General features: G+C 58.2%; 97 protein-coding genes, 1 tRNA gene and 2 pseudogenes. 52 read left to right on the top strand and 48 right to left on the bottom strand.

Annotated elements, in window-relative coordinates; all coding sequences use genetic code 11:
* Nucleotides 1-38: 38 nt before the first annotated feature.
* The 7 genes from CFA77_RS08645 to CFA77_RS08615 form a co-directional block, all read right to left on the bottom strand.
* Nucleotides 39-1,751 carry an ABC transporter ATP-binding protein gene (locus CFA77_RS08645; protein WP_206993110.1) on the bottom strand — a complete coding sequence of 571 codons (1,713 nt, stop codon included), beginning with the start codon at nt 1,749-1,751 and terminating at the stop codon, nt 39-41.
* 12 nt (nt 1,752-1,763) lie between these two features.
* Nucleotides 1,764-2,843, bottom strand: a complete 1,080-nt coding sequence (locus CFA77_RS08640; protein WP_371822987.1) for an ABC transporter permease — start codon at nt 2,841-2,843, stop codon at nt 1,764-1,766.
* A gap of 141 nt (nt 2,844-2,984) precedes the next feature.
* Complete coding sequence (locus CFA77_RS08635) at nt 2,985-4,283, bottom strand: CmpA/NrtA family ABC transporter substrate-binding protein (protein ID WP_366524056.1); 1,299 nt, start codon at nt 4,281-4,283, stop codon at nt 2,985-2,987.
* 666 nt (nt 4,284-4,949) lie between these two features.
* The gene (locus tag CFA77_RS08630; RefSeq protein WP_206993107.1) at nt 4,950-5,927 is read right to left on the bottom strand and encodes a nitronate monooxygenase family protein; all 978 of its coding nucleotides are present in this window, start codon (nt 5,925-5,927) and stop codon (nt 4,950-4,952) included.
* Between the two features lie 20 nt (nt 5,928-5,947).
* Nucleotides 5,948-7,546, bottom strand: coding sequence for a fatty acid--CoA ligase (locus CFA77_RS08625; RefSeq protein ID WP_206993106.1), 1,599 nt, complete (start codon nt 7,544-7,546; stop codon nt 5,948-5,950).
* 151 nt (nt 7,547-7,697) lie between these two features.
* Nucleotides 7,698-10,232, bottom strand: coding sequence for a TonB-dependent receptor (locus CFA77_RS08620; protein ID WP_242517542.1), 2,535 nt, complete (start codon nt 10,230-10,232; stop codon nt 7,698-7,700).
* Between the two features lie 136 nt (nt 10,233-10,368).
* Entirely contained in the window at nt 10,369-11,550 is a 1,182-nt protein-coding gene (locus CFA77_RS08615) for an acyl-CoA dehydrogenase family protein (protein ID WP_206993104.1), read from the bottom strand.
* Between the two features lie 74 nt (nt 11,551-11,624).
* On the opposite strand from CFA77_RS08615, the gene CFA77_RS08610 reads away from it, so the two are divergent.
* The 3 genes from CFA77_RS08610 to CFA77_RS08600 all read left to right on the top strand — a co-directional run bounded on the left by CFA77_RS08610 (nt 11,625) and on the right by CFA77_RS08600 (nt 15,467).
* Nucleotides 11,625-12,389, top strand: a complete 765-nt coding sequence (locus CFA77_RS08610) for a helix-turn-helix transcriptional regulator (RefSeq protein ID WP_206993103.1) — start codon at nt 11,625-11,627, stop codon at nt 12,387-12,389.
* Between the two features lie 181 nt (nt 12,390-12,570).
* Nucleotides 12,571-13,914 carry an MFS transporter gene (locus tag CFA77_RS08605; RefSeq protein ID WP_206993102.1) on the top strand — a complete coding sequence of 448 codons (1,344 nt, stop codon included), beginning with the start codon at nt 12,571-12,573 and terminating at the stop codon, nt 13,912-13,914.
* The gene (locus CFA77_RS08600; protein ID WP_206993101.1) at nt 13,914-15,467 is read left to right on the top strand and encodes a VCBS repeat-containing protein; all 1,554 of its coding nucleotides are present in this window, start codon (nt 13,914-13,916) and stop codon (nt 15,465-15,467) included. Before CFA77_RS08605 ends, CFA77_RS08600 begins: the two co-directional genes overlap by 1 nt.
* 12 nt (nt 15,468-15,479) lie before the next feature.
* Here CFA77_RS08600 and CFA77_RS08595 read toward each other — a convergent pair whose 3' ends face one another.
* The 4 genes from CFA77_RS08595 to CFA77_RS08580 are packed head-to-tail and all read right to left on the bottom strand — an operon-like array spanning nt 15,480 to nt 22,755.
* Entirely contained in the window at nt 15,480-17,147 is a 1,668-nt protein-coding gene (locus CFA77_RS08595; protein ID WP_206993100.1) for a carboxylesterase/lipase family protein, read from the bottom strand.
* Nucleotides 17,148-17,165: 18 nt separating this feature from the next.
* Nucleotides 17,166-18,752, bottom strand: a complete 1,587-nt coding sequence (locus CFA77_RS08590) for an AMP-binding protein (RefSeq protein WP_367173565.1) — start codon at nt 18,750-18,752, stop codon at nt 17,166-17,168.
* Complete coding sequence (locus tag CFA77_RS08585) at nt 18,749-20,467, bottom strand: carboxylesterase/lipase family protein (RefSeq protein ID WP_206993098.1); 1,719 nt, start codon at nt 20,465-20,467, stop codon at nt 18,749-18,751. Before CFA77_RS08585 ends, CFA77_RS08590 begins: the two co-directional genes overlap by 4 nt.
* Nucleotides 20,468-20,481: 14 nt before the next feature.
* Entirely contained in the window at nt 20,482-22,755 is a 2,274-nt protein-coding gene (locus tag CFA77_RS08580; RefSeq protein WP_206993097.1) for a TonB-dependent receptor, read from the bottom strand.
* Between the two features lie 334 nt (nt 22,756-23,089).
* Here CFA77_RS08580 and CFA77_RS08575 point away from each other — a divergent pair, with 334 nt between their 5' ends.
* The 4 genes from CFA77_RS08575 to CFA77_RS08560 all read left to right on the top strand — a co-directional run bounded on the left by CFA77_RS08575 (nt 23,090) and on the right by CFA77_RS08560 (nt 27,248).
* Entirely contained in the window at nt 23,090-23,758 is a 669-nt protein-coding gene (locus CFA77_RS08575) for a TetR/AcrR family transcriptional regulator (protein WP_206993096.1), read from the top strand.
* A gap of 369 nt (nt 23,759-24,127) precedes the next feature.
* Nucleotides 24,128-24,547 carry a hypothetical protein gene (locus CFA77_RS08570; RefSeq protein WP_206993095.1) on the top strand — a complete coding sequence of 140 codons (420 nt, stop codon included), beginning with the start codon at nt 24,128-24,130 and terminating at the stop codon, nt 24,545-24,547.
* A 59-nt stretch (nt 24,548-24,606) separates the two neighbouring features.
* Nucleotides 24,607-26,442 carry a copper resistance system multicopper oxidase gene (locus tag CFA77_RS08565; protein ID WP_242517529.1) on the top strand — a complete coding sequence of 612 codons (1,836 nt, stop codon included), beginning with the start codon at nt 24,607-24,609 and terminating at the stop codon, nt 26,440-26,442.
* Nucleotides 26,439-27,248: a copper resistance protein B gene (locus CFA77_RS08560; protein WP_206993093.1), complete on the top strand. Its 810-nt coding sequence runs from the start codon at nt 26,439-26,441 to the stop codon at nt 27,246-27,248. Before CFA77_RS08565 ends, CFA77_RS08560 begins: the two co-directional genes overlap by 4 nt.
* 293 nt (nt 27,249-27,541) lie before the next feature.
* Here CFA77_RS08560 and CFA77_RS08555 read toward each other — a convergent pair whose 3' ends face one another.
* From CFA77_RS08555 to CFA77_RS08520, 8 genes are all read right to left on the bottom strand, one after another.
* Nucleotides 27,542-28,519, bottom strand: coding sequence for a hypothetical protein (locus CFA77_RS08555; protein WP_206993092.1), 978 nt, complete (start codon nt 28,517-28,519; stop codon nt 27,542-27,544).
* A 27-nt stretch (nt 28,520-28,546) separates the two neighbouring features.
* A complete protein-coding gene (locus CFA77_RS08550) occupies nt 28,547-29,263 on the bottom strand; it encodes a cupin domain-containing protein (RefSeq protein WP_206993091.1) in 717 nt (238 codons plus the stop codon).
* Nucleotides 29,264-29,290: 27 nt separating this feature from the next.
* A complete protein-coding gene (locus tag CFA77_RS08545; protein ID WP_206993090.1) occupies nt 29,291-30,760 on the bottom strand; it encodes a HupE/UreJ family protein in 1,470 nt (489 codons plus the stop codon).
* Between the two features lie 94 nt (nt 30,761-30,854).
* Nucleotides 30,855-33,539, bottom strand: coding sequence for a TonB-dependent receptor (locus tag CFA77_RS08540; RefSeq protein WP_206993089.1), 2,685 nt, complete (start codon nt 33,537-33,539; stop codon nt 30,855-30,857).
* 628 nt (nt 33,540-34,167) lie between these two features.
* Entirely contained in the window at nt 34,168-35,181 is a 1,014-nt protein-coding gene (locus CFA77_RS08535) for a M56 family metallopeptidase (RefSeq protein WP_206993088.1), read from the bottom strand.
* Nucleotides 35,171-35,593, bottom strand: a complete 423-nt coding sequence (locus CFA77_RS08530) for a BlaI/MecI/CopY family transcriptional regulator (protein ID WP_206993087.1) — start codon at nt 35,591-35,593, stop codon at nt 35,171-35,173. The genes CFA77_RS08535 and CFA77_RS08530 overlap by 11 nt, the downstream gene beginning before the upstream one ends.
* A 207-nt stretch (nt 35,594-35,800) precedes the next feature.
* On the bottom strand, nt 35,801-36,493 hold the full coding sequence (locus tag CFA77_RS08525; protein WP_206993086.1) for a GntR family transcriptional regulator: 693 nt from the start codon (nt 36,491-36,493) through the stop codon (nt 35,801-35,803).
* Nucleotides 36,490-37,860: a formimidoylglutamate deiminase gene (locus CFA77_RS08520; protein WP_206993085.1), complete on the bottom strand. Its 1,371-nt coding sequence runs from the start codon at nt 37,858-37,860 to the stop codon at nt 36,490-36,492. The genes CFA77_RS08525 and CFA77_RS08520 overlap by 4 nt, the downstream gene beginning before the upstream one ends.
* Nucleotides 37,861-37,926: 66 nt before the next feature.
* Here CFA77_RS08520 and hutI point away from each other — a divergent pair, with 66 nt between their 5' ends.
* The 6 genes from hutI to nqrF are packed head-to-tail and all read left to right on the top strand — an operon-like array spanning nt 37,927 to nt 45,761.
* On the top strand, nt 37,927-39,141 hold the full coding sequence (gene hutI, locus CFA77_RS08515; RefSeq protein WP_206993084.1) for an imidazolonepropionase: 1,215 nt from the start codon (nt 37,927-37,929) through the stop codon (nt 39,139-39,141).
* Complete coding sequence (gene hutH / locus CFA77_RS08510; protein ID WP_206993083.1) at nt 39,141-40,676, top strand: histidine ammonia-lyase; 1,536 nt, start codon at nt 39,141-39,143, stop codon at nt 40,674-40,676. The genes hutI and hutH overlap by 1 nt, the downstream gene beginning before the upstream one ends.
* Nucleotides 40,673-41,464 (top strand): N-formylglutamate deformylase, encoded by a 792-nt coding sequence (hutG, locus tag CFA77_RS08505; RefSeq protein ID WP_206993082.1) that lies wholly within the window; start codon nt 40,673-40,675, stop codon nt 41,462-41,464. Before hutH ends, hutG begins: the two co-directional genes overlap by 4 nt.
* Before the next feature lie 17 nt (nt 41,465-41,481).
* Nucleotides 41,482-43,149 (top strand): urocanate hydratase, encoded by a 1,668-nt coding sequence (hutU, locus tag CFA77_RS08500; RefSeq protein WP_206993204.1) that lies wholly within the window; start codon nt 41,482-41,484, stop codon nt 43,147-43,149.
* A gap of 54 nt (nt 43,150-43,203) precedes the next feature.
* Nucleotides 43,204-43,920: a PepSY domain-containing protein gene (locus tag CFA77_RS08495; RefSeq protein WP_206993081.1), complete on the top strand. Its 717-nt coding sequence runs from the start codon at nt 43,204-43,206 to the stop codon at nt 43,918-43,920.
* Nucleotides 43,917-45,761, top strand: a complete 1,845-nt coding sequence (nqrF, locus tag CFA77_RS08490) for an NADH:ubiquinone reductase (Na(+)-transporting) subunit F (RefSeq protein ID WP_206993080.1) — start codon at nt 43,917-43,919, stop codon at nt 45,759-45,761. The genes CFA77_RS08495 and nqrF overlap by 4 nt, the downstream gene beginning before the upstream one ends.
* Before the next feature lie 93 nt (nt 45,762-45,854).
* Here nqrF and CFA77_RS08485 read toward each other — a convergent pair.
* The 5 genes and pseudogenes from CFA77_RS08485 to CFA77_RS08465 form a co-directional block, all read right to left on the bottom strand.
* Nucleotides 45,855-47,189 (bottom strand): annotated as a pseudogene (locus CFA77_RS08485) (MFS transporter).
* A gap of 24 nt (nt 47,190-47,213) precedes the next feature.
* Nucleotides 47,214-50,390 carry an efflux RND transporter permease subunit gene (locus CFA77_RS08480; RefSeq protein ID WP_206993079.1) on the bottom strand — a complete coding sequence of 1,059 codons (3,177 nt, stop codon included), beginning with the start codon at nt 50,388-50,390 and terminating at the stop codon, nt 47,214-47,216.
* 9 nt (nt 50,391-50,399) lie between these two features.
* On the bottom strand, nt 50,400-51,656 hold the full coding sequence (locus CFA77_RS08475; protein ID WP_206993078.1) for an efflux RND transporter periplasmic adaptor subunit: 1,257 nt from the start codon (nt 51,654-51,656) through the stop codon (nt 50,400-50,402).
* A complete protein-coding gene (locus tag CFA77_RS08470) occupies nt 51,653-52,930 on the bottom strand; it encodes a TolC family protein (RefSeq protein WP_206993077.1) in 1,278 nt (425 codons plus the stop codon). The genes CFA77_RS08475 and CFA77_RS08470 overlap by 4 nt, the downstream gene beginning before the upstream one ends.
* Before the next feature lie 69 nt (nt 52,931-52,999).
* Entirely contained in the window at nt 53,000-53,353 is a 354-nt protein-coding gene (locus CFA77_RS08465; protein WP_206993076.1) for a hypothetical protein, read from the bottom strand.
* Between the two features lie 527 nt (nt 53,354-53,880).
* Between CFA77_RS08465 and CFA77_RS08460 the strand changes: the two genes are divergently transcribed.
* Nucleotides 53,881-54,078 (top strand): DUF736 family protein, encoded by a 198-nt coding sequence (locus CFA77_RS08460; RefSeq protein WP_206993075.1) that lies wholly within the window; start codon nt 53,881-53,883, stop codon nt 54,076-54,078.
* Nucleotides 54,079-54,751: 673 nt separating this feature from the next.
* Here CFA77_RS08460 and CFA77_RS17290 read toward each other — a convergent pair.
* A pseudogene (locus tag CFA77_RS17290) lies at nt 54,752-54,913 on the bottom strand (DUF6538 domain-containing protein); the annotation flags it as partial.
* 123 nt (nt 54,914-55,036) lie between these two features.
* A tRNA-Ser gene (locus CFA77_RS08450) sits at nt 55,037-55,126 on the bottom strand.
* A 195-nt stretch (nt 55,127-55,321) separates the two neighbouring features.
* Here CFA77_RS08450 and CFA77_RS08445 point away from each other — a divergent pair.
* The 4 genes from CFA77_RS08445 to CFA77_RS08430 all read left to right on the top strand — a co-directional run bounded on the left by CFA77_RS08445 (nt 55,322) and on the right by CFA77_RS08430 (nt 61,155).
* Nucleotides 55,322-56,263, top strand: coding sequence for an isopenicillin N synthase family oxygenase (locus CFA77_RS08445; protein WP_206993203.1), 942 nt, complete (start codon nt 55,322-55,324; stop codon nt 56,261-56,263).
* Nucleotides 56,264-56,411: 148 nt separating this feature from the next.
* Nucleotides 56,412-58,778 (top strand): glycoside hydrolase family 3 N-terminal domain-containing protein, encoded by a 2,367-nt coding sequence (locus CFA77_RS08440; RefSeq protein ID WP_206993073.1) that lies wholly within the window; start codon nt 56,412-56,414, stop codon nt 58,776-58,778.
* Nucleotides 58,775-59,794, top strand: a complete 1,020-nt coding sequence (locus CFA77_RS08435; RefSeq protein WP_206993072.1) for an SMP-30/gluconolactonase/LRE family protein — start codon at nt 58,775-58,777, stop codon at nt 59,792-59,794. The genes CFA77_RS08440 and CFA77_RS08435 overlap by 4 nt, the downstream gene beginning before the upstream one ends.
* The gene (locus tag CFA77_RS08430; protein ID WP_206993071.1) at nt 59,785-61,155 is read left to right on the top strand and encodes a GntP family permease; all 1,371 of its coding nucleotides are present in this window, start codon (nt 59,785-59,787) and stop codon (nt 61,153-61,155) included. The genes CFA77_RS08435 and CFA77_RS08430 overlap by 10 nt, the downstream gene beginning before the upstream one ends.
* Here the strand turns inward: CFA77_RS08430 and CFA77_RS08425 are convergent, their stop codons facing one another.
* A complete protein-coding gene (locus CFA77_RS08425; RefSeq protein ID WP_256434983.1) occupies nt 61,156-61,926 on the bottom strand; it encodes a thiazole synthase in 771 nt (256 codons plus the stop codon).
* 60 nt (nt 61,927-61,986) lie between these two features.
* Entirely contained in the window at nt 61,987-62,199 is a 213-nt protein-coding gene (gene thiS / locus CFA77_RS08420) for a sulfur carrier protein ThiS (protein WP_206993070.1), read from the bottom strand.
* 64 nt (nt 62,200-62,263) lie between these two features.
* Here thiS and CFA77_RS08415 point away from each other — a divergent pair, with 64 nt between their 5' ends.
* From CFA77_RS08415 to aat, 4 genes are all read left to right on the top strand, one after another.
* A complete protein-coding gene (locus CFA77_RS08415) occupies nt 62,264-62,698 on the top strand; it encodes a type II 3-dehydroquinate dehydratase (protein WP_206993069.1) in 435 nt (144 codons plus the stop codon).
* A 15-nt stretch (nt 62,699-62,713) separates the two neighbouring features.
* A complete protein-coding gene (accB, locus tag CFA77_RS08410; RefSeq protein WP_206993068.1) occupies nt 62,714-63,184 on the top strand; it encodes an acetyl-CoA carboxylase biotin carboxyl carrier protein in 471 nt (156 codons plus the stop codon).
* Between the two features lies 1 nt (nt 63,185).
* Nucleotides 63,186-64,556 (top strand): acetyl-CoA carboxylase biotin carboxylase subunit, encoded by a 1,371-nt coding sequence (gene accC / locus CFA77_RS08405; protein WP_034813286.1) that lies wholly within the window; start codon nt 63,186-63,188, stop codon nt 64,554-64,556.
* 76 nt (nt 64,557-64,632) lie between these two features.
* Nucleotides 64,633-65,310 carry a leucyl/phenylalanyl-tRNA--protein transferase gene (gene aat / locus CFA77_RS08400; RefSeq protein WP_206993067.1) on the top strand — a complete coding sequence of 226 codons (678 nt, stop codon included), beginning with the start codon at nt 64,633-64,635 and terminating at the stop codon, nt 65,308-65,310.
* Here the strand turns inward: aat and CFA77_RS08395 are convergent.
* From CFA77_RS08395 to CFA77_RS08385, 3 genes are read right to left on the bottom strand one after another with little or no spacing between them, the layout of a single operon-like run.
* Nucleotides 65,223-65,699 carry a DUF2155 domain-containing protein gene (locus CFA77_RS08395; RefSeq protein ID WP_051607657.1) on the bottom strand — a complete coding sequence of 159 codons (477 nt, stop codon included), beginning with the start codon at nt 65,697-65,699 and terminating at the stop codon, nt 65,223-65,225. The two genes, aat and CFA77_RS08395, sit on opposite strands and share 88 nt — an antisense overlap.
* Nucleotides 65,699-66,226, bottom strand: a complete 528-nt coding sequence (locus CFA77_RS08390) for an outer membrane lipid asymmetry maintenance protein MlaD (protein ID WP_034813290.1) — start codon at nt 66,224-66,226, stop codon at nt 65,699-65,701. The genes CFA77_RS08395 and CFA77_RS08390 overlap by 1 nt, the downstream gene beginning before the upstream one ends.
* Nucleotides 66,219-66,611 carry an NADH:ubiquinone oxidoreductase subunit NDUFA12 gene (locus CFA77_RS08385; protein ID WP_034813292.1) on the bottom strand — a complete coding sequence of 131 codons (393 nt, stop codon included), beginning with the start codon at nt 66,609-66,611 and terminating at the stop codon, nt 66,219-66,221. Before CFA77_RS08385 ends, CFA77_RS08390 begins: the two co-directional genes overlap by 8 nt.
* Nucleotides 66,612-66,807: 196 nt before the next feature.
* Between CFA77_RS08385 and CFA77_RS08380 the strand changes: the two genes are divergently transcribed.
* The gene (locus tag CFA77_RS08380) at nt 66,808-69,063 is read left to right on the top strand and encodes a hypothetical protein (RefSeq protein ID WP_206993066.1); all 2,256 of its coding nucleotides are present in this window, start codon (nt 66,808-66,810) and stop codon (nt 69,061-69,063) included.
* Between the two features lie 160 nt (nt 69,064-69,223).
* Nucleotides 69,224-69,964: a pentapeptide repeat-containing protein gene (locus tag CFA77_RS08375; RefSeq protein WP_206993065.1), complete on the top strand. Its 741-nt coding sequence runs from the start codon at nt 69,224-69,226 to the stop codon at nt 69,962-69,964.
* A 77-nt stretch (nt 69,965-70,041) separates the two neighbouring features.
* On the opposite strand, the gene aspS is transcribed toward CFA77_RS08375, so the two are convergent.
* Entirely contained in the window at nt 70,042-71,874 is a 1,833-nt protein-coding gene (aspS, locus tag CFA77_RS08370) for an aspartate--tRNA ligase (RefSeq protein WP_206993064.1), read from the bottom strand.
* A 98-nt stretch (nt 71,875-71,972) separates the two neighbouring features.
* Between aspS and rnd the strand changes: the two genes are divergently transcribed.
* Entirely contained in the window at nt 71,973-73,139 is a 1,167-nt protein-coding gene (rnd, locus tag CFA77_RS08365; protein WP_034813294.1) for a ribonuclease D, read from the top strand.
* 11 nt (nt 73,140-73,150) lie between these two features.
* On the opposite strand, the gene CFA77_RS08360 is transcribed toward rnd, so the two are convergent.
* The 4 genes from CFA77_RS08360 to CFA77_RS08345 are packed head-to-tail and all read right to left on the bottom strand — an operon-like array spanning nt 73,151 to nt 78,574.
* Nucleotides 73,151-74,629, bottom strand: a complete 1,479-nt coding sequence (locus tag CFA77_RS08360; RefSeq protein WP_206993063.1) for a Ppx/GppA family phosphatase — start codon at nt 74,627-74,629, stop codon at nt 73,151-73,153.
* Between the two features lie 5 nt (nt 74,630-74,634).
* Nucleotides 74,635-76,803, bottom strand: coding sequence for an RNA degradosome polyphosphate kinase (locus CFA77_RS08355; protein WP_206993062.1), 2,169 nt, complete (start codon nt 76,801-76,803; stop codon nt 74,635-74,637).
* A 29-nt stretch (nt 76,804-76,832) separates the two neighbouring features.
* Nucleotides 76,833-77,558, bottom strand: a complete 726-nt coding sequence (locus CFA77_RS08350) for a DnaA ATPase domain-containing protein (protein WP_206993061.1) — start codon at nt 77,556-77,558, stop codon at nt 76,833-76,835.
* Nucleotides 77,555-78,574: a hypothetical protein gene (locus tag CFA77_RS08345; RefSeq protein WP_206993060.1), complete on the bottom strand. Its 1,020-nt coding sequence runs from the start codon at nt 78,572-78,574 to the stop codon at nt 77,555-77,557. Before CFA77_RS08345 ends, CFA77_RS08350 begins: the two co-directional genes overlap by 4 nt.
* 105 nt (nt 78,575-78,679) lie before the next feature.
* On the opposite strand from CFA77_RS08345, the gene purM reads away from it, so the two are divergent.
* Nucleotides 78,680-79,705: a phosphoribosylformylglycinamidine cyclo-ligase gene (gene purM, locus CFA77_RS08340; protein WP_206993059.1), complete on the top strand. Its 1,026-nt coding sequence runs from the start codon at nt 78,680-78,682 to the stop codon at nt 79,703-79,705.
* Entirely contained in the window at nt 79,702-80,292 is a 591-nt protein-coding gene (gene purN, locus CFA77_RS08335; RefSeq protein ID WP_206993058.1) for a phosphoribosylglycinamide formyltransferase, read from the top strand. Before purM ends, purN begins: the two co-directional genes overlap by 4 nt.
* A 123-nt stretch (nt 80,293-80,415) precedes the next feature.
* Here the strand turns inward: purN and CFA77_RS08330 are convergent, their stop codons facing one another.
* Complete coding sequence (locus CFA77_RS08330; protein ID WP_206993057.1) at nt 80,416-80,577, bottom strand: hypothetical protein; 162 nt, start codon at nt 80,575-80,577, stop codon at nt 80,416-80,418.
* A gap of 10 nt (nt 80,578-80,587) precedes the next feature.
* Between CFA77_RS08330 and CFA77_RS08325 the strand changes: the two genes are divergently transcribed.
* Nucleotides 80,588-81,217 carry a hypothetical protein gene (locus CFA77_RS08325; protein ID WP_206993056.1) on the top strand — a complete coding sequence of 210 codons (630 nt, stop codon included), beginning with the start codon at nt 80,588-80,590 and terminating at the stop codon, nt 81,215-81,217.
* A 600-nt stretch (nt 81,218-81,817) separates the two neighbouring features.
* Here CFA77_RS08325 and ndk read toward each other — a convergent pair.
* Complete coding sequence (gene ndk / locus CFA77_RS08320; RefSeq protein ID WP_034814231.1) at nt 81,818-82,240, bottom strand: nucleoside-diphosphate kinase; 423 nt, start codon at nt 82,238-82,240, stop codon at nt 81,818-81,820.
* Between the two features lie 148 nt (nt 82,241-82,388).
* Between ndk and CFA77_RS08315 the strand changes: the two genes are divergently transcribed.
* Nucleotides 82,389-82,724 carry a zinc ribbon domain-containing protein YjdM gene (locus tag CFA77_RS08315; RefSeq protein WP_206993055.1) on the top strand — a complete coding sequence of 112 codons (336 nt, stop codon included), beginning with the start codon at nt 82,389-82,391 and terminating at the stop codon, nt 82,722-82,724.
* A 3-nt stretch (nt 82,725-82,727) separates the two neighbouring features.
* On the opposite strand, the gene CFA77_RS08310 is transcribed toward CFA77_RS08315, so the two are convergent.
* Nucleotides 82,728-83,201: a DNA polymerase III subunit chi gene (locus CFA77_RS08310; RefSeq protein WP_206993054.1), complete on the bottom strand. Its 474-nt coding sequence runs from the start codon at nt 83,199-83,201 to the stop codon at nt 82,728-82,730.
* A gap of 3 nt (nt 83,202-83,204) precedes the next feature.
* Complete coding sequence (locus tag CFA77_RS08305; protein ID WP_206993053.1) at nt 83,205-84,671, bottom strand: leucyl aminopeptidase; 1,467 nt, start codon at nt 84,669-84,671, stop codon at nt 83,205-83,207.
* Between the two features lie 116 nt (nt 84,672-84,787).
* Between CFA77_RS08305 and CFA77_RS08300 the strand changes: the two genes are divergently transcribed.
* The 7 genes from CFA77_RS08300 to rpmG all read left to right on the top strand — a co-directional run bounded on the left by CFA77_RS08300 (nt 84,788) and on the right by rpmG (nt 93,897).
* The gene (locus CFA77_RS08300) at nt 84,788-85,930 is read left to right on the top strand and encodes an LptF/LptG family permease (protein ID WP_051607661.1); all 1,143 of its coding nucleotides are present in this window, start codon (nt 84,788-84,790) and stop codon (nt 85,928-85,930) included.
* On the top strand, nt 85,930-87,051 hold the full coding sequence (lptG, locus tag CFA77_RS08295; RefSeq protein ID WP_034813312.1) for an LPS export ABC transporter permease LptG: 1,122 nt from the start codon (nt 85,930-85,932) through the stop codon (nt 87,049-87,051). The genes CFA77_RS08300 and lptG overlap by 1 nt, the downstream gene beginning before the upstream one ends.
* A gap of 67 nt (nt 87,052-87,118) precedes the next feature.
* Entirely contained in the window at nt 87,119-89,695 is a 2,577-nt protein-coding gene (gene topA / locus CFA77_RS08290) for a type I DNA topoisomerase (protein ID WP_206993052.1), read from the top strand.
* Nucleotides 89,696-89,811: 116 nt separating this feature from the next.
* Nucleotides 89,812-90,534 (top strand): M23 family metallopeptidase, encoded by a 723-nt coding sequence (locus CFA77_RS08285; protein ID WP_206993051.1) that lies wholly within the window; start codon nt 89,812-89,814, stop codon nt 90,532-90,534.
* A 65-nt stretch (nt 90,535-90,599) separates the two neighbouring features.
* Nucleotides 90,600-92,894 carry a ribonuclease R gene (gene rnr, locus CFA77_RS08280; RefSeq protein ID WP_206993050.1) on the top strand — a complete coding sequence of 765 codons (2,295 nt, stop codon included), beginning with the start codon at nt 90,600-90,602 and terminating at the stop codon, nt 92,892-92,894.
* Nucleotides 92,895-92,901: 7 nt separating this feature from the next.
* A complete protein-coding gene (locus CFA77_RS08275; RefSeq protein ID WP_242517523.1) occupies nt 92,902-93,645 on the top strand; it encodes an NUDIX domain-containing protein in 744 nt (247 codons plus the stop codon).
* Nucleotides 93,646-93,729: 84 nt separating this feature from the next.
* A complete protein-coding gene (gene rpmG, locus CFA77_RS08270) occupies nt 93,730-93,897 on the top strand; it encodes a 50S ribosomal protein L33 (RefSeq protein WP_034789743.1) in 168 nt (55 codons plus the stop codon).
* Nucleotides 93,898-93,958: 61 nt separating this feature from the next.
* On the opposite strand, the gene CFA77_RS08265 is transcribed toward rpmG, so the two are convergent.
* From CFA77_RS08265 to CFA77_RS08255, 3 genes are read right to left on the bottom strand one after another with little or no spacing between them, the layout of a single operon-like run.
* A complete protein-coding gene (locus CFA77_RS08265) occupies nt 93,959-95,185 on the bottom strand; it encodes an MFS transporter (protein ID WP_206993049.1) in 1,227 nt (408 codons plus the stop codon).
* Nucleotides 95,186-95,221: 36 nt separating this feature from the next.
* Nucleotides 95,222-96,589, bottom strand: coding sequence for a PleD family two-component system response regulator (locus tag CFA77_RS08260; protein ID WP_206993048.1), 1,368 nt, complete (start codon nt 96,587-96,589; stop codon nt 95,222-95,224).
* Entirely contained in the window at nt 96,586-96,975 is a 390-nt protein-coding gene (locus CFA77_RS08255) for a response regulator (protein WP_034813323.1), read from the bottom strand. Before CFA77_RS08255 ends, CFA77_RS08260 begins: the two co-directional genes overlap by 4 nt.
* A 137-nt stretch (nt 96,976-97,112) precedes the next feature.
* Between CFA77_RS08255 and CFA77_RS08250 the strand changes: the two genes are divergently transcribed.
* The 6 genes from CFA77_RS08250 (at nt 97,113) to CFA77_RS08225 (ending at nt 101,658) form a co-directional block, all read left to right on the top strand.
* A complete protein-coding gene (locus CFA77_RS08250) occupies nt 97,113-98,384 on the top strand; it encodes a DNA polymerase IV (protein ID WP_206993047.1) in 1,272 nt (423 codons plus the stop codon).
* 66 nt (nt 98,385-98,450) lie between these two features.
* On the top strand, nt 98,451-98,912 hold the full coding sequence (locus CFA77_RS08245) for a RidA family protein (protein WP_206993046.1): 462 nt from the start codon (nt 98,451-98,453) through the stop codon (nt 98,910-98,912).
* Nucleotides 98,913-99,641 carry a glycerophosphodiester phosphodiesterase family protein gene (locus tag CFA77_RS08240; RefSeq protein ID WP_206993045.1) on the top strand — a complete coding sequence of 243 codons (729 nt, stop codon included), beginning with the start codon at nt 98,913-98,915 and terminating at the stop codon, nt 99,639-99,641.
* 9 nt (nt 99,642-99,650) lie between these two features.
* Entirely contained in the window at nt 99,651-100,814 is a 1,164-nt protein-coding gene (locus CFA77_RS08235) for a GNAT family N-acetyltransferase (RefSeq protein ID WP_206993044.1), read from the top strand.
* A complete protein-coding gene (locus tag CFA77_RS08230) occupies nt 100,811-101,227 on the top strand; it encodes a hypothetical protein (RefSeq protein ID WP_206993043.1) in 417 nt (138 codons plus the stop codon). The genes CFA77_RS08235 and CFA77_RS08230 overlap by 4 nt, the downstream gene beginning before the upstream one ends.
* The gene (locus CFA77_RS08225; protein ID WP_206993042.1) at nt 101,224-101,658 is read left to right on the top strand and encodes an HIT family protein; all 435 of its coding nucleotides are present in this window, start codon (nt 101,224-101,226) and stop codon (nt 101,656-101,658) included. The genes CFA77_RS08230 and CFA77_RS08225 overlap by 4 nt, the downstream gene beginning before the upstream one ends.
* A gap of 3 nt (nt 101,659-101,661) precedes the next feature.
* Here CFA77_RS08225 and gatB read toward each other — a convergent pair whose 3' ends face one another.
* Complete coding sequence (gene gatB, locus CFA77_RS08220; protein ID WP_206993041.1) at nt 101,662-103,173, bottom strand: Asp-tRNA(Asn)/Glu-tRNA(Gln) amidotransferase subunit GatB; 1,512 nt, start codon at nt 103,171-103,173, stop codon at nt 101,662-101,664.
* 153 nt (nt 103,174-103,326) lie between these two features.
* On the opposite strand from gatB, the gene CFA77_RS08215 reads away from it, so the two are divergent.
* A complete protein-coding gene (locus CFA77_RS08215; RefSeq protein WP_206993040.1) occupies nt 103,327-103,710 on the top strand; it encodes a hypothetical protein in 384 nt (127 codons plus the stop codon).
* A gap of 3 nt (nt 103,711-103,713) precedes the next feature.
* Here CFA77_RS08215 and CFA77_RS08210 read toward each other — a convergent pair whose 3' ends face one another.
* A complete protein-coding gene (locus CFA77_RS08210) occupies nt 103,714-104,184 on the bottom strand; it encodes a hypothetical protein (protein ID WP_206993039.1) in 471 nt (156 codons plus the stop codon).
* 10 nt (nt 104,185-104,194) lie between these two features.
* Nucleotides 104,195-105,667 (bottom strand): Asp-tRNA(Asn)/Glu-tRNA(Gln) amidotransferase subunit GatA, encoded by a 1,473-nt coding sequence (gene gatA, locus CFA77_RS08205; RefSeq protein ID WP_206993038.1) that lies wholly within the window; start codon nt 105,665-105,667, stop codon nt 104,195-104,197.
* Nucleotides 105,668-105,803: 136 nt separating this feature from the next.
* Here gatA and CFA77_RS08200 point away from each other — a divergent pair, with 136 nt between their 5' ends.
* Complete coding sequence (locus CFA77_RS08200) at nt 105,804-106,262, top strand: DUF6491 family protein (RefSeq protein WP_206993037.1); 459 nt, start codon at nt 105,804-105,806, stop codon at nt 106,260-106,262.
* Between the two features lie 27 nt (nt 106,263-106,289).
* On the top strand, nt 106,290-106,679 hold the full coding sequence (locus tag CFA77_RS08195; RefSeq protein ID WP_206993036.1) for an SET domain-containing protein: 390 nt from the start codon (nt 106,290-106,292) through the stop codon (nt 106,677-106,679).
* A gap of 3 nt (nt 106,680-106,682) precedes the next feature.
* Here CFA77_RS08195 and CFA77_RS17285 read toward each other — a convergent pair whose 3' ends face one another.
* Nucleotides 106,683-107,051 (bottom strand): thiol-disulfide oxidoreductase DCC family protein, encoded by a 369-nt coding sequence (locus CFA77_RS17285; protein ID WP_206993035.1) that lies wholly within the window; start codon nt 107,049-107,051, stop codon nt 106,683-106,685.
* A 48-nt stretch (nt 107,052-107,099) separates the two neighbouring features.
* Nucleotides 107,100-107,387 carry an Asp-tRNA(Asn)/Glu-tRNA(Gln) amidotransferase subunit GatC gene (gene gatC, locus CFA77_RS08185; protein WP_206993034.1) on the bottom strand — a complete coding sequence of 96 codons (288 nt, stop codon included), beginning with the start codon at nt 107,385-107,387 and terminating at the stop codon, nt 107,100-107,102.
* An 80-nt stretch (nt 107,388-107,467) separates the two neighbouring features.
* On the opposite strand from gatC, the gene ruvX reads away from it, so the two are divergent.
* The 7 genes from ruvX (at nt 107,468) to CFA77_RS08150 (ending at nt 115,267) form a co-directional block, all read left to right on the top strand.
* Nucleotides 107,468-107,923 (top strand): Holliday junction resolvase RuvX, encoded by a 456-nt coding sequence (gene ruvX, locus CFA77_RS08180; RefSeq protein ID WP_206993033.1) that lies wholly within the window; start codon nt 107,468-107,470, stop codon nt 107,921-107,923.
* Nucleotides 107,923-108,837 carry an AEC family transporter gene (locus CFA77_RS08175; protein ID WP_206993032.1) on the top strand — a complete coding sequence of 305 codons (915 nt, stop codon included), beginning with the start codon at nt 107,923-107,925 and terminating at the stop codon, nt 108,835-108,837. The genes ruvX and CFA77_RS08175 overlap by 1 nt, the downstream gene beginning before the upstream one ends.
* Before the next feature lie 56 nt (nt 108,838-108,893).
* The gene (locus CFA77_RS08170) at nt 108,894-109,841 is read left to right on the top strand and encodes an aspartate carbamoyltransferase catalytic subunit (protein ID WP_206993031.1); all 948 of its coding nucleotides are present in this window, start codon (nt 108,894-108,896) and stop codon (nt 109,839-109,841) included.
* Complete coding sequence (gene pyrC, locus CFA77_RS08165; protein WP_206993030.1) at nt 109,838-111,118, top strand: dihydroorotase; 1,281 nt, start codon at nt 109,838-109,840, stop codon at nt 111,116-111,118. The genes CFA77_RS08170 and pyrC overlap by 4 nt, the downstream gene beginning before the upstream one ends.
* 68 nt (nt 111,119-111,186) lie before the next feature.
* Complete coding sequence (plsY, locus tag CFA77_RS08160; protein WP_206993029.1) at nt 111,187-111,807, top strand: glycerol-3-phosphate 1-O-acyltransferase PlsY; 621 nt, start codon at nt 111,187-111,189, stop codon at nt 111,805-111,807.
* Nucleotides 111,804-112,910, top strand: a complete 1,107-nt coding sequence (gene dprA / locus CFA77_RS08155; RefSeq protein ID WP_206993028.1) for a DNA-processing protein DprA — start codon at nt 111,804-111,806, stop codon at nt 112,908-112,910. Before plsY ends, dprA begins: the two co-directional genes overlap by 4 nt.
* Nucleotides 112,911-113,080: 170 nt before the next feature.
* Nucleotides 113,081-115,267, top strand: coding sequence for an LPS-assembly protein LptD (locus CFA77_RS08150; RefSeq protein ID WP_206993027.1), 2,187 nt, complete (start codon nt 113,081-113,083; stop codon nt 115,265-115,267).
* The last annotated feature ends 76 nt before the right edge of the window (nt 115,268-115,343 follow it).

Genomic DNA, 115,343 nt, shown 5'->3' with positions numbered 1-115,343 from the left:
CTCAGTCACTATTTGTTTGAAGACGGACGATCTGAACATTACGCCGCCTCCGTCTCTGACTCAGGCTTTGATTCCGAATCTGATTTGGAGCTGTGAGCGCCCTTCTCATACTCTTCGAGGAAACTCAGAACCTGTTCGCGGTAGTGGTAATAGTCCGGATGTTCGAGCAAAGCCTTGCGCGTGCGGGGGCGCGGTATATCAACTTCCATGACCTTCCCGATCCGCGCATTCGGTCCATTGGTCATCATGATGACCCGGTCCGCAAGCAGGATGGCTTCATCCACATCATGCGTCACACACGCGGCTGTAACCTGTGTGCGCTGCCACACTTCCATGAGCACTTCCTGAAGCTCCCAGCGCGTCAGGCTATCAAGCATCCCGAAAGGTTCATCCAGTAACAACAATTTGGGCGAAAGAGCGAAAGCGCGAGCAATGCCAACACGCTGTCTCATCCCGTTCGAGAGATCCGCCCCCAGCTTGTCCATGGCTTCGCCCAGGTCAACCTTGTGCAGGTAGTATTCCACCACCTGCTCGCGCTCTTCGCGAGTTGCATCTGGGTAAACACGGTCCACGCCTACGGCGACGTTCTGCTTTGCTGTCAGCCAGGGAAACAGAGAGGGAGCCTGAAAAACCACGGCCCGATCCGGGCCGGCCGCCGCAACTTCCCGATTGTCCAGAATGATCCCGCCACGGCTGACCTCGTTCAGACCGGCCGTCATCGTCAGGACAGTGGACTTGCCACACCCCGAATGACCAATAATCGAAACAAACTCACCCTTCCTCACCTTGATATCGAACCCGTCGACCACGGTGAGTGGCCCCTTGGGTGTAGGATAAACTTTGCTCACCTGGGAATATTCAAGAAAGCGATCATTGTTGAAGCCTGAGGTTTCAGATGCCTCACGGTATGCTTTTGGCTTGCCCAATGTGATTGGGGTCACCTCCGGCAAGGGTGGCTCGACTTGGGCCCGCTTCTTTGCAATTCCGACATCCATCAAATAGGCGGTAACGTCGCGGCGAAGCGTCTTGAACGTCTCGTCATGATTCATGGCGGTGCGATCTCGCGGGCGCGGCAAATCTACTTTGAATGATGGTCCGAAGGTCGCGTTCGGTCCCGGGTTCAGAGGTATGATACGATCCGCCAGAAGCAGGGCTTCATCCACATCATTTGTGATGAGGACGACCGTCTTCCGGTCCTGTTCCCAGATGGAGGTGATCTCATCCTGAAGGTTAGCCCGTGTAAGTGCATCAAGGGCCGACAGAGGCTCGTCCAGCAGCAGGACTTCCGGATCCATGGCGAGCGACCGGGCGACCGCCACTCTCTGGCGCATACCGCCTGAAAGCTCTGCCGGGCGCCGGTCGACGGCATGGCTGAGGCTGACCATGTCGATGTACTTTTGCGCCCGTGCATTGCGCTCTGCTTTGCTTTCCTTTCCGAACACCGCATCAACAGCCAGGAGAATGTTCTCCTTCACAGTCATCCACGGCATCAGCGAATAGCTCTGGAAGCAGACGGCCCGGTCCGGTGCAGGTCCTTCAACAGTTTCTCCCCGAAAAGTTACTTCACCCCTGTTCGGAAATTCGAGACCAGCCATGAGACTGATAAGGGTTGATTTTCCAGACCCGGAGAACCCGACAATCGCGACGAACTCCCCTTCTTCCACAGCCAGATCAATGTCATGGAGGACATCTACGCGATCAGAATCGTCACCAAACCATTTCGACACATTCTTCAGATCAAGGATCGACATATTCTCTTTCCTCTATCGCGTGCTGGTATGCGTGAACATGGTCTGCAAGGCGTACATGACCCGGTCGAGCAGGAAGCCGATAATCCCGATCGTCAGAACTGCGACAATGATCTTGGCCAGTGATTGCGACGACCCATTCTGGAATTCATCCCACACAAATTTTCCTAATCCCGGATTCTGCGCAAGCATCTCCGCTGCAATCAAAACCATCCAGCCAACACCCAGGGACAGGCGCATACCTGTAAAGATAAGCGGCAACGCAGATGGCAGGATGAGCTTTGTGATTTGGGTGTGTGGCTTCAGTTTCAAAACTTTGCCCACATTGACGAGATCCTTGTCTACAGATGCCACGCCAAGCGCCGTGTTGATCAATGTGGGCCACAGGGAACACAGGGTCACCGTGATTGCCGACGTCAGAAAAGACTTCGAAATCCCAGAATCTGTCGCAACGGTCGCAGAGACAATCATGGTGACAATGGGGAGCCAGGCCAGCGGCGACACCGGTTTGAATATCTGGATCAGAGGATTGAACGCCGCATTCATGGTCGACGACATGCCCATCACGATGCCAAGGGGAGCCGCGATCACCACGGCCAGAAAAAAGCCGAAAAAGACCGTCTGAAGGCTTGTCCATATCTGCTGGTAAAAAGTCTGTTTGCCCGTATAGGAAACGCGGGACACATCGCCTTCACGCCCGGCCGCGATCAGGGCGTCATTGCGTGCAGCCTGACGCTCATAGAATTGTCCGGCTTTCTGCTTTTCCTGCAGATGATCCTTGTGAAGCACCACCGCCTGCTCCCAAACCTGGGCTGGCCCGGGGATCGCACCAAGCGATGTCTTGACCTGGGGCGCCAGAACAGCCCACGCCGCCAGAAAGGTCAGAATAGCAACGATCGGCACGACAAGCCGCTGGCCCAATAATGGCAGGTTTCGCTTGGGACTGTCACCTGCGGCCATCATGAGCAGCGGCGTCACCCAGGACAATGCAAACACATCAAGAAACTTCGAAGCCTTGTTAATGCCCGAGAATACTTTTTCCTGACGTTCGCTCTTTGAGTCTGCGCTCTCCTTTTCGGAGACTTCGCGGGTGATCTCGGAAGGGCTCGCAACGACCTGCTCATCGACAGATGCGTCAACCTTGTTGAAAACAATACTTCCCATCTTATTGACTCCGATGGTTGGAAAATTTGAGAACATGGGCCGGCAATCTGGTGGCCCGCTCTAGCCCGCTGGTCATTCGATGACTTCGCCCGCAGCAACGGTCTGGCTGGTCTTCAGCCCTATCGTCAGACTTTCAAGGTACGCATTCGGCTGGCGTCCGTCATAAGAGACGCCATCAATGAAGTCTGATGTGACTGGCTTGTAACCATCTGTTTCCCAGGGGAAATCAGCAGCGTCCGCCAAGCCATCATCAACCAGGGACTGGGCGGCCTCGAGATATATGTCCGGCCTGTAAACTTCGCGCGCCGTCGCGTCGTACCACGCATCATCTTTGCTGTCGGAGATCTGACCCCACCGCCGCATCTGGCTAAGATACCAGACCGCATCCGAATAGTATGGGTACGTTGCATTATAGCGGAAGAAGACATTGAAGTCTGGTACCTCACGCTTGTCGCCACGCTCATATTCGAACGTGCCCGTCATCGAATTGGCGATCACATCCGCGTCCGCGCCGACATATTCGGAACGCGCCAGAATTTCCACCGCTTCAGCCCGGTTCGCGTTGTCATTTTCGTCCAGCCACATAGCTGCCCGGATAAGGGCGCGTGTAACTGCCTTCGTCGTCACTGGATTTTCTTCCGCGAATTCAGCGGTAATGCCGAAGACTTTTTCCGGATTGTCTTTCCAGATTTCGTAATCCGTGATGACCGGCACGCCGATCCCCTTGAAGACTGCTTGCTGGTTCCATGGTTCACCCACGCAGTATCCGTAAATCGTGCCGGCTTCGAGCGTTGCGGGCATTTGAGGTGGGGGTGTGACAGACAAGAGGGCGTCGGCCTGAATCTGGCCCGACACATCATCGGGCGAATAAAAGCCCGGGTGGATGCCCCCCGAAGCCAGCCAGTAGCGCAGCTCGTAATTGTGCGTAGAGACTGGGAACACCATGCCCATGTTGAACGGCTTGCCATCAGCGGCATATTCCTCGACCACAGGTTTCAGAGCGCTGGCGCTGATGGGATGCATCGGGCGCCCGTCTTCCATGCTCGGAATATTGGGACGCATCTTTTCCCAGACTTCGTTTGAGACAGTAATACCGTTGCCGTTCAGATCCATGGAGAACGGCGTGACGATATGGGCTTTTGTGCCGTAGCCGATGGTCGCCGCCAGTGGCTGGCCCGCCAGCATGTGCGCGCCCGACAACTCGCCGTCGATGACCCTATCCAGCAGGACCTTCCAGTTTGCTTGCGGCTCAAGTGTTACATACAGCCCCTCATCTTCAAAAAAGCCCTTCTCATAGGCAATCGCCAACGGGGCCATGTCGGTAAGCTTGATGAAGCCGAAGGTAAGCTCCGTTTTCTCAAGCCCTTCCATCGGGATAACCAAGGCTGTCGACTCGGATGAACTGGGGGAACTTGACGGAGCATCTGTACTCGGACCACCACAGGCAGCGAGCAAACAGGCAAGGAGCGCGGCGGATCCGGCGAACACGCCGCGCTGGGGAGAGGAAAGAATAGTGTCTGAATATGAGATCATGATGAAGGTCCGCGATGGTTTGCCCAGCCCAAACGGCTCGGGCTTGATAACTTTGAGGAACAGAACCGGCGCAGCTTGGCCGGTCGCTCTACACTCGAAAGTCCATCGGCGGACGTCGAAATGACCTATGACGGCATCGTCATGCCTATTACCGATCAGAGACGAAGATGGAAGACAAGCGGATAGTGCAAAACAATAGAGAACTAATGCTTGGCGCCCTTCGCTTGCACAACAATCAGTCACACCGATCCAATTTACAGGCGAGAATGTGCCCGCGTTGCACCCAGTCCCCGACTGTCCATTTGTATTCGCCTCATTGCGTTTGCTTCTCTTTTTTATCGATTGCGTCGAGAAGACATTCAATAAGCCACCTCCCTATCAAACCAGGGAGGCTTTCAACCGGTGACGAGTAAACTGGATCTTTCGCTCCACACCTCGCTTATGACGAGCGTGATCCAACAATATAGCCTCAGAGCCCAAGGGGCCCCCACACAGTCGTGCTAATCAGACTGTCATCCTGTCCAGGCGTCCATGAATGATCGCCTCTGCGTCAGAAATGATACCGTCGATAAGTTCCTTCACGGTTGGAATATCGTTGATCAGCCCCTGCACCATGCCGGCCGACCAGATTCCCCCATCCGTGTCTCCATCCGCCATGGCCTTTCGCCCGCGAACTCCCGCAACCAGGTGCTGGACGTCTTCGAACTTTGCGCCGCCCTTGCGCTCGATTTCCACGACCTCATCGCTCACGGCATTTTTCATGACCCGGGCCGTATTGTGTAGCGTCCGGAAGATCAGATTGGTCATGCGCTCATCATTCTCAACCATTTGTCGCTTGAACGCCTCGTCAATCGGAGCCTCCTGCGTGACACAAAACCGGGTGCCCATATTGACGCCATCGGCGCCGAGCGCCAAGGCTGCGACGAGCCCCGCGCCATCTGCAAATCCACCAGACGCCAGCATTGGGACACTGACCTTGCGTGCCGCCGCCGGGATCAGAATCAAGCCGGGAATGTCATCCTCCCCTGGATGACCCGCACACTCAAACCCATCAATCGAGATCGCATCGGCGCCCATCCGCTCGGCTGACAGCGCATGACGCACGGCCGTGCATTTGTGGATCACCTTGATGCCATGCTGTTTGAAATGGTCGATATGTTCCTGCGGCTTGTAGCCCGCTGTCTCGACGATCTTGATCCCTCCCTCGATGATCGCCTGCCTGTATTCGGCATAAGGGGGTGGCTTGATTGCGGGCAGGATGGTGAGGTTCACACCGAAAGGCTTGTCCGTCATCTCCTTCGTGCGCGCGATCTCTTTGGCAAGGTCTTCCGGGGTGGGTTGGGTCAGCGCCGTCAGGAACCCAAGTCCTCCAGCATTTGCGACGGGTGCCACCATTTCTGCGTATCCGACCCATTGCATGCCACCTTGGACGATAGGGTGCTCGATGCCGAATTCTTTCGTAAAGCGGGTTTGAATGGCCATGGTTTTCTCCCAAAGTGTTTTTAGTTCACGGCCCTGTCTTTACCGCCCCAAAAGGGTTCGCGCAGTTGCCGTTTCAATATCTTCCCTGACGCATTGCGGGGAAGACCCTCGACAAAGTCAACGCTTTTAGGAGCCTTGAACGCCGCGATTCTCGTACGCGCGAATGCGAGGATTGATTCCGGATCTGACGCCGCGCCGGGCTTCAGCGCCACAACCGCCTTCACCGCCTCTCCCCATTTTTCATCTGGCACGCCGATAACTGCCACTTCGGCAACGTCCGGATGGCCGTAAACAGCATTCTCGACTTCAGCTGGATAGATATTCTCCCCGCCTGAAATGATCATGTCCTTCACGCGATCGTGGATGTAGAGATAGCCGTCCTCATCAAGGTAGCCTGCGTCTCCTGTATGAAGCCATCCGTCCGATGTGATCGTTTTTTGCGTCGCCTCATCCAGATTCCAGTAGCCTTTCATATTCGCACGAGACCGAGTCACAACCTCGCCTACCTGATGAGGCGCAAGCACATTCCCCTCATTGTCTTCAATACGGATTTCCACCCCCGGCATCGGGATACCTGCCGCCCGCATCCGCTGGTTTCCGTTCGGGTCATGATCCTCAGGCGGCAAGTAGATGATCGTTCCGCACGTCTCTGTCATGCCGTACTGCTGGCAAAAGCCGCAGCCGAAGACTTCCATGCACTCGCGCAGCAGGTCGAGAGGGATGGGCGAGGCACCATACAAAATGTATTTCAGGCGGGAGTAGTCTACGCTCCTGGCATTTGGCTGCCTCACAACGATCTGCAACGCGGCAGGTACCATGAACATTTTTGAGATGCCGTCCTGCTCAATATAATCGAGCACACGGAACGGGTCGAACTCTCGGGCGATGATGCCCTTCGCTCCATTGAACAAGCCCACAATCCCCCAGCCGGTTCCGCCAATATGGCCTACGGGCATAGCTACGAGGCTGACATCGTCTGGCCCCCACTCATTCCAGGGCAGGTGTGCCTCCACAGATTCCCGGCGACCGCCGAGGAGATTGTCATGGCTGAGCATGGCGCCCTTTGGCCTGCCTGTGGTCCCCGATGTATACAATTGGAGTGCAACGTCGTCCGATGCTATCGGGACACTTGGATCTGTGTCACTTTCGCTGTCCCTCCAAATGACAAAGCCCTCGGGCCCGGCGTCTTCCATGAATATGATTTTTGGGGGATGCCTCAATTCGGCGAGCGCTTCTCTGGCCTGATCAGCAACTTCAGGACCAACAAAGACGAGTGATCCTTCACCGTCTCCGATAATATAGGCCATCTCCGTCGGCGCGAGCCGCCACCCAATCGGCAACGTCACACCGCCCATCTTGGCGGCCCCGAACAGAAGTTCGAAATAGTGGTCGCTGTTCTTGCCAATGTAAGCAATGCGCTCACCCCGCTTCACGCCGGATGCTATCAAGGCATTTGCAACTTTGTTCGTAAGACGATCAAAAGCACGAAAGGTGGTATCCCGCCCCTCAAAGCTCAGCGCAATGGCATCCGGCCTTTCACGCGCATGGAAGCGCGCGATGTCACCCAGAGTTGGCATCTGGTCAAAATCCGCGCTCGTAAGGGCGCCCTCGTTACTCATTTGAATTCTCCCGATAGTCGCGATTGTTTAATTTGGTTTTCCCGACCCCAAGGGTTTCTCAGGGTGCCTCTCAGCGGCACTCCTGAATTCACTTAAAAAAGGAAGGTTGCGCCTCCACAGATATGGAGGCGCAGCCAGTTTTCAGAGGAAATCAGAAGCGATAGCTGAGCGATGCACCAAACGTGCGCGGACGCCCGGCAAACCGGAGAACAACGTTGGCGTTGGATGCGATCTGCTGCCAGTAATACTCGTCGGTCAGGTTCTTGCCCCAGACGGAAACTTCCCAATTGTCGTTAAGTGAGTAGATCCCGACGCTGCCATTGAGCACACCGTAGGAATCTATGTCATACTGAGGGTCATCTGGATCACCCGCGGTAGACTCGCTTTGCCAACGTCCGCTCAACGCACTTCTGAAACCCAGTGTGTCCGAAACGGGTCGGTCATACATCAATGTCAGGCTGGCGGTCGTTTCCGGGCTGTACATGAACGGATCACCTTGACGATTGGTCGGCAGGCCGAATGCATCAGACGTCTCAAATGATCCGAATTCCGTTTGCAGCAGCGTCAGGCCGCCAATGGCAGTCAGGTGTTCTGCCACCAACCATGTCAGCTCCGCATCCAGACCGTAAGCCTCTCCTTCCGGGGCGTTCTGAAGGCGTGACAGGGCACGATAAATTGGGTCCGGGAAGAAGGACGAGACCTGTTTGTCAGTATAGTCGTAGTAGAACAGCGACGCATTCGCTTGCATGCGCTGGTCGAACAGCCCAGCTTTGACACCAACTTCATATGCCAGCAGGCTTTCCTGCGTTGCCGGGGCATTCTGTTCCGACTTGGAGGCTGCGTTAACCGGAGTTGAGGCGGACTTGTAGCCCTTGGAAACCGATGCGAAGAAAAGCGTGTTCTCCAATGAAGCTGGCGTCCAATTGCCAACCACTCGCCACGAAACATTGTCTTCCTTAACGTCCGATGTCACCGCAGTGAACGAGTTGGTCTCAAGGTCGTAGGTATTGCATCCGTTTTCGAGCAATGGCGCTGGTGGCGTAGCCAGGCCGTAAATCGCTGTGAAGAAAACGCGGTTGAATACATTGACGTTTGGCTGCATCGAACCATTCACGTCTCCCGAACAACCAACATATTCCTGCTTGTCATCCGTATAACGAAGACCGGTCGTCAAGGAAAATTCCGGGGTCAATTCCCAATCAGCATTTGCGAAGATACTGGTAGTCGTCGATTCAAATTCGCCGGTATCGTAATAGGTCTGGAAGGAAGAGAGCAATTCGGCAGCCGAATAGGGCTGACCTGTTTCAGGGTCGACGTTTACCAAGGAGACGAGACCAGCCATTTGCGGCGGGAAACCAAGAGCGGTCGGGTCAACCGTCAGCAGGTAGGCCGCCGTACTTACAAAGTTGGAATTGGCGTTGTCCCGCAGCATTGTGCGGTTGCCGTCTGTGGTCTCGTCCTTGCCATAATAGGCCCCCACCAACCAGTCGACCTTGTCGGTTGAACCTTCAAGGCGAAGCTCCTGGCTGAAAGATTTGATCTCGCCTTCGATGTCCTGAAGCAGGATCTGAAACGGCACGCCAGACCAATCGAGCACGGCTTCTCGATCCAGCTTATTATAGCCCGTCAGCGACACCAACCGCATCTCATTGTCGAACTCATAGCTTACGCCAAGCTTGATGGCATCGAAGCTCGAATTCTCTTCATGCGGACCTTCAATGCCCTCGCCTGCACCGATATCGGCTGACCGCAGGTATGAAGGTGCCCAGTCGGCCTGTTCAGCATTGGTGGGAAAGTTGCTGTTGATAAAGTCAACAAGGCCCGGTTGGTTGAAGCCTGATGCCGTCGACGGGCCGTTGGTTCCCGGCACGATGAATGTCGGGTCGGTATTGGGCGTCAGGCCAATTGCCTGCCCAGCGATCGTGTCGGATTTGTTGATCCAGCCATTGTAGGACAGATCAATTTCGAGCTTGTCTGTTGGCTGAATCGCGAGCGCCGCACGGAAGCCGAGCTTATCGACCGTTCCCCGGTCTTCTCCGCGGGAAATTGACTCCTGCCAACCTTCGTCGCTGTTCTCACTGCGGATCGCGAAACGCGCCTGAACGTTTTCCGCAAGCGGCACATTCACCATGCCTTCGAGATTCCAGGTGTCGTAGTTGCCGATGTCGGCGGAGACACTTGCCTGAAACTCATCGACCGGCTTGTTCGTCACGACGTTGATCAGACCCGCCGTCGTATTGCGGCCAAACAAAGTTCCCTGCGGCCCCTTCAAAACCTCGATACGCTCGATATCGAACATCGGCCCCGAATTCATGAAGGGATAGGGATAGGCAACTTCATCTACATAGGTGCCGACGGTCGAAGTTGCAGAGACGTTGATGGTATTGAAGCCGATACCGCGGAGGGTGTAGGTCGGCACGCCCTGATAGCTTTGCGAGACTGAGAAGCTTGGCACGAGCGCTTGCAGGTCATCGACCTCATTGACCCTGAGCGTATCGAGTTGGTCCCCGCCAAATGCCTGGATCGACATCGGGACATCATTGGCGGATTCTTCCCGCCTCTGGGCCGTGACCGTGATGGACTCCAGCTTCATGGAGCTTTGCGAATCTTCGCTGCTCTCGGCGGAGGGGGTGTCTGCCTCTTGTGCGATGGCGGGCGAGCTTGCCCAGAGTGCTATGAGTGACACTCCCAAGCATAGCGATTTCAAGTACTTAGACCGGTTTTCCAAATTTTCCTCCCTATGCTCCTATGTTTGGAGCTGTAGGGAGAGGTTCCTCGGAAACGGTCACTCCCGGCAAGCTATCAAGGTTGATAGGGCCGTCTCACAATCCAAGCACCGCCTTGGCCATGATGTTGCGCTGGACCTCATTCGATCCGCCATAAATCGAACCGGCTCGATTGTTGAGGTATTTCGCCATGGCGACGCTGAGCGCATCTGGTCCGACCGGGTCCAGATTTGATTCCGGATGCCAGGTCGCCGGTTCATGAACAGCCGCATATGGGCCTGCAGCCTCGATCGCGATCTCGTCGATCTTCTGCATCATCTCCGTTCTTTGTACCTTGAGCATCGAAGCGGCAGGGCCCGGCGGCCGGCCCGCGCTGAGCGACGCCACGATGCGCTGTTCGGTCACTCGGATGGCGTCGAGTAGAATGGCGGTTGTCTCGAGCCGGGTACGTAATCCCGGCTCTTCGAGACCGCTTTCCAAAACATGGGCGCGAAGTCGATTCAGCGCCGCCTCGAGACCGGCCGACGACCCGCCGCTGCGCTCGAATTCCAGCAGGTACTTCGCGACGGTCCAGCCGTCATTTTCCTCGCCAAGCCTGCCCGACACCGGAACGCGGACATCATCGAAGAACACCTGGTTCAATTCATGTTCGCCCGCCAATGTGATGATCGGATCGACGGTGATACCGGGTGCCGACATCTCGAGAAGGAGGAAGGTGATGCCTTGCTGGGGCTTGCCTGTGTGGTCGGTTCGCACGAGACAGAACATGCGGTTTGCATGGTGGGCATGCGTCGTCCAGATCTTCGATCCACTGAGGATGTAATGGTCGTCATCTCGTTCCGCCTTGAGAGAAAGAGACGCCAGATCGGACCCTGATTGCGGTTCAGAATACCCTTGGCACCAATAGTCGTCCCCCGACAACAGACGCGGCAGGAAGAATGCCTTTTGTTCAGGCGTCCCGTATCCGATGATGCAGGGTCCCACCATGTTAAGACCCATGGGTGCCAACGGAGGTGCCCCGGCGATGGCGCATTCCGATGCAAATATGTAGCGCTGCATTTCCGTCCAGCCGGGCCCACCATACGCTTCAGGCCAACTCGGCGCCGCCCAACCTTTCGCGTGCAATTTCTTTTGCCAGGCGAGTGTGTATTCAGGCTCCACGAAAACACTAGTGGCCTTTTTGCCAGCAGCGGCCAGTTCTGGCGTGAGATTGTCGCGAAGGAAGGCTCGCACTTCCTCGCGGAACGCGATATCTTTATCAGATAGGCCCAGATTCATCGAATATCTCCCATGGTCGCCATGAACACTAGCGACTTCGACCGTCACGGCTCAAGCTACCAGAACCAATAGGTATGAAACCCTCTATCCCATCGGTAACCGGTCCGAAAACCTCAGAGCATGACGTGCACGCTTTGGCGATGGAAGTTGTCAAGCTTGGCAACCGCGCATGTCTTCCCTACATCGCCGCATCAGCGGATGTCAGCGACCCAAACCCCATGCTTGACAAGGATGGCTCGCCTTATGCGGAGAGCCTGTTCAAATGGTTCGATCCGGATTTCCACTATTGGGATGATCGCACTTTCGCCCTCCGCTCAGGATTTGTCCAAGCGGCGCGAATCTGTGCCGAACCCTTCTATTTTGACGGCAAGGCATTGAAGAGCTGGCGAACGAACCGAGCGCTGGACGTCTTCAACGAGAATGCTGAATATGATGCGTACGGGGTTGCCAGTGCAATTATTTGCCCATGTTACATGCCTTATGGCGTGCTGGGCGCGATCGTCTGGGCTGGCGACAAAGCGGTTGCGGACATTGCGAAAACATTCATAGCGCACGCTTCAAGCATGCATCAACTAACGCTCAAATTTCTCTCCGCCTACCGGGAAAATGACTCACATATTGCCCTCCCAGAACTGGTCGATCTGACACGCAGAGAGATCCAGTGCCTGAAATGGGCTGCCATTGGCAAAACGGACAGCGAGATCGCAACGATTATGGGAATTTCTGTGCCTACGATTCGCTTTCATCTAACAAATGCAGGGCAAAAGCTGTCGGTTTCCGGTCGCGCTCAAGCCGTCCGTGTAGCAACCAGCTTGGGCTATATCGGACGGAGCGCCTAGTTCCGAAGCGCAAGCCCGCGCGATCAAAGCCGCTACTAAACCCAAGGATTGCTGGCTCAAATGGATAGGGATATTGACTTCACTCTCGTTTGAGTGAGTATCTTTCCCAGATACAAGTTTGTTCCGGAGATCCCTCTAGAACGAAGCAAATGACGGGACGTTGAAGCCCGCGGGAGGACATATGACTATCCATGCGCCACGTGCGGAAACTGCCCACGAAAAATCACCAGACGACGACGCTGACACGACCAATACCCCTTATACTCAGCCATTCTATCGCTATTATGTGCTGGCGGTCCTGACTGTCGTTTATGTCTTCAACTTTGTTGATCGCCAGCTACTCGTCATCCTGCAGGAGCCGATCAAGGCGGAACTGAACCTTTCGGACACACAGCTCGGCCTGCTGACAGGCTTTGCCTTCGCGCTATTCTACGTCATCTGCGGTATTCCAATCGCCCGCTGGGCTGACAAGGGAAACCGGCGAACCATCATCGCCCTCGCGCTGACGATCTGGAGCGTGATGACCGCCATGTGCGGGCTTGCGGCAAACTACACCCATCTTCTGCTCGCGCGTGTCGGTGTCGGTGTCGGCGAGGCGGGTGGCAGCCCGCCGGCGCACTCTATGATTTCGGATATCTTCAAGCCAAAGAATCGGGCGCTTGCCCTGTCGGTCTATTCCATCGGTATCTATATCGGCATCCTGATTGGCTTTGCAGCAGGCGGTTTCCTGGCCGACGCGTTCAGTTGGCGCCTTGCCTTCTTCGTGGTCGGTATTCCGGGGGTCGCACTCGCCCTGCTCGTTCTCCTGACCGTTCGTGAACCGATCCGCGGCTGGTCCGAAGGCGACACGAAAGCGGTCGAGCCTGCCCCACCGATTGGGGATGTGGCCCGACTACTCTGGTCGCGCATTTCTTTCCGACACATTGCGCTGGCCGCCAGTATGCAAGCCTTCATCATCTACGGCATCGGCAACTGGCTGCCCTCCTACTTCCTGCGAACCTACGAGCTCGACATCGGCACGATCGGCGCCTGGATGGCACTCACCACCGGATTTGGCGGCGGGCTTGGCTCCTTCTGCGGCGGCTGGATGGCTGACAAGTTCGGGGCAAAGGATGTGCGCTGGTATCTCTGGGTGCCCGCCATCCTGACTTCACTTCTTGTTCCGGTGCAACTCGCAATATTGCTCTCCGGCGAGGTCTATTTCGCCTTGATCATGACAGCGCCCTTCCACTTCCTTTCCGCCGCCTATCTCGGCGCGGTGCTGGCCGTCTCGCACAATCTCGTCAACGGACGGATGCGAGCAATGACATCGGCGGTGCTATTCTTCGTGCTGAACCTGATCGGGCTCGGTCTTGGCCCTGTCATCGTCGGCTTCCTCAGCGATGTTTTCACCCGGAATGGCATGGTGGCGCCGCTTGGCACGGCCATGCTGATCTGTGGTACGGTCGCGGCGATATGGTCGGTCACCCACTACATTCTGGCGGCGAACAAGGTCCGCGAAGATATCGCCAGGCGGCAAGTCTGATGCGGATCGCGAGCGCCTCCACGCTAGTGTTGGCGCTCGCCGCCTGCGCGCAGATGCCAGCTTCAGTGATGAGCGTCGCCGACACGCCGACACGGGCGAAAACGCCGAACGGGCAGTTCATCTCCTGGATCGAGCATCGGGTCGATGATGAAGGCATGAATGGCGGCATCCCGATCCGCGGCGGCGACGGGTTCCAAATGGCTGACATGGACGGCGACGGTCGGACCGACATCGTTTCGGTCCATGAGGATTCCAACCATCTGCGTATCGCCTTCGCGACAGATGGTCCGGATGTCTGGGTCAATGTAACGATTGGCGAGGGCGCGGAGGTCGCGGCAATCGAAGACGTGGCCGTGGGCGATCTAAATGGGGATGGCTGGCCGGATCTCGTCGCAGCCTGCGAAGAGGCCCATCTCATCTATTTCCAAAACCCGGGCGAGGCCGCGCGGTCTGAGTCCTGGCAGAACCTCATTCCGCCGGTCACACAGGATCGTGGCTCCTGGCTGCGTGCCTTCATCGCCGATGTCGATGGCGATGGGAAGATGGATGTGCTCGGTGCAAACAAGGGCGCGTCAGACATTATTGATCCATCGCTTCCCTCTGCATCACGACCGACTTCGCTTTTCCTGATTGAGGGCGACCCGCTTGAGCCTTCAAGCTGGCGAGAGCAGGTTCTCTCGCGCGAAGTCGTGCCTAACACGGCCATGCCAGTCGATGTGGACGGCGATGGCGACATGGATGTGCTTGCTGCCGCCCGCCTGCGCCAGACAATGACAATGCTGGAGAATACGGGTCCGCGCGAGGGAGGCGGCATAGAAGTATTGCCGCACACGATCGAAATTATACCCGGCCTCACAGCGCCCGAAGGTTGGCAACGCACGTCCAGCGCCTTTCAGAGCGACTTTGAGGACATTGATGGCGACGGCAGGCTCGACCTCGCTGTTGCGGTTTATGAGACACCGTTCCCCGTGAATGGCTCGCCGCTCATGGCCTCGCTTGGCTGGCTAAAACAACCCGAAAGCCTCGACGAGCCATGGGTTCACTATCGCATCGGCGACATCTTGCCGGACGTCATCATCGGGATCGAACTTGCAGACATTGATGGCGATGGTGACCTCGACGCAATCACAGGCGGCTATTCAGGGCTCAATATCCTGGAAGGCGGCTATTCCGGCGCGTCGCGCGACTATGACGAGCCCAAAGTGACAGCGTCTTCTTCGGTAGGCCGGATCGTGTGGTTCGAAAATACCGGAGATCCGACGACGGAGTGGACACGCCATGACATTTCGCGGCGCGTACGTGGAATGTATGACGCGTTCACTGCGACCGACATGGACGATGATGGCGATCTCGATCTCGTCACAACCCGCGGAAACAGCGGCAAATATGACGGAGTCATCTGGCTCGAACAGGTGCGCTCGGCAGACCCCCGCCCGGCCTTCACGCCGGCGCGCGAGCGCGAGAGCCGCGCCCTGCCCCTGCCGCCGCAAAACTGGTCCGACAATTACGAGACAGAGATGACCCTGATTGCGCCGAACAAGGCCGGCCATTGAGGCTGTCCGCGCCTACTCGATCAGCTCTGCATTCAGCCCGACGCGCATGAACCAGCCTTCGCCGGCCGCACGCCGCTTCTGGTAAAGCGCCTCATGGAATTCGAACATGCCGGAATAGGCGTCATGGCGCAGCTCCGGCTTATCCCCGATATGGAGATAGGCCTCGTCGTCACTATAGGGCGCCCAGTCAGGCCCATTGGCGCTTTCAGGCCGGCCTGTCGAAGCAAAAGAAGCCCAGTAGTCGACCAGAACTGAGGCCAGCGCTTCAGCCTCGTCCACCTCCGGCTGCGGCCATCGCGGCGGATAGGATTCCGGGTTGCCGACCGTGCCGAACACGAAGGGCACTTCGCTCGCATGGAAGGCGCAGAGGTCGCGCGCTTCCATAGCCGGATAGCAATGATCGAAGACGTAGAGATAGGCGGGTTTGCCCGCTTGCGCCGCGCTGCGTACGATACGTTCGGTTGACCAGCCGAAAACATTGTCGCGGTTCACAGCCAGTATGGATTCTTCCATGTCATCGGCCGGGTAGAGCGCGAGAAAGGCCTCCGCCTCGTTGCCATAGCGCGCACGTATCTCGTCTTCGTAGGCCTCGGGCGTCTTCGGCTTCCTGGGCAGGAGCATTCGATAGGTGCGCGCTTCGCCGCTATTGAATCCTGCGAGCACGGGCACTTTCGCGAATTCGCCATCGTCAAATGCCTCATTTAGCTGGCGCGGTACGTACGTGCCATCAATCGTCCCGGCGGGGGCATAGCCTGCCATTGTGCTCCGATTGGTGAGTTCCTGCGGGTCGGCGGCGCGCGCGGCGTCCAGCGTTTTCAGTTCGAGTGTCTTGAACAGGTTTACGCCCTCCATCTCTGCAGCCGGCAGGTCGTAGCTTGCTTCACCGAGCTCTGCGAAATTGCGGGTATTGGTCGACTGGATGATCGCCTTGTCGAACAGGCCCTCGGCAATCGGGCTTGTGAGCAGATAGGTCACGCTGAGCGCGCCCGCGGATTCGCCCATCACGGTGACGTTGGACGGGTCACCGCCAAACTGGTCGATATTGTCCTGAACCCATTCGAGCGCGGCAATCTGGTCCATCAGGCCATAATTACCCGACAGTCCCCCCGGGCTCTCCTCAATTAGCTCGGGATGTGCGAGCCAGCCGAGCACGCCGAGACGGTAGTTGATTGAAACGAAGACCACATTCCGCTCGGCATAAGCCGTGCCATCATAGACAGGCTGCGCGGCACCGCCGATACGAAGCGATCCGCCGTGGATCCAGACGATGACCGGCGCATCTTCTGCGTGTTCAGGTGCCCAGACATTAAGGGAAAGGCAGTCCTCCGACGCGCTTTCTGGCGGATCATAATAGACGCTGACAGGCGGCACCGGCGGCTGGATACAGCTCGGCCCGAAGTCGCTGGCGTCGCGAACCCCCTCCCACGCAGCAGGCGCAATCGGCGGCGCCCAGCGCAATTCACCAACCGGGGCGGCGGCATACTGAATTCCGCGGAAAACATTGATGCCGTCCTGGTTCACACCTTCGATTTCGCCCTGCGCGACGCTGACAACAGGGCCCGGCAGGACGATTTTCTCTGCGAGTGCCGTCTGGGAGGACTTAGCCTCTTTGGCCGAGCATCCGGAGAGCGTGAGCGCGGCGAGGCCAACGGCGATGAGGGTCGGTTTCAAGCGTGTCAATTGTAAGCTCCTCCCGTGTCAGGCTGATCCATAAAGGCTGCGAAGGCGAATCTTGTCGATCTTTCCAGTGCCAGCGAGTGGCATGCTTGGCACACGGATCACCTCATCAGGCAGCCACCAGGAGGGCACACGATCCCTTAGCGCCTCCAGCAAGTTGTTATCTTCAAGGCTCTCGCCATCGCGGAACTGGACAAGCAGTACAGGGCGCTCGCCCCATTTTTCATGCTCGCGCCCGACGACAGCGGCGAAGGCGACTTCCGGCAGGCCGGAGACGAGCGCTTCGATCTCGGTGGGATTGATCCATTCTCCGCCGGACTTGATCAGATCCTTGGCCCGGCCCGTAATGAAAAGCTGGCCGTCTTCACTGATTTCAGCAAGGTCGCCTGTCAGGAACCAGCCATCGCGCGTCGCGGCTTCAGCTTGGCCGAAATAGCGCTCGACTACGGAAGGGCCGCGCACCCAGAGATGGCCTTCGTGCCCGCGCTGCTCATCGAGGGGCGTGCCTTCATGATCGGTGAGCATCAGATCGACGCCAAGCGCCGGACGGCCTGCCGTGTCTGATGAGCGGACATCTCCGGGCGGAGCGGCCGTACCAAGTGGAGAAAGTTCGGTCATGCCCCATGTTGTCTGGACGGCGATGCCCCGTGCCTCAATCCGGCGCATCAGAGCACTACTCATCGGAGCGCCGCCGACCATGATCCGCCTGAGACTCGGCACATCCAACCCGTTTGCATCGAGATGATCGAAGACGTCCAGCCAGAGCGTCGGCACCCCGACAGCAATGGTGACCCCTTCTCGGACGAGAAGATCGGCGAGGGTCGCGCCATCTGCCGGGCGGCCGCAGAAGACCAGCCGCGCGCCTGTCGCTGGTGCTGAATATGGCAGGCCCCAGGCGTTGGCATGAAACATCGGTACGACGGGCATGATGACATCATGCGAGTTGAGCCCGCTGACATCGGCCTGAAGCTGGCGGAGCGTGTGCAGATAGCTGCCGCGATGGGTGTAGGTGACGCCTTTCGGGCGTCCCGTGGTGCCCGAGGTGAAGCAGAGGCCACACGGTGTGGTCTCTGGAAAGTCGCCCCAGATGATACCTTTAGAACTGGCCTTGGATAGCATCGCCTCGAGGTCACGGGCCCCCGGCAGCCCCACATTCGCGCTGCAGTCAGGCCCGACAGGATCGATGATGAGTACATGATCCAGCGTTCCGGCTTCTGCTGCGATCTCGGCGGCGAGCGGCAGCAGATCCCCACTAACGATCAGAATGCGCGCGCCGGACTGCTGAAGCATCCAGGCGATTTGCTCTGCGGTGAGGCGCGGATTGAGCGTATGGCACACTGCGCCCATTCCCATGATGCCGTACCAGCACTCCATGTGGGCCTGGCTGTTCCAAGCGAGCGTCGCCACGCGATGCCCGCGCTGCATGCCGAGTCCTTTCAGCACCCCAGACACCGTACGGGCACGCTCGCGCAGGGCGGCATAGCCGATGCGGGTGAAGCTGCCGTCAAAACGGCGCGTGACCACATCCTTGGTGGGGTGCCACTTCGCTGCATGGTCGATCATTCGATCAAGTGTCAGCGAGAAGTCTTGCATGGCGCCGTCTGTCAATTGCACGCGGGTACCTCCGGCGGCAGCGGCGGGGAAATGATGCCGACATTCCAGTTCCATTGAAGGCTGCCATGGGCGCGCCTGCGGCAGACAATCGCTTCGTGAAGTTCGAAGCGGGCGCGGGCAAGGCCCGGCCAGGCTTTCGGCACCTCGGAGAACACCATGCCGGTCGCGTCCTTGCCATAGGCCGGCCAGTCCGGCGCGCCTTCAGCGGACGGGGCTCCTTCTCGGGCAAAGCTCGCCCAATAGTGCATCATAGCATTCATTAGTTCGCGTTCGGACTGCTTGCGCGGGGCCTGTGGCCACGGCTCGGGAATGTCGAAAAGCGTGCCGAAGACATAAGGAATTTCCATCGCATGAAAGGCGCGAAGGCCAAGCTTGTCGGCGGCCGGATACGTATGATCGAAAAAGTAGAAATAGGAGGGCTGGCTAGCCGCCGTCTGCGAGGCAACGAGCCGCTCCGCAGTCCAGCCATACATGGCGTCACGCGTGGTCGCGAGCATGCTGGCTTCGGGATTGTCAGCCGGATAAGTCTCAAGGAAACGGTCTGCCAACTCGCCATGAGTGGACCGGATCGCCGTCTCATAGGCGTCGCTTCCTGGCACCGACGGCAAAAGGAAACGAAGTGAGCGTATCTCGCCCTCATTGAAGCCGGCGAGCACGGGGACCTGCGCCTGCTCGCCCTTGTCGAACGTCGCAGGCATCTGATCTTTCAGCCAGACATCGTCGATAACGCCGAACGGGACGAAGGCGTTGCGGCCCGCAATCGAGACCAACTCGTCGGCGTCCATCTCACGCAGCTCAGCCAAGGAGGCAGCTTTCGTCTTTTCCTGAAAGGCAACGCCTGCTTCTTCAGCCGACGGATGGCCGCTCACCGTACCTCTCAGAGGAGCCATGGAAACCATATAGGCACTCTCGGCGATTGCCTTGTCGAACAGACCGCGCGCTTCTGGCGAGACCATCAGCAGGACGACACTGAGAGCGCCAGCGGATTCACCTGCAATTGTGACATTGTCCGAGTTCCCGCCAAAGGCAGCGATATTGCGCTTGATCCATTTCAGGGCTGCAGCCTGATCTTTCAGGCCATAATTGCCCGAGATATTCTGCGGCGACTCGGCGCTGAGTTCCGGATGGGCAAGATAGCCGAGCACGCCGAGCCGGTAATTGATTGTGACGACGACGAGCCCCGTTTCACGGGCAAGGTTTGCGCCGTCGTACATTGCCTGACTGCTGGTGCCGGTAACCAGCGAGCCGCCATGGATCCAGACGAAGACAGGAGCATCATCCGCGCCGTCCGGCACCCAGACATTGAGGCTAAGGCAATCCTCGCTCACCTCACCTAGCTTCTCATAGTAGATGCTTCCCGGGCGCGCGCCAGGCTGTGGACAGGCCGGACCGAACTCGATTGCCTGGCGGACGCCTTCCCAGTCCGGGAAGGCCTCCGGCAAGGCCCAGCGCCGCTCGCCGACGGGCGCAAGCGCGAACGGAATACCCCGATAGACAGTCACCCCATCCCCTGCTTCACCCTGCAGCGAACCGACGGGCGCTTCTGTGACGGCGTTGGGTTTCGGGTCGGCGGCGCTCGCCTGCAATCCATCACTCGCTGCACAGCCAGCCTGCCAGAGCAGGGTCCACGCAAGGATAGACGAGGCGAGTACCCTGCCGAACACGGGGGGCGTTCTGCCGCCCTCCAGCATTCCACCAATATTCAGCACAGCCCTGCCCCCAATCAGTATTCAACGCTGACGCGGACACCCACCGTCTGTGGGCGCTGGCGCGCATAGCGAGCGTCGACAAAGGATTCCGGGTGCACGTAGGTGATCGAGTTGTCGTCGAAGAGATTCTCGACATAGCCAGTCAGCTGCCAATTATCCTTCGAAAGACCCGCCTGAAGATTCACGACGGTGTAGGCGTCGGTATAATCGAAGGTCGGGGCCGGCACATTTGGTTGGCCCGGCACATTTGGCAGCAAGGCCGGGAAATCACCGACATATGCGGCTGTACCCGAGAAGAAAGCGTCCATCTCTCCGACATTGTAGTCATAGCGTGCTGTGGCGGCACCCTGGAAGTTCGGCATGGCGAGTTGAAGGCCAAGCTCGGCGCCGGAAATCGCGGCTTCCTCAGGCGTCAGCTCAGTGATTTCGGTGTCGTTTAGAGATCCGTTCACGAACAGGCTGAACCCGTTGCCCGGATAATAGCCGGCTTCGAATTCTAGCCCCTGGCTGACGGCTTCACCAATATTGGTGGCAAACTGCACCTGATCTGAAAGCCGATTGGCCTGTACCTGGATGTCTGACCAGATGATGTAATAGGCCGCGAGATTTGAGGTCAGCTTCCCATTCAGGAAAGTACCCTTCATGCCGACTTCATAGTTGATCAGTTCGTCGGAATTCGCGCCGTCCGGGATGACAAGGTCGTTAGGGTTCACAACACTGACGGCGCCAGCGCGCGCATTTGCAACCGGCGAACGGAAGCCTGTAGCGACCGATGCGTAAGTCGTAAGATTCTCCATCGGCTTCCAGGATGCGCTGGCCTTGTAGGAAACGTTGTCAGCTTTGACCTTGAGGCCTTCAGCAGCCACGACCGGGAAGACGGTCAGCTCGAGATCCGTAAATCCGCCCAAAGCGACGCCCAGATAGTTTGAATTGTATCCCCCCGGCAGGGTGAAGGACTGTACGGAAGTTTCGGTGTAGCGAAGCCCCCCCGTCATCCAGAATTGGTCAGAGAACCGGTATGTCAGCTCACCGAAAGCAGCCGATTCGATCGCATCGAAATAGCCTGCGAAGCTCTGATAATACTCGTTCGGAAGCCCGGTGAGATTACGTGCTTGAAGGAACTCTGTCGAGGAGCGGTAGTCGTAGTCGATATCGCGCCGCTTGTTGAAGTGGAAGCCACCGATGATCCAGTCCCAGTCGCCGCCATCAGCTGAGGCTAGGCGGGCTTCCTGGACGAAATTCTCATCATAGCCGACGGCGTCGAGCGCAAAGGGGATAGCCTGGTTGAACGTACCGGCCAGGTCGACGATGAATTTGCCGTCAATCTTGGAATAGGTCGACGAACTGGTCAGGGTTGCCCAGTCCATCTCGTAATTGCCGGTCAAATTGTAGCTGGTGAAGTTAGACTGAAAGAGGTCAGGCCGCTCGGTGAAGCGGATATAGTCGCCCCGGTCGGGATTGGTGAGGCCGGAATCAGCAGGCTTGTTGTCCTCGTGTATGACGAGCAAGCCGATATCGAAATTATTCGTCGGCTCCCAAAGCAGATGGGCACGACCGCCAATCGATTCGAGCGAATTTGCGCCTTCAATGCCTGTGCCGGTATTGTCCACCCAGCCATCTTCATCGCGGTAGAAACCAACAAGACGCAACGCCAGTTCGTCATCGACCAGCGGCAGATTGACCATGCCATTATAACGTTGGCGAAGCGCATCGCCATCGACAAGGCCGAAATCGACAAGGGCCGACGCTTCAAACTCGTTCGGATTCGGGGCTTTTGTAAGAATCCGGACGGCACCGGACAGAGAGTTCGCGCCAAATAGTGTACCCTGCGGCCCGCGCAACACTTCAACGCGCTCGACGTCATACAGCGTTGGATCAAGGATCGTGGAGTTGCCATTGCTGGAAATCGGCAACTCATTGATGTAAATGGCGGTCGCGGCCTGAAGATTGGCGCCGTAGCCATTGGTTGCGATGCCGCGCGTGGTAATGGTGTTGAAGTTGGCCGTGGGCTGATTGAGCACGATGCCTGGCGTTTCGCGGGCGAGCCCGTCATAGCTGACAATACCCTTTTCGCTGAGCGCTTCTTGCTGCCAGGCGGTCACGGCGAGCGGCACATCCTGCAGACTCTGCTCGCGGCGAGTCGCCGTAACGATCACGCGGTCCTGGCGTGCTTCGCTTTCTGTCGTGGTGTCGCCGGCATCAAGTGCCGGAGCGTCCTGAGCAAAGGCCGGCGCGCTCAGTACAAGAAGCGAAATTGCCGATACGGATGCCATGAAGCGATTAGTCATATTGTCCTCCCGAGGTTCCGCGGGTTTTCCCGCTGTTGGCAGGATAGGAGACCAGAAGAAATCTAAAGTCAACAATATTCACTCTCGTGATAATGAATGTTGAAAGATCCATGTTTCTCGGTGATGACTTGGCGAGGAGCTTTGACTGTTCCGGACAAATGGCTGTACCAAGCACAGCTGCATACAAGGCGGGCACGGCCCCTGAAACGCCTCCAGGCAAGCACCTGTGGCGATGCAAACCGTTGACACCGTGCCCAATTGGCCATTGACCAAAGAGAACCGAAACAGATGGCTCACTGACCGAATGACAAAGACAGCACCCAACCGCCGCCGAATGACGAAGGCTGAGCAGCGCGCCGAAACCATGGAGCAGATTTTGGACGAGGCGGAATACCTTTTCGCCCAGTCGGGCTTTAATGGCGTCACTCTGAAGGACATTGCCAAACGTGTGGGGGTGCACCACACGTTGCTGAACTACTATTTTGACGACAAGAAGAGCGTCTTTGATGCAGTGATCGCGCGCCGGGCGAGTGTGACAAGTTCGCTACGCATGAAAGCGCTTGATGAGTATGACAAGGCGAGCGGTGGAAAACCAACTGTCGAGGGGGCCCTGCGCGCCTTTCTCGACACGGACCTCGACCTTTACAGTCAGGGCGGCGAAGGCTGGAAAAATTACGGTGTCCTCGGTGCGCAGTCTTCAAACACGACCTATGGCGCAGAGCTCTTCGATTTCCACTTTGATCAGGTTGTCCTGCGCCTGATTGGCCTGCTGGAAAAGGCCCTGCCCGACTGTTCGCGCGAAGACCTGTTTTGGGGCTATCACTTCGTCACCGGCGCCTTGATGCTTACGCTCGGCCGCACGGGTCGGATCGATCGTTTGTCTGACGAGCTCTGCAAATCTGACGACTTCGAAGCAGCCAAGGAACGCATGGCTTCCTTCATGGCCGGCGGCTTCCACGAGCTTTGCGGAAAACGGAAGAACGGCAGCGACGCTGCAAGCTAGCGGTACAATCAGGGGTATCTCTTTAGAGCGCTTTGGCCGCGCCCCTCTACGGCGCCCTGCACAACTCCCGAAAGTATCTGGTTATCCAAGGTGAGATCCGAGGTTGCCCAGCGGTGCCACGCATTCTCCTTCTCGACCTCCTTGATCCGATTGGCCTTGGTCAACCTGAAGCTCGCCATACTCATTGAGCCACCGACTGCTAGTCTGCTCCGTTACGCTGATCGAAGACGCCGATGGTGAATGTTAGTCGAAGCATTGCAAAGGCATGGAGGACCTCGTCGCATAAGCCCGAAACCACATTTTCGAGGCGGACAATGATGGCGCGGTACAGGATGTTCAGGCGATCGAGACAGGCCTTGCATACTGGTCATGACGCTCCTTGAATTGTCCCCCAATGGGGGTGTAGGTTCAAACTTGATGAACATGATAGTCTCCATCCTTGTCGCCGTCTTTTTCGGCCTGTCGCAAAGTCTCTGCCTCAGTCCTGTTGCCGGGTCCGGGCAAAACACGACTGCGCAGTTGGCGGACGGTCATGGCAAGCATGAGACGCCGCCCTGCGAACAGGAGAGCGACCATTGCGACATGCAATCAGTCGCAGCAGCCAAAGGCGAAAGGATGGGTACTCTGGCTGGTCTCGTCGAAAGCGGGGTCAAGGCGCCAGTCATGCTTGCCAATCCGGCCTGGGCCGTGATCCATCTTCGCGCACCACTTTGCAGGATCGTCCCGGATCGGCGAAGTTGGCCGCAATCCCTCTCGCCCCTGCATTTGAAAGTCCGTTTCCTGAATTGAGACCGCACCCGCCGGGCACGCAGCCCGTCTGGTTCAATTTCAATATAATGGAGATATCTGTGATCAATAGAAGACATTTGCTGCACTCTGCGCTGGGCACGGGAGCAGTCCTGGGCTCGGCAAAGCTCCTTCCCGCCTGGGCAAGATCCGCAAGCGCCGGAAATCTCGGCATAGCCTCGCTCTCTGGCACGCGGTTTGACCTCGACATTGACCGGTTTCCGGTGCGCATCAATGGTCGAGACGGAATGGCAACAGGAATCAACGGGACCCTGCCAGGTCCACTCCTGCGCTTTCGGGAAGGCGATGATGTCACGCTCAACGTGACGAACCGCCTCCAGGAGGATACGTCGATCCACTGGCATGGGCTGCTTGTGCCATTCCACATGGACGGCGTGCCCGGACTCAGCTTTCCGGGCATAAGACCGGGCGAAACCTTCAAGTATCAATTCAAGGTGCCGCAGAACGGGACCTATTGGTACCACTCCCATTCGGGTCTTCAGGAACAGCTCGGCCATTACGGCCCGATCATAATTGATCCTGCCGATCCGGATCCGGTTCTCTATGACCGGGAATATGTCCTTGTACTCAGCGACTGGAGCTTCACCCATCCGCACCGGATCTTCGCTCAGTTGAAGAAGAATCCGGAAAGCCTGAACTATAACCGGCCGACCCTCTCCAATCCGGTCGGTCTTGGCGGCATGTGGGGCCAGATGAGGATGAGCCCGAGGGATATCGCCGATGTGTCAGGGGATACATATACCTATCTCATCAATGGACATGCGACGGTCGACAATTTCAACATGGCCTTCCAGCCGGGCGAACGGGTTCGCCTGCGCATCATCAACGCCTCCGCCATGACCCTCTTCAATGTCCGCCTCCCGGGCTTGCCAATGACAGTGGTCCAGGCCGACGGCCTGAATATCCAGCCGGTCGAGACCGATGAATTTCAGATGGGAGTTGCGGAAACCTATGACGTGATCGTCGCGCCAACCGAGGCCCGGGCCTATGCATTCGTCGCCGAATCGATTGACCGGACGGGCCAGGCCGTTGCCACACTCGGCCCGCGTGCCGGGATGAAGGCCACGGCCCCCGCCCTCCGGCCCGTGCCAATACTGACCATGCGGGACATGGGCATGGCCCATGGCGACATGCCAGGCATGAGCCATGATGCCGGATCTGAATCCGGCACGGCGCAGCCCGGTCATGACATGAGCGGGCACGACATGGGCGCCATGCCCATGAAACCCGATCCCGACGGTCCCGCCATCCAGCCCGTCAGAATCGAAGCAGATATCAAACGCGGTCCGGGCGTGGTGAACATCGCCGCGATGGCGATGAGCCGGCTCGAGGAGCCGGGTATCGGCCTCGAGGACGTGCCGCACCGAACACTGACCTATAGCCAACTGCGGGCCCTCGACATGAACGAGGATCACCGCCCCCCCGGTCGCGAGATCGTCATCCATCTGACCTCGAACATGGAACGCTATATGTGGTCGTTCGACGGGGTGAAGTTCTCGGAAGTTACACAATCCATCAAGTTCTATGAGGGCGAAAGGTTGCGGCTCACCCTGATCAATGACACGATGATGCCGCATCCCATTCATTTGCACGGAATGTTCTTCGATCTCGTCAATGGCGGCGGCCATCACAAGCCGCGCAAGCACACCGTAACAGTCAAACCCGCAGACAAGGTCAGTGTAGATATTACCGCCGAACATGTCGGGGACTGGGCATTTCACTGCCACCTGCTCTATCATATGCATGCTGGTATGATGCAGGTCGTGAGCGTGCTTCCCGCCGCGCATCCCGAACACCCCGGAGTGCCTGAGCCAGAGCCGGGCGCAGATATGCATATGGACCATCAGGCCATGAATCACGGGGGGCACGCACAATGAGCCTCGTGAAACGAATACTGCGTGCCCTCATTTTCTCGAGTGCCGGGATAGGCGCTCCCCTGAATGCAATCACCCAGGAAGCCCATCAAAGCCCCCCGTGGAATCAGGCCGACGCGCTTCATGGCGCGGACGTCATGGCCGAAGCCCGCCAACGGGTTCTCGCAGAGGGAGGAGATCAGAAGCATTTCTACGTCATGTTCAACCAGCTTGAGGCACAATTTGCCGAAGCGGAAGACCGCTTCGCCTGGAATGGCCAGGCCTGGTATGGCGGCGATCTCAACAAGCTCTGGGTCAAGAGCGAGGGACATGCCTCGCTCACGGACGGTGGCGTTGAGGAAGCCGAAATCCAGGCACTCTACTCCCGGGCCGTGGCGCCCTTTTGGGATATTCAGGCCGGCCTGCGATACGATATCGAGCCGGACGGCCTCGCCCATGGTGTGGTCGCCCTGAACGGGCTCGCGCCTTACTGGTTCGAAGTCGAGACTGCCGCCTTTCTAAGTGAGCAAGGTGATCTCACCGCCCGGATAGAGGCGGAATATGAGTTGTTGTTGACCCAGAGGCTGATCCTTCAGCCAAGCATCGAGGCGGAGCTTTCCGCTCAGCCGGTACCGGATCGTGAGACAGGATCTGGTTTAACCTCGATCAGTGCGGGACTGCGCCTTCGATATGAGGTCAGGCGGGAATTTGCGCCCTATCTCGGACTCGAATGGCACCGCGCCTTGGGGGACACCCGCGACATGATCGAAGCGACGGGTGAAGATGGAGAGGAAATCGTTTTTCTCGTCGGACTCAGGGCCTGGTATTAGGCGACGGAGATGGACCGGATCACCGGTCCGCCTCTTCCGCACACCATGAGACGTGATTGGCCTGTCTCCGACGTGTCAGCCCCACGCGCCTGACACGTCGGAGGGTGCCGGGCTTTCGCAATTTGCAGGATGTGCCAGCCGGATCAGGCATATTGCTGGTCACCCGCAGGGACACCGGCCTTCCTGAGCGCAGGGGGCAGGCACAGAAAATGGATGCGCATGGCCATCCCAGGAGGGCCATGCGCGTTCGCGATAGATGGGTGGGCCAGCGTGGAGGCCGACGCCTCATGGTTCTAGTCGAACTGGACCGCATAATCTCCGTAGATGGGATCATAATAGACGCCGCCTGCCTGGAAATCGGCATTCCAGACCCGTTCGCCAGCCGCATCGGCCCGATAGATATAGGGCGAAAGAAGCAGACGTTCCTGATGCCAGCGTCCCTCCTGCCCGGAGGGAATCTGCGTGCCGGACCCATAAAGCATCAATCCGTCATCGGACCGTATTTCGTGCTGCGGGCTTACGTCCCGATACTCATGGCTGACATTCATCAACTTGTGACCCAGCTCATGGGCGATTGTCAGCTTGTTGGTTGCGTCATGCTTTGTCAGTGTGATCACGCCGCGTATACGGTCAGGAATCGTGTCCGCATATGTGTAGGATGGAAAGGACAGACCGGACGTGTTCACCACTTTCGGAGCCCAGTTCCGTCCCCCGTCGAGATCCTCATAATACGGCATGTAGACATTCTGCATCGCAACCAGATAGATGGTCCGACTGTTTTCCGGCGCCGGCTCGATGATGGTCTCGAACGCCGCCACCGCTCCATCCGACATTTCTGTCGGATGGATGGCGCTCTGGACATACATGTTGCCATAGCCCCCGGACGGCAGATCGGTCTCCCAATTGGATGCCGTGATCGCCAGGTGCTGAGGGTCGACCTGCCCCGTCTTGATCCAGAGAAGCTTGAACTGGACCCCGGTGGGCTCAAAGACCTTTTTCGCATTGAGGAATTCTTCCACCAATCCGCTGAGTGGCAGTTTCTCGACCGCATCCGGGTGAAGATTCGAAGGATAATACAGACCAATATCCACGGTCGGTTTCCCGATTTCGAGATCGGCATTGATCGCTTCGACATCCACGGAGTCGACGAGGCTCCACTGCACATCGCTTTGCTCCACTGGCTCCGAGGTAAAGGCTGCGGTGGAACTGGTCCCAGCACATCCGCCCAGGCTCAGAGCCAGAAATGATACGGCAAGAAAGGTCTTCTTCATGGATAGTCTCCTTCTTGATGACAGGGATTACTTGTTTAGCCCGGAGGCTTCGAGCACGGCACTGAAGTCCGGATTCTTCGACCGGGCGAACTGGATGGCCGGATGGTCGGCAGGCAACTGGCTATAGTAGAAGGGTTCGCCATCCTTCAGCTGCTCGTCCAGGCCGGCCGCCATATCCTTGATCCCCGCGACAAAGGAATCATAGTCATCGCCTTCACGCTTCTTCTTGAAGATCAGGATCTCGGCCCCTTCCGCAAAGGGCGCTTCCCAGCCGGTGGGCATGTTCGAGCCGAAATGGAAGATCGACCCGGCTTCCATCACCTTCCGCTTGCCTTCGCTGCACAAGACATAGCGGCCACTTAGAGTATAGACGATGCTCTCGGTCGGGTGCGGGTGCTCGGACAGGAACATGCCCGGCTCCAGGCGGAGCGTATAGGCACGCAGCTCTTCGCCGAACAGGAGCGGACCGAAATAGCCTTCATGCGTGAACGTGGCGCTGCCACTGTTCATGGCCTCCTGGACACTTTCGATGATCTCCACATTGTTCGCCAACTGAATGTATTCAGGCGAAGTCGGTGTCGCTCCAACCGTCATGGCCGGCTTCACCTCTCCGGGCATGAAATGCGACCCGTCAGCCGCATGTGAATGACCATGCGCCTCGTCACTCGTCTGGGCATTGGTCTGCTGGGAACAGGCTGCGAGCGAAAGAGCAAGCAGGGCGGGAATGATGATCTTGGCTTTCATGGATAGTCTCCTTCTTGATGACAGGGATTACTTGTTTAGCCCGGAGGCTTCGAGCACGGCACTGAAGTCCGGATTCTTCGACCGGGCGAACTGGATGGCCGGATGGTCGGCAGGCAACTGGCTATAGTAGAAGGGTTCGCCATCCTTCAGCTGCTCGTCCAGGCCGGCCGCCATATCCTTGATCCCCGCGACAAAGGAATCATAGTCATCGCCTTCACGCTTCTTCTTGAAGATCAGGATCTCGGCCCCTTCCGCAAAGGGCGCTTCCCAGCCGGTGGGCATGTTCGAGCCGAAATGGAAGATCGACCCGGCTTCCATCACCTTCCGCTTGCCTTCGCTGCACAAGACATAGCGGCCACTTAGAGTATAGACGATGCTCTCGGTCGGGTGCGGGTGCTCGGACAGGAACATGCCCGGCTCCAGGCGGAGCGTATAGGCACGCAGCTCTTCGCCGAACAGGAGCGGACCGAAATAGCCTTCATGCGTGAACGTGGCGCTGCCACTGTTCATGGCCTCCTGGACACTTTCGATGATCTCCACATTGTTCGCCAGCTGAATGTATTCAGGCGAAGTCGGTGTCGCTCCAACCGTCATGGCCGGCTTCACCTCTCCGGGCATGAAATGCGACCCGTCAGCCGCATGTGAATGACCATGCGCCTCGTCACTCGCCTGCTCGGACACCGCAGGTTTTGCGGAATCCGTGGTGGGCGAAGGGGACGATGCCGGAGCTGTGGTCTGTCCCATAGATCCCATTTCGAGATGGGCATGGATGTGATCGTCCCGGCTGATCGGATAGTCTTCCCGCATGGTCGTATGGAACAAGCCGTGGGTCTGCATCAGGAACAGGGCAAAACCAGCAAATATGAGGCCTGCATTGATGAAAACACTCGCAGATCCGAAATGCCTTGTGCGCCGAAGCAGGTTCAGAGCGATCCACATCACTATTAGCGCGGCGATCTGACCGAATTCCACGCCCACATTGAATGACAGAATGTGCATCAGCAGGCCGGAATCTTCCCGAATGGGCAGCTGCTGAAGCCGTGTCGACAGGCCGAACCCATGAATCAGGCCGAACAGCACAACCATGAACAAGAGATTGGGTGACTTTGTCCCGAAGACTTTCGGGAAACCATCAAGGTTTTCAAACCCCTTGTAGATAACTGTCAGAGCAATGATTGCATCGATAAAGAAGTAATTGGCCGTAATGCCCAGATATGTGGCGGAAATCAGTGTGATTGTATGGCCGATCGTGAAGGCTGTCACGAAGCGGAGTATTGAGGAAAAACTTGTCAGGAAGAACATGACCCCAAACAGGAAGAGCAGATGATCATACCCGGTGATCATGTGTTCGGCGCCCAGGATGAGATATTGCAGATCTCCCCCTTCAAGCATTCTGCGACGTGCTTCCTCCGAAATACCATGTGCATGGGCGACGGGCGAAAGCAGGACCAATGATGCGATGAGCGCGGTAACTGCCTTCATTCGCGTGAGCAACATCTCAAACTCCAATATGATATATGTGACTGGGGAGGGTGGCGAGTTGCCGGCTCGAGGGAGGGGGCGCCCCTCAAACCGGCAACTGCCTGAGCACTTAGTCCAGGACCCAGGTTGCACGCGCGTAGAAATATCGCCCGAGCAAGGAATAGGTCATGGTATCGGTATTTCCGTCCGACCAAGATCTGACGTAGGGGGCCTTCTTGTCGAACAGATTGTCAACACCAGCGCTCAATTTCAGGTTTTCTGTAAGCTGGTATCCACCTTGGACATTGTGGTAGAGAACAGCATCAATATCAGTACCGATGGCTCCGGGCGCACCATAATAGTCCGTTGCTGAACCAATCAGCTGCGCATTATAGGTTCCATGCCATGGGCCGGAACTGGCCGACCAGGACCCGGTCGCACGCCAGGATGGATAGCCACCATCACAACAGCCTACACCGCCATCATAAACAAAGGGCGTGTCCCCATCAAATGCGGTAACTTCGTACTTCATCAGATGTGTGGCTTGAACTTCCACGGAGTGCTTGATGTTGCCAGTCGCGAAATCATAGCTGGCGCTGATATCGATGCCCTGCATGACTTCGTCACCGGTATTGGCGCTCTGCGCAGACAGGAAGTCGATGTCTCCGGTCAGGGCATTACGCGTATGGTGCGTGGGTCCGCAGAATGGATGGGACAGGCCGACTGATGTGTAGCAGGAGGCGAGTTTCGTGGATCCGGATGTCTGCCGAATGGCATCCTGAATGTCGATGTCGAAATAATCGAGCGTGATGGACAGTCCAGGGACGAAACTTGGCTGGTATACAGCACCAACTGTGAATGTGGCAGCGTCCTCCGGTTCAAGGTTCGGGTTGCCCCCCTGATCGGTCAGAATGGCTGACCCGAGTTGGGTGTAGCCTACCGGCACGCCGGCAGCTTGACAGTTCTGATAAACCGCACTGGACGGATCCATTGTCGCCCAGTTGGAACAGGGGTCGGCTGTCGGGATCTGACCTTCGCTCACGCCGGAAAACAGTTCCGTGACGCTTGGAACCCGAAAGGCAGTTGAATAGGTGCCGCGGAGTTTGAAGTCCTGCACCAATTGCCAGTTTAGTCCGACCTTGTAGTTTTCATCCGAACCGAACAGATCGTAATCGGAATATCGCACAGCCAGATCAAGATCTACCGCTTGGGCGAGTGGAAGGTCGCGCACCAGCGGCACATTGACCTCTGCATAGAGCTCCTGGGCTTCGATCGAGCCGCTGACCGGATCCTGCGCATTGCCGAGCGCATCCCCCGCGACCAGCAGGGAATCTGGCTCAAGCCAGCCCTTGTCTTCACGATACTCGAACCCCGCAGCGAAACCCACAGGTCCGGCAGGCAGGTCAAACAGCGCGCCCGAGATATTGCCGGTGAAGCTGATCTGCTCATTCCCGCCAGTGTCGCGCTGATTGATCAGGATATAATCTCCCACTTCTGAAGTCAGGTCGCCCTCACCCAGAATATCCGCACAAGGAATTCCATTCATTCCACACAGCGTGGGATCCAGCGTCTCGGCCAGGCGGCGCGTATTGATATTGTTCTTCAACGCATCAACAGCAGTGTTTCGGCCCCAGTTGAGAGACAGATCGTAATTCCAGCCATCCCATAAATCGCCTTCGACACCGGCGACGAGTCTCCAGGTCGAAACATCCTGCTCGAACTGTCTGGAACCGAATTCGGCGGTCCGGCGCCGCAGGAGAATGATGTCTTCACCGGTCGGATTTGTCGGATGCGATGCATCAAACGAAATATTGCTCAAGGTTGCAGGAGATCCTGGCTGGTTCGACGTTCGCCAGTTGAACAAAGCTTCACTGAAGAAGCGCGTCGAATCATTGAGGTCATACTTTCCGATGGCCGCAAAGCTGACGCGTTCGACAGGATTCGACGCATTGAAGAAGGGATTGGAATTAAACCCATGCGCGGCAAGGCTGAAAGGCTCATAGGCGTCGCCACCAATGAAATTGATCTGATCGCCATTCGGCAATACGGCGCGGCCACCCGCCGTGCTCGAACTTCCTGAGGTGCATTCGAGATCCCCGTCCCCATCCAGGTCGGCCAACGCACAGGGCGCTCGCACATCCAGGGGCGCGGCAAGATTGTTCTGATAACTCGCATTGAACATCAGGCTGCCGCGATCATTGGTGACGCCCCAGGTCATGTCGACCAGATATTCTTCAGCGTCCCCCTCATCCGAAATGCCGAACTTGGTATCGAGTCTGAACCCGTCAAATTCATCTTTCGTGATCAGGTTGACAACGCCGGACACAGCATCCGCGCCATAGACTGCCGATGCGCCGTCCTTGAGGACTTCCACCCGTTCGAGGAGCGACACGGGGATCATGTTCAGGTCTACAGAGCTGTTTGCCCCTGAACCACCCGCGACAACCCGTCGGCCATTCAGCAATACGAGCGTCCGGTTAGGACCGAGACCGCGCAGATTGACCTGCGCCGTTCCCCAGCCTCCCGACACCCAGTAGGCAGCATTGGCATTGCCGGCAAAACCCGCCGAAAACGACTGAGTCTGCAGAAGCTCTTCCACATTTGTGATACCAGTTGCGTATATTTCCTGCTCATCAAGAACAGCCAGCGGCCCCACACTCGTCAGATCACTGCGTTGAATACGGCTTCCCGTTACCACAACTTTTTCCTGGGTCGCGACCTCCTCCTGGCTGGCAGGGACCGTGTCGACCTCCTGCCCGGACGCGGCCGCCGCAACGATGAACGAGACGCCCAAAGTCATTGCTGTTGTCACCATGAGTTTATTTGCAAACCCCCTGGCACTCCCCGAACCATTCACTTTCATTTCACCACTCCTATGGTTGCATACATTGCTACCCGAGCAGTCTCGGGACCAATGACAGTTAGACTAAATCCGAGGCATGCCATTGATCTTCGGCGCCACCGCCAAGGATTTGATCAACCTCGAACAAAAAACCGACGCATGATCGGTTTTTTGCGTAAATTGCAGGCGCAGATAAACCTCGACACCCGAACGCATCTGGACTGACTCTACAGTCCCCTGATGAATTTAATCGACTCAACTGGCACTCCCCCTCGGATAGCGTGCAGAAATCCGCTGTATTCAGTCTGTAAGCCACCAACAAGCTTGATGGATGGCCTCACTCCCGCACCAACACCACTTCCAAAACTTCACAAGAAGCCTTTCGAAGAACTGTATTGTTATTGTCAAAAATAGCAGCGTCAACATTTTTTTGACCGAGCAATTACCATTATGCGTGCACATAACAAGTTTTGGGCGCTGTCTGCCAACTTATGAAGACTTACGCTGAAAGCATGCGGCCGGGCCTTGCCGCCTTATTTCAAGGGGTCGATAATGGAATCCTGAAATTCTGCCTCAAAAACTCGGCTGCGCCTTGAATTTATCAGTTAAACGCGAGCATCAAGACCTGTTCGAGACCATGATGAACAGGTTCTGCAACAATGAAGGACACGATGACAGCATAGCAAACAAGCCGCTCAACAAGCACAGCCCCACTATCACGCATCGGTAAAGGGGACTGAACCAACCAACTGATCCGACGCTCCAGGGATTGCCCAAGCACGGAAAAAACACTCAAGGATGCCGTTTCTGGCTCGCATGAGCGCTTTTGCTGCCGCAACCGGCCCAGCGTTATGAGGGCCTCTGCCACCGCCAATCGATCACCGCATTGGCTGGCGGCATATCGATCACATTCATATTCAACCGCAATCAGAAATTCGTCGGCCAGACCGCGCCTTGCACTGGGAAAGAATGGTAAGGTCAGGACCTGAAGCGCGAACAGCGATAGGGCATCCGCGCGCCGCGCATGAGCGCGTTCATGATCAAGGACAATCCGGGCCTGCTCGGGAACAATGCTTGCGAGCAAGCCTTCGCTTACGAAAATCCGCCGCCGTACTATGCCAACGCAAAATGCGGAAATGGTCCGGGATTTGACAACCCAGGCTCCCAGTTCCGGATCATACCGGCTCCAGGTTTCCAGATCTCGAATGACTCGGCCATGCAGGCGCATGCGGTGCACAAAAATAAGGACAATGGGCATCGTAAGAAGCGCCAGCACGGCCAGAAAACCGAGAACAGCGAGCCGCGTCAGCAACATAGGTTCATGTGGGCGGCAAGAGGTCACCATCATTTCGAAATGACAATGCGTGGGCATACTGTTGAACCCGGCAGATGTCGGCACTGCCGCGCAAGAGACAAACAAGGCCAGGCTGACCACGAAGGGAACCGACGCATAGCCGAAGATCGCGCGCCCATATTGTCGGGGACTGAGTTGAGAAAGATGCCGGTGAAACCGGGGCCATACGGCGCTTTGGACGGCACCGATGATGAGCGCGGCAAGCAAGGCCGCAAAAAATGCGATTCCGAGATTGGTCAGGAAGGCGGCATTACCCATCATCTTCTCCTCGCCTTGCGTCGTTCTGCTCCTGTCGTTTCTCCTTGATCAGACGTTCGAGCGTATCAAGCGCAGCACTGTCGGACTCTGCCGCATGGTCGAGAAATGCCAGCAGATAGTCATCGCGGGAATTCTCGGACAACGTCTTCAGAACATCATCCATCACACGGGTGACGACTTGAGACTGGCTTACGGACGCCTCGTAGAGGAAAGCATGGCTGACCTTGTGACGCGACAACAATCCCTTTTTGAAGAGACGGTCCATCGCCGACTGGAATGTGTTGCAGGACTGCCCGCCCTTGCGCCCCAGATCATGGTGAACCGTCTTGACCTCGGCCGGTCCGCGCTTCCAGAGATATTGCAGAATGGAGATCTCAAGAGGGCCTAGGGCAATTTTGCGGGTACGCACCGACATTGAGGGGTCCTTCTGGCCTGGAATGTTCATTCGATTTGGCGTCAGCCTAGAGAGGTCTCGACAAACCCGCAATGGTCACATGCCGACTCGCCGCCCTCGCTATGCCCAGGCAGGATCGTCGCGCGTGCAGATGCCGGGATTCTGATCATTTCCTGCAACAAAACCGGTCAGAGCATGCCCCGTTCCCCGATGCCGGGCCTACCAGCGTTAAAGACGCGAATACAATTGATACCCTTCGCGATAGAAAAGCTTCATCGTCGTGACAAATTCCCCCGCGAGCGACGTGGTACGGTCGATGACAAACAGCGCATCCCCCTCCTTGCACTCCAGCGCGCTTGCGACATCCTTGCCAGCCGCGACGGCACTGAACGACACATCGCCACTGGAAAACGGAACGGTCTGAACCAGCCACTCATTTGCGCTGACCTCGTCGAAAGGCGCGCTCCTCATCTGGGGCACAACTTTCAGATTGACCCAGCGCGCTTCATACGCAAACGGTCGGCCATCGGCCAGATGCACCGTGTCCAACTGTAACGCCTTGGTTCCCTTTTCCAAGCCAAGCCGCGTACGAACTGACAAGGGCGGTACTTTTTCGACCTTGCGCAGGACCTGATGGCGATAATGCCCTCCAAATGCTTCCACCTGCTCACGCACGATTGGAATGTCGAACCTAGCTTGTCGGACAGGCATGTTGCAGACCCGCGTTCCTCCTTTCCGCTTGCGAACGACAAGACCTTCATCTGCGAGCCCCTGCAGCGCGCGATTGATCGTTGTGCGGGCACACCCGTATTCTTCGGCGAGGGACGCCTCGCCCGGGATCAGATCCCCGAGCCCCCACTCCCCCTTCTGAATCCGCTCGAGAATGGATTGGCGAATGATTTGGTGCGTCATCTTGGTCATAGTCTCCCCCTCAATCGGACATTCAGCTCGGAATATGCCGCCTGTATCTCGTGGCGGTTCACATGAGCCCCGTCCCTGACCATATGCCGCCCCGCCGACCAGACATGAGTAACAATGTCATCCGTGCCCGCAAAAATCCATGCGTCAAGGATTGCGTCCTCCCGCAAGGCACCCAGGACAGGTGAATTGAGGTCGAGCGCGATAAAATCTGCCAGGGCGCCGACTTCAATCCGCCCCGCATTCCGCCCGAGGGCGCGCGCCGATCCTCGCGCGGCGCGTTCGTACAGATACCGTCCATTCGACAATGTCTGGTCATCTGTGAGAATCGATCGCTTACCATCCCGAAGCCTCTGCGAGACCTCGAGCATCCGAAGCTCCTCGGTGAGACCAATCCTGACATTCGAATCCGAACCAATCCCAATCATTCCACCCGCGCCCAGAAAGCGATGCCCATCAAAGATTCCGTCCCCGAGATTGGCCTCGGTAATCGGGCAAATCCCAGCCACCGCCCCGGACCTGGCCAGAGCCAGCGTCTCCTCCGGCTCCATCTGTGTGGCATGGATCAGGCACCAGCGCGCATCGACGGGCATATGATCGAGAAGCCAGCGCACGGGTCGGGAGCCCAGAATTTCGACCACTTCCCTCACCTCGCCGATCTGTTCTGCGGCATGTATATGGATTGGCCCGTTCGGGGAGAGGCTGAGCGCCAACTCCATGCCTTCTGATGACACGGCACGTAGCGAATGCGGCGCCACACCGAGTTTGAAGTCGTCCGGCATGCCCCCGAGCCGCGCCGCGAGAGATTCATAAAGGTCCGAAAATTGCTGGAGATCGCAGCCAAACCGTGTTTGCCCCCCCTCCAGCGGGCGCCCATCAAGCCCGCCCTGCATATAAAGAACCGGAAGATGAGTATAGCCGATGCCGGTGAGTTCGGCGGCCTTGAAATGCCTCAGGGACGTCTCGTCGAGTTGGTCGTAAATCTTGCCGCCGGGCGCATGATGAAGATAATGGAATTCTGCCTGCGCCGCATAACCCGCCTCCATCATTTCCATCTGGACTTGAGCCGCGATGACTTCGATGTCATCAGGAGAAAGAAGCTCCAGAAACCGGTACATGACCTGACGCCAGGTCCAGAAATCATCGATTGCTGTCGGTCCGCAACGCTCAGCCAGCCCGGCCATGGCCCTCTGGAAACTGTGACTGTGAACGTTGCCCATGGCTGGCAAAAGAACGCCCACGGAATGGTCGCACGGACCATCATTTGGCCCAATGTCGACCACATATCCTTCGGCGTCGATACTGATCTTGGCATCATGCAGCCACCCTCTGGCGGACAGCATCTGACTGGCGGAAATTTCGATGGTCATCTTGTCTTGCACGCCCTTTTATTATGTGTGTACATATAAATATGTTGCTGCCATAAGACAAGAGCGATGACACGACCCACCCTGTTCACCGATTGCACTGTTGCCACTATGGAATCCGGTCGGCCGAGTTACGGACTGATCGAGGATGCCGCGATTCTCCAACGCGACGGCCTGATCGAATGGGTCGGCCGCTCTGGCGCGGTCCCAGGCAAACGAAACGAAATGGCAGAGCAATCCTTGCAGGGCCGACTCGTGACGCCTGCGCTTATTGATTGTCACACGCATCTGGTCTTCGGCGGCAATCGCGCGAAGGAATTCGAACAGCGTCTTCAGGGGGTGAGCTATGAAGAGATTGCCAGAAGCGGCGGCGGCATAAACTCCACGGTCGAATCGACCCGCACTGCCAGCTTTGAGGCACTGGTGTCCGCATCCCTGCGACGCCTTGATGACCTGATCAGCGACGGGGTTGCCGTCGTGGAAGTGAAGTCGGGATACGGGCTCACCATAGAAGACGAGATTCGCATGCTCCGGGTGGCCAGAAAGCTCGAAGCGTTGCGGCCCGTGAAAATCGTCACGACCTGGCTGGCCGCGCATGCCCTCCCTTCAGCTTTCAAGGACCGGCCTGATAATTATATCGACGAGGTTGCCATTCCGGGACTGGTCCGCGCCGCAGAGGAAGGCCTGGTCGATGCGGTAGACGGGTTTTGTGAAGCAATCGGCTTTTCCCCGGCTCAGATCGAGCGCGTCTTTCAGGCTGCAGCTTCACTCGGACTGCCTGTGAAGCTGCATGCCGAACAGATTTCAGATCTGAAAGGCGCCTTGCTGGCGGCGCGGTATTCGGCCCTTTCGGCGGATCATCTCGAATTCCTGTCAGAGACGGATGTTCCGGAATTTGCCCGCGCCGGAACCGTGGCTGTCCTCCTGCCCGGCGCCTTCTATACGCTCCGGGAAACGAAGCTACCGCCCATCGCCGCCCTTCGCAAGCATGGGGTCGACATAGCCATCGCGACCGACTGCAATCCAGGCAGCTCTCCCCTGTCCTCGCTTCTTGCTGCGATGAACATGGCCTGCATCCAATTCTCCCTGACTCCTGAAGAGGCACTGGCCGGCACGACCCGGAACGCCGCAAAGGCGCTCGGACTGGCAGGGATGTATGGTGAAATCACGCAAGGGGCCAAGACCGAATTGGCCGTCTGGGACGTCGCGCACCCCGCCGACCTTTCCTACTGGATCGGCCGCAGCCCGCTCCATATGCGTCTCTCGAACAGGAATTATATGTGATGGTTCAATTTGAGCCCGGCAAGGTGTCACTCGATGATCTGGAGTCCCTCTACAGGCACTCCACCCATTTCCAGATTCATCCCGGCGCCTATCCCCGGATTGCCGACTCTGTGGGGACGCTCTCCCGGCGGATCGGGGAGGGCGAGACAATTTACGGCGTGAATACAGGCTTTGGCAAGCTGGCTTCCGTCAGGATCAATGGGGACAGCCTGGCCCTGTTGCAGAAGAATCTCGTCCGCTCGCACGCAGCCGGCATTGGCGAGCCTTTGCCGGCGAATATCGTCCGTCTGATGATGGCGCTGAAATGTATTTCGCTTGCCCGAGGCGCCTCCGGCGTTCGCGTCGAACTGGTCGACCGGATCCAGCAAGTCTACAGCGCGGGCATCATACCGGTTATCCCCGCACAAGGGTCTGTCGGGGCATCGGGTGATCTGGCGCCGCTCGCCCATATGGCCGCTGCCCTGATCGGGGAAGGCGACGTCTTTTATCAGGGTGAAAGGATACCAGCCGGTCGGGCATTGCAAATGGCCGGCATCGCGTCCTTCGAGCTTCAGGCCAAGGAAGGTCTTGCGCTTCTCAACGGCACCCAGGCGTCTACCGCGCTCGCGCTCGCTGGCCTGTTCGGCGCCTGGCGACTGGCCCTCTGTTCTCTGACAACTGCCGCGCTTTCAATCGATGCCGCCATGGGTTCAAGCGCCCCCTTCCATGATGAGATCCATCAATTGCGCGGCCATCGCGGCCAGATCGACAGTGCGCGGCGGCTGCGCGAACTTCTTGCCGGCTCAGAAATTCGCGAAAGTCATCTGACCGGCGATGAGCGCGTTCAGGATCCTTATTGCCTGAGATGTGCCCCCCAAGTCATCGGCGCCTGCCTGGACCAGCTCCGCCAGGTCGCGGCTACCCTGAAAATCGAGGCGAATGCCGCGACGGACAATCCGCTCGTCCTGTCTGATGGCGACATCGTTTCCGGCGGCAATTTCCACGCAGAGCCCGTGGCACTTGCTGCGGACCAGACGGCCATCGCCATAGCGGAAATCGGCAGCATCGCCCAGCGCCGAATTGCCATGCTTGTGGATCCCAGCCTCAGCTTTGGGCTTCCTGCATTTCTTGCGCTCGATCCCGGCCTCAAATCGGGCTTGATGATCGCGGAGGTCACATCAGCCGCCCTGATGAGCGAAAACAAGGCGCTGTCGAATCCCCGTTCCGTCGACTCCACACCGACCTCCGCCAATCAGGAAGACCATGTGTCCATGGCCTGCCATGCGGCGCGCCGATTGCTTGAAATGAACGAAAATCTGGCGGGGATACTCGGTATTGAAGCGCTATGCGGCGCACAAGGCGTTGAGTTTCGCACGCCGCTTGCGACAAGCCCCAGCCTCCAGCATGCGATCCGAACAATCCGCGATCACGCAGCCCCCTTCGATGATGAGCGGATGATCAGCCCCGATATCGAGGCGATGAAGACGCTTGTCCTGTCTGGCGATGCGCTCTGCGACGTCCAGCAAGGCGTTACAGCGATAGAGATGACGCCATGACTCCGGTAACAATTGTTCAGGGTCAGGGGCCCGTCATTCTGGGCCAGCCGCATTCAGGGACCTATGTTCCCGAACCAATTTTCCAGGCCCTGAATGACACAGGTCGTCGGCTGCTCGACACCGACTGGCACATTCCGCGATTGTATGACGGCCTTCTGGCCGACGCCACAATCGTGCGTGCGAATTTCAGTCGCTATGTGATAGACGCCAATCGTCCGCCTGACGGTGCCTCTCTGTATCCCGGTCAGAACAGCACAGGTCTTGTGCCGACTTTCACGTTCGACGGCCAATCCATCTGGCAGACTGCGCCCACGGATGACGAGGTCGCAGACCGGATCAATGACTACCACCGTCCATACCACACTGCGCTCGATGCGCAGATCGAAAGGATCAAGGCACTGCATGGCTTCGCTGTATTGTATGACTGCCATTCAATTCGGTCGAAAATCCCGTTCCTGTTCGACGATCGCCTTCCGGATCTGAATGTCGGGGACAATAATGGCACCACTTGCGCGCCCGTCCTGACCCGGGCTGTCGCGGACATTTGCGCCAGCACGTCTCACTACACGCATGTTGTCAATGGCCGCTTCAAAGGGGGCTGGACCACGCGCCAGTATGGCAGGCCGGCAGAGGGGGTACACGCCATTCAGATGGAGCTCGCGCAGCGCTGCTACCTTGCCTCCGAAACCCCTCCTTTCGACTATTCCATCCCCCGGGCCGACAAGTTTCGGTCCCTGCTTCAGTCAATCCTGAGCGCCGTCTCCAACACGGCCCAGGCATCGCTTTAATGGAGAATACCTTGGACATGACGCTGAAAAATCGACGCGATATTGCCAGCCCGACCGGGTCGGACCTGACTTGCCGGTCCTGGACCACTGAAGCGCCCTTCCGAATGCTACAGAACAATCTCGATCGTAATGTCGCAGAAAACCCGGACGAGCTTGTTGTATACGGAGGCATTGGCCGCGCAGCGCGGACCTGGAAGGACTTCGATCAGATTCTGGAAACGCTCAAGACGCTACAGGAGGATGAGACCCTGCTCGTCCAGTCCGGAAAGCCGGTTGGAGTCTTCCGCACACATGGCGACGCGCCCAGGGTTCTCATCGCCAACTCGAATCTCGTTCCAAAGTGGGCAAACTGGGAACACTTCAATGAGCTCGATAAGAAAGGGCTCATGATGTACGGTCAGATGACAGCGGGGTCATGGATATATATCGGCACGCAGGGCATCGTTCAGGGCACCTACGAGACATTCGTGGAAGCTGGCCGGCAACATTATGATGGAAACCTCAAAGGCCGCTGGATCCTGACGGGCGGCCTCGGCGGCATGGGCGGTGCCCAGCCACTAGCGGCCGTCATGGCGGGGGCTTGCTGTCTCGCAGTTGAATGTGATCCCGACCACATAGATTTCCGGTTGCGCACCAAGTATCTTGACGAAAAGACGGATAGTCTGGATGAGGCCCTCGCGCTGATCGAGACATGGACCAAATCTGGTGAGGCCAAGTCCGTGGGCTTGTGCGGCAATGCAGCTGATATCTTTCCTGAACTCGTAAAGCGGGGCATCCGCCCGGACCTTGTCACAGACCAGACGTCCGCCCATGATCCGGTCAATGGCTACCTGCCTTCCGGATGGTCGCTGTCCGAGTGGAAACAAAAGCAGGTCGCCGATCCAGAGGCAGTGAAGCAGGCTGCATGCATATCGATGAAGGTACAGGTTCAGGCGATGCTGGACTTCTGGCATCAGGGCGTGCCCACACTCGACTATGGCAACAACATCCGTCAGGTCGCCTTCGATGAAGGCCTCGAGAACGCGTTCGATTTTCCCGGATTTGTCCCGGCCTATATCCGGCCGCTCTTTTGCAGGGGGGTCGGTCCGTTCCGCTGGGTTGCCCTGTCAGGCGACCCGGAGGACATCTACAATACAGACCAGAAGGTCAAGGAACTGCTTCCTGACGACCACAACCTGCATCGATGGTTGGATATGGCTCGCGAACGCATCGCGTTTCAGGGTCTGCCTGCCCGCATCTGCTGGGTCGGCCTCGGCGACCGTGACCGCCTTGGTCTGGCCTTCAATGAAATGGTCGCCAATGGCGAACTGAAGGCCCCGGTGGTCATCGGCCGCGATCATCTCGACAGCGGGTCAGTGGCCAGCCCCAATCGCGAGACCGAGGCGATGCGCGACGGCTCAAGCGCCGTCTCTGACTGGCCGCTGCTCAATGCCCTTCTCAATACGGCATCCGGTGCGACCTGGGTCAGCCTGCATCATGGCGGCGGCGTCGGCATGGGCTATTCTCAACATGCTGGCATGGTCATCGTCGCGGACGGAACCGAAGATGCGGCCCGCCGGATTGGGCGAGTACTCTGGAACGACCCGGCAACGGGGGTCATGCGCCATGCAGATGCAGGGTATGACGACGCGATTGATTGCGCCCGTGAGAAACAGCTCAACCTGCCCGGCATTCTTGCGCGTTGATCGAAGCGAAGCACGCCTTCTCCCTCTACTACACCTAGCTCAGGACGGTCATTCGTGGGTAAAAATATCGCATTCAGAGTGCGCCAGTGGCACAAATGGCTGTCGCTCATCATCGGCGCGCAAGTCATGCTTTGGCTCGCGACAGGCGTTTACATGGTGGTGATAAATCTTGATTTCATTCATGGTGACCACCTCGTTCAGAACATGGCTGCGACGCTTGGCGCAGATTATGAGCCAAGCGTCACATTCCAAGACGTGGTCGATGACTATCCGGACGCCAGCGAAATTGTCCTCGCGAGCTGGATTGGGCAACCCGTTTTCCGGGTGAGATCTCCGGCCGGATCACATCTTGTGGATGCGGAAACCGGTCGCCAAATTTCTCCGCTCACGCAAGACGATGCAATCGCTGTCGCGCGATACCACTATACCCGGACGGCCGACATAGCCTCGGCCAGGCTATTGGTGGATGCGGAAGAGGCGCCGACAGAAATCCAGTCCCGGCCACTTCCTTTATGGCGCGTGGATTTCGACGATGCCGGATCAACCGCCTTCTATGTCTCACCGGATGACGGGTCGCTGATTACCAGACGCCACACATACTGGCGTATCTTCGATTTCGCCTGGATGCTGCACATCATGGACTATGAAGAACGCGCAGACGTGAACAATACCCTTCTACGGATTTCGGCCGGCCTTGGCCTTGTGCTCTCGGTCCTTGGAATGTGGCTGCTCTTTTTCAGCTTCAGGCGCCGCCGGGGGTCCCTGTCATGATGGCGATCATTCGACAGGGCCATAAATGGATCGCATTGATCCTGGGCATTCAGCTTGCTCTCTGGATGCTGAGTGGCCTCGGAATGGCCATTCTTCCTCACAGCAAGGTTGTTGGCCACCAACGCATGGCCGCACCCGCAGCCCCCACCCCGCTCAGCGAGCTTGCCGGTGCCGAGATCGGCCAGCCTGATGCCTTGGGCCGCGGCGATATCCGCGAGATCCGTCTCAAAAACCTCAATGGGCGCGCGGTCTTCGAAACGGTCACGCCGGACGGCTCAACACTTGGCGAAGCGGTGACCGGTAACACAATCATTGTGAGCGAAGCGCTCGCCGGCGACATCGCTCTCAAGGATTATTCCGGCCCGGGCGAGATCAGTCGGACCCGTCTTCTCACCGAGTCCACGCTGGAAATTCGCGACCACGCCCCACCCGCCTGGCGGATCGACTTCTCCGACCCCGAGCAGACGAGCCTTTATGTTTCGGCTTCGAATGGCGAGATTCTCGAGAGGCGGAACAATTATTGGAGAACGTTCGACGTCTTCTGGATGGTCCACATCATGGACTATGTCAGCCGATCCAGCTTCAATCACCCGCTCATCATCCTGACCGCGCTCGTTGTGCTTTGGCTCGGCTTCAGCGGGATTGCTCTCTGGTGGGACAGTTTCAGACGGAACGACTTCAATGTCATCGGCAGATGGCGCTTACGGAAGCACACCTTCGCCCTGGCCCTCTCTGACAGTGAAGGCGGCACGATCCGGACCGTCGACGCCCGACCCATGCAGTCACTCTTCACAGCGATGGGCACTGAAGGTTACCCGCTTCCTTCCACTTGCGGCGGCGGTGGTACATGCGGCCTCTGCCGGGTAAGGATTGGCCCGGCTCTCCCGATCTTCCCGGCTGACCGCCGACAAATACCGGACGCCGAGCTGGAGGAAGGATACCGGCTGGCATGCCAGCACCAGATCACCTCCCCTCTTTCGGTGACGCTACCGCATGGCCTGCTGGACGCAACTGACATCAAAGCAGTCGTCGTCTCTTCCACCTTCATCACGCCGGACATGTACGAGTTGTGCCTGTCGCTTCCCACGCCGCTCGACTTCCGGGCCGGTAGCTATGTTCAAGTCGAAATTCCGCCTTTTACATCCTGTCTCGATGAGCTGGACCTGCCTGATCAGGTGAAGGCGCAGTGGGAAAGGTCGGGCGCCGCAAAGACGTTCGGCACCAATGTCCCGGTCTTCCGGACTTATTCCCTCGCAAACGCCCCGGGCGAGTTTGGGAACAAGGTCATGTTGAGCATTCGCCTCGCGCTCCCCAAAATCGGTATGATGGACGTTCCGGTGGGAGTCGGATCTGCATTCCTGCTGACGCGGAAGAGCGGTGATACGTTGCATCTGCGTGGGCCGTTTGGGGATTTTCATATCAATGAGGATGCCGATGAAATCATCTTCATTGGAGGCGGCGCGGGGATCGCGCCGATCCGATCCATGATCCTCGATCAGCTCAAGGTAAAACGCACATCTTCGCGGATATCGTTCTGGTATGGGGCCAGAACACAGGAACACATAGCCTATCAGGAAGATTTGGAAGAGCTTGTGGCAGCATATCCAAATTTCTCCTGGCATGTGGCCCTGTCAGACGCACCGGAAACGGATACCTGGTCTGGTCCGCGCGGCTTGATCCATGAATTGGTTCGCGATCAGTGTATCACCTCACATCCCGATCTCGACGCGTGCAGTTTTTATATATGCGGTCCTCCACCCATGCTGGCGGCGGTTCTGTCTTTGTTAAAATCCCTGAACGTGCCGGACAGCCGCATTGCGTTCGATGATTTCGGAAATTGACCCGGTGCAGACGATCTGGAGATGGGCGAAGCACAACCTATTCCGTGAACTGATCCCTGTAAAAAGCTGTCTACTTAAAGCTATACTTTCCTTTCAGGTCGGCTTTGGCCACTGAGTATGGATATCGTCGATCACGAAAGTATGGACGGGTTCGCCGGGCTGATGACCGTCGCGTATGTGCGGATGGTCGGCAGGAAGGTCTGGATGCGCGTGAACGATTTGCGTAACATCGCGCCTTGGCCAGACGCGCGCCGCAATTACCAGTCCCGCGAGGGAAAGGGCGCAGAGACCGGCAAAGGCTGCTGACTGGCCAAGCGACGCACCTAGCCAGCCTGCCAGGGGATAGGCAATTAGCCAGCACGCATGGCTGAGCGCGAATTGCGCCGCGAAAATTGTGGTGCGGTTGTCGGCATGAGATGAGCGCCTGAGCAGTCGACCGGCAGGAGTCACACACAAGGAATAGGCCGCCCCCAGACAGAACCAGCCGCCAAGAATGATCGGCCATTGAATTCCCATCAAGAGGGTCAGCGCGGCAAGTGCGGCCAGAAGGCCTGTCAGAAAGGCCGAGGCGGCCAGCAACGCCGTCCGGTCGCTTAGCTTTCGAAGAATACTGGAGACTGACAGCGCAATGAGCATCGAGCCCAGGCCATACGCGCCCAGCGTAATCGCATAGGCGGCCTGGGAAAGCGCCAGTTCCTCGCGAATGATGACGACGGTGTTGACGGTGACCATAGATCCAGCCGCCGCGGCCGAGAGGGTGACCGCCAGCAATCCGACAAGGCGAGGCGTCTTCAGATACATGACCATGCCGTGACTGGTGCGAGCCCAGACCCCGCCGCTATGGAATTTTGCAGCGCGGCCGATGGCCAGTCCCGACCTTAGTACAAGGATCGCCGAGCCGACGAAACCAATTGCTGTTCCTGCAAACAGACCGTTGAACGAGATCACCGTGAGGAACGCGGCGGCGATCAGGGGACTGGTGAGGCTCTCCATGTCGTACGCAAGACGGGAGAGCGAGAGCGCTTTCGTATAATCTTACTGATCAGGCAGGATATCGGGGATCGAGGCCTGGAAAGTCGGCGTGAAGGCCGCTGAGGCCGATTGCAGGACGAAGATCAATCCATAAATCTGCCAGACCTCCGTGACGAATGGGAGGAACAGCGCAACGCCAGCCCGTACGATATCCAGTGCCACGAGAAACGTCTTGCGGGGGAGCCGGGACGAGAAGGCCCCCACGACTGGAGCGATCGCGATATAGGCCACCATCTTGATCGCAAGCGCGATGCCGAGCACCTGCCCAGCCTCGTTTCCTGCAAGCTCGAAAGCGAGCAAGCCGAGCGCGACCGTGAGTAGCCCGGTGCTAATCAGGGCAACCAGCTGCGCAAGGAAAAGATGGCGATAGGTACGATCAGTGAGAATACCCAGCATGAAAGTGTGCCTGAAGGGCCCTTCCTATTCCGCTGGCACCGGCTCGTCCGCCAGCAACGGTTCACGTCGTGAGCTTTTCTCTCCCCCATGAACAATTCGGTAGAGCGCTGGCAGAACGAGCAAGGTGAGAAGCGTCGAGGAGAAAATTCCGCCGATCACCACTGTCGCAAGAGGTCGTTGAACCTCGCTGCCGAGCCCGACATTGAACGCCATCGGAATAAAGCCCAGACTGGCAACGAGCGCGGTCATGAGCACCGGCCTCAACCGTTGCAAAGCCCCTTCATAGATCGCCTCGTCCAAAGCCTCTCCCCGTTCGCGGCGCTGGCGAATGAAACTGAGCATTACCACACCATTGAGCACGGCGACGCCGGAGAGGGCGATAAATCCAACGCCCGCGGATATCGAGAATGGCATGTCGCGCAAGGCGAGCGCTGCCACGCCTCCCGTCAGTGCGAGAGGGACTCCCGAGAAGACGATCGCGGCATCCCGCAGGGTGCCGAACAGCATCAGCAACAGACCGAAAATCATCAGCAGCGCGATGGGCACCACAACCGACAGGCGCTGACTGGCAGAGACAAGCTGTTCATACGTTCCGCCATATTCGATCCAATAGCCGGCTGGGAGGTCAGCGCCGTCCGATACGCGATCCTGCAGTTCGGTGATAAATGAGCCAAGATCCCGACCTCTCACATTTGAGGTGACAACAAGCTTGCGCTTGCCGTTCTCGCGACTGACCTGATTGGGGCCCGGGGCGATGTCGACGCTCGCTACTTCAGACAGAGGCACGAACATAACGCCATCGCCGGACCGTCTGCCTTCCGGCAGAGGGACAGGCAGACGCTGAATCGCCACAACATCCGTACGCAAATATTCAGGGAATCTGACAACGATATCGAAGCGGCGGTCGCCTTCGAAAAAACGTCCGGCGACTTGCCCCCCCAGCGCCGTTGCCGCAACTGCCTGGATGTCACCCACGTTCAATCCGTATCTTGCAAGCGCATCCCTGTCAGGGCGAATTGACAAGATAGGCAGGCCCGTAACTTGTTCGCGCTGCACATCGGCGGAGCCAGCCGTGCCGGTTACGATCTCCTGAATCCGATCGGCTGTCGCTTCCAGTGTTTCCAGATCATCGCCATAGATTTTCACGGCGACATCTGCGCGGACCCCTGAAATCAGCTCATTGAACCGCATTTCAATCGGCTGGGTCAGCTCATACTTGCTGCCAGGTATCTGTTCGACCACTGCCTGTAGCTCGGAGACAAGTTGCGATTTTGGCTTTCTGGGGTCCGGCCATTCCTTACGTGGTTTCATGATCACGAATGTGTCTGCCACACTCGGAGGCACCGGATCGGTCGCAATTTCAGGCGTGCCGATCTTGGCAAAAACGCGTTCGACCTCCGGGACCTGCACGATCCTCGCTTCGAGCATTTCCTGCATTTCAATCGCCTGAGTCAGGCTTGTGCCTGGAATGCGCAAAGCGTGGAGGGCTATATCGCCTTCATCAAGGTTTGGAATAAACTCCGAACCTAGCTTGGTTGCCCCCCAGCCACCGATGCCGACGAGCGCAACGGCTCCGATCACAATAGCGTATCGAACACGTAGCGCGAAGCTAAGAGCCGGCCGGTAAAGCCACTTTGCCCCCCTCATCAGGCGGCTTTCCTTCTCCGTGACTTTGCCGCGGACAATAAGCGCGACGGCAGCTGGCACGAAAGTCAGCGAGAGGATCAGGGCCGAGGTGAGCGCCAGAACCACAGTGAAGGCCATCGGGTGGAACATCTTCCCTTCGATCCCCGTCAGGGCAAAGATTGGAAAATACACCACCGTGATGATGATCACGCCGAATATCGATGGTTTGATCACTTCACCGGACGCTTCGGCTGCCAGGGAAAATCGCTCTTCGCGGGTCAGCAAGCGACCTAGGCTCCCCTGCTTCTCCGCAAATCTCCGGAGGCAATTTTCGACAATGATAACAGCGCCATCAACGATCAGGCCGAAATCGAGCGCGCCGAGACTCATCAGATTGCCCGACACATTGTTCTCGACCATCCCCGTGATAGTCATCAGCATCGCCACGGGAATGACCGCCGCCGTTATGAGTGCTGCCCGTATATTTCCGAGCAGGAGAAACAGGACGAGAATAACCAGTAACGCACCCTCAGCCAGATTCTTCTCGACGGTTGCGATCGTCGCATCGACCAGGGTCGTACGATTATAGACCGGCGTGATCTGGACGCCATCAGGCAGACCAGGCCGGATTTCGTCCACCCGCTCGTCAACTGCGACTGATACTGTGCGGCTGTTTTCGCCGACCAGCATGAAGGCGGTACCAAGAATAACTTCCTCACCGTTCTGGGTTGCAGCGCCAGTCCGGAGTTCTTCACCGATGGCTATTTCTGCGACATCTGACAACCGGATCCCGAAGGCGCCGGTGTCTTTCACGGTAATGTTGCGAAGATCGTCAAGCGAATTCGCCTGACCGGGAACCCGGATCAGGTTCTGCTCACCATGACGTTCAATATAGCCTGCGCCGGTATTCGCATTATTCGCTTCCACAGCGCCGATGATATCGTCTAGCGTCAGATCGAATCCGGCGAGGGCTGCCGGATCTGGCAGGATATGGATTTCCTTCTTGAACCCGCCGATCGTGTTGACTTCCGTCACGCCTTCGACCGTGCGCAGCTGAGGCAAGACCACCCAGTCATTGAGCGTGCGCAAATCCATCGCCGTGTACCGTGCGCCATCTTCAGTGAGTGCGCCCGGCTCAGCCGAAAGGATGTACATGTAAATTTCGCCCAGCCCCGTTGCGATAGGACCGAGTTCAGGCGACACGCCTTCCGGAAGTGTGGCTCGAACCGACTGGATTCTTTCTGAAACCAGTTGTCTGGCGCGGTAGATGTCGGTGCCATCATCGAAGATCACCGTCACTTGACTCAATCCGTAGCGGGAAACCGACCGTGTATAGTCAAGATCAGGAAGACCCGAAATGGCGGTCTCTACCGGGAACGTGATGCGTTGCTCGGTTTCCAGAGGCGAATAGCCGGGGGCTTCCGTGTTGATCTGCACCTGGACATTTGTGATGTCAGGAACGGCATCGATCGGAAGCCGGTTGAAATTGTAGATACCGAGTGCGGCAAGTCCGAATACAACAGCAAGGACCAACCAGCGCTGGCTGATCGAGAATCGAATGATGCTCTCAAGCATGGCTGTCTCCTAATGGTCGTGGCTGGCGCCGGACTTTTCAATGTCGGCTTTGATGAGGAAGGAATTGGCGCTGACATATTCAGTGCCGGGATCTAACCCGCCAAGGACTTCGACAAATTCACCATCGCTCTCTCCCAGGTCGAGCATCCGGACCTCGTAGGTCTCGCCCACTTTTGCGTAGACCACGGTGAAGTCACGAAAGCTCTGCAGCCCGGATTCTCTCACGGCGAGCGGCACTTCAGACTCTCCGGTCACAACGCTCGCCATGACCCGCATGCCAGGGGTCATTTCCGCTTCGATCGGCACGGGGGCTACGGCGATACGAGTCTGCGTATTTTCGCCCGATATCGGCAGAAAGCGGGTGATCTCTGACGCAAACTCGAGGTCAGACCCAGCAACACCCATGCGGACGCTCTGACCTGTTTTCACTTTCCCTGCATCCTTAGGGAAGACGTGCAGACGCGCCTCCAACTGATTGAGGTCAGCGATCGTGAAGAGAGATTGATCGCCCGCGACATCGCCCGCATTGGTGTTGCGTTCAAGGATTGTCCCCGATACCGGCGCGGTGACCGAATAACTCTGAAGACTGGAGGAGCTTTCGACGCGCGCCAGCGTCTGTCCCTTGCGAACCATATCATTCACGCCGACGCTGACCGACTGGACTGGACCGGGGTAGCGGGCCCGAACCTCCGCGGTCGCAGATGGCGAGAGGGCCGTCACGCCCGAGAGAGGAATTATGTCCCTGATCACCGCAGCACCGGCAATTTCAGTCTCGACACCCATGGACACAGCTGTGTCGTCGGCAATCGTGGTGCGGCCCTCGAAGGATTCATAACTCCAAGAGTAAGACGTGCCCTGATGTTGGGCGTCGACGAAGACCTCGAAAGAATGCGGTTCGGTAACGACACCGTCGCCTTTCAGATAATCCTGAACCGGAGAGAATTCGAAAATATCCTCCTCGTCTCCAAGTCGGTCGAGGCGAACTGTCAGCGCGACACGGGACGGATCAACAGGTTCACCTGCAAGGAAAGGATAAATTCGATACTCAGGCGGCACACCTGACTCAAAAATCGTCATTTCCAGCGCAAAATCCCCCTCTTCCAACAGACGTCCTCCATGAGGCCCTTCCGCAGTTTCAGATTCTCCGGCCCCAGTATGAATATTGTCGCCATCGCCTAGCGCTGAATTCTGGCTGCCGCAGCCGGTGAGGGTCATCAGCGCTGCAATTACTGCAGCGGCAACAGGATAAAGAATGCGAGGATTCATTGTGCAGTCTCCACGATGGACTGCCAGTCTTCCCGGCCAGTGACGCGGGAAAGAGCAGCTTCGTTCAGGATGAAGGTCTCGATATGGCCGAGACGCTGTTCACGCAGTTCAGCAAGTGTTCGCTGCGCATCGATGATTTCGAGGTACGAAAATGCGCCGCGGTCATACCCCTCTTGGGCCAGATCAAGCGCGCGGATCGCTTCAGGAAGTAAAACGTCGTCTATATCTCGTATGCTGGCCTGCGCATTTTGCGCCGCGCGCTGATAGTTAACTGCCTGACGCAGCAATTGCTGGCGCAGCACACGTTCGCGGACAGCGACGAGTTCTTGTTGAACCCGGTGTTTGGCAGCTTTGGCAGCTGACTGACTCTGCGTACCCAGAGGGATGGTGACACCGGCGATGACGCCAATGTCTTCTCGATATCCGAATTTCCGAACACCCGCACTCCAAGTCACATCTGGCACTGCTTCCGCCCTGCGAAGTTCTGTCTCAGCCGCAAGGCGGCGATCTTCCGCCTGCAGTTTTTCGAATTCAGGTGAGTACACACCTGGAATATCCAGCTGGCCTGATTTCAAGCGGCGCTCAATGAATCCAGGCTCGATCGCAAAATCCTCCGCCCTGCCCCACATACTGGCAATGGTCATACGCCGCTCGGCGGCGAGGCGGTGGTATTGAAGCGCTTCTGCCTCAGCCCTAGCGAGGTCCGTCACTGACCGCGCCTGCGCAAGAAGTGGGTCTCGGGCAGCTTCCACGCGGCGATCAACAATTTCCTTCAAAGACCGTGAACTCGCGACCCGCTTGCAGGCGAGATCGGCTCGGCGCTCCAGGAGGACAGCTTCAACATACAGCGTCTCAATCGCGTGAGCGATATCGTGCTCGATGATTTCCCGCTCAGTTTCTGCAACGGCTATCCCTGCGCGCGCCACCGCTTCGCGCGCCTCTCTTTTGCCACCGCGCTCCCAAGTCCTTGAGAATCGCCCTGTCACTTCCAGATTGTCGATCTCGCCCGCCAGACCGATGCCTGGAAAATTTTCCGTTTCGAGACTGATCGTATCCATTGGGCGAAGTGCAGCAATCGTCCGTTCCGTGCGGGCCAGGGCCACACCCTTGTCCGCCAGGATGGGTCGCAAGTCGGCGTCAAGTGCAGCCCGCATGGCTTGAGAGGACGTCACAATTTCGAGATCTTCGCCTGCTTCACAAGCGGATGTCTGCGCGCTGACCGGCAGAAGTGGCAACGCCATGATCAAGGCGCAGCCTATAACTTTAAGTGCCATGAAACTTACTCCAGGCTGAACAAGCAAACATTGGACGCCCGCATGGCGTAACAATGTACGATATTATGTTCAGGCTGAAATTCGTTCGGGATCCGGATCTTTCAGACGGATGGGTCCGCGATAGGATGGTGGGCCGGATACAAGCCTTACAAAAGGCACAACTGACTTGACGAGACCAGTCGGTGAAGAAATGCCAAGCGCAACAAAATGAAGTTCCGCAGGGTGATCCTCATGATCAAGCTCGTGCGAGTGCTCATCGTCCAGATCGGACAGAGTGTCATGACCGAGGCCCTGCTCATCAAGATGATGATCGATTGGCATCACATGATGCAGCTCTTCAGCATGCGCACGCGTATGCGCCGCCCCTGACAGGAATGGTGATATGGCGAAAATCGCACAGAGAAGAGCTACCAGACGGTGCATGGTCACGATCCAAAGCTCAATTTAGTCTATATGTAAAGACAGCAATTTCCCTCAGGCTTGGACATAGTGAAGCGGTAATCTATTGAATGGCTGAGACTCTTGAAGGTTATTTGCTCGACGAGGCCTTCAACGGACCGCGCGGTTAAGATGATACACTGATTGCGCATCAGCCCCTTTCGAATGCCCGGCCATTCTACTCTAGATGATTGCTAGCAGGCTCAAGATGGTCACTCGTACCGCTCAAAGGTCGAGGCAGCCCTAACTGCGCTGACGAGACCCCTTCCTACAAAATAGTGACTGGCCCGGCTCGTCTCATATTCGGCCGTCGCAGCAGGATCCGCAGACAGCGCATTGCAAAGACCAGCAATCCGGCTTGCGAGCGGGAGTTGTTCAACAGCGGACCTGTGGCCGACTTGTCTGCGGTCTCGGACAAATGTATCAGACATTTGCTGTATACGGATGTTTCCTGGGGTTCATAGCCGAGGACCTCGCAGAATTTCGCGGCGGGGCCATTGCCGTCCCGGACCATGATGATCAATGTGAAGGCCCAGATGGTGCCGGTGATCGACAAGGCAGCGGCCGGTCCGGACTACCGCATCTTCGCAGGCGATGCAGAACTCGGCGCGGCCTGGCGCGAGGAAAGCAAGGATGGCGAGACGCGTGATCCAGCCGGATCGTGTCGGAGGTCAAAGCTGCGCCTTCCGAGGGCCTGTATCCGGTATTGATCACGCCGAGCAGCAAGGCTCTGGCTTCCTCATTCAGGCCGTCCAGCGCATGCTGGGCCAGCAATTTCTCACGAATCCATTTTGTACTGAATGGTGGACGAGTCCGCTTCTCACCTTCCCGGAAGGACAATTCCCCGAGCGGCAACGTAATCCCGAGCCGCTTCATCCTGTTCACCGTTTTCAGGATATCACCGAGATGGATCAAATCCTTGTTTGCGGTATTGGGCGTAACCGCGCCTGCCTCGATCCGTTCGAGCCAGTGCTGCCTGAAATCCAGCATGTCATCGCGTGTGATGGCTGCAATCGGCTTGTTGCCGATGACGGACACGAAATTGCGCACTGCCTTGATACGGGGATTTCGCCAGCGCCTGATCTGGTCCTCACTCTTACCGATTACCTTTTCCCGGGCCAGGGACCAATAAAGGCCGAGCGCTGCTTCAAGCGTCGGCTCCGGCTTCTCGACACCTCCCAGCAAAGAGGCAGCCTCGACCGCATCAGGCACGTCGCCCCCACCTTGTATGGCTTCGATACGCTCAACCAGTTCTTCTAGCGGCAATTGCGAAACCCTGTCCGCCTGCAGATAGCGATATCCCCGCAGGCTGGCGAGTTCCTGAACAGCGGCATAGCGTTCGTCAGCATCGCTTGACCTGCCTGCCAGACGCGCCTCCCACGCCTCGATGAGCTGTTCCCAGGCATGGATTGCCTTGCTCTGCGCAAGGCTTTCGGAATCTGTATGCAGGCTGATCCAGACGGTGCGTCTTGTCTCAACGCCATGATACCGGCGGGGAACACGCCGACGCAGCTGGTAGGTCTTCCCACGCTTGAAAATGGGCATGTTCGAATCCCTTTTGTGCAGCAAAATGTGCAGCAAATCAAGATTCCAGGAGCGCGGATATTCCGAAATACCGAATAGTTTCAGTATATTCAGGGATGTATCAGGATGTTGAGGGAGGCGGGGTGGCGGAGAGGAAGGGATTCGAACCCTCGATACGCGTTAACGTATACGCCCTTAGCAGGGGCGCGCCTTCAGCCACTCGGCCACCTCTCCAGCGCGGAATATGGGGTCTAGAGAAACCCCATCCTGATCGCAAGCCCCTGAATTCGGTGGAGCCGTCAAAATCTCCACGAAAGCACGGCCAAACTCAAATGCACGCGCAACTGCTACATATGTGGCGTTACGTATGGTCGGCCCATCCCTCTGTGCTAATCTCCCCTCTAATTCTTGCCAGAGACCCCGATAATGATGACCGACTATTTCAAACCCGTCCCGTTCGACCTATTCAAATCCAATAAAAAAGCGTTCGGAGATGCGCTCTGCCGCTCCTTTCGAGAGACAGGGTTCGCAGTGGTGTCCGGCCATACAGTCGATCAGGGCGTGATTGACCGCAATCTGGATGCGACCAAGGCTTACTTTGCTCTGCCGGACGCGGAAAAGCTGAAATATGACGGACGCCAAGGGGGTGGCCAGCGCGGCTATACGGCCTTTGGCACGGAGAATGCCAAGGGCAACGCTCATGCCGACCTCAAAGAATTCTGGCATACCGGTCGCGCCCTGCCGGAGGACAGCCCCTATCGCGCGACGATGGCCGACACACCCAGCGTTCCGGAAGTACCCGCCTTTGACGAAGCCACAACCGCACTTTTTGATGCACTGGATGAAATGGGCCGAGAAATTCTGGAAGGTGTCGCCTTGCATCTTGGGCTCGCCGAGGATTGGTTCGACGACAAGGTCAATTTCGGCAACTCTATCCTGCGTCTGCTCCACTACCCCCCGCAGCAAACTCCTCCACCCGCAGGCACGGTCCGCGCCGGCGCGCATGAGGACATTAATGTCATCACGCTTTTATTGGGTGCTGAGGAGGCCGGCCTCCAGGTCTTGCACAGTTCAGGCGAATGGCTGGACGTTAATCCGCCCGCTGGCGCGCTGGTCATCAATTGCGGAGACATGCTACAGCGCCTGACGGGCGGCGTACTGCCGTCGACAACGCACCGCGTGCTTAACCCATCTGCCGAGCGCGCAAAATTCCCGCGCTACTCGACGCCCTTCTTTCTGCACTTCAATCAGGATTACCTGATCGAAGCGCTACCTGGCTGCGTCGCTGAAGGCGGCAAAGCCGAAGCCCCGATCACGGCTCAGGATTATCTCATGGAACGGCTCCGCGAGATCGGCCTCGTAAAGGCCTGACGTATACCTAATGCCCCGCTGCACTAAACGGTCACAGACATCGAACACTCTTTTGGACGGGAAAATGTTAGCGTTGACATAAATAGCCACTCCCCCAATGATTGCGCTAACGAAACGTGGTCGACGCGACACTTATGGGGAGGGAATTATGACCGATGCTTACACGGGCACGAAGCGCCGGCTTGCGATTGGCGCCTTGGCGACCACCTTGTTGGCGACCGCTTGCGCCACGCCTGTGCAAGCGCCTACCGCACCCGCTGACACCGTCGTTTCTGACATTTCCGAGGCCAGAGCCTGCACGCCGAATGTGAGTCTGACGAGTGCATCACAGCGCGTACGTTCGTTGGTGGCCCAGATGACCATTGATGAAAAACTCGGTCAATTAAACCAGGCCGCAGGTGGCCGCAGCAAGTCGCTGAATTCAAAGCTCACCCCTGAAGAACTCGGCAAAGTCCGGAATGGCGAGATTGGCTCCTATCTTCATGTTGCGGGCGCTGAGCCGCTGGGTGAACTCCAAAAGGTCGCCATTGAAGAAAGCCGTCTGGGCATCCCGCTCCTCTTTGCGATGGACGTAGTACACGGCTACCGAACGATTTTTCCGGTACCACTGGCCATGGCGGCATCATGGGATCCAGACGTCTGGCGGGAAGCCGCCGTCATCTCCGCTGACGAGGCGTCGTCAGCAGGCCTTCACTGGACGTTCGCCCCGATGGTCGACATTGCGCGTGACCCGCGATGGGGCAGAATCGTCGAGAGTGCTGGTGCGGACCCATATCTGGGGTCTCGTATGGCAGTCGCGCAGGTCGAGGGCTATCAGGGCGAAAGCCTAGCAGCCCCAAACACCATTCTCGCTGCGACGAAACACTTCGGCGCATATGGTGCCCCAACTGGCGGCCGCGACTATGGGTCTGCTGACATCAGCGATCAAAGCCTGTTCGAAACCTATCTGCCTCCCTTCTACGCCGCCACGAAGGCTGGCACCGGCTCCATGATGACGGCGTTCAATGATGTCGCCGGGGTTCCGTCCACAGCCAATGAATATCTCATCGATGATGTATTGCGGGGCGAGTGGGGCTTTGACGGCATGATCGTGTCCGACTGGAATGCAGTCGCTGAACTGATGAATCACGGCGTGGCCGAATCTGAAGAACAGGCGGGAGTGCTTGCCCTGCGCGCGGGCGTCGACATGGACATGACCAGCATGGTCCTGCCAACCAGGATCAAGACCGCTGTGCAGTCAGATGAATGCCTGACACATGATCTCGACGCGGCAGTTGCCCGTATACTGATGACAAAAGAGCGATTGGGCCTGTTTGACGAACCGTTGGCCTATCACGATGCAGAACGGGAAAAGACAACTCTGCTGAGCCATGAATTCCGACGCACAGCACGCGAAGCCGCGGTGAAATCAACGGTGCTCTTGAAGAATGAAAACCAGGTTCTGCCACTCTCCAATTCCCCTCAGAAAATCGCCGTTATCGGTGCCTTGGCGGAGGACAAGCTGACTCAGCTCGGCTCTTGGCGTGCACAAGGCAAGGTCGAGGATGTCGTCTCATTGCTTGAGGGCCTGCAGCAAAACGCTCCTGACGGCACCACCATTACATATGCAGCCGGCACGCATCCTTCAAATGACGCGGATTCTTCTATTGAGGCTGCTGTGGAGATTGCGTCGGCCGCCGATCATATTCTCTTGGTGATCGGGGAGGATTTCGACCTGTCCGGGGAAGCGCGCAGCCGCTCAGATATTGCCCTTCCCCAGAACCAGTCCGCCCTCGCCGCGGCGATGTTTGAGATCGGCAAACCCGTTACGATCATATTGGTGACGGGACGGCCGCTCGCAATGGAACAGGAAGTTGGAGCCGCTGATGCCGTGCTCAACACATGGATGCTGGGCATTGAAGCCGGAAACGCGCTGTCTGACGTGATATGGGGTGATGTCTCCCCTGCGGGTCGCCTACCTATCGAATTTCCGCGACGCACCGGTGCGGTGCCGCACACCTATTCCGAATATCCCGGTGGGCGCCCCGCTGACCCGGACCTGTCGAAAGACACGAACCGGTTCATCGATATTCCGATCACGCCGCTTTTCCCCTTCGGTCATGGACTGACCTATTCCAGCTTCGAATATGGTGACCTGATCGCAATAACCGATGCAGATGAATTCACCTTGAGCATCAAGGTCACAAATTCCGGAGACGTCGATTCTGATGAGGTGATTCAGCTGTATATGCGTGATCCGCTCGCCACGATTGCCCGACCGAAACGAGAACTGCGCGGATTCAAGCGAGTCCATATCCCGGCTGGTGAATCCCGCACAGTGAGCTTCACCCTGACCCCCGACCAGATGGCGTACTACACGGCACGGGACGGCTGGATCGTAGAACCCGGTAAGATCGAATTCATGGTGGGTGCATCCGCTGACGACATTCGGGCGCGCGCGGAGGTCATCATTGATCAGGCTTACCACACGAACGTTCCAGCCAGCGCAATTGCCACAAGGACACATGTAGAATGAAACAAACGCGACGTGGCTTCATGGGGTCTGCCGCCGCAGCCACCCTGATTTCGGCTTGCGCCACCACTCCGATCGGAAAGGCGTCCAATCCCGATCTCGAGATCTTCGATGCGGAAGCCCATTCCCTGTTGGATGTTTCCGCAAGACTGGAGGTTTTGGCCTCCGGTTATACATGGAGTGAAGGGCCGGTCTGGGATCGCGCACGCAACAGCCTGTATTTTACCGATGTACCGGAGAATATTGCGTGGAAATGGTCAGAAGCCAGCGGCGCGACGGAATTCCTGGCCCCTTCGGGCATTGCACGTGAGCAGGCGACGGGTTTCCGCGAACCGGGCGCCAATGGATTGGCTATCTCTCAGGATGGCTCACTTCTCATCTGCAACCATGGTCGTCGCGCGGTCGAAAGAATGGACTTCGAAACCGGGCATCGTAAGATCATCGCCGCCACGTTCAATGGCAAGAAGTTCAACAGCCCAAACGATGTTGTCGAAGCGCCTGACGGAAGCCTGTTCTTCACCGATCCGCCCTATGGGCTGGAGGGCATGAATGACTCTCCCCTGAAGGAGCAAGATGCCAACGGCGTGTACCGTCTGTCACCAGATGGAGAAATCACCCGCCTTATCGATACAATGACTTTCCCGAATGGCATCGTGCTGTCACCAGACAGCCAGACACTCTATGTTAGCCAATCGGATCCCGACCAGCCGGTCATCCTGCGCATGGCACCTGATGGTTCTTCCAGTTCGGTGCTTTTTGACGCCAAGCCGTTCATGTCCGACACGGCTCCGGGCCTGCCGGACGGGATGGCTGTGACGCGTTCGGGTCACATCTTTGCAACGGGCCCGGGCGGCGTGTTCCTTCTGGCCTCGGACGGCAAACCCCTTGCCCGGATCAACACCGGCAAGGCAACTGCCAATTGCTGCTTCGGCGACGCAGACGGCCGCACACTTTACATGACCGCACATGACACACTCATGCGCATCAGAACGACATCAATTGGCCTCGCATGGAGCTGACCGAAGCGCTCCTCGTCTACCGCCCCCTGCTGGCAACAGGGTTTGGCATTGCGGCGCTGCTTGCGCTGATATTGCGCGCACGGATGAATGCCTTCGCGGCCCTGCTACTGGTCAGCATATTCAGTGCCCTGGCCGCGGGCATGGCCCCAGAACAAGCCTTCGACACATTGGCAAAAGGCCTGGGCGGCACGCTGGGGTTCATTGCCACAGTCATCGGGCTTGGCGCGTTGTTCGGCGCGATCCTGCAGGCCTCTGGGGCGCTCGATGCCCTGGCTTCAAAACTCTCTACCTCATCCAGCTTCAAAACGAACCAATGGAAGATCGCCGGCATTGGCTTGTTGGCGTCCACACCTGTCTTTTTCGATGTTGCCCTCATCATACTCGCACCCCTGATCCTCACCATGGCTCATGACCGGCTGAAACCCGCCATGTCTCTTGGTCTCCCGCTCATGGCAGGGCTCGCGGTCGGCCACGCTTTCCTACCGCCCACGCCGGGACCGATCGCCATCGCGGAGCTGATAGGCGCGGACCTCGGCTGGGTTATCCTCTTCGGCGCAATAACAGGCTGCGTCGCGCTGGCCGTATCCGGTCCGCTCTTCGCGGCGTTTTTGGAGCAGCGCAACCGCATGCCAATCGGCAATCCGGCCTTCGAACTGGACGAAACCAGCAATCATACAACCCGGCCCATCCCACAGCCCGAACGGGCCATATTCCTGATTACGCTGCCACTCGTCCTGATTCTGTTGGGCACGCTTGCGGGAATCTTGCCGGACGGCCCCATCAAATATGTGCTTGAAATCATCGGGCATCCATTTAGCGCGCTCCTGATTGCATGCGGCGCATCCTGGCTGCTGCTTTATCCAAAGACCGTCCAGAGCCGGAAATTGATGTCGGACGCGATGGCCCGCCCATTCGAGCCTACAGGCGCAGTCATCCTCGTCACTGGCGCGGGCGGCGCGTTCAAGCAGGTTCTTGTGGACACAGGCGCTGGCGAGCAGATCGCAAATGCCGCGCTTGGTCTGGGGTTTGGTCCGCTTCTGGCGGGCTATGTACTCGCCGTCATCCTGAGGCTCGCCCAAGGTAGCTCCACGGTTGCCATGATAACGTCAGCTGGCCTGACCGCGCCCATTGTGGCGATGGCCGATCTCTCCGCCCCGCAGCTAGGTATTGTGGCCATCGCGATTGCCGCGGGCGCAACAACCGGCAGCCATGTGAATGATAGTGGCTTTTGGCTCGTTGGACGGATCTTCGGCATCACGCCAGGTGAGACACTGCGTACATGGACCGTCTCTACCACGCTGATCAGCGTGGTAGGATTTTTGATGTGCCTGATCCTGTACGCAGCACTCGCGTTGTTCTGATCAGATCAGGCCCGCAAGCGGCGAACTTGGATCCGCATACATCTTTTTTGGCATCCGCCCGGCCAGATAGGACTCTCGACCGGCGATCACCGCATGTTTCATGGCATTAGCCATCCGGATCGGATCCTTCGCGGCGGCAATGGCCGTATTCATCAGCACGCCATCACAGCCCAGTTCCATGGCAATCGCGGCGTCCGAGGCCGTTCCGACACCCGCATCGACAATCACCGGCACTCGTGTCTGCTCGACAATGAGACGGATATTGACCGGATTCATGATTCCGAGGCCTGACCCAATCAAGCTACCGAGCGGCATGATCGCGCAGCAACCTGCGTCTTCCAGCATCTTCGCGTAGACCGGATCATCGGAACAATAAACCATGACCTCAAACCCTTCGGCGATCAGGGCTTTGGCTGCCTCAAGCGTCTCCGGCATGTTCGGATAGAGCGTCTTCTGGTCAGCCAGCACTTCCAGCTTCACCAAATTCCAGCCACCGGCCTCGCGCGCCAGGCGCAGCGTGCGAACGGCTTCATCCGCCGTGTAACATCCGGCTGTATTTGGCAGATAAGTAAATTCGTCCGGCTTCACAAAGTCTGTCAGCCGCTCTTCGTTCGGGTCCGACAAGTTCACCCGCCGCAAAGCCACGGTGACGATCTCCGCGCCAGCAGCCCGTGCTGCGTCCGCGTTCTGTTGATAAGTCTGATACTTGCCCGTGCCTACGATCAGGCGGGAGTTATAGGATTTGCCGGCGATGATAAGGGGATCTGTCAAAATTCTAACCTGTCTGGTCTGCAAGAGCTGGATGGCGCAAATAGCTGAGATCGCAAGCGATCAGCCACCACCCACGAACTGAACCACTTCTATCTTGTCGCCGTCCTCAATCACAGTGCTGGCATGCTCTGACTTCGGCACGATTTCGAGATTTCGCTCAATCGCAATGCCGCGCTGATCCCTGTCGGACTCGCCTGCCAGTTGAAGCACCAACATGGCAAGCGTCAGGCCAGGTTCGACTTCGCGAGATACGCCATTGACTGTAATCAACATTCGGGTTTTCTCCGTTCACCAGCCCCCTTGCCTTGCCCGGCGTTACAGCGCAAGACGGAAGACTATGACCAAGCCCGTATATGTCCTTGGAGGCCCAAACCTCAACCTTCTCGGCTCACGCGAGCCCGAGATTTACGGGCACGAGACCCTCGCTGACATTCATGCACGTCTCGAAGCGCTGGCAGATGGAACACAGCTGGAGCTTCGCCAGACGAATCATGAAGGCGAATTGGTGAGCTGGATTCAGGAGGCATCTGAAAAGGGCGCCGCCATCATTCTGAATGCCGCAGCCTACACGCATACATCCATCGCTCTTCACGACGCGCTGAAAGCGTGCAAAATCCCTGTAATTGAAGTTCATTTGTCGAATCCTGCGGCGCGCGAAGCGTTCCGCCAGGTGAATTACGTATCCCCCGCTGTGAAGGCCACGATTGCAGGCCTTGGCGCCTATGGTTATGAGCTGGCGCTAATGGCGGCAAAGACCCTCACGGGCAAATAAGAGACCTGACATCCCATGAGCACAACGAAGAACAAGCTGGATACCGGACTTGTCCGGGAACTCGCAGCCATTCTGCGGGAAGCAGACCTTGGCGAAGTTGAAGTTGAACATGAAGGCCTACGCATCCGCGTCAGCAAACCCGCTGCGCCGGTTGTGCAGGCCGCTATGGCCGCGCCGGTCGCTGCACCGGCTGCCGCTGCTCCGTCAGCAGCTGCTCCTGTCGCCACCACAGACGCTCCACCTCAGACATCTGACAACGCCATCAAGTCTCCGATGGTCGGCACGGTATACCTGTCGCCTGAACCCGGTGCGAAGCAATTCGTCGGCGTTGGCGACAAGGTGAAAAAGGGCGACACGATCTTGCTCGTCGAAGCCATGAAGACTTTCAATCCAGTCGAAGCCGACAAGGCCGGTACCGTCAAAGAAATCTACGTCACTGATGCCCAGCCAGTTGAATATGGCGAAGCTCTCATTCTGATCGAGTAATATGGCTGACCAACCCGTTATCAAGAAGGTTCTCATCGCAAACCGCGGCGAGATCGCGCTGAGGATTCACCGCGCCTGCAAGGAAATGGGACTGTCCACCGTGGTCGTCCATTCCGAAGCAGACAGCGACGCCATGGCTGTGCGCCTCGCGGACGAGAGTGTCTGCATCGGGCCTGCGCCATCGTCCGAAAGCTATCTGAAGAAGTCGCAGATCCTTGCCGCTGCCGAGATCACCGGCGCGGACGCGATCCATCCGGGATACGGCTTTCTGTCGGAGAACGCCCAATTCGCCGAAATGGTCGAAGCACATGGGCTCGCGTTCATTGGTCCTACGGCCGAGCATATCCGCATCATGGGCGACAAGATCGCTGCCAAGGCCGCAATGATAGAAGCGGGCGTGCCGTGCGTACCCGGTTCAGAAGGCGCATTGTCGTCTATTGCCGAAGCCAAGAAGGCCGCCAAGAAAATCGGCTTTCCGGTCCTCGTAAAAGCATCTGCTGGCGGCGGCGGTCGAGGCATGAAGCTCGCCAAGACTGAAGCAGACCTCGAAAATGCCGTTCGAACCGCCAAGACCGAAGCCAAGGCTGCATTCGGTGATGATGCGGTGTATCTTGAGAAATATCTTCAGGGCCCGCGTCACATCGAAGTCCAGATCATCGCTGACACGCATGGCAATGTAGCCCATCTCTGGGAGCGCGATTGTTCGCTGCAGCGACGTAACCAGAAAGTCTTCGAGGAAGCGCCCTCGCCTGCTCTGAATCAGGCCCAGCGTGAAGAGATCGGCGGCATCTGCGCCCGTGCGATGGAAAAACTTGGTTATCGCGGCGCCGGTACGGTCGAGTTCCTCTATGAAGACGGTAAATTCTACTTCATCGAAATGAACACGCGGCTCCAGGTCGAGCACCCTGTCACAGAAATGATCACAGGCATTGACTTGGTGCGCGAACAAATCCGCATTGCCGAAGGGAAGGAACTCTCATTCCGGCAGGAAGATGTCATGCTGGTCGGTCACGCCATCGAGTGCCGGATCAATGCCGAGCACCCAAAGACGTTCGTGCCTTCCCCGGGCCTGATCACAGACTTCCACGCACCCGGCGGACCTGATGTCAGACTCGATAGTGCGGCCTATTCGGGCTACCGCATTCCTCCTCACTACGACTCGCTGATCGGCAAATTGATCGTGCACGGGCGAACCCGCCGTGAGTGTATCATGCGCCTTCGCCGCGCCTTGCAGGAAATGGTCATCGGCGGGGTCTTCACGACGCTGGATCTGCACCGCGAACTCGTCGAGAATGAGGATGTACTCGAAGGTGAATACAATATTCACTGGCTCGAAAAGTTTCTTGAAAATCAAACTGATACAAAAAAGTGAGCATTTTTCACCTTTCGCGTTCCACAAGGATCGACAAAGGGTAGACATCACATAAGCCGCTGGTTCATATAATTCCATGTCACAGCGGTTTAGTTCATCCGATCTGCTTGCTTGCTATCGTCGTGGGATTTTCCCCATGGGCGATGCCCGAAATGATCCGAACTTGTTTCTGGTCGACCCTGATATGCGAGGGATCATTCCGCTTGGTGATTTCCACGTGCCCAAGCGCCTGCTCCGAAAGGTCAAGCAGGATCCGTTTCGCGTGACCATTGATCAGGCCTTTACGCGTGTCATGGAATTGTGCGCTGAGAGTGCAAAGGGGCGCGAAAGCACCTGGATCAACTCGCCCATTCTGAATCTGTACAGCTCGCTCCACCGCGAGGGCCACGCCCATTCCATCGAGTGCTGGGACGGCGACAATTTGGTCGGCGGCCTTTATGGGGTGGCACTCGGCGGCGCCTTCTTTGGAGAAAGCATGTTCTCACGCGCGACGGACGCGTCAAAGATTGCGCTGGTCCATCTGGTGGCGCATCTTCTCGAAGACGGTTTCGTCTTGCTCGACGCGCAGTTCCATAATCCCCACTTGGAGCAATTCGGGCTTATCGAAATACCCCGTCAGGATTTCAAGAAACTCTTGAAAGACGCCCTCACTGTAGAGGCCAAATTCTATTCGAACTCCGCATCCTCTTCGGACGGACGTGGTGCGAGCTTCACAGGCTCCGGCGCAGCGCAGCGTATTACCCAGATATCATAGACAGGATGTTCAAGCGCGCTGAGTCCTGGCGATGAAGCATACATCCAGCCTGAAAAGAGTTCTGGATTATCTTCGCTGACGGTTTCGACATCCTCCGCATCGACAGCGGCTTCCATCGTCTCAACAGCCACAGGCTGGGTCGAGGCGATCTTGAGAAATGCTGCGCTTTCCGGCGCTTCCTCCGGCGGGGTCTGGTAACAAACCTGCAGTTCGACCTTCAGGGATCCGAAGACAACCGGCTCACCGACTTTCACGTCAATATCCGTGGAGCGGCCGGTAATCTTGTCGAGCGCGCGCAACGTGGCCGTATCCTTCTGGACGAAGGTGGCCGCGTGTCCGGCGCCCCCAACGAGGGCGGCCAATGCAAGTGCAGAGACCATGATACGCATTATTGGTAATCCTCATCCGGATATGCATCGTCTGCTGTGGCATCTGGGCTGGCCGCCGGGTCGGACGCACCATCACCACCGCTGCCTGAAGCAAAGGACGCAAACAGGGTCAGCAGGTCGACGCTGCCACGCGTATACTTGATCTCACCAGACCCATCCTGGGGGATATTGTCGAAGCTGCCACCTGGTTCCAGAGCCACATAAGCTCCGCCCAGAAGACCGTCAGTCGACACCCGGGCATCCGTATCGTCCGGCAGGGCCCATTTTTCATCCAGGCTGAGCGTTACAACCGCCTCAAACCGCTCCGGATCACCCACGATGCTTTTGACGATGCCAGCCTTCACACCGGCGATACGCACATCGGAACCGCGCGAAATGCCCGATACATTGTTGAAGCGCGCCTCAAGCTCGTACTGATCACCTTGCGACTGGGTTTCTCCACCGCGGTCGATCGCGAACCAGAGGAAGATACCAGCCACCGCGACCACGGCGGCGCCAATCAGGGTTTCAAAGAGTGATTCACGCATCGGGGTTCCATGCCTCATAGTCGCCTGATGCCTTCTGGCGTGCCATGTCAGTCGACAGGCTGCCCTTCGGCTTGGTGGCGTAAGGAGTGCCCGTCATATTGGGCTTGTGGTCCGTTTCCCATTCACGGCGCGTAAGCGGCGACTTGGTGGGCGGATCTTCGACAGTATGATGCAGCCAGCCATGCCAGTCCGCAGGCACCTTGGATGGCTCGGCCAGGCCCTTGTACATCACATAACGACGCTTGCGCCCTTCGAGAGACGGCTTGCGCTCCTCGAAATAGCGGTTGCCGTATTCGTCGGTCCCGACATAGCCAGAGCGCCGCTTGATATCAAAAGCCGCTCCGATCGTATTGCCGCTCCACCAGGTAAAAATCTGTTTCAGCATCGTGAGGATGTCCTGACCTGTCTTGTTGGCCGTAATATGGCGTTATCCGGGCAGTTAATCCATACGGCAGCCGCAGGCAATGCGACGCACGTTTTTATGATCTGACCGCTAATTTTGCTGCCGGAATGGTTGATACCCCTGACCGGAACCGTCACGCTCGAATATGTGATTCGCTGGTGATTCGCGGGAGGGTTTGATGAAAACTGCAGAGATTGCGTCCATTGTGGAGGCCGCCGAGACCGACGGCCTGCTTTCTCCGGAGATGGAGTTCGGAATCGCCTTCCGCGCCGCGGGAAAACGGCGGCGGCCGATTACTGAAGAATCTCTGAGAAATGTTGCGTCCGCCTATGCGTCTGCTGGTTTGCTCGGCGCGTCCCAGATTGCCACCGCCGAAATGCTGGAACGTTTGGGCAATGCACCACGCAATGCAGAATTGGCGGAGGCCGTGGCATCAGGCCTACCGCAAGACATACTTGAAGAAGCGCTGCGTCAGCCAGACGGTTTTGCACGCACGGCGGAGGCCTTGAGAATCGCCGCTGCCAATAACCAGCCTCCCCCCGCAGCAGTCTTCAGCGCAGAATCGACCGATCCGGAATTCGATACTCTGCTATTAAGTGCCCTCAAAGAAGGCGCTGAAATCCTTCTTGCTCAGGATGACCTCGCTCCGGCACGTACCGCTTGTCGGTTGCTGGATGTCTCGCTGGCAGTCAGCCCCGATGGACTCGAAACAGATTTGTTGAGCTCTGTGGCGGAAGCAGCTGGCAAAAGCGTCGGAGACGGCCTGCTCCTGATACAGGGTCTCGGCGCAGCCGTGCTTTCGCTTGGCCTCTCCTATGATAGCGACGACGGACGTTCGGTAGCGGCTGCGATATGTGCCCTTGTAAAGGCCCATGCAGCCGGCTCATCGCTAGCCGCAGGCCATGCCAGCGTACTCGGTCTCGAGGCACGCAGAGCAACGTCCCGGAAATCCTGTACGGTTGCCATTCTGCCCATCACAGACCTCGCCGATTTGATGCCTGAATGCGAAAGCGAGGGCGCTGGGCCTGTGCGCACCGTACTGGCCTATTCCGATGACGGCCCGACCCTGGCGCGATGCGCTCGGCTGGCGATATCACGTACCGCGCCAGAATCTCTCCCAACAATATTGGACCGGGTGGCCAATTGTGGAGGTGAAGACCTGGAAGCCGCCCTTGGGGCAGACCGTTTGCGAGACCGCGGCTTCTCCGAAGCTGCCCTCGACCGGGTTACACGCGCGCTCAGCGACGGACTACCCCTGAACGCCGCCTTCTCCCGATGGGTATTGGGTGACGAGATCATCAGCGAAGATCTGAAACTGGCCCCAGAGAATTTCGATTCGGATGGTCTCGCACTTCTCTCCGCGATGGGGTTCTCCAGAAAAGATATTTCAAATGCTGAAGCTGCCGTTGACGGTACGGTCGAAGATGTTGCCACCCAGGCCTTTCGCCAATGCGGGCTGGACCTTTCTGTTGGTGCAGAAGCTGAACTGGCTTTCGCGATGGCGTGTTCCGAAGCGCTTGGCGGGCAGACGACTGTCCGGGTGAATGGGCGAGACGGTCTGGATTTGGCCGACAAGGCTATCGAGGCAGGCCTGTCCGCCCTGTTGATCGGCATACGGGCATCGGCAAACGAAGAAGTGGCCGAGCGCATGGACCATATTCTCAGCCTCGCCGACGAGCTGGCGGCAGAGGCCGAGATTCCACACGAATCCCCTCAAAGTTCGGCTCTCACGGGTCACGGTCCAAATGCCCGTACCCGACTCCCTGATCGCCGAAAAGGCTATATCCAGAAGGCATCAGTCGGCGGTCACAAGGTCTACCTCCATACGGGCGAGTTTGATGATGGCGCGCTCGGGGAGATCTTCCTTGATATGCATAAAGAAGGCGCCGCTTTCCGGAGCCTGATGAACAATTTTGCGATCGCCACCTCTATCGGTCTGCAATACGGTGTGCCGCTGGAGGAATTCGTCGACGCCTTCGTGTTTACCCGGTTCGAGCCGGCTGGTGCCGTCACCGGCAATGATCGCATCACCAAAGCGACCTCCATTCTAGACTACATCTTCCGCGAACTCGCCGTGTCCTATCTCGGCCGGGACGACCTCGCCGAAGCCGATGTCACCCATGACGGCCTCGGTCGGGGCGCTGGGGACGGAACCCGCGAAACTGCAGAGTTTACGGAAGAAGCCGCCCAGTTGATCTCACGTGGTTTCTCACGCGGGCAATTGCCGGACAATATCGTCATCCTGGACAAGAAACGCGAAGAAAAGCTTTCCGGTGAGGAGGGCGACGATGAGACGTTGAACGCGCCAGCCTACCTCACCGACGCTTGCCCGAATTGTGGGAGCTTCACACTGTTCCAGATCAGCGAGGACGGGGATGCCGAGTGCGATACGTGTGGGCAGGAATTACAGGATACGAGCGAAGTTCCGTCCTGATTACTTCAAGATGATCAATAGAAACCGGCGGTTCTTTCTCCGAATTTCGGTTAATCGCTGTTTTCCAAGGCATGGCGGAATTGCAACACTTCCCGTGTTTTAGGCAGTCCTTACTGTTTGTTCAGTTTGGGGTAACAAAATCAGGCGTTATCCATGTTCCATGATCCGCTTGGTACATGCACTTCTTACCGCATCCGCCATGTCCTTTGTCGCCTTGTCGGCACAGGCACAGAGCCAACCCGTGGCCTGGTCCCCCGGTTATGCAGGCGCCTGCGGGGAGTGTGACCTATCCGGCAAGAATTTGACTGGCTGGTCCCTCGCTGGCGGAAACTATTCCAGCGCGAACATGGAATACGCTTTCATGCGTGGTGTTCAGGCTGGCAATGCCAATTTTGAGAACGCTAATGCGACCAGCGCAGACATGCGGGGCGCCATTCTTACCTCTGCTCAATTCGCTGGAGCCATTCTGTCTGATGCACGTCTTCAGGGTATTCAAGCATCTGGAGCTGATTTTCGGAGCGCAAATGTTCGCGGCGCGAATCTTCAAACCGCCTTGCTTGTTGGAGCCAATTTTGCTTCGGCAGACCTGACGGGATCCCGGATGGAATCGGCAGACCTGTCAGGTGCCAATCTCACCGGGTCCTGGCTAAACGAAACGATTCTGGCTGGCGCCGTCTTCAACGGCTCAAACATGACCGGTTCCCAACTGCGGAACGCGGCTGTGCATGGCGCCTCATTCAAGGACGTCCGCTTCATTGACGCCGACCTGTCCGGCCTGAAAGGCGCTGAAACCGCAGACTTCGAGGGCGCGTGCGTCTCGCTCAGTTCCACCCTTCCAGCGACCCTTACCCTGCCGCTCTGCGGCACAGCAGTCGCGCCTGCGGCCTTTGCCAGCAAATAGACTTGCAAACGCAAGTCAATGAAAAGGGCGGAGCGCTTGGCCCTCCGCCCTTTGTAAATTGGGATGCGGCGTAATGCTTACGACTTCATCTGCGGCGCAAGGCGAATGTGAAGCTCTTTGAGCTGCTTTTCGTCCACAGGGCTCGGGGCCTGCATCATCAGGTCACGCGCCTGCTGGTTCATCGGGAACAGCGTAACGTCGCGGATATTCTCGGCATCAGCGAGCAGCATGACGATCCGGTCAACGCCCGGCGCAATGCCACCATGTGGTGGCGCGCCGTAGCGGAATGCGTTCAGCATGCCGCCAAACTCCGCTTCCACAACGTCAGGGCCATAGCCTGCCAGCTCGAACGCTTTCAGCATCAGTTCCGGGCTGTGGTTCCGGATCGCACCAGAGGACAGTTCCACACCGTTACAGACGATGTCGTACTGATAAGCCTTCAGGTCCAGTTGCTTCTCTTCAGTATCAGCAGCCAACAACGCATCCATTCCACCTTGAGGCATGGAGAACGGGTTGTGGCTGAAATCGACCTTCTTGTTGTCTTCGTCGTATTCGTACATCGGGAAGTCGACGATCCAGCAGAGGCGGAACACCCCATCCTCGATCAGGCCCAGCTCTTCGCCAACCTTTGTTCGCGCGGCGCCTGCGAGCTTGTAGGCGTCGCTTTTCTTGCCGGCCGAGAAGAAGATACCGTCGCCAGCCCCCAGACCGAGCTTCTCAAGAAGCGCCGCGAGATGGGCAGGATCGAAATTCTTCAGCACAGGATCCTGGCTGTCGACACCGCCGCCATCGGCCTCTTTTAGACGCGCATAGCCAAGTCCTGGTGCCTGCATTTCCTTCTTCGCCCACTTGTCGAGTTCGTCGAAGAATTTGCGGGATTTCTCCGCAGCCGCCTTGGGTGCTGGGATCGCGATCACGCGACCACCCCCGCCGATGATCTTCGCGAAGATGCCAAACCCAGTCTTGCTGTCATCCTCGAAGAATTCGGACACATCCGCCAGTTCGATCGGATTGCGCAGGTCCGGCTTGTCGGAACCGTACTTCGCCATGGCTTCGGCATAGGGGATACGCGGGAACGCGCCATCCGGAACTTTTCGGCCCTTGCCTTCCCAGTTTGCGAACTCGTCGAACACACCCGCCATGACGGGCTCGATCGCACTGAAAACGTCTTCCTGCGTGACAAAGCTCATCTCGATATCAAGTTGATAGAACTCGCCCGGTGAGCGATCTGCGCGCGCGTCTTCATCGCGGAAACAAGGCGCAATCTGGAAGTAGCGGTCGAACCCCGACACCATCAGCAATTGTTTGAACTGCTGCGGCGCCTGCGGCAGCGCGTAGAACTCGCCCGGATGGATACGGCTCGGCACGAGGAAGTCGCGCGCGCCTTCAGGGCTCGACGCCGTCAGGATCGGCGTCTGATATTCCGTGAAGCCCTGTTCGAGCATGCGGCGGCGCAGGCTGGCGATCACCTGGCTGCGCAGGATCATGTTCTTGTGCAGCGTCTCGCGGCGCAGATCGAGATAGCGATGCGTCAGGCGGATCTCTTCCGGATAGTCCGGTTCACCAAACACAGGCAGCGGCAGCTCGGCGGCTTCCGATTGGACGGTAACTTCGCCCGCCACGACCTCGATCTCACCCGTGGCCAGATTCGGGTTCACGAGGCTCTCATCGCGGGCCACGACCTTGCCTTCCAGCGTGATCACGCTCTCCGCACGCAGGCGCTCAACCGTGCCGAAACCAGGTGAGCCCGGATTGAACACGATCTGCGTCAGGCCGTAATGATCGCGCAGGTCGATGAACATCACCCCGCCATGATCGCGGCGACGGTGAAGCCAGCCAGACAGTTTTACGGTTTCACCGACATGGGACTTGCGAAGTTCCCCACAGGTGTGGGAGCGATAGGCGTGCATCGGAAACTTTCTCCGGAAATACGGTCCAACAGAAATAAAAGCGCGAAAGGCATTCAAGCTCTCGCAATTGTCAAGGCGATGCGATACGCAAGCGCGCGATGACTGACAACACCCTGACTCCCATTACTGAGCAGTCTGCACTGGAAGATCTGTGCGGAAAGCTCGCTGAATCCGACTTTATTTGCGTCGATACTGAGTTTCATCGGGAGACGACCTACTGGCCGGAACTCTGCCTCGTCCAAGCCTCCGCCCCCGGCGTAGAAGGCCTGATCGACCCATTGGCCGAGGATTTGGACATTGGTCCCTTCCTCGATCTGATCGCTGCAGACAACCGGGTAAAAGTGTTTCACGCCGCCCGTCAGGACCTTGAAATATTCAACCGTCTGATCGGCCACCCACCCGGCCCGATTTTCGATACCCAGGTCGCCGCGATGGCGCTCGGCCTTGGCGATTCGATTTCATACGACAATCTCGTTCAGCGCGTGCTGAAGCGCCAGATCGACAAATCGAGCCAGTTCACAGACTGGACCCGCCGTCCACTCAGCCAGAAACAACTGGTCTACGCCCTTGGCGACGTAACGCATTTGCGGGACGCCTATCTCAAAATGCGCGATGAGCTGGAACAGCTTGGACGCCTGGGATGGGTGCGCGAGGAAATGGCAGATCTGGAAGATCCCGCCAAATACGATACCGACCCCGCCAAGGCATGGCAGCGACTCAAATTGCGAAAGCCGAAGAAAGACTATGCAGCCATTGTCGTGGCCGTTGCCGCCTGGCGCGAAACCATGGCGCAAGAACTGGACAAACCACGCCGCCGGATCCTGAAGGACGACGCGATTCAGGAAATCGCCAGCCAGAAACCGCGCTCCGAGGGCGATTTCGGCCAGCTCCGCGCAGTGCCAAATGGGTTCATTCGGTCGAAATTCGGCAATGGCCTGCTTGAGGCAGCGATCGATGCCATCGACAATCCAGACAAGTACGCGCCCGAGCTTGGCCCGCGGGTCCAGAACGCCCAGATCCCCGCTGGTGCGCCCGAACTGCTCAAAGTGCTCCTCAAGCATGTCAGCGAGGAGAATGACGTCGTGCCCCGCCTGATCGCAAATGCGGCCGATATCGACCGGATCGCTCGCGGTGAGACGGGTGACGAAATTGCCGCCATGTCAGGCTGGCGTTATGACATGTTCGGGAAACGCGCACAGGCCCTGCTGAATGGGAAACTGGCCGTATCTTTTGAGGGCGGTCAAGTCAGACTGTTCGACGTCTAGGCTGCTCAGCCTCAACTAATAATGACATCCGATTTCAAACGCAGCTGGCTCGCCGTTTGCGAAAGCCTGCGCTCGACCGTATCCGAAACCATCGCCTCATCGGCTTTCGACACTTTCAACTGAAGCGTATCATGCGTGCGAACCAGTCTGGCCCGCTGAAGGATCGGCCCTGACCGACCCGAGAAGACAGCCCCCAGTCGCATCGCACTCCCGATCTGGCGGGCGCGCTCATCCTGCTCCGGCGTCGTGAGCGCGACATACTCATCCGGTCTCTTGAAGTCTTTCTGGTAGCGGCATCCAATGGCATAGGCGATCAGAGCGCGTTCGCCGTGCGAGACGCCGACATAAGGCGCCCTGAGCGCTTGATCATAGGCCATGATGGATCGGTGATCCGGATGGAACCGCCCGGCACTGTCAGCCATCATGCAGGCCGCCTTCTCGATTCTTATGTCCGCGGCAGGCGATCCGAACAAGTCCGGCTCGGGGGCCAGGGCCGGCGCGATGAAATCATGCAGCGCTTCGCCGAACAGGATCTGGTTCTTGTCCAGCCGCGCGAACGCGATCGCGCCATCCATCAGCGGATCGTGCAAAGGCGCGCCCAGCGCATCCCGCAGCACGCCTTCCCGCAAGCCTGCCGAGGAAATGGTCACGCCCTCCAACCGGCTGTTGCCAAGAATTTCCTGAAGCAGAATCGCCGCGACCGGCAAATGCTTGGCGCGGCGTTTGTCGACGTTTTCCAGCATCGCCCGCGCCGTCGAACTGGTTACGCTGTCGAAGCAGAGCTTTGCTGCCTTGTCGACCTGGGATTTCGACATCTGATAGCCCTGCAGCACTTTGAGCGAATAGTCCTCGATCTGCATGTTCAGCTTTGCCACGGTCCGCCATGCGCCGCCCACCGCATAGAAGCGCCCCGTCGATTTTGCCAGCACATCAGACGTCTTGAGCTCCGCCCGTATGGTACGGCGCAGCGCCTTCAGATCAATATCCCCCTCGACCAGAGAAAGCGGGCCAAGCATCAGGCTCTCCCCGTCTGCGGCCTTGCCGCCGATTTGCTTGAACTCAAGACTAGATCCGCCAAGATCGCCGATCATGCCGAGTGGCGCATGGAAGCTCGCCTCTACGCCAACGGCCGACAAGCGTGCCTCATCCTCTCCCGACAGAACCACCACGCGCCGTCCCAGCGCCTTGGACGCCAGGCTGATGAACTCCGGACCATTCTCGGCTGACCGCACGGCTGCAGTTGCCACAGCCGTGTAATGCCTCAAGTGCAAGGCTTTCAGGATCGCGCGATACCGACCAAGAGCCTTCAACGCCGATTCAACACCAGTTGGCGAAAGCTGCCCCGTCTGCATCAAGCCCTGACCCAATCCGGCCATGACTTTCTCATTGAAGGTCGGAAGGATTGAAGCGCCCAGAACATCGTAGATCACCAGACGTACCGAGTTTGACCCGATATCGATAATTGCCGCACGTTCTGATTTGGGAAACATCAAACCTAAACGCCTTCGCGAGGTTTCAGACGTGGCGGCAGGCTGACTTCGAGCGCGCTCCCGCGTCCAGACAGGCTGGGATTGTCCATGAAATATGTGTGGGCCGAGAAAGTCTCTGTATCGGGACGCAATTCCATTCGCTCATAGACGCCGTCTTCTCCCATGATCCAACTTTGTTGTTCGTCATTCAGATTGGCGACCATGATCTGGTTCAGCACCTGACGGTGAACGGTTGGATTTTCAACCGGCACCAATGCCTCGACACGTCGGTTCAGATTTCGCGGCATCCAGTCCGCAGACGAGATAAACACTTTGGCCTTGGGCGATGGCAGAACCTCCCCATTGGCAAAACAGACAATTCGGGAATGTTCCAGGAATCGACCCACAATGCTCTTTACAGAGATATTATCAGACAAGCCCGGAACGCCGGGACGCAGGCAACAGATGCCGCGCACAACCAGAATGATCGGCACGCCCGCCTGGCTGGCCGAATAGAGCGCATCAATCACTTCGCCATCGACCAGCGAGTTCATCTTCGCCCAGACGCCGCAGGGTTCGCCCCGGCGCGCCGCGTCTGCCTCTGCCTCAATCATCCCGATGAGTTTCTCTTTCATGTCGAGTGGCGACATGGAAACCTTTTCCATCACAGGACCGACAGAGGGTGGCTCGCGATAGGCTGTCACAAAGTTGAAGAGCCGATTGGCGTCACGACCCAGCGCCGCATCCGCCGTGAATAGCGACAAGTCTGTGTAGATCCGCGCATTGATCGGATGGTAGTTGCCCGTCCCGTAATGCGTATATGTGCGCAGCTCATCACTTTCGCGGCGCACCACAAGCGACACTTTCGCGTGGGTCTTGTACTCGATGAAACCGTAGACAACCTGAACACCCGCGCGCTCAAGGTCGCGTGCAAGTCGCAAATTGGCTTCTTCATCAAAGCGCGCCTTGATCTCGACCAATGCGGTAACATTTTTTCCGGCCTCTGCCGCTTCCACCAGGGCTGCGACAATCGGTGAATTCGCCGTTGTTCGGTAGAGCGTCTGCTTGATCGCAACGACTTGCGGATCGGCTGCGGCCTGCCGGATGAACTGGACTACAACATCAAACGTCTCGAATGGATGATGAACCAGAATGTCCTTTGCACGGATCGCCGCAAAACAGTCACCCCCCATCTCGCGAATACGCTCGGGGTAGCGCGGCTCATAGGACGGGAACTGCAGGTCTGGCCGATCACTGACAATCAGTTCCGATAGCTGTGCCATTCCAAGAATGCCATCATAGAGAACGATGTCGGCTTCTTCAGCGCCGATCTCATGCGTGATCAGTCGGCGCAGGTCTTCCGGCGCACTGGATTGCATTCGGATACGAACGATCCGGCCCCTGCGACGTTGCTTCAGCAACACTTCAAATTCGCGGATCAGATCTTCGGCTTCTTCCTCGATCTCGATGTCGCTGTCACGGATCACACGGAACAGGCAGCGGTCTTTCTCCTCAAACCCGGGAAAGAGTTCATCGATGAACATGCCGATGACATCTTCCAGCGCAATGAAGCGCAAATTGCCCTTGGTGCCTTTGGGCAGGCGAATGAAACGCCGCACAAAGGCCGGCAATGGAATGATGCCTACATGGGCATCTCCATTCCCCTTGGCGACCAGATTGATCGCAATCGAAAAGCCCAGATTCGGAATGAACGGGAACGGATGCGCGGGATCGACTGCGAGTGGTGTCAGGACCGGGAAGATGTTTGACCGGAAATACTTGTCCAGCTCAACCCGGTCTTTCTTGTTCAGTTCCTTCACGCCCAGCACATGAACGCCTTCGGCATTGAGTTCCTGCTTGAGGCTGCGCCAGCGCACTTGCTGTTCGGCGATCAGGTTCAGGGAAGCCTCTTCAATCCGTTCCACCTGCTCGGCTGGGGTCAAGCCATCCTGACTGGCTTTGACAACGCCGGCCCGCACCTGTTCGCGCAGGCCCGCATAGCGCACCATTTCGAACTCATCGAGGTTGCTCGCCGATATCGACAGGAACCTCAGGCGCTCAAGAAGGGGATGGTCGGTGTTCGACGCTTCTTCCAGCACACGCTGGTTGAACTCCAGCCAAGACAATTCCCGGTTCAGGAACCGCTCCGGCGAATTCATCATCTGCTTCTGGGTTCCAGACTGTCCATCGGCCATGATGCCAAACTCCGCAATTCCATTCAATTCTACAGCATGGACCTCTGATCGGGGTCGGCCCAGCCCAATTCTTCGACGACTTCCCGGGCCAATGGCACCGACGGTGCACGGCCCGCTTCGGTCACCTTATCATTCAATTTCTCTATAAATATTTCGATAGCCTCATAAGAAAGTTCCAGTCGGGGTACCAGATACTTAATGACCTCAGGCTCAAGCTTCAGGAAATAGCGCTCGGCAGCGGATTCCAGCCGCGCCTTGAGCATTTTTTCGTCAGGCTCCCCAATCTCGATCACCGGCAGTGCCATGAGGCGGGATTTCAAGTCGGCTGACTGGGTTTGCCATTGGCTCGGATGGTGCTTTGAAGTCAGCAGGACATGCCCGCCTTCAGCCGTTGCCGAATTGATCAGTGTCAACAAATTCTCGGATTTCTTGACGCGGTCGGCATCGTCCACCGCGACAAATCCCGACGCCAGCGCCGCCAGGCCGCGTGATTTCAGACGGGAAAACTCCTTGGCGACATGATAGCTGCCTTCAAATTCCTGACACCAGGCGCGCGCCAGAACAGACAATCCGCAGCGCGGCGGCCCCAACAGGCAAATGACAGGAAACGGCCAACTCTGCGGCGCGCCGAGCACCGCCAAAGCGCTCTCATTGGCTTCCGTCACCAGAAGCGCATCAAGCGTGGGTTCTTTTGCAGGAAAGCCGAGGCTGAGCTGGCTCGGCTTGTAGGGCCTGTTCGGGTTCGCCGGGTTCACGGTTCCCCCGACGACGACACCGCGGACCGGACAATCCAGCCATAATCATTCTCGGACAGGGAGACCCCGCGCTGCAGCAGATCGTTCTGCAGGCGCGGTGGATCGCCCGCATAGGAAAAGGCAACCATTGCCCCGTCACGCGCAATCGCGTCAATGCGGAATTCCGAGATCAGAGGCGACCGGGCCAGCGCACCGCGCAACGTGTTCCACTCGATCAGAGATGTGTAGCGCACACTCGCCGTGGCCGGGGTCCGCTCGCCGCTGCGGATCACCGAGGTACGCTTCCAGTTTTCATCGAGCAGTCCGAGCATCGCATCGACTGCGCCGTCCAGCGTTTGGGCGAAAGGCGTCGTGCCCACAGGTTCAGTGCCCGCTGCCGTCACGGTCGACACCGTGACGCGCCATGCGCCATCGCGGCCAGACAGGTCCGCCAGAATGCCGCGGCGCGCGCCCATGGCAGACGCCTCCGGTGACAGTTCCATCCAGCTGCTGAAGGCGCTGTAACCGGGGCTGTTCGAGGTCACATAAGGCGACAGCGTCTCATCGCGGCCTGTTCCGAGCGCTTCGCGCCAGGCAGCCTCCAGCCCGGCCGATGGCGCCAACGGGATCAACAGGCCTTTGGGGCCTTGCGTGTCAACATAAGGCACCGAGAGCGATTCCAGATGCGCCCGCACCATGCGCGGATTATAGACCATCGCCAGCGTGCCCTTGTAGCGACCGTTCCCGGCCGTCTCTTCCTGCACATCGACGGCCGCTGACAAGCGGTTCGCGAGTGCGGCATCGATTGGGATGCCCCCGGCAGACACACGGTCATCGGCCAATGTGATCCGGTCGATCAGCACCCGGGCCCCCTTGATCCGGGCTGCAGCCATGGCGCGCTCACGCGCCTCGATCAGCGTGCCGGCAGATTCGTCCACTTCGATATCTGAAACCGTGTAGACATCCCGCGTATCAGCGGAGGCGCCCAGCCCGAGGGCAACCAGGGCGAAAAGGGACGCAATAAGGATACGAATCATGGTCAACGGCCTCCGTTTAGACCTCTTGTAGCAAGCCAGAGCTGGGGCTGGAACCGCAAGCGGCACTGGCAGAGACGTTTTCCCCATGCTAACGCGCGAGTCATCATGAGCGATACATCCAAAACTCCCCTTTCCTACCGTGATGCCGGTGTCGACATTGAGGCAGGAGAAAGGCTGGTTGAGGCCATTGGCCCGCTGGCAAAGGCAACCGCACGCGCAGGCGTCATGGGCGGGCTCGGCGGCTTCGGCGCGCTGTTCGACCTGAAAGCGTCCGGCTATGAGGATCCTGTCCTGGTTTCTGGCACAGACGGCGTCGGCACCAAGCTGATGCTGGCTTTCGAAACCGGCATCCACAACACGGTCGGCATCGACCTCGTCGCCATGTGCGCCAATGACGTGCTCGCCCAAGGGGCCGAGCCGCTGTTTTTTCTGGATTATTTTGCAACTGGCAAGCTCGAATCCGGCATCGCCGAAGCGGTCGTCGCGGGCATCGCCGAAGGCTGCCGCCAGTCCGGATGCGCCCTTGTCGGCGGCGAAACGGCTGAAATGCCCGGCATGTACCCGCCCGGCCATTACGACCTCGCAGGCTTCGTCGTCGGCGCCGTCGACCGCGCTAAGGTCTTGCCGCGCATGGGCGACATGGCCGCAGGCGACGTGCTGATCGGCATCGCCTCGTCCGGCCCGCATTCAAATGGCTATTCCCTGATCCGCCGCATCGTCGAGCGTGAAGGCCTCTCCTACGAGGCCGCCTCGCCTTTCTCCGACGGCACGCTCGGCGAAGCCCTGCTGACCCCGACCCGGCTTTATTCCGCAGCCGCCCTGCCGCTGATCAAGGGCAGCCTGATCAATGGCCTTGCCCACATCACCGGCGGCGGCCTGACGGAAAACACGCCGCGCATGTGCCCCGATCATCTCGTACCCCGTATTGATAGAGACAGCTGGACGCCCGGCCCGGTCTTCCAGTGGCTGCAGGAAGCCGGCGGCGTCGAACTCGACGAGATGCACCGCACCTTCAATATGGGCATTGGCATGGTCTTCTCCGTCGAGCCGGACATGGCCGAGATCGTGATGAACCAGCTGAGCCTGATGGGGGAACACCCGGTCGTGCTCGGAGACCTCGCCCCCGCATGACCCGCCTGAAGCTGGCCATCCTGATTTCCGGGCGCGGCTCCAACATGGAAGCCATCCTGGAGGCGGCGCAGGACCCGACCTATCCGGCCAAACCCGTCCTCGTCCTGTCCAACCGGCCGGACGCCAAAGGGCTGGAAACGGCAGCCGCCGCCGGCATTGCGACCGCCGTCATAGATCACAAGACCTATGGCAAGGACCGCGAAGCCTTTGAGCGCGCGATGCACGAACAGCTCACAGAGGCAGGCGTCGAGATCATTGCACTAGCCGGGTTCATGCGGGTGCTGACACCCTGGTTCGTCAACACATGGGAAGGCCGGATGGTCAACATCCACCCCTCGCTGCTGCCAAAGTACAAAGGCCTCGACACCCATCAGCGCGCGCTGGATGCGGGCGATACCGAAGCCGGCTGCACTGTCCACTGGGTCAGTCCCGGTGTCGATGATGGCGAAATCATCCAGCAGGCGAGCCTGCCCATCCTGCCGGGCGACACAGCCGACAGCCTCGCCGCACGCCTCCTGCCAGTCGAGCACCAGCTCTACCCGAAAGCGCTGGCCAAGGCCTGCGCCGAAATTCAGGCGCGCGACTGAACTCCCTGCCCAAATTGAAGTCGCGAAGTTCGCTTGGCGCTCTTGATGTCCCGGTCAGCATGGGTAGGCTTCATGCCAAGCCAAAATGACCGTGGGGACGTAATCGGTTCACATCATCACTCGCTACCGCAGACTCAGCCTGTGGAACAAGATCGCTTTTTGGGGCTCGCTGGCTTCAATCTTCGGCGTCGCAATCTTTGTCTGGAACACGATTGATACGGCCCGGCGCCAGTTCTCTGAACCTATCACGATCAGCCGGGTATATGATGAGATAGACAGCTTCATATACGAAGGTGTGAGTGATGAGCGACCCATCGAGGATGTCCGCCAAACCCTTCCGGCGATTTCCTCCACGCCTTTCCTCTCATTCTCGGTTCGGTCGGACGCCGAGAAACACACAGTGCAGTTTGCGCCCTACCTGCTGATCGACGTTCTGTCTGCTGAACCTTTCGCACCGCAAATGCTTGCGCTGTTCGAAGCCCAGCGCGGTGCAGGTGGTGAACAGCGCGAGTTCAAAGGCATGCTGCGCCCCGTAACCGGCCTGCAATTGGCCCCGCATCTGGACCCTTATGACCGCACCTTGAAACAGGTGGATTTCTTCACGCTCGCACCCGGCGAGATTGAAGAAGTGTTTTTGAACCTTGGCTACTATCCTGGCTACAAGTTCACATACCGGATCGGGCTACAGTATCGGTATCAGGACAAGGACAGGACCCTGTGGCTGCCGGATTCATATGAGCGTGGCGTACCCAATACCGAACTTCCTGTGTCACATTTCGGGCGGGCCTATGTCGTCTCATTCCATCCCGACAGCTATGAAGAAGATGTTGCAATAACCCAATCCCGGTACACAGAATTTCAGGATGAAGTTGAGCAATTTGTCCAGCAAACGCGGGTTTTCTCTCCACGGGATGTCGACTTGTAGGTAGCAGACTAGCCTCCAGTCCACGCGGGTTCATGCCTTTCGAATTCGTCGGAGACACTGCGCAAATATGCTGGTGAGACGATGCCAGCCTTTTCCCTCTTCCAGCCCTTGCCGGGCCTGCCTTGGCCTCTTTTGCTCATCTGGCCCCTGATCTTCTGGCGCATCCAGCGCCTGAGGGCGTGGTTCCGCGCCAATGGCCGCCCCGGCTCTCAGATGCTCTGGGGCATCACACGAAGCGGGCGGGTTGTGGTCAATCTGTTGTCGGATGATCTATCGGGACGGAGGCCGCTCCAATCCGGATTCGGTTTTGAACCGTCACGCCCTTTCCGTGAAGCGGCCTACGGCGAATTGATCATTCTCACCCCCGATCCGTGTCCCCGGCGGATGCCGGGGCCTCCTGCAGCAAGAGATCCCGGCTTTCGCCAGGAATGCAGGCTCTATCACCTGCCGCGTCCGGACACATGACTCCGCCAGCCTTGAAGCTGATCTGGTAACCCCCGGAAGGCGCCGCCTGCCCGGCCGTTTGTGCTGCGCGCAACAAAAAGGGCCCAACCTTGCGGCGGGCCCTCTCTGAATTCTCATCTGCCCGAAGGCGTCGCCTTAGCCAGCGATGTCGGCTTCGGAGAAGAATTGCGCGATCTCGATCGCGGCATTCTCTTCGGAGTCCGAACCGTGCACGGTGTTTTCGCCGATGGATTTGGCGAACAGTTTGCGGATCGTGCCGTCAGCGGCTTCGGCCGGGTTCGTGGCGCCCATGACTTCACGGTAGGCGGCAACAGCGTTCTCGCCTTCGAGGACCTGAACGACAACCGGGCCGGACGTCATGAATTCAACCAGTTCACCGAAGAATGGACGCTCGCTATGAACGCCATAGAAGCGCTCGGCCTGGGCCTGCGTCATCTGGATGCGGCGCTGGCCGATGATGCGGAGACCGGCTTTCTCGATGACGGCGTTGACGGCGCCGGTCAGGTTACGCTCGGTGGCGTCCGGCTTGATGATAGAAAAAGTGCGCTGAACAGCCATGATGACATCCTGCTTGAAAGGGAAAAAAGGGTTCTGGCGCGGCCTATAGCGGGGCGGGCCCAGCGGGGCAAGCATCGAAGGCCGCTATTGCGCAGGCGGCCCGAGAGGCATAGGGGCTGGGGCCTGAAATTCGACAAGGATCCGACCCATGAGCGCGCTGCCTCCCTGCCCCAATTGCGATTCCGAATACACGTATGAAGACGGCGCGCTGCTGATCTGCCCGGAATGCGCCCATGAATGGAGCCTGGAAGATACCAAAGCCGCTGAAGCGCCGGCTGTCGTGGATTCCAACGGCACCCCGCTCGCAGACGGCGATACGGTGACGGTGATCAAGGACCTCAAGATCAAGGGCTCGTCCTCAGTCGTCAAACGCGGCACCAAGGTCAAGAATATCCGTCTCGTCGACGGCGATCACGATATCGACTGCCGCATCGACGGTATTGGCCAGATGGGCCTGAAATCGGAATTCGTGAAAAAGGCCTGACGCCTACTTGCCTGCCTCCTGCCAGCCGCCATTCGGCGTCTGCTGGAAATATCGGGTCACCAACCCGGCATCCTTGGCCGCTTTGAACTGTTGGCGGGCCAGATTGCGCGTGTCCGTATCGCCATCATCGAACATGACCATGCAGCGCGTATAGGGCGCATCGACGGGCGCCTTCGTTCCGTCCATCAGGAACAACGCATCGGCCTGGTTCAAATTCTCCGGCTTGCCGGCCAGCAGGATCGGCTGCCGCGCAGGATCAAGCCCCGGCGCCTCGGCCTGGCCATGCGGCAGGAAAGTCTTCTCGTCGAAAGTCCAGAGGCTCGCATCCAGCGCCGCCCGGCGCTCGACACTCGGGCTGACCGCCAGAACGCGCCAACCAACATCAAGGCATTTCTGCATCAGCGGCGCCGCAGCCTGCTCCAGCGTGGTGCGGGAGAGATGGTAAAACCACCATTCAGGCTTCGGCGCCTCTGACATCACCTAGTTCTCGTAATTGTCCGCGATCCAGCGGTCGAGCAGACGCGGGCCGAAGCCGGATGCCCAGCTCACATCGAAGGCGGCCTTCTCACCTTCAACCCAGGCAACGCCCGCGATATCGAGGTGCGCCCATTTCACGCCCTCTTTCACGAAGCGCTTCAGGAATTGTGCCGCTGTGATCGAGCCAGCAGCCCGGCCGCCAATATTGCGCATGTCGGCAAATTTCGACTTCAGCAGCGAGTCATATTCTGGCCCGAGCGGCAGGCGCCACACGCGCTCCCCTTCGGTCTGGCCAGCCTTGGAGAGCTCATTCGCCAGATCGTCGCTCTCCGTGAACAGGCCCGCATGATGATGGCCCAGCGAGATTACAATTGCACCGGTCAGCGTGGCGAGATCCACCATCGCCTTCGGTTTGAAATGCTCCTGCGCATACCAGAGCACGTCGCAAAGCACGAGACGGCCTTCGGCATCGGTGTTCTGGACCTCGATGGTCTGTCCGGAAGCCGACTTCAGAATGTCGCCCGGGCGGATCGCGTCGCCATCCGGCATGTTCTCAACCAGACCCACGAGACCGATCACATTGACCTTGGCCTTGCGCTCGGCCAGCGCGCGGATTGCACCGGTCACAGCCGCTGCGCCGCCCATATCCCCGCGCATGTCTTCCATGCCCGGTCCGGGCTTCAACGAGATGCCGCCCGTGTCGAAACAGACGCCCTTGCCAATCAGGATCACCGGGTCTTCGCCTTCGGCGCCGCCCATCCATTTCATCACGCCGAGCTGGCTTTCCTTGACGCTGCCCTGACCGACGCCAAGCATGGAATTCATGCCGAGTTTGGCAAGCTCCGCTTCGCCGAGCACTTCGACCTGAACACCATACTGGCCCAGCTCGCGGCACTTCTCTGCAAAGCTGGCCGGATAGAGATCGTTCGGTGGCATGTTGACCAGATCGCGCGCAAGCTTGGTGCCTTCGGCGCCCGCATTCAACGGAACGAATGCCGCTTCTGCCGCAGGCACATCGGAGACCACCAGTGTCACGCTTTCAAGGCTTGGCTTCTGGTCATCTTTCAGCTTGGTGAAATATGTATCGAAGCGATAGCTGGCGAGCTTCGCACCGAGCGCAATGCGCGCAGCATCTTCTGCAGAACCAGCATGGACCGCGAGAGATTTGAAACCGCTGCCGGAATGGGACTTGTAAAGATTGGCACCGAGGCCTTCGAGAACGCGCGCATCGCGCTTGTCCTTCTTGCCTGCACCGATCAGCACCGCACGGCGAGCATCGCTGCCCTTGGGCAGAACGATAAAGGCCTGCTGGTCCTTCTTGCCACTGAACCGGCTGCCGTCCATGGCTTCTGACAACAGACCGCCCGTGGTTTCGTTCAGCGCGGCCGCAGCTTCGGGAAGATCCCCGTCTTCATCGACCAGAAAGGCGATGATGTCGGCCTTGGCACTTTCAGCAAATGTGATTTTCATGTGTGGATTCTCCATTTGCAGCGGAAACTAAACGTCGACGCGCGTTGCGCAACTCGTTAGCTAGGGAAATATCACCCCTTTCTGAAGGATTCTGCGAAAAGCCTGCTAATCGCCTTATGACCAAAGTCCAGACATACCTGTTTTTCGAAGTCCTGAAGGCTGTGGTCATCATCATTGGCGGGCTCGCCATGCTGGCCTTGCTGGCCCAAGGGCTTTCACGCACCGATTTGATTCTGGAAAACCGCCAGTCTGCGATCACCTATTTCTATATTGTCATGCTCGGCGCACCGCAGATCATAGCGCTTCTGACCCCGCTCGCCCTGTTCGTGGCAACGGTCTGGTCGCTGAACCGCATACACAAGGATAGCGAGATCGTTGTCGCGCAGGCCGCCGGCATGACCCGCTGGCAGATCGCTTCACCGATCATGCGGCTCGCCGTGCTTTGTCTCGTCGCACACCTGACCGTGAACCTCTGGGTCCAGCCCGCCGCTCAACGCGCCATGCGCGAAACCGTGGCGACAGCGCGCGCCGATCTGGCTGCCGCCTTGATCCGGCCCGGTCAGTTTACCTCCAATGGGGACCGGCTGACCTTCTATGCGCGCGAACAGGCCGGCGGCGAACTGCGTGGCGTGCTGATCTCCGACATGACCGATCCGGAGAACCCCACTGACATTCTCGCGCGCAGCGCCGCGCTGATTGAAGTCGAAGGCAGCCCAACACTCCTGCTGCGGGATGCGACCAGCCAACAGCTCGACGCAAACAACCAGCTATCGATCCTGGAATTCGACCAATACTTGTTCGATCTGACTGACTTCATGAAAGAGGACTCAGACCTCGTCCTGAAGGCATCGGACAAATATCTCTATGAATTGTTCTTCGTGGACCGAACCAATTATTTCGAACTCAAGGAAATAGACTCCCTGCTGGCGGAAGCGCACAGTCGCCTGACCACACCCCTGCTGAACATCGTCATGACGCTGCTGGCGATCTTTGCAGTGCTCGGCGGGGATTTCAGCCGCAAGGGCTACAGCAAGCGGATTGGCTGGGCGACCGGTGGTGCCATCGGCGTTCTGATTGTGCAGTTGGTATTGCAATCGGCCGCCGCGAATGATCCGGCGCTCAATGTGCTGCAATGGCTCGTCCCGCTCGGCATCATTGCAATCCTCAGCTATATCTATTTTGCGAGAGGGCGCCACCTCGGCAAGGTCGATCGCCCACCACTTGAGTTATTCCGGAACCCGACCGGAGCCACCAGCTGATGCCTCTATTTTCCAAGATACAGAGATACATCCTGAAGGAATGCCTCATGGGACTGGCCCTTGTGCTGGGCATCCTCCTGCTGGCCATTCTCATGATCGATGTGGTCGAGCAACTGCGCACAGTGGGCGGCGATGTACGCCTCAGCATTCTTGGCGCGCTCAACCTGTCCCTGATGAAACTGCCGCAAATTGTCGAACAAACCTTGCCCTTTGCGCTGCTGATCGCCTCCATGATGGCCTTCACCCGGCTCAATCGCCGGTCGGAATTGTCCATCATCCGCGCCAGCGGCATTTCGGCGTGGCGCTTCCTGACCCCGGTCATGGTCCTCGGCGTGGTCCTCGGCCTGTTCACAATGATGGTGCTCAATCCGTTTGCGGCGAAACTGACCGAGTCCTTTGAGCAGACGCGCGACCGCCTGCTCAATGAAGGCCGTCCTACCCTTTCGGTTTCCGATACAGGCATCTGGTTGCGCCAGGGTGACGAAACCAACCAGATTGTCATTCACGCCAAGCGCGTCGCCGAAGGCGGGGTGAACCTTCAGGATGTGAAGATGATCCAGGAAGAGCGCCTCTACGCAGATGGGCGACCGACCAATGACTACGCCTTTGCCCGCCGGATCGACGCGGATAGTGCGATTCTGCGCAATGGCTTCTGGCAGCTTGAAGGCGTAATCGAAAATGTTCCGAACGCTCCACCCGAGTTCAAGGAAAATCTCGCCATCCCCACGACACTGGACGCGGTCACGCTGCTCGACAAATTTGCGTCTCCCAACACGATTGGCTTCTGGCAATTGCCGCATTTCGTTCGCCAGACCCAAGCCGCCGGCCTGGACGCTTCGCGCTACAAGATGCGCCTCAACGCGCTCATGGCCCTGCCGGCCCTTTTTGTGGCGATGGCGCTGATCGGCGCCGTTGTGTGCCTGCGCCTGCAGCGAATGGGTGGAAATTCACAGCTTCTGGCCATCGGGTCGCTCGCAGCGGTCGGGCTGTATTTCTTCACTCAATTCTCTTCCAGCCTCGGGGCAACAGGTGCAGCGCCCCCCGTGATCGCAGCATGGAGCCCGCCACTCTTTGTGCTGTTCTGCACGCTCACCTTCATCGCCTATCGGGAAGACGGCTAATCACAACCCGGCCTTGACAGGGCCTGTCTCCCGACCCCATCTCTCGCCGCCTTAAAGAGGTAAGCGCATGAAACTTGTCGTCGTCGAGTCGCCCGCAAAGGCGAAAACCATCAACAAGTATCTCGGCAAGGACTATAAGGTCCTGGCGTCCTACGGGCATATCCGTGACCTTCCCTCCAAGAATGGTTCGGTCGATCCCGACGATGATTTCGCGATGGTGTGGGAGGCAGATTCCAAATCGTCCAAGCGTATCTCCGAGATCGCAGCGGCGTTGAAAGAAGCCGACACGCTGATCCTCGCGACCGACCCCGATCGCGAAGGCGAAGCCATCAGCTGGCACCTCGTGGAAGCCTTGCGCAAGCGCCGCGCCCTGAAGAAGGACACGCCAGTCGAGCGTGTCGTCTTCAACGCGATCACCAAGAATGCAGTCACGACCGCAATGGAACATCCCCGCCAGATTGATGGCGAACTGGTCGATGCCTATCTGGCGCGCCGCGCACTCGACTATCTGGTCGGCTTCAACCTGTCGCCGGTCCTGTGGCGCAAATTGCCTGGTAGCCGGTCGGCTGGCCGCGTCCAGTCTGTGGCACTGCGCATCGTTTGCGACCGCGAGAACGAGATCGAGATGTTCCGGCCGCAAGAGTACTGGAATGTGGCGGCTAACCTGCGCGCCCCAGACGGCACCGACTTCGAAGCGCGCCTCTATAGTCTCGACGGCGAAACGCTGAAAAAGTTCACGCTGGGCAACAAGGGCGACGCCGACAAGGCGCTGGAAATTGTCCAGATCGGCGGCTATTCCGTCACCTCGGTTGAGGCCAAGCCGGTCAAGCGCAATCCGCCCCCACCCTTCATCACGTCCACGCTGCAGCAGGAGGCCTCCCGCAAGATCGGCTTCAACGCCAAGCGGACGATGCAGGCTGCCCAGAAGCTCTACGAAGAAGGTCGCATCACGTATATGCGTACCGATGGCGTAAACATGGCCGAGGAAGCCTATGCGGCAGCCCGGTCCATGATCCAGTCGAACTATGGCGCGCGTTACCTGCCAGAAAAGACCCGCCGCTATTCTTCGAAGGCCAAGAACGCCCAGGAAGCGCACGAAGCCATCCGGCCGACCAATTTCGACCTTCGCCCGGAAGATTATCATGGCGATGGCGACCTGAAGAAACTCTACACGCTCATCTGGCGACGCGCGGTCGCCTCGCAAATGGAAACCGCCCGCTTCGAGCGCACCACCATCGACATGACCTCCAAGGACAAGCGCGCGGTCCTGCGCTCGACCGGTCAGGTCCTGGTGTTTGATGGCTATATCAAGCTCTACACCGAAGGTCGCGATGAAGGCGATGATGGCGACGATGACGAAAATCGCCTGCCCAAGATGGAAGAAGGCCAGCATGCGGACCTGCTGAAAGCCGAGGCCAGCCAGCACTTCACCACACCGCCACCACGCTTCACGGAAGCCTCGCTGGTCAAGAAGCTTGAAGAGCTCGGCATCGGCCGCCCGTCTACATATGCGTCGACCCTCTCCACGCTGGAAGATCGCGACTATGTCCGCATCGAGAAGAAACAGCTGATCCCCGAGGACAAGGGACGCCTCGTGACGGCGTTCCTTGAGAACTTCTTCCGGCGCTATGTGGAATATGATTTCACCGCCGGGCTCGAAGAGAAGCTCGACATTATCTCGGATGGCAAGCTCGACTGGAAAGCCTTTCTGAAGGAATTCTGGCAGCAATTCGCCGCCGATATCGACGAGACGAAAGACCTTCGTGTCTCAGCGGTTCTGGACGTTCTCAACGAGGAACTCGGAGCCTATGTGTTCCCGCGCCAGGATGCGGACGGCAATCCGATCGAGAACCCGCGCCAGTGCCCGCTCTGCAAGGAAGGCGAGCTTTCAATGAAGCTGGGCCGCTTTGGCGCTTTTGTCGGCTGTTCACGCCATCCTGAGTGCAAGTTCACCCGCCAGTTCAGCGCCGATGGCGACGCTGCCGCGGCGATCAATCCGGACGGCAACGAGCTGGGCCTGCACCCCGACACAGGCGAGATGATCTATCTCAAGACCGGCCGGTTCGGCCCCTATGTCGAGATGGCGAATGGCGAGAAGCCCAAGCGTGCTTCGCTGACCAAGGCCGAAAAGGAAAACCCGCAGGACATCACGCTCGACCGCGCTGTCGAACTGCTGATGCTGCCCCGCGAAGTTGGCAAACACCCGGAAGACAACGAACCGATCCTTGCCAATTTCGGTCGCTTCGGCCCCTATGTTCAGCATGGCAAGACCTATGCGAACCTCAAGGATCCGAACGATGTCTTCACCATCGGTCTGAACCACGCCGTTACACTGATCGCCGACAAACGCGCCAAACAGGGGGCACGAGGAGGCGCCGCCGCGCTGAAATCCCTTGGCGATCATCCGGATGGCGGCGCTATCGAGGTCTTCGAAGGCCGCTACGGGCCGTATGTGAAGCATGGCAAGACCAATGCGACCCTGCCCAAGGACGTGACGCCGGATGTGGTTACGCTGGAACAGGCCATCGAGCTGATCAACGCCAAGGCATCCAAGGGCGGCAAGAAGGCTCCAGCCAAGAAAAAAGCCCCCGCCAAGAAGAAGGCGCCGGCGAAGAAGAAAGCCCCTGCCGCCAAAAAGGACTGATCTGGAATTGTGCGAATTCAGCCAGGGACTGCGCGCGAGCGCGGCAAACCCTCGGTTGATCCAATCCCTATCGAGTGGTTTACTGTTAACGTATCGTTGGGTGCCGGTTTTTGGCCATGTCCACCATTGAGAAATTCGCCTTTCTCGGAGCGGTGACGCTCGCATCAGTCCTGATCGCACAGGAACTGGATAAGGCCGTTATGCCTTCCGATACGGCCCTCACTGTCATTGAGGTCGTCGAAACGGAACCGCCCGCCCCCGAGCCGGTTGTTCCGCCGACCATCCTGTCGCTGGCGCCCAGCCCGGCAGGATTTCTCGACAGGCTGACGGCCTGCAAGGGGCTGTCGCCCAGCTTCGGTTCCAATGTCGACAGCGACCTCGTCGTGACCGACTACAAACCCTTTGTGCTGGCGGAAGGCACGGTCCGGCTGGCCACCGCTCCCGTCGGCGGCGGATGCCTGTCATCAGTGTTCGGGCCAAGGAATGGCGGCCTGCACAAGGGCCTCGACTATTACAGCAAGGAAGCGGTGCCCGTCTTCGCCGCTGCGGATGGGGAAATACGCCGGCGGCGCTATCGCAGTGATTATGGCAACATGATCGTGCTGGATCATGGCCGCGGCGTCTTCACGCGTTATGCCCATCTGGAAACCTTCGCAGACCCGGACGAAGGCGAACGCGTCAGTGCCGGGCAATATCTCGGCATGATGGGCAATACGGCGGGCTACCAGATCCCGCGCCACCTTCACTATGAAGTACTGACCGGGAAATGGGGTGCGCAAGCCGGATCCTTCGCCCTGACACCCGTAGACGTGATGTCCCTGCCGGAAGCTGTCGACTGACCGCGAAATCGCGCGCTGCATAAAACCCCCGCGCATTTTTCTGCGAGTCCCCCTATATGGGCGGTATGAGTTTCCCAGATAAGAAAACAGTGCTCGATTTCATTCGAGACAATCCGAACGCAACGACCAAACAGGACATTGCCCGCGGCCTGCACGTAAAAGGCCGCGAGCGCGCCGTGCTGCGCGAAATCCTGAAGGAGTTGGAGGCCGATGGCACGCTGGAGCGGACAGGCAAACGTGCCTGGTCCCAGGCGGATCGCCCCCCTTCGACCGGCGTTGTCCAATTCACCCATACCGACGAAAATGGCGACCTGATCGGCAAGGCCCTCGGTGACAATGGCCCGTTTGGGCCGGACATCATCTATTCCGGCCTGTCCGGTAAGCAGAAAGGCGAAGCCACCGAGCCCGGCGAAGGCGACCGCGCGCTTTGCAAGATCACCCAGGTCGATGGCGACTGGCAGGCCCGGGCGCTGACCGTGCTGGAAAAACAGCTGACCAATTCGCTCGTCGGCATGTATTCGCAAGGCCCGCGCGGCGGCAAGGTCACGCCGGCCAATCGCAAGGAACGCCGCGAATTCCTGATCCAGGAAGCCGACCGCCATGGTGCCGAGGATGGCGATCTCGTGGTCACAACGCCCAAGCCACAGGGCCGCCGGCAATATGGTCCCAATCTCGGCGTGATCCGCGAAGTGATCGGCCATATCAGCGATCCCCGCTCAGCCAGCCTGCTGGCCATTCATGCCCATGGCATCCCGGTCGACTTCCCTGAAGCGGCGCTGGAACAGGCCCGCAATCCAAAACCCGCTGCGGCGGAGCGTGAGGACCTGACAAAAACCCCGCTCATCACCATCGACCCGCATGATGCGCGCGACCATGATGACGCAGTATTCGCCGAACAGCTGGATGATGGCTGGCGCGTGATCGTCGCCATCGCCGACGTGGCGGCGTTCGTCACGCCAGACTCGCCGCTCGATCGCGAAGCGCTGAAGCGCGGCAACTCGACCTATTTCCCGGACCGCGTGGTCCCGATGCTGCCGTTTGAACTGTCAGCGGATGAATGCTCCCTGCGCGAGGGCGAGCTGCGCCGCTGCATGGCGGTAGAGATGATCTTCGACAAGTCGGGCTCCAAGCGCTCGCACCGTTTCATTCGCGGCATGATGAAGTCAGCAGCCAAGCTCTCCTATGAGGAGGCTCAGGCGGCGATTGACGGCAAGCCGGGCGGCAAGGCTGGCGACATGCTGGAAACCGTCCTGAAGCCGCTCTGGGGCGCCTATGCAGCGCTTTCCAAGGCACGGGACGATCGCTCTCCGCTGGATCTCGACCTGCCCGAGCGTCGCATCGTGTTTTCCGAGGATGGCGAAATCGAAGGCATCATTACCAAGGAACGTCTCGACGCTCACCGCCTGATCGAGGAATTCATGATCCAGGCGAACGTGGCAGCCGCTGAAACCCTGGAAAAGCAGAAAAGCCCGCTGATCTATCGTGTCCACGACACGCCCACAGATGCGAAGATCGCCGCCTTCGCCGAATTCCTGCAGACCATCGACATGAAATGGAATATCGGCCAGCGCCCGCAGACCGAGAATTTCAACCGTCTGCTTGGCGAAATCCGCGATGGCGATTACGACCAGATGGTCACCCAGATGGTGCTACGCACACAGGCTCAGGCGATCTATTCGGAAGAGAATCTGGGCCATTTCGGCCTGAACCTTATCCGCTACGCGCACTTTACTTCACCGATCCGGCGCTATGCTGACTTGATCGTGCACCGCGCGCTGATCGCCTCGCTCGGGCTCGGCCCGGACGGCCTGTCCAAGGACATGTCGGTACGGCTGGAGGAGATGGCTCAGCACATCTCAGATACCGAGCGCCGTTCCATGGCCGCTGAACGCGAGGCCACCGACCGCTACCTTGCCATTTTCCTTGCTGATCGAGTTGGTAGTGAATTTGAGGGACGCATCACGGGCGTCACTGGCGCAGGGCTATTCATCGCGCTGGCTGGCTCAGGTGCAGACGGGTTCGTCCCGATTTCATCTATCTCCGATGATTATTGGGTGCATGATGACACCGCAATGCAGATTTATGCGCGGGGATCAGGCAAAACCTATGGTCTCGGTCAGATCGTTCGGGTGAAGCTGAAAGAGGTTACCCCTCTTCAAGGTGGCCTCCTGCTCGAAATGCTATCCGACCCGATGCCAGCCCCGGAAGGGCGCCAGGAGGCACGCGAGCGCCATGATACAGGCCGCGGTCGTCCCCCGCGCAGAAAGACCGGCCCCGGCAAGCCAACGGGTAAGCGCCCCGGCAAAGGGAAGTTCAACAAGAAGACGCTGCCCAAGCACAAGCGCAAGAGCCGGAAATAGTTTGGACATGAATTCGAATCCGCACTCAGATACGCTGATGGGCTCCGCATTTGACAAGGAAGATGATGGCGATGTCATCGAGACTCGCAAACGCAGTCCCCGCCCGAAAGACGCCGCCACACTCATACTGGTCCGCCGGGACGCCGCCGAACCTCGCGTCCTGATGGGTAAGCGCTCGGCGCGTCATGCCTTCATGCCAGACAAATACGTCTTCCCCGGTGGCCGAGTGGACCCACAGGATGGCAAGGCCGTCTCCTATTGCGAACTCGACGCCCAGCAGGAACGTCTCCTGCGCATCCAGACGCGCCGCAAGCCGCGTGCCTTCGCCCTGACAGCCATACGCGAAACATTCGAGGAAACCGGCCTCTTGGTGGCGCGCGACGCCGAGATGCCAGACAGGCACCCAATCGGCTGGAAACCTTTTCATGAACTCGACGCAGCGCCTCACCTGTCCCCGCTGACTTTCATTGGCCGAGCCATCACACCGCCCTATCGACCGAAGCGATTCGACGCGCGATTCTTCATGGCGAACGCCGAAGATGCTCTGATTGATGAGCGTCCGCCCGTCGACGGCGCGGAATTGTCTGACCTGCAATGGGTCACCCTGAAAGACGCACTGGCGCTCGATTTGCCTAATGTCACCCGGTTCATGCTGGGGGAAATCGAGGAAAGACTGGACAAGCCGTCGCTGAATCGGGGCCCGCCCTTCCTGCGCTGGACCCGCAGCGGACATTCGACCGACCGCCTCTAGCAGCAATGGCGCTTGACTTCCGACGCGCACATCTCCATTAAGCCGCTTTCCAGTTTCAGACGCTAACACAAGCGAGCATTCGTCATGGCCAAACCAGCCACCATCAAGATCCGCCTCAATTCGACGGCCGACACCGGCTTCTTCTACGTGACGAAGAAAAACCCACGCAACATGACCGAAAAAATGGTCAAGCGTAAGTACGACCCGGTCGCGAAGAAGCACGTCGAATTCAAGGAAGGCAAGATCAAGTAAGATCCTTGTTTTTCATGCATTGTTCGAAAAGCCCGCTCCACTAGAGCGGGTTTTTTGTTGCCTATTCTTCCGGCACGCCATGATGCAGGTCTCGTGTCTTGCGGATACCGGGGAACAGGACTGACCAAGCCGCAGCCACGCCGACGGCCGCATAGCCGCCCGCTACGACCGTGAAGACCGCGCCCCATTTGGCGGCCATGAATCCGGCCCGCGCCTCGCCCAGTTCATTGGACGCGCCCAGGAAAATCGAGTTCACGGCATTGACCCGCCCGCGCACTTGGTCAGGTGTCCAGAGCTGCAGGAGAACTTCGCGGATATAGACCGACACCATGTCGAAGGCTCCAACGAAGATCAGCGCGACGATGGATAGCCAGACGACATTCGAATACCCGAACACGACGGTGGAAATCCCGAAGAGCGCGACCGACACGAATAGTATCAGGCCGGCATGATCCTTGATCGGAAACGCCGTGATGATCGCCAGCATGATGAGTGCGCCAATGCCGGGCGCCGCGCGCAACAAGCCAAGCCCCTCTTCACCAATTTCCAATATGTCCCGCGCATAGATCGGCAGCAACGCCACGGCGCCACCCAGCAACACAGCGAACAAATCCAGAGAGATCGCGCCCAGCACAACTTTCTGATTGAACACATATTTGAACCCGCCCAACAGCACGTTGAGTGTCGTTGGTTCGCGCTCGATACGCTGGGGAGGTTTCGGGATCGAGAAAATCAGGATGGCCGATATGGCAAACAGGCTGACAGCCGTTCCATACGCAAACCCCGCCCCGACACCATATAACAATCCACCTGCCACTGGTCCGAGGATCGACGCCGCCTGCCAGGATGATGCAAGCCAGCCCACAGCATTTGCGAAGTCTTCACGCGGCACCAAATTGACCGCAAGACTCGACGAAGCAGGCGTATAGAATGCGCGTGCGACACCAAAGACAGTGAGGGTCGCGAGAACGATCAGAGGATCAAATCGTCCCGTCAGCGCGAGCGCCAAAATCACCCCGGCGCATACCAGTTCGACGCTGACTGACGCTCCCATGACATTCCGGCGACCGAGCCGGTCCGATGCGACACCTGTCACCACGACCAACAACAGGGCTGGCAGGAACTGGACAAGGCCGATCCAACCGAGAAGCGCCGCGTTCTGGGTAACATCATACATCTGCCACGCCACGGCGACAGAAACGACCTGCGCCGCAAGCGATGTCATGAAGCGAGACAGGAAGTATCTGCGATAGGAAGAATGGCGAAACGCCGAGAACCGGTCATTCATGAGCAGCGCCTTGCGACGGGCGGCGGCTCAAGTCAATCAGGCAGCAAGACTTTCGACTCTGTTCCGGCCAGCAGACTTGGCTTGATAGAGCGCCGTATCCGCGCGCTTGGTCAGATCAGCAATCGTATCATGAGCGCCGTTAATGGTGGAAACGCCAGCGCTCAGCGTAATGGAAATTTCCCGCGCACCACTGTTCACTATGAAGGGCTCTGCCGCGACAGATCGTCGAATTCGCTCGGCTGCTGCGCAAGCGAGATCACCCGGCGTATCTGGCATAATGACCATGAATTCTTCGCCACCCGGGCGACAGACCACATCCATGACGCGGCTATTGACCTTCAGGCGCTTGGCCACTTCCTGCAGGACTTCATCTCCGACATCATGGCCATATGTATCGTTCACTGCTTTGAAATGGTCGATGTCGGCCATAACCACCGATACGGGTCGTCCGCCCATCTGGGAGCGCTGGATCAATTGTTCCAACTGGTTGTTCATGTATCGACGATTGTAGAGGCCGGTGAGCTGATCGATGACCGACAATTCAAGACCACGATCCACGCGGTCTCTCAATGCCTCGATATAGCGGGTTCGCCGTGCCTGCGTCCGGACACGAGCGAGCAATTCCTGCTTGTCGACGGGTGCAAAAATGACATCGCTTGCACCCAGATCAAGACCTTTTCCAGCCCTCGGCCGATCATCCGGATCGCAAATCAACAGAATTGAAATCGCGCGTGTCGCTTCATTCATCTTGAAGTGCGCACAGAGTTTCAGGGCGTCATAACGATCACTGAGCATGGACAGGACGAGAATATCCACGCCAAGCTCATTCAACCCTTTCATGCCGCCCGCCTCCAGCAGTGTAATGGCCGTATGACCACCAGACCGCAGGGTTTCAGCGACGCGCGACGATGATCTGGGATTGTCATCCACCACGAAGAGGCGTGCTGGCTGGTCTTTGACGTTGAGACTTTCGTCGCCATCAATGCCCGCTCGCAGGCCGCTGGCCTGACGTTGGCGAAGCTCTGACGCAACAGCATTGTATCGGGTGATGGCCCCCATACGCGCCATCAAGGCAAAGTCATCAACCGGCTTGGTCAGGAAGTCTTCCGCCCCGACGTCCAGGCCCCGGACGCGATCCTCGGCATCATTCAGGGCCGTAACCATAACGACGGGTATATGCGCAGTGGCAGGGTTTTCCTTCAGGCGGCGGCAAACTTCATACCCGTCCATACCGGGCATCATCACGTCCAGAAGGATAATGTCAGGCTCGCTACGCTCCACCATGCTGAGCGCCTCGATCCCGTTTTCAGCCAGCATGACCGTATAATATTGAGCCTCCAGCTTGGCTTGCAGGAGGCGTCGGTTCGCTTCGATGTCATCTACGACGAGGACGCGTGCTGTCACGCTGCCTCCTTGGGCATCAATGCCTCAACCGCCTTGATGAAGGTTGCAATCTGGATGGGCTTGGAAAGGTACCCCTCACAGCCAGCTTCACGAACCCGCTGCTCATCCGCGCGCATGGCAAATGCCGTGACGGCCAGAACCGGAATGTGCGCGACCTTGTCATCGTCCTTGAGCCATCGCGTGATGTCGAGACCTGAAACTTCCGGCAGCTGGATATCCATGATGATGAGGTCCGGCAGTTCCTGGCGTGCAATCTCGACAGCCTTGGCACCATCGCGACATTGGAAGGTTTCAAAACCGAAAGCATCCAACAAGTCACAGAAAAGGCGCATGTTGAGTTCGTTATCCTCAACAACCAGAACTTTCCTGGTGTGCGACTTCGTCATGATTGAGTTGGTGCCTCTGATTCGGGACGATTCTAAGAGCTCTTTTGCCAGCTACACCCGAAATCGTTAACACTGGTTTACGTGTTTGCGTCCCATTGATTGCCGCGGGCACCGGAACATGGCATGAACACGGGGCCATGTACACGCTCTGCAGAGACTGTTTTCACCTTTCAGACGACGACAGCGACGCCTGCCCTCGCTGCGGGCGGCATCGTGTAATCCGCAATAAACACATCACAACGCTGGCCATCGCTCATCTCGATTGCGACGCCTTCTTTGCAGCCATCGAAAAACGCGACGATCCCTCCCTGAAAGACCGGCCAGTCATTGTGGGCGGCGGAAAAAGGGGAGTCGTATCTACGTGTTGTTACATCGCCCGTCTCTATGGCGTCCGCTCGGCCATGCCGATGTTCAAGGCGCTCAAGGCCTGCCCGGACGCCGTCGTGATCAAGCCGAATGGCGAAAAGTACCGGCTCGCCGCCCACCAGATGCGCGAAAAGATGCAGGCGCTGACACCCATGATTCAGCCCGTCTCGGTCGATGAGGCCTATCTGGACCTCAGCGGCACGGGCACCCTTCACAAGGCGCCGCCGGCCGTGTCCCTCGCCCGGCTTGCCGCAGAGATTGAGCGCGATATCGGGATCACTGTCTCGATTGGCCTGTCGACCAACAAATTCCTGGCCAAGACCGCAAGCGAACTGGACAAGCCGAGAGGATTTGCTGTCATCGGCGCAGACGAAGCCGAAGCCTTACTCGCACCGAGACCCATTGGATTCATTCATGGCGTGGGCCCGAAACTGGCCCAGAAACTGACCCGGGATGGGTACGATACGATCGAAGACCTCCAAAGAACGGAGTTGAAGCAGTTGATCGGGCGCTATGGCGAGACCGGAATGTGGCTGAAGAATCGGGCGCATGGCATCGACAACCGGCCGGTCCGGAATGATGAGGAGCGCAAGTCGGTCAGTTCCGAGACCACGTTCAATGACGACATGTCAGACCCGGCCTGGTTGGAAGACCAGCTCTGGCGCCTCTGCGTAAAAACGGCAGACCGTGCCAAGGCCACGGGCCTTGTCGGCAATGTCATCACGCTCAAACTCAAGACCGCTGAGTTCCGGACCCTTACGCGGCGCATGTCCCTGTCAGAGCCCACCCAGCTGGCCCAGACCCTGTTTCGGAATGCCAAAGTGTTGCTGGCCAAGGAAACCAATGGCCGGACACGCTTTCGTCTCATCGGAGTTGGTATTTCCGACCTGTCAGAGCATCGCTCGGACGCTGTCGACCTGCTCGACCCTCTCGTCGCGAAGCGCGCGGCGGCAGAGCGCGCGTCGGACCTGGCCCGGCAGAAATTCGGCGCCGAAGCCGTGATCACGGGCCGGTCAGCGCGGGTGAAGAACGCGCCCCGGTGAACGGCGTTTGCGCCCCGCCCCTTGGCGGTCTAGTGAAAACGCAACACCATTTTCAAGGAGCGCGCCATGTCGACCCCCGAAACCCGTCTTGATGAACTCGGCATCGAACTGCCGGAACCCATGAAACCGGTCGCCACATATGTCCCCTATGTCATCAGCGGCAACATGCTGTTCGTGTCCGGTCAGGTCAGCGCGTCCGCTGACGGCCTCATCAAGGGATGCCTCGGCGAGAACATGGAACTCTCCGCAGGTCAGCAGGCCGCCCGCTTCTGTGGGATCAACCTGATCGCCCAGTGCAAAGCTGCCATTGGCGACCTGTCCCGTATCAAGCGCGTGGTAAAACTCGGCGGCTTTGTGAACGTCGCGCCCGGCTTCACCGACATCCCGCAAGTCATCAATGGATGTTCAGATCTTATGGTCGACGTATTCGGCGAGGCCGGCCGTCATGCCCGATCGGCTGTGTCATGTCCCGAACTGCCTCTGGGCGTCGCCGTGGAAGTCGATGGCATCTTCGAGATTGCCGACTAGATGGCACAGGCATTCACGCTCACGGACTTCGCCTACGCACATAGAGGCCTGTGGTCCGGACGCAAAACACCTGAGAATACGATGGCGGCCTTTGACGCGGCGGCACAGTACGGGCTCGGCATGGAGTTCGATATCCGCCCCGATTTGGATGGAAACCTTGTCGTTTTCCATGATGACACACTGGACCGCCTTGCCGGGCGCCCTGACCGTGTAGAGGATCTTGCGTCGGACGACCTGCAGGACATAATGATCGCCGGAATCCATGGCTTGCCGACCTTCGAACGCCTGCTTGCAAGCTGGCCACACAAGCTGCCCCTGCTGACAGAAATGAAGCTGGACGGACGCACGGACCCGGCAGATCTCGGCCGCCGAACCGGTGCGTTGCTTCAGAACTATGCAGGACGCGCAGCGGCGATGAGCTTTTCGGAAGAGGCGGTACGGGCCCTCCCATCGGACGTGATGCGCGGTCAGCTCATTGGACCGTCCCACAAGATTGGCACATCCGAGTTCGAAACAATTCTTCAACGCGCATTGTCAGACGGCATTGACTATATTGCCATCAACATCGCGGACGTCGATGGCATCCGCAAACGCGTACCGGAAGACCTTCCGATTGTGTGCTGGACGGTACGGACGCTGGATGAGGTTCGGCTGGCCGTTCATGAAAATGCGGCCATCATCTTCGAACATCTCGCTCCGGGACTGGTCTCGGCCTACGCCTTGCCCTAGATTCAGAGCATGGATGACACCGCGCTGAAATTGAGTTTTGCCTCAGCCATGGCGGAGGTCGATCCGGAGGAATGGAACGCGGTCGCCAATCCAGCCGGCGTGCGCTTCGATCCCTTTCTGAAATGGGAATTCCTGGACGCGATGGAAACGTCTGGCGCGGCCACTCCAAATACGGGCTGGATGCCGCGTCATGTATTGATCCGCGACGCAACTGGCCGACTCAAGGCTGCGATGCCGCTCTATGGCAAAACCCACTCACGCGGCGAATTCGTCTTCGACCAATCCTGGGCCGACGCCTATGAGCGCGCAGGCGGAGCCTATTATCCCAAACTGCTTGGGGCCGTGCCCTTCACGCCGGTAACCGGTCGTCGCCTGCTTGTGCGTCCGGGCCCCGATGCAATACGCCTGCAGACGGCGCTCCTGTCCGGCGCGATCCAACTGGCCGAGCAGAACGAGCTATCTTCATTGCACATCAATTTCGCTTCACCGGAAGAAGCCACAATGCTGTCGGAGACGGGCCTGCTGTTGCGCACCGACCAGCAATTCCACTGGCAGAACCGCGACTATGGCTCGTTCGATGATTTCCTTGCCGACCTCTCCTCGTCCAAGCGAAAGAATCTTCGGAAGGAACGCGCGAAGGCGCAGGAAGGATTGGACTTTGTCCACCTGCGGGGCGACGACATTACCGAAGCTCATCTCGATGCGTTCTACATATTCTACATGGACACGGGCACGCGCAAATGGGGCTCGCCCTATCTGACCCGAGACACTTTCTCACTCTTGCGAGAACGGATGGCCGACGATCTCCTCTTTATCTTCGCCATGTCAGACGGAGCGCCGATTGCCGGTGCCATGAATCTAATCGGCTCCGACACACTCTATGGCCGCTACTGGGGGTGTACCGAGCACAGATCAATGCTGCACTTCGAGACCTGCTACTATCAGGCCATCGACTACACCATCGAGCGCAAGCTGGCTTTCGTCGAAGCAGGTGCACAGGGCGGACACAAGCTGGCCCGTGGCTATACGCCCGTCACCACCCATTCCACCCACTGGATAGCCCATCCCGGCCTTCGCCACGCCATAGCCGACTATCTGGAGCGCGAACGCGAAGCGGTAGAATCCGACATGGGCTATCTCACCGAACGAACACCCTTTAAGAAGGGCGAATGAGCGAGTCTGCCGTCCTCAGGAACTATGGCCGGGTCGAAGAGGCCCTCATCGTCTGTGCAGCGTTGCAGTATGCAGGGTTCGACGCCTCTATCGACAACTACAATCATGCGACCGTGAACTGGCTGTTGGTTCCGGCCCTTGGGGGAATCCCTGTCCGGCTTCCGACATCGCAACTGGAAGACGCGAAGGCATATCTCCGGGAAATGGTCGAAACCGCGGAGGACCGTCTCGTAGAAGCGACGGGGGAAGCCCCGGATCCGGTACGGAGAAAATATTGGCGCGCCTGGGCTGTGGCCGCCTTGTTCATGCTCGACTGGCTCTCGTTATTTGTCCTGTGGCGCTTCCTGAGAGCCACATATCTGAAACTACGGCATCCCTCCCCACACAAACTAGAAAGTTCGTCCTCGTCATGACTCTTCACGCTGCCTATGATCCCGACAATATCTTCGCCAAGATCCTGCGCGGTGAAATGCCCGCCGTCAAAGTCTATGAGGATGACGCTGCACTCGCTTTCATGGACGTGTTTCCCCAGAGCGAAGGTCACACGCTCGTCGTGCCGAAGGGCGTGGAAGCGCGCAACCTGCTCGACATGCCGGCCGACAAGCTCGGCCCCTATATGGAGGCTGTGCAGAAAGTGGCGCAGGCTGTCGAAGCTGCCTTGACGCCCGATGGCTTGGTCGTGACCCAGTTCAATGGCGCCCCCGCCGGACAAACTGTCTACCATTTGCACTTTCACATCATTCCGCGCTGGAAGGATGTGGCGCTCGGGCGGCATGGCTCGGGCGAAATGGCAGATACAGCTAAACTCGGCGTGCTGGCCGATCGCATCAAGTCCAAGCTCTAGGGGTTAGAGCCCCAGCTTCGCTTTCAGGATATCGTTGACGGCTTTCGGATTGGCCTTGCCACCGGAAGCCTTCATCACCTGGCCCACGAACCAGCCCATCGTCTTGGGCTTTTCCTTGATCTGCGCGACCTGGTCCGGATTGGCAGCCATGATGTCGTCGACGATCTTCTCGATCGCGCCGGTATCGGTTACCTGTTTAAGGCCGTGCTTTTCGACAATGTCAGAAGCTTCGCCTTCGCCTTCGATCATCCGGGCAAAGACGTCCTTCGCGATCTTTCCACTGATCGTGTCATTGGCGATCAGTTCGATCAGGCCGCCGAGGCTGGAGGCAGATACGGGGCTGTCGGCCAGCTCAATGTCCTGCTTGTTGAGATAGCCGAACAATTCCTGCGTCACCCAGTTCGCCGCAAGTTTCGGATCGCGGCCTTTGGCAACGTCCTCGAAGAAGCTGGCTTTTTCGGCGTCGGCGCTGAGGACACCCGCATCATAGCGTGACAGCCCATAATCGGTTTCAAAGCGGGCGCGCTTCTCGTCTGGCAGTTCCGGCAGGGTCGCACGGATTTCCTCGATCCAGGCCTGCTCGACTTCCAGCGGCAACAGATCCGGGTCCGGGAAATAGCGGTAATCATGCGCGTCTTCCTTGGAACGCATGGAGCGCGTCTCGACCTTCACTGGATCGAACAGGCGCGTTTCCTGGTCGATGGAGCCGCCATCCTCAAGGATCTCGATCTGGCGGCGCGCTTCATACTCAATGGCCTGCTGGATGAAGCGGAACGAGTTCATGTTCTTGAGTTCGCAGCGCGTGCCGAGATGGCTGAAATCACCCGTTTCACGGAATTTCTCATACTGGCCCGGACGGCAGACCGACACGTTCACGTCGGCGCGGAGATTGCCCTTCTCCATGTCGCCATCACAGGTGCCGAGCGCGATCACGATGGCGCGCAGCTTCTTCACATAGGCGGCCGCTTCGGCAGGTGTGCGGATGTCCGGCATGGACACGATTTCCATCAGCGCGACGCCGGACCGGTTAAGGTCCACATAGGTCGAGTTCGGGTCCATGTCGTGAATCGACTTGCCAGCATCCTGTTCCAGATGGAGCCGCTCAATGCGGCACGGGAAAGCATAGGCATCGCCGCCATGCGCGGGCTCGACATCCACCTCGATTTCGCCTTCACCGACAATCGGGTGCGCGAACTGGCTGATCTGATAGCCCTGCGGCAGGTCGGGATAGAAATAATTCTTCCGGTCGAAGCGGGAATAGGTGTTGATCTGCGCCTTCAGGCCGAGGCCGGTACGGATAGCCTGCTCGACGCAATACTTGTTGATCACGGGCAGCATGCCGGGCATTGCCGCATCGACCAGCGACACATTGCAGTTGGGGTCCGCACCAAACGCCGTGGACGCGCCAGAAAACAGCTTCGCATTGGACGAGACCTGAGCATGGACTTCGAGGCCCATGACCAGTTCCCAATCGCCGGTTTCGCCCTTGATGACATATGGTGTGCGCGCGGACATAGTGTTCCCTGCTGGCAGTATGATTTGGCGCTGTTCTAGCCGCCGGAGCGGCGCACTGTCGAGCCGTCAATACCATTCGATAGGCGCCAACCCTTCCAATTTTCGGGATATGGGCGAATAATTCCGCTCGTGGAGGAAAAAGGGAGTGCCGGAATGATTTTCAAGATGATGATGGATGCCTCGGGCGAGGATGAAAAGCCGGTGGTTCGCGGCTTTCTCAAACATCTTGTCTTGGGATTCGCCGGCGGCGTGGCTGTGGGCTCCATCCTGCTGGGCGGCATGTTGCTATCTCTCCAGGATATGGACCTCGACATGCCCCTGTTATGGATTTTCGCGATGATACTGCAATGCGGCCCCGTAGGCGGCCTGATCGGGGTTGGCATCTACTTGTCGCGGGTCACACAGCGGGATTCTGATGAGGATGATGACGACAAACCAGGTCCCGGCGGTAACGCGCCGGAAGAAGTAGAATTTGACCAGGTTGTCATTCGGCCAAACAGCAAGTCCGGCGGAGCACTCAAGCCATCCAAGGCTTGAGGCCTAATCAAGCTTGCCTGACTCTTTTGCCCGCCGCACCCGCTCGGCACGCGCGGCCATGCGGTCCTTGATGGGGGCCGATTGGGCAACACGGACAGGACCTTCGCTTTCGGCCGCTGGTTCAGGTTCTGGGGTGTCTTCCAGCTTACCTTCCTCGACCAGTTTCTTGCGCCGTGCGGCAACCCGTGCTTCGCGCGCCGTCTGCGCCGCGCTCTTGCCGACAAACAGGCCGGACAGCTTTGACTTTCCGGCACCGCCCGGCTGGGGGTGGTCCTCTAGTCGCCGCTTTCTGCGTGCGATGATTCGGGAAATTCGAAACGAGACGTAGCCAGCCACGAGGAATGCCACGAGCAGCATGGACCGCATTTCCGGGGCAAACAGGCTGTAGCCATATTGCGCCATCATCGCCGCCATCAGGGCGAGGCAGAAGACAAGCAGGACAGCAAAGAGAAGGAGGAAACGGGTGATGTTCATGCCCCCGAACCTACCACCACTTCTCCGCCTTGGCCACGAAACCTGCTGCGCGTTCCAGTTCGCCGCCGACGCGGAAACAGGCCGTCTCGTCGAGCGCCTTGCCGATTACCTGTAGACCGAGGGGCAGGCCGCTTGAGGACAGGCCAGCGGGCACGGAGATGCCCGGCAGGCCGGCAAGGTTGGCCGTCACCGTGAACACGTCATTGAGATACATCTCGACCGGATCGCCGCTTTTCTCGCCAAATGCAAAGGCCGGGCTCGGACAAGTCGGCGTCAGTACGGCATCACAGCTCTCGAACGCCTCAATAAAATCATTGAGGATCTTGGTGCGAACTTTCTGGGCACGCAGGTAATAGGCATCGTAATAGCCGGACGAAAGAACATAAGTGCCAATCATCAGGCGGCGCTGGACTTCAGCTCCAAAACCGCCAGCCCGCGTGTCTTCATAGGTCGCGGTCAGGTTCTCCCCGGCTACGCGCGCGCCATAACGCATACCATCATATCGAGCGAGGTTTGAGGATGCCTCAGCAGGCGCAACGATATAATAGGCTGGCAGCGCATACTTCGTGTGCGGTAGACTGATATCGACGATTTCGGCGCCTGCAGCTTTCAGCCAGGCAATGCCTTGCCCCCAGAGCTTGTCGATCTCATCGGACATGCCCTCCATCCGGTATTCTTTCGGAATACCGATCCGCATGCCCTTTACGCCCTTGGACACATCGCTGCGCCAGTCTGGCGTTTCGACGCTCAATGAGGTCGAATCCTTGGGGTCGTGACTGCACATGGCTTCCAGCAGGATGGCGCTATCCTCGACCGTCTTGGAGATCGGGCCAGCCTGATCGAGCGAAGAGGCAAACGCGACCATGCCATAGCGGCTGGCGCGGCCATAGGTTGGCTTGATGCCGACCGTACCTGTGAAGGCGGCTGGCTGGCGGATAGACCCGCCCGTGTCGGAAGCTGTCGCCGCGAGACAAAGGTCTGCTGCAACGGATGCTGCCGACCCACCTGACGAGCCGCCGGGTGTCAGGCCTTGATTGTCGCCCTTGCGGCGCCACGGGTTGATGACATTCCCAAACCGCGAGGTCTCGTTGGAGGAACCCATGGCGAATTCGTCCATGTTGAGCTTGCCCAGCATGACTGCGCCTTCATCCCAGAGGTTCTGGGTGACGGTGGATTCATAGGTTGGGGTGAACTCACCCAGGATGTTGCTGCACGCCGTCGTGCGCACACCCTTGGTGCAATACAGATCCTTGATCCCCAGCGGGGCGCCTTCCAGCTTGCCGCCCTCGCCCTTGGCCAGTCTCGCATCGGACGCGTCCGCCATGGCGAGCGCCTTTTCCGGCGTTTCGACCACATAGGCATTCAGCGTCCGCGCGCCTTCCATCGCGTCGACGAATTGCTGGGTGATCTCGCGCGAAGAAAACTCCTTGGCTTTCAAGCCATCAAGCGCTGCGGCGAGGGTAAGTTTGGTCAGTTCGGTCATCGGACATCCTGAGAAGAAATCTGCCCGCCTGCTATGACGGCTTGGCACAAAAGTTCAAGCCTTCGTGAGCCTTCTTGTCAGTTGCGCGAGACTGGCGCAGGCTCGGTTTCAATGCCAAATACAACGGAGACCCATCATGCGTACCCTCATGCTCAGCCTTGCTGCCCCCGTTATCCTGGCGGCCTGCGCCACTTCAGAGACACAAGAGGACCGTCCACGCGGCGTCGAACGCTATGCCGACGATCCACGACTGGGCGAAGAGGTGAGCAGCATCTGCTTTGCATCCACCATTGATGGTTTTGGCGAAACAACACGGGACACAGTTGTGGTGCGTGACGGGCGCGACCATTTCCTGATTGAAGTGTTTGGCGCGTGTACGCCGCTGAATGATGCAATGCGGATCGGAATGGACGCGACCGGCAGCTGCTTGCGAAAGCACGACGCGCTAATCGTGTCCGACTCCATTTCTGATTTCGCAGAGACCACACCCTTTTCCAAGCAAAGATGCCTGGTGAATGGAATCTATGCATGGGACCCAGAGGCAAAGGCGGAAGAATCCGAAGAAGAATCTGGCGAGGAAGACGCTGAATCCTGATGGCGGCGGCTTCGGCATGTGGTAATCATGCCTATGGAAAAAACCGGATACGCCTCACCCGTTGAGGTTCGCCAATCTCCCTTTCACGGTCGTGGCCTGTTCGCGGCCGTTTCCTTTGAAGCGGGCGACCTGATCGCAACCTATCCCCTCCTGGTCCTCAGCCAGGATGACACCGCCGCCATTCGCGGCACCCAGATCCATCATTACGTCTTCTACGTGGATGAAAATGAACAAGGAAAAATGCGCGCCGCGGTCGCATTCGGCCTGATCTCGATGTGCAATCACAGTGTCGAAGCCAATGCGGATTTTACCGTCGACCCGGCTGCACAAACTGTGACGCTAAGTGCCCGCACCCCCATCCTTGCCGATGCAGAAATCCTGATCGACTACGAAGAATTCGCTGACCAGATTATCTGATCGCTACCAGCGGCCAGACATCCGATTCCAGCGCCACAGAAGGTGGGCGGTCACATGATACAGGCTGCGGGATACCAGATTCAGCCCAGGCAGATTGCCCAGCCAGGCCAACCATCCATAGCCGGGCGTCCGCTGCCATATCTCAGCGACCGCTGGCCATCCTTTAACCGCGCGACCATCCGGCAAGACAGCATGCAGTTTCAGGCGAACGTCGTTAAGGGAAATGCCCCGATCGCGAAAACGATCAGGTGTTTGAGAAACATCTACATAATCGACAAGGTCTGAACCTGTTCGGGTTCGCCGTTCGAAATGGCAAATTCCCTCCCGACAGACAGGACACACACTGTTGTAGAGAACAGTCAGCCGTTCCATAAGCGCGTTGTACAGCACTTATGGCACGATGGCACTGCGGCGGGTGGCTTATTCCACGGCCTTGGGCACAACGAAGAAACCATCTTCGGTGCGCGGTGCGTTTGCCAGAACCTGATCCTGGATATCGCCATCTGTGACGACATCTTCACGCATGGGCAGCGTCGTCTCAACCACGGAGGTCATCGGTTCCACGCCGTCAATATCGACCTCGTTCAACTGGTCGATCCAGCTGAGGATGCCATTCAATTCCCCAACCAGTTCCCCGACATGCTGTTCGCTGACGGCAATGCGCGACAGGCGGGCAACCTTGCGGACATCATCCTTGGTAACAGACATGAGCGAACTCCAACGCGTGAAAATGAACCGCCCGAATACGCCATAGGCAACACGGCATCAAGGCGCTATGTGGGCTATTCATGCCCATAACTGATCCTGACCATTTCCCGAAAACCGGCGCCCTGATCGGCATTGATCCCGGGACGAAGACGCTCGGTATCGCGTCGGCGGACGGCCTGCGGATGCTGGCGAGCCCGGTCGAGACCATTCCACGCGGCAAGAAGCTGGCTCCTGTCCTTGATCGCTTGTTCCACCTCTATGATGATCGAGTGGCTGTCGGCATTGTCATGGGACTTCCGCTTAACATGGACGGGTCCGAAGGCCCACGCGCACAATCTGTCCGCGCGCTGGCCTGGCACATCATGAAACGCCGCGACGTGCCAATCCTGTTTCAGGATGAACGGCTCTCAACAGTAGAAGCCGAAAATGCGATGATCGAGGCTGACCTTTCTAGGAAACGACGCGCCGAACGAATCGATGCCTCAGCTGCTGCGGTAATCCTGAATGACGCCCTTCAAAGACTGGCTCGAACCTGATGTCAGGGTTTCTCTACGCCCTCCTGCCCGTCATCGCGATCGTCACGCTCGGACATGTCCTGTCTGTCCGCAATTGGATTCCGACCGATAGCTGGCGCGCCATCGAACGCCTTTCCTATGTGGTGCTCTTCCCGGCGCTCATCCTTCGCACCTTGGCCAATGCACCATTCGAAGAAGCGCCCTGGGGACTCGCTGCCGCGCTGATCTTCGCGCAGTTCGCCCTCGGTGGCATAGGATGGCTCGCCCGCTTCCTGCCCAATATGCCTGGCCCGGCCGTCGGCTCTGTCATCCAATCCAATGTTCGCTGGAATACGATGATCGGCCTGTCCATCGGCAGCCTCCTGTTCGGTGAAGAGGGCCTCGCGCTTGTCACCATCGCCGCCGCCGTGATGATTCCCACCGCCAACATTCTATCAGTCTACGCGCTGATCGCACACGCGGATACTCCGCACGGACCAAAACCCAATCCGTTTATGGCATTGTTCAAGAATCCGATCGTCATCGCGTGCATTGGAGGATTGGCACTGGCGGGCGCTAGCGTCACGCTGCCCCGTCTGCTCGATGACAGCCTCCGCATCCTGGGTGACGCGGCCCTTGCCCTCGGCCTGCTCTCTGCTGGCGCGGGCGTCGATCTGTCCGCCCTGAAGCGCGCCGGCTCCCGCACACTTACATGGTCGCTCGTCAGGCTGCTGGGCCTGCCAGCCTTCGCGGTAGGCTTCTGCCTCCTGCTCGGCGTAACCGGTACACCGCTTGTCATCGCACTGATCTGCGCCGCGACCCCGACAGCGACCAGCTCATATATCCTCGCCAAGGAACTGGGGGGCGATGCGGCACTCTCGGCCAATCTGATCGCCGTTGAAACAGTGCTCGCCATGGTCACGATCCCCACGCTGTATCTGCTTCTCACGCTCTGAACCTCTTGCCCCAACTCCGAAACGCGCCTAAACCGCCAAAAATCGAAAGGGCCTCCATGAGCAAGGCGGCATATCACTACTCCTTCGACCACGAGCATTTGCTGGGCATTGATGGCCTTCACCCGCTCGATCTCACTCATATTCTCGATCTGGCAAACGACTATGCCGAAGCGACACGGACGGGCCAGCGGGCAGATCCGGTCTTGTCTGGAAAGACAGTCGTGAACCTGTTCTTTGAAAATTCCACTCGGACGATGAGCAGTTTCGAGATTGCCGCCCGCCGATTGGGCGCCGACGTCGTATCGATGCCAGTAGCACAGTCTTCCGTGAAGAAGGGTGAGACACTGATCGACACAGCAATGACCCTGAACGCCATGAAACCGGACGTGTTGGTGGTCAGGCACTCGGCCTCGGGCGGCGCAAAGCTGCTCTCCCGCAAGGTCGATTGCGCCGTGATCAATGCCGGGGACGGCACGCATGAACACCCGACTCAGGGCCTGCTCGACACGCTGACCATCCGCCGCAACAAGGACCGGATCGAAGGGCTCAAAGTCGTCATCTGCGGCGACATTGTCCATTCGCGCGTCGCGCGCTCTACGACGATGGCGCTGCACCTGCTGGGCGCCGAAGTACACCTGTGCGCACCGCGAACACTCATGCCATCGGGCACGGAAACCTGGGGTGCCGCCTCAGCCACATCCGACTTCGACAGAGCCCTTCAAGGCGCAGACGTCGTGATGATGCTGCGCCTCCAACTCGAGCGCATGGATGGCGCGTATTTGCCAAGCCGCCGCGAATACTTCCGCTATTTCGGCCTGACACAGGAACGGCTTGCGCTTGCAAAGGACGACGCGATTGTCATGCATCCCGGCCCGATGAATCGCGGCATCGAGATCGAAAGTGCCATTGCTGATGGTGAGCGCTCGGTGATTACAGAACAGGTGGAAATGGGCGTCGCTGTGCGAGAGGCCGTGCTCCATTTGCTGGCAGGAGGCCGCCCATGAGCCTGTCCATCTTCAACGCGCGCCTACTGGATCCGGCATCCGGACTGGATGAAATCGGCGGCATCCTGATCGAGGATGGTTTCATTACCGCAATTTCGCCAGGCGCTACGGGCGCCGTTGGCAATGCAAATGAAGTCATCGACGCAGGCGGACTTTGTCTCGCACCGGGCCTAATTGATCTGCGTGTGAAAACGGGTGAGCCAGGCGACGAGCAAAAGGAGACGCTCGCAACAGCATCTCGAGCCGCCGTTGCGGGCGGTGTGACCAGTCTCGTCGTCATGCCGGACACCAAGCCAGTCGTGGATGACGTCGCACTGGTCCGTTATATTTCAGATCGTGCCAAAGTCAGCGCGAAAGCCCGCATATACGCCGCCGGCGCACTCACCGTAGGCTTGGAAGGTCACGCCATGGCCGAGATAGGCATGATGGCGGATGCTGGCGCGGTCCTGTTCACCAATGGTGATGCGCCCATCTCAAATCCCTCCATACTCAAACGCGCGATGACTTATGCGGCCAGTCGCGGTGCCATCGTCATGTCTCGCCCGGATGATAACGCGTTGAAGGGCTCTGGCGTGATGAATGCCGGGGCCTTCGCCGCCCGCAAGGGTCTCGCCGGAATTCCAAAAGAAGCTGAGTGGATCGGCGCGGCGCGCGACCTGATGCTTGCGGAAGCAACTGGCTGCACCCTGATCCTCGATCAAGTATCCACCCCCCGCACACTGGAACTGGTCTCAGATTCCCGCGCCCGGGGCGCCAACGTCTTCACGACCATCGCCGCACATTCGCTTTTCTTCAACGAGATCGACGTTGGCGACTACCTGACTTATTGCAAGGTCAATCCGCCCTTCAGGGACGAGGACACACGCCAGGCCATGATAGCTGCGTTGAAGGCGGGCGAGATCGATTCCGTGGTGTCCGCACACGACCCGCAACCCCCGGAAGAAAAGCGCCTGCCATTTGGTGAGGCGAGCTTTGGCGCGGCAGGCCTCGAGACCACGCTTTCGGCACTACTCAGCCTTGTTCATGATGGCCCGCTCACCCTGCTTGAAGCGCTCGCGCCGATTACCTCCAAGCCGGCGGACATGATCGGGTTGCCTGAAGGACGACTGGCTGAAGGGGCGCCTGCAGATGTCATTCTGTTTGATCCAAACAAGCCCTGGCTCTGTGAACGTGAACACCTTCTTTCCAGATCAACCAATTCGCCTTTTGATGGGCGGCGCCTGCAAGGCCGTGTGCTGCGGACATTTGTGGGTGGAGTGCAGGTTTTTGCGCGATAGCCCAGACTGGCCTTGCCCACCGCCGGTTCAATTCGTAGAATTTTCAATTGGGAATTGAGGAGATCGACATGACAGCTGAGCTGGCATTCCCCTTGGCCGCACTTTGCGGCTATCTCGCCGGTTCGATCCCGTTTGGCTTGCTCATCACCCGCGCTGCAGGTCTTGGCGATATCCGATCCATTGGCTCCGGCAATATCGGAGCAACAAACGTGTTGCGTACTGGCCGCAAAGACCTCGCGCTTGCGACGCTGCTTCTCGATAGTCTGAAGGCAGGCCTACTGGCGCTAGCATTTGGAATGCTTGCCAGCAGGGAAGTCGGCTTCGTGGCCGGCGCATTCGCCTTTGTCGGCCATTGCTACCCCATATGGCTCGGATTCAAGGGTGGTAAGGGGGTCGCGACCTATGCGGGACTGCTGCCATTCGTGTCCCTGCCCGGTTTCTATATCGCCGCACCGGTTTGGCTCGGCCTGTTTGCAACTACCCGCATTTCTTCTCTCGCCGCGTTGACCGCTGCGACATTGGTGCCGCCCGGCGCATGGCTGCTGGGCGAACGGAACATGTTCATCATTGGCGGGCTCGCGCTGTTGTCGCTCTTCGTGTTCTGGACTCACCGCGCCAATCTAAGCCGCCTATTGAAGGGTGAGGAGCCCAAGTTCGGCTCCAAGAAAACGGTAGACCCGACCACATGAGTCCGGCGCGCGCGCTCAATGATGCAGAACGCCTGGATTGGGTGAGGCTCGCGCGCACCCCGAATATCGGCCCGGTCACTTTCTTCCAGCTGATACGCAAGTTCAAATCAGCGGGCGCAGCGTTGGACGGTCTACCGGAGTTGACCCGGAAGAGCCGCAGAGGCCGTGAACTCGTCCCCCCGGATGTCTCCGATATCAAGCATGAGCTGGACCGGACCCGGAAGTATGGCGCACACATAATCGCAAGCTGCGAACCCGCTTATCCGCCCTTGCTTAAGGCACTCGATCCCCCGCCGCCCGTCCTGACAGCGCTCGGCAAACTCGATCTGGCCGCCAACCCCACAGTGGCCATCGTCGGCGCGCGGAATGCATCCGCCGCCGGACGAAAGCTCGCCCGCGATATGGCTTCCGCGCTTGGCGGCGCCGGGTATGCTACGGTTTCCGGTCTCGCCTTGGGCATAGATGGCGAGGCACATGCCGCCAGCCTGGGCACTGGCACCATTGCTGTGCTGGGCGGTGCGGTGGACCATGTCTACCCGCCCCAGCATGACCGACTCTATGCCGAAATCGCGGCGCAAGGACTCATCGTATCTGAAAGTCCGTTCGGATATCGCGCCACAGCAAAGGATTTTCCGCGACGCAACCGCATCATCACCGGCTTGTCGCGAGGGGTGGTCGTTGTGGAGGCCGCCGAAAGGTCTGGCTCCCTGATTTCGGCTCGAATGGGGGCAGAGCAAGGCCGTGATGTCATGGCGGTGCCCGGCTCACCGTTAGATCCCAGATCAGCCGGGACAAACCATTTGATCCGGCAAGGCGCGACGCTCGTGCGTCATGCCGACGACGTTCTGGAAGTTTTGGAAAGTCTTTCCTTTTCAGGCGTGTCCGCGCCCAGAGAGTTGTTCGAAGGATCGCCAGAGCATGATTTGCCAACCGACTTGATTGAGCGAATCCAGCAAGCCTTGTCGCCCCATCCCATGCCCCTCGATGAAATCGCAAGAGCAGCCGGGGCTACACCGGCACAATGCGCCGCAGCCTTGATGGAACTGGAGATTGCTGGTGAGGCAATCACCCTTCCCGGTGGTCTGGCATCCCGCGCGGTTTGAACCGAGCTGTGCTGTCAGTGCATCGGCAGAAACATGAAAAATCAGCCGGAATGGTCTCATGGCTGGACGATTCCCGCCTTCCTCTCTAAGCCTCCAAAAGGAAATGAGTGTAGGCGGAACGCGGCGCGCGTTCGGTTCGACGCCCGAAAACAGCTGTAAGGGTACGCGTTTTGGCAAAATGGCATCATGTTGCAGCTGCACTTGGACTGGCAGCTTCTCTTCCTTGGTACGCCATCGCCCAGGAAAACACGGGCGCTCCGCAACCAGCCGAGCAGGATGAGCGGGTCGTTCTCGAAGCCGACTATGTTTACGAAGTTCGAGATGAGAACAAACTTGTTGCCGAGGGCAATGTTGAGGCGCTGTATCAGGGCCGCATCCTGCGCGCTGACAAGATCGTCTACGACCGCACGACCGAGAAAGTCCGGGCCAGTGGCAATGTCATTATCATCGATGAAACCGGCAGCCAGCAATTTGCAGACGAAATCGAGGTCAATTCCAACCTGGAAGACGGCTATGCAATCGGCTTTTCAGCGCGGCTGGATCAGGGCGCAACGGTCGCCGCCAATTCTGCGATCCGGCAGTCAAATGGCGTGAACGCGCTGGACCAAGTGGTGTATACCGCTTGCCCGGTCTGCGAAGAGGACAAGACACCCACTTGGTCCGTTCGCGCCCGCCGGGCTGTCCTTGACCAGGAAAGCCAGATGATCTCGTATCGCGATGCCGTGATCGAAGTCGCCGGCATTCCCGTGTTTTATTTTCCGTTTCTGGCTCACCCCGATCCGTCATCTGACCGACGGTCGGGTCTCTTGATCCCCTCTGCTGGTAACTCGTCCAAACTCGGCTGGTTCTACCAACAGCCCTATTACTGGGCCATTTCGGATTCGTCCGAGCTGACGATCTCGCCCATGGTCACTCAAAATGTGAACCCCATGCTGGAACTAGATTACCGCAAGAAATTCTATTCTGGCGCGATCAACATCAATACGAGTTTTACCAGCGAACAGAATTTCGACAGTGACGGCGAACTTTTCGGAGAAGAAAAACTACGCGGACACGTTTATGGAAGCGGTCTGTTTGCTATCAACAACCAATGGAAATGGGGCTTTGGTGTCGAGCATCAGACAGATGACCTCTATGATCGCCGATACGATCTGGACGGGCAAGATGAACAGCGCGGCCTCTATGCCAGCCAGCCCCGCCGCCTCCTGACGCAATTGTTCGCCATCGGCCAGGGCGACGACTATTACACTGACGTCGCCCTGTTGAAGTTCCAGGGACTGCGCGAGAACGACGACGATGGCGAATTGCCCACCGCCCTACCTGTGTTCTATGGCGAGAAGTATTGGGACCTTGGCAATATGGGCTTTGCCAGCGTCAACGCGTCAAGTGCCATCCTTAGTCGGGATTTGGGGGAAGACAGTCATCGGGTCAGCGTTGGCGCGGACTGGACCGATCTCAACATCTTGCCGGGCGGCTTCACATTCGAGCAATTTGCCGAAGTTCGTGCCGATTATTACGGTTTGGACGAAGACGTTTCCGGTGAGGAAAGCGTCTCCCGCGCCGTTGGCAATATCGGGGGCAAGCTGGCTTATCCCATGATCCGGCCCGGGAAAGTCATTGATATCATGGTCGAACCGGCGGTCATGGCGGCGTGGGGCCTCTCCAACGTCAATGATGACGCCATCCCGAACGAAGACAGCCTGCTTTACGAGGCCGACGAAGCCTCGCTGTTCGATGCCAACGGCTTTGGTGCCTTCGATCTCTATGAAGGGGATGGAAAGCTCGCGGCGGGGATCACTACTCGCGCGGTTTGGAAAAGCGGTCCCAGCCTCAGCGCAACGGTCGGTAAACGATGGCGGTCCAGACCAGATAATGCGTTTGATCCGGTGAGCAATCTTGATGGGACATCATCGGATTGGATCATCGCTACGACGGCAGATCTGGGCGAATTGTTACGTGTGGATGCACGAGCTCGCCTGGATGAAGACGGGTTCAGCCTAAATAGGATCGACGCGAAATTATCTTCATCTTACAAACGGTTCCGCGCTATTGCGCAGTACTACAAAGTTGACGAGCGGATCGCAATCGTGGGCGGTGGAGACGAAGGCGTATTGCTACGCGGCGACATCAAGGTCACCAGCCAGTACTCGGTCTTCTTCGGTCAATTGAGAGATATCCAATCCAATTTGAATGCTCGGCAGGAATACGGCATCGCCTTCGAAGACGAGTGCTCGCGGTTTGAACTGGTCTATATGCGGTCGGAATTACAGGATCGTACGCTGGGACCGGAAGAAAACATCCAGATTCGATTCTCGCTCAAGACCATCGGCGACTTCGGCTCCAGCGAGTTCGATTGATTCGGGGTATGAGGGCGCGATATTGCCCGATGTCATATCCTAAATTTCCGTAAGAATTCAGGGATGACTGCCCTGA

Source organism: Hyphomonas sp. KY3 (assembly GCF_017309975.1).
Taxonomy (GTDB): domain Bacteria; phylum Pseudomonadota; class Alphaproteobacteria; order Caulobacterales; family Hyphomonadaceae; genus Hyphomonas.
This window is presented reverse-complemented; position numbering and strand designations above follow the sequence as displayed.

Bases quoted from the DNA above. Each gene is read 5' to 3' on its own strand.
- CFA77_RS08245 (WP_206993046.1), top strand. From the start codon at position 98,451: ATGTCGACCCCCGAAACCCGTCTTGATGAACTCGGCATCGAACTGCCG.
- CFA77_RS08570 (WP_206993095.1), top strand. From the start codon at position 24,128: ATGACGCTCCTTGAATTGTCCCCCAATGGGGGTGTAGGTTCAAACTTG.
- CFA77_RS08200 (WP_206993037.1), top strand. From the start codon at position 105,804: ATGCGTACCCTCATGCTCAGCCTTGCTGCCCCCGTTATCCTGGCGGCC.
- CFA77_RS08580 (WP_206993097.1), bottom strand. From the start codon at position 22,755: ATGACTAATCGCTTCATGGCATCCGTATCGGCAATTTCGCTTCTTGTA.
- CFA77_RS08395 (WP_051607657.1), bottom strand. From the start codon at position 65,699: ATGCGTATCATGGTCTCTGCACTTGCATTGGCCGCCCTCGTTGGGGGC.
- CFA77_RS08445 (WP_206993203.1), top strand. From the start codon at position 55,322: ATGACCGACTATTTCAAACCCGTCCCGTTCGACCTATTCAAATCCAAT.
- CFA77_RS08430 (WP_206993071.1), top strand. From the start codon at position 59,785: ATGGAGCTGACCGAAGCGCTCCTCGTCTACCGCCCCCTGCTGGCAACA.
- CFA77_RS08560 (WP_206993093.1), top strand. From the start codon at position 26,439: ATGAGCCTCGTGAAACGAATACTGCGTGCCCTCATTTTCTCGAGTGCC.
- accC (WP_034813286.1), top strand. From the start codon at position 63,186: ATGGCTGACCAACCCGTTATCAAGAAGGTTCTCATCGCAAACCGCGGC.
- CFA77_RS08605 (WP_206993102.1), top strand. From the start codon at position 12,571: ATGACTATCCATGCGCCACGTGCGGAAACTGCCCACGAAAAATCACCA.
- hutI (WP_206993084.1), top strand. From the start codon at position 37,927: ATGACACGACCCACCCTGTTCACCGATTGCACTGTTGCCACTATGGAA.
- CFA77_RS08480 (WP_206993079.1), bottom strand. From the start codon at position 50,390: ATGCTTGAGAGCATCATTCGATTCTCGATCAGCCAGCGCTGGTTGGTC.
- rpmG (WP_034789743.1), top strand. From the start codon at position 93,730: ATGGCCAAACCAGCCACCATCAAGATCCGCCTCAATTCGACGGCCGAC.
- CFA77_RS08285 (WP_206993051.1), top strand. From the start codon at position 89,812: ATGTCCACCATTGAGAAATTCGCCTTTCTCGGAGCGGTGACGCTCGCA.
- CFA77_RS08555 (WP_206993092.1), bottom strand. From the start codon at position 28,519: ATGAAGAAGACCTTTCTTGCCGTATCATTTCTGGCTCTGAGCCTGGGC.
- CFA77_RS08355 (WP_206993062.1), bottom strand. From the start codon at position 76,803: ATGGCCGATGGACAGTCTGGAACCCAGAAGCAGATGATGAATTCGCCG.
- hutU (WP_206993204.1), top strand. From the start codon at position 41,482: ATGACGCTGAAAAATCGACGCGATATTGCCAGCCCGACCGGGTCGGAC.
- CFA77_RS08170 (WP_206993031.1), top strand. From the start codon at position 108,894: ATGAGCAAGGCGGCATATCACTACTCCTTCGACCACGAGCATTTGCTG.
- CFA77_RS08645 (WP_206993110.1), bottom strand. From the start codon at position 1,751: ATGTCGATCCTTGATCTGAAGAATGTGTCGAAATGGTTTGGTGACGAT.
- hutG (WP_206993082.1), top strand. From the start codon at position 40,673: ATGACTCCGGTAACAATTGTTCAGGGTCAGGGGCCCGTCATTCTGGGC.
- CFA77_RS08550 (WP_206993091.1), bottom strand. From the start codon at position 29,263: ATGAAAGCCAAGATCATCATTCCCGCCCTGCTTGCTCTTTCGCTCGCA.
- CFA77_RS08250 (WP_206993047.1), top strand. From the start codon at position 97,113: ATGTACACGCTCTGCAGAGACTGTTTTCACCTTTCAGACGACGACAGC.
- aat (WP_206993067.1), top strand. From the start codon at position 64,633: ATGTCACAGCGGTTTAGTTCATCCGATCTGCTTGCTTGCTATCGTCGT.
- ndk (WP_034814231.1), bottom strand. From the start codon at position 82,240: ATGGCTGTTCAGCGCACTTTTTCTATCATCAAGCCGGACGCCACCGAG.
- CFA77_RS08225 (WP_206993042.1), top strand. From the start codon at position 101,224: ATGACTCTTCACGCTGCCTATGATCCCGACAATATCTTCGCCAAGATC.
- CFA77_RS08240 (WP_206993045.1), top strand. From the start codon at position 98,913: ATGGCACAGGCATTCACGCTCACGGACTTCGCCTACGCACATAGAGGC.
- nqrF (WP_206993080.1), top strand. From the start codon at position 43,917: ATGATGGCGATCATTCGACAGGGCCATAAATGGATCGCATTGATCCTG.
- CFA77_RS08215 (WP_206993040.1), top strand. From the start codon at position 103,327: ATGATTTTCAAGATGATGATGGATGCCTCGGGCGAGGATGAAAAGCCG.
- CFA77_RS08545 (WP_206993090.1), bottom strand. From the start codon at position 30,760: ATGTTGCTCACGCGAATGAAGGCAGTTACCGCGCTCATCGCATCATTG.
- hutH (WP_206993083.1), top strand. From the start codon at position 39,141: ATGGTTCAATTTGAGCCCGGCAAGGTGTCACTCGATGATCTGGAGTCC.
- CFA77_RS08625 (WP_206993106.1), bottom strand. From the start codon at position 7,546: ATGAGTAACGAGGGCGCCCTTACGAGCGCGGATTTTGACCAGATGCCA.
- CFA77_RS08330 (WP_206993057.1), bottom strand. From the start codon at position 80,577: ATGAAGCTGTCTATCTCATCATATACCCGGCTGATCGTGATAGGTTCA.
- CFA77_RS08525 (WP_206993086.1), bottom strand. From the start codon at position 36,493: ATGACCAAGATGACGCACCAAATCATTCGCCAATCCATTCTCGAGCGG.
- CFA77_RS08305 (WP_206993053.1), bottom strand. From the start codon at position 84,671: ATGAAAATCACATTTGCTGAAAGTGCCAAGGCCGACATCATCGCCTTT.
- CFA77_RS08540 (WP_206993089.1), bottom strand. From the start codon at position 33,539: ATGGTGACAACAGCAATGACTTTGGGCGTCTCGTTCATCGTTGCGGCG.
- CFA77_RS08530 (WP_206993087.1), bottom strand. From the start codon at position 35,593: ATGTCGGTGCGTACCCGCAAAATTGCCCTAGGCCCTCTTGAGATCTCC.
- CFA77_RS08360 (WP_206993063.1), bottom strand. From the start codon at position 74,629: ATGTTTCCCAAATCAGAACGTGCGGCAATTATCGATATCGGGTCAAAC.
- CFA77_RS08385 (WP_034813292.1), bottom strand. From the start codon at position 66,611: ATGCTGAAACAGATTTTTACCTGGTGGAGCGGCAATACGATCGGAGCG.
- CFA77_RS08635 (WP_366524056.1), bottom strand. From the start codon at position 4,283: ATGGAAGGGCTTGAGAAAACGGAGCTTACCTTCGGCTTCATCAAGCTT.
- ruvX (WP_206993033.1), top strand. From the start codon at position 107,468: ATGCCCATAACTGATCCTGACCATTTCCCGAAAACCGGCGCCCTGATC.
- CFA77_RS08440 (WP_206993073.1), top strand. From the start codon at position 56,412: ATGACCGATGCTTACACGGGCACGAAGCGCCGGCTTGCGATTGGCGCC.
- topA (WP_206993052.1), top strand. From the start codon at position 87,119: ATGAAACTTGTCGTCGTCGAGTCGCCCGCAAAGGCGAAAACCATCAAC.
- CFA77_RS08390 (WP_034813290.1), bottom strand. From the start codon at position 66,226: ATGCGTGAATCACTCTTTGAAACCCTGATTGGCGCCGCCGTGGTCGCG.
- CFA77_RS08380 (WP_206993066.1), top strand. From the start codon at position 66,808: ATGAAAACTGCAGAGATTGCGTCCATTGTGGAGGCCGCCGAGACCGAC.
- CFA77_RS08265 (WP_206993049.1), bottom strand. From the start codon at position 95,185: ATGAATGACCGGTTCTCGGCGTTTCGCCATTCTTCCTATCGCAGATAC.
- CFA77_RS08300 (WP_051607661.1), top strand. From the start codon at position 84,788: ATGACCAAAGTCCAGACATACCTGTTTTTCGAAGTCCTGAAGGCTGTG.
- CFA77_RS08435 (WP_206993072.1), top strand. From the start codon at position 58,775: ATGAAACAAACGCGACGTGGCTTCATGGGGTCTGCCGCCGCAGCCACC.
- CFA77_RS08535 (WP_206993088.1), bottom strand. From the start codon at position 35,181: ATGATGGGTAATGCCGCCTTCCTGACCAATCTCGGAATCGCATTTTTT.
- accB (WP_206993068.1), top strand. From the start codon at position 62,714: ATGAGCACAACGAAGAACAAGCTGGATACCGGACTTGTCCGGGAACTC.
- CFA77_RS08310 (WP_206993054.1), bottom strand. From the start codon at position 83,201: ATGTCAGAGGCGCCGAAGCCTGAATGGTGGTTTTACCATCTCTCCCGC.
- CFA77_RS17285 (WP_206993035.1), bottom strand. From the start codon at position 107,051: ATGGAACGGCTGACTGTTCTCTACAACAGTGTGTGTCCTGTCTGTCGG.
- aspS (WP_206993064.1), bottom strand. From the start codon at position 71,874: ATGCACGCCTATCGCTCCCACACCTGTGGGGAACTTCGCAAGTCCCAT.
- rnr (WP_206993050.1), top strand. From the start codon at position 90,600: ATGAGTTTCCCAGATAAGAAAACAGTGCTCGATTTCATTCGAGACAAT.
- CFA77_RS08615 (WP_206993104.1), bottom strand. From the start codon at position 11,550: ATGAATCTGGGCCTATCTGATAAAGATATCGCGTTCCGCGAGGAAGTG.
- CFA77_RS08475 (WP_206993078.1), bottom strand. From the start codon at position 51,656: ATGAATCCTCGCATTCTTTATCCTGTTGCCGCTGCAGTAATTGCAGCG.
- gatA (WP_206993038.1), bottom strand. From the start codon at position 105,667: ATGACCGAACTGACCAAACTTACCCTCGCCGCAGCGCTTGATGGCTTG.
- gatB (WP_206993041.1), bottom strand. From the start codon at position 103,173: ATGTCCGCGCGCACACCATATGTCATCAAGGGCGAAACCGGCGATTGG.
- CFA77_RS08460 (WP_206993075.1), top strand. From the start codon at position 53,881: ATGATGATCAATGTGAAGGCCCAGATGGTGCCGGTGATCGACAAGGCA.
- CFA77_RS08470 (WP_206993077.1), bottom strand. From the start codon at position 52,930: ATGGCACTTAAAGTTATAGGCTGCGCCTTGATCATGGCGTTGCCACTT.
- plsY (WP_206993029.1), top strand. From the start codon at position 111,187: ATGACAGCTGAGCTGGCATTCCCCTTGGCCGCACTTTGCGGCTATCTC.
- pyrC (WP_206993030.1), top strand. From the start codon at position 109,838: ATGAGCCTGTCCATCTTCAACGCGCGCCTACTGGATCCGGCATCCGGA.
- CFA77_RS08175 (WP_206993032.1), top strand. From the start codon at position 107,923: ATGTCAGGGTTTCTCTACGCCCTCCTGCCCGTCATCGCGATCGTCACG.
- CFA77_RS08275 (WP_242517523.1), top strand. From the start codon at position 92,902: ATGAATTCGAATCCGCACTCAGATACGCTGATGGGCTCCGCATTTGAC.
- purN (WP_206993058.1), top strand. From the start codon at position 79,702: ATGACCCGCCTGAAGCTGGCCATCCTGATTTCCGGGCGCGGCTCCAAC.
- gatC (WP_206993034.1), bottom strand. From the start codon at position 107,387: ATGTCTGTTACCAAGGATGATGTCCGCAAGGTTGCCCGCCTGTCGCGC.
- CFA77_RS08345 (WP_206993060.1), bottom strand. From the start codon at position 78,574: ATGATTCGTATCCTTATTGCGTCCCTTTTCGCCCTGGTTGCCCTCGGG.
- CFA77_RS08235 (WP_206993044.1), top strand. From the start codon at position 99,651: ATGGATGACACCGCGCTGAAATTGAGTTTTGCCTCAGCCATGGCGGAG.
- CFA77_RS08465 (WP_206993076.1), bottom strand. From the start codon at position 53,353: ATGCACCGTCTGGTAGCTCTTCTCTGTGCGATTTTCGCCATATCACCA.
- purM (WP_206993059.1), top strand. From the start codon at position 78,680: ATGAGCGATACATCCAAAACTCCCCTTTCCTACCGTGATGCCGGTGTC.
- CFA77_RS08315 (WP_206993055.1), top strand. From the start codon at position 82,389: ATGAGCGCGCTGCCTCCCTGCCCCAATTGCGATTCCGAATACACGTAT.
- CFA77_RS08255 (WP_034813323.1), bottom strand. From the start codon at position 96,975: ATGACGAAGTCGCACACCAGGAAAGTTCTGGTTGTTGAGGATAACGAA.
- dprA (WP_206993028.1), top strand. From the start codon at position 111,804: ATGAGTCCGGCGCGCGCGCTCAATGATGCAGAACGCCTGGATTGGGTG.
- CFA77_RS08630 (WP_206993107.1), bottom strand. From the start codon at position 5,927: ATGGCCATTCAAACCCGCTTTACGAAAGAATTCGGCATCGAGCACCCT.
- CFA77_RS08230 (WP_206993043.1), top strand. From the start codon at position 100,811: ATGAGCGAGTCTGCCGTCCTCAGGAACTATGGCCGGGTCGAAGAGGCC.
- CFA77_RS08520 (WP_206993085.1), bottom strand. From the start codon at position 37,860: ATGACCATCGAAATTTCCGCCAGTCAGATGCTGTCCGCCAGAGGGTGG.
- CFA77_RS08195 (WP_206993036.1), top strand. From the start codon at position 106,290: ATGCCTATGGAAAAAACCGGATACGCCTCACCCGTTGAGGTTCGCCAA.
- thiS (WP_206993070.1), bottom strand. From the start codon at position 62,199: ATGTTGATTACAGTCAATGGCGTATCTCGCGAAGTCGAACCTGGCCTG.
- CFA77_RS08575 (WP_206993096.1), top strand. From the start codon at position 23,090: ATGACGAAGGCTGAGCAGCGCGCCGAAACCATGGAGCAGATTTTGGAC.
- CFA77_RS08600 (WP_206993101.1), top strand. From the start codon at position 13,914: ATGCGGATCGCGAGCGCCTCCACGCTAGTGTTGGCGCTCGCCGCCTGC.
- CFA77_RS08375 (WP_206993065.1), top strand. From the start codon at position 69,224: ATGATCCGCTTGGTACATGCACTTCTTACCGCATCCGCCATGTCCTTT.
- CFA77_RS08415 (WP_206993069.1), top strand. From the start codon at position 62,264: ATGACCAAGCCCGTATATGTCCTTGGAGGCCCAAACCTCAACCTTCTC.
- lptG (WP_034813312.1), top strand. From the start codon at position 85,930: ATGCCTCTATTTTCCAAGATACAGAGATACATCCTGAAGGAATGCCTC.
- CFA77_RS08610 (WP_206993103.1), top strand. From the start codon at position 11,625: ATGAAACCCTCTATCCCATCGGTAACCGGTCCGAAAACCTCAGAGCAT.
- CFA77_RS08210 (WP_206993039.1), bottom strand. From the start codon at position 104,184: ATGAACATCACCCGTTTCCTCCTTCTCTTTGCTGTCCTGCTTGTCTTC.
- rnd (WP_034813294.1), top strand. From the start codon at position 71,973: ATGACTGACAACACCCTGACTCCCATTACTGAGCAGTCTGCACTGGAA.